General features: G+C 66.9%; 105 protein-coding genes, 1 other RNA gene and 1 pseudogene (2 of these 107 running past the window's edge). 58 read left to right on the top strand and 49 right to left on the bottom strand.

The window, feature by feature from the left end; genetic code table 11:
- Positions 1-76, bottom strand: partial view of a helix-turn-helix domain-containing protein gene (locus tag OHA40_RS06615; RefSeq protein WP_330232183.1) — the 5' end (the start) only. 740 nt of this gene lie to the left of the window's left edge; only the first 76 of its 816 coding nucleotides appear in the window; it begins with the start codon at positions 74-76; its stop codon lies off the left edge, out of view.
- 111 nt (positions 77-187) lie between these two features.
- On the opposite strand from OHA40_RS06615, the gene OHA40_RS06610 reads away from it, so the two are divergent.
- The 3 genes from OHA40_RS06610 (at position 188) to OHA40_RS06600 (ending at position 2,257) form a co-directional block, all read left to right on the top strand.
- The gene (locus OHA40_RS06610) at positions 188-595 is read left to right on the top strand and encodes a hypothetical protein (RefSeq protein WP_330232182.1); all 408 of its coding nucleotides are present in this window, start codon (positions 188-190) and stop codon (positions 593-595) included.
- Positions 596-928: 333 nt separating this feature from the next.
- Entirely contained in the window at positions 929-1,444 is a 516-nt protein-coding gene (locus tag OHA40_RS06605; RefSeq protein WP_330232181.1) for a GNAT family N-acetyltransferase, read from the top strand.
- A 69-nt stretch (positions 1,445-1,513) separates the two neighbouring features.
- Positions 1,514-2,257 (top strand): hypothetical protein, encoded by a 744-nt coding sequence (locus tag OHA40_RS06600; RefSeq protein WP_330232180.1) that lies wholly within the window; start codon positions 1,514-1,516, stop codon positions 2,255-2,257.
- A gap of 18 nt (positions 2,258-2,275) precedes the next feature.
- Here the strand turns inward: OHA40_RS06600 and OHA40_RS06595 are convergent, their stop codons facing one another.
- Positions 2,276-2,737 (bottom strand): GNAT family N-acetyltransferase, encoded by a 462-nt coding sequence (locus tag OHA40_RS06595; RefSeq protein ID WP_330232179.1) that lies wholly within the window; start codon positions 2,735-2,737, stop codon positions 2,276-2,278.
- A gap of 122 nt (positions 2,738-2,859) precedes the next feature.
- Positions 2,860-3,870 carry an AraC family transcriptional regulator gene (locus tag OHA40_RS06590; protein ID WP_330232178.1) on the bottom strand — a complete coding sequence of 337 codons (1,011 nt, stop codon included), beginning with the start codon at positions 3,868-3,870 and terminating at the stop codon, positions 2,860-2,862.
- A gap of 105 nt (positions 3,871-3,975) precedes the next feature.
- Here OHA40_RS06590 and OHA40_RS06585 point away from each other — a divergent pair, with 105 nt between their 5' ends.
- From OHA40_RS06585 to OHA40_RS06565, 5 genes are read left to right on the top strand one after another with little or no spacing between them, the layout of a single operon-like run.
- On the top strand, positions 3,976-4,314 hold the full coding sequence (locus OHA40_RS06585) for an NAD(P)-binding protein (RefSeq protein ID WP_330232177.1): 339 nt from the start codon (positions 3,976-3,978) through the stop codon (positions 4,312-4,314).
- Entirely contained in the window at positions 4,314-5,153 is an 840-nt protein-coding gene (locus tag OHA40_RS06580; RefSeq protein WP_330232176.1) for an SDR family NAD(P)-dependent oxidoreductase, read from the top strand. Before OHA40_RS06585 ends, OHA40_RS06580 begins: the two co-directional genes overlap by 1 nt.
- Before the next feature lie 29 nt (positions 5,154-5,182).
- On the top strand, positions 5,183-6,739 hold the full coding sequence (locus OHA40_RS06575) for an LVIVD repeat-containing protein (protein ID WP_330232175.1): 1,557 nt from the start codon (positions 5,183-5,185) through the stop codon (positions 6,737-6,739).
- Positions 6,729-7,394, top strand: a complete 666-nt coding sequence (locus OHA40_RS06570) for a DUF305 domain-containing protein (protein ID WP_330232174.1) — start codon at positions 6,729-6,731, stop codon at positions 7,392-7,394. The genes OHA40_RS06575 and OHA40_RS06570 overlap by 11 nt, the downstream gene beginning before the upstream one ends.
- 24 nt (positions 7,395-7,418) lie before the next feature.
- A complete protein-coding gene (locus OHA40_RS06565) occupies positions 7,419-8,633 on the top strand; it encodes an acyl-CoA dehydrogenase family protein (protein WP_330232173.1) in 1,215 nt (404 codons plus the stop codon).
- Between the two features lie 298 nt (positions 8,634-8,931).
- On the opposite strand, the gene OHA40_RS06560 is transcribed toward OHA40_RS06565, so the two are convergent.
- Positions 8,932-9,630, bottom strand: a complete 699-nt coding sequence (locus OHA40_RS06560) for a hypothetical protein (RefSeq protein ID WP_330232172.1) — start codon at positions 9,628-9,630, stop codon at positions 8,932-8,934.
- A 37-nt stretch (positions 9,631-9,667) separates the two neighbouring features.
- Between OHA40_RS06560 and OHA40_RS06555 the strand changes: the two genes are divergently transcribed.
- Positions 9,668-10,297 (top strand): TetR/AcrR family transcriptional regulator, encoded by a 630-nt coding sequence (locus OHA40_RS06555; protein WP_330232171.1) that lies wholly within the window; start codon positions 9,668-9,670, stop codon positions 10,295-10,297.
- Positions 10,298-10,360: 63 nt separating this feature from the next.
- On the opposite strand, the gene OHA40_RS06550 is transcribed toward OHA40_RS06555, so the two are convergent.
- The 5 genes from OHA40_RS06550 to OHA40_RS06530 form a co-directional block, all read right to left on the bottom strand.
- Positions 10,361-10,783, bottom strand: coding sequence for a hypothetical protein (locus tag OHA40_RS06550; RefSeq protein ID WP_330232170.1), 423 nt, complete (start codon positions 10,781-10,783; stop codon positions 10,361-10,363).
- Between the two features lie 30 nt (positions 10,784-10,813).
- The gene (locus OHA40_RS06545; protein ID WP_330232169.1) at positions 10,814-11,665 is read right to left on the bottom strand and encodes a helix-turn-helix domain-containing protein; all 852 of its coding nucleotides are present in this window, start codon (positions 11,663-11,665) and stop codon (positions 10,814-10,816) included.
- Positions 11,662-12,183 (bottom strand): DUF6879 family protein, encoded by a 522-nt coding sequence (locus OHA40_RS06540; RefSeq protein ID WP_330232168.1) that lies wholly within the window; start codon positions 12,181-12,183, stop codon positions 11,662-11,664. Before OHA40_RS06540 ends, OHA40_RS06545 begins: the two co-directional genes overlap by 4 nt.
- Complete coding sequence (locus OHA40_RS06535; protein WP_330232167.1) at positions 12,164-12,529, bottom strand: hypothetical protein; 366 nt, start codon at positions 12,527-12,529, stop codon at positions 12,164-12,166. Before OHA40_RS06535 ends, OHA40_RS06540 begins: the two co-directional genes overlap by 20 nt.
- Positions 12,530-13,326: 797 nt before the next feature.
- Positions 13,327-14,214, bottom strand: coding sequence for an alpha/beta hydrolase (locus OHA40_RS06530; protein ID WP_330232166.1), 888 nt, complete (start codon positions 14,212-14,214; stop codon positions 13,327-13,329).
- Positions 14,215-14,250: 36 nt separating this feature from the next.
- On the opposite strand from OHA40_RS06530, the gene rnpB reads away from it, so the two are divergent.
- An RNA gene (gene rnpB, locus OHA40_RS06525) (RNase P RNA component class A) lies at positions 14,251-14,665 on the top strand.
- A gap of 113 nt (positions 14,666-14,778) precedes the next feature.
- On the opposite strand, the gene OHA40_RS06520 is transcribed toward rnpB, so the two are convergent.
- Complete coding sequence (locus OHA40_RS06520) at positions 14,779-15,153, bottom strand: hypothetical protein (protein WP_330232165.1); 375 nt, start codon at positions 15,151-15,153, stop codon at positions 14,779-14,781.
- A gap of 429 nt (positions 15,154-15,582) precedes the next feature.
- On the opposite strand from OHA40_RS06520, the gene OHA40_RS06515 reads away from it, so the two are divergent.
- Positions 15,583-15,915: a hypothetical protein gene (locus OHA40_RS06515; protein WP_330232164.1), complete on the top strand. Its 333-nt coding sequence runs from the start codon at positions 15,583-15,585 to the stop codon at positions 15,913-15,915.
- 15 nt (positions 15,916-15,930) lie between these two features.
- Entirely contained in the window at positions 15,931-17,382 is a 1,452-nt protein-coding gene (locus tag OHA40_RS06510) for an RNB domain-containing ribonuclease (protein WP_330232163.1), read from the top strand.
- Positions 17,383-17,399: 17 nt separating this feature from the next.
- Here OHA40_RS06510 and OHA40_RS06505 read toward each other — a convergent pair whose 3' ends face one another.
- The 4 genes from OHA40_RS06505 to panB all read right to left on the bottom strand — a co-directional run bounded on the left by OHA40_RS06505 (position 17,400) and on the right by panB (position 20,749).
- Positions 17,400-18,269 (bottom strand): CHAD domain-containing protein, encoded by an 870-nt coding sequence (locus OHA40_RS06505; RefSeq protein WP_330232162.1) that lies wholly within the window; start codon positions 18,267-18,269, stop codon positions 17,400-17,402.
- A 5-nt stretch (positions 18,270-18,274) separates the two neighbouring features.
- Entirely contained in the window at positions 18,275-19,237 is a 963-nt protein-coding gene (pip, locus tag OHA40_RS06500) for a prolyl aminopeptidase (protein WP_330232161.1), read from the bottom strand.
- A gap of 13 nt (positions 19,238-19,250) precedes the next feature.
- A complete protein-coding gene (locus OHA40_RS06495) occupies positions 19,251-19,700 on the bottom strand; it encodes a hypothetical protein (RefSeq protein WP_330232160.1) in 450 nt (149 codons plus the stop codon).
- A gap of 191 nt (positions 19,701-19,891) precedes the next feature.
- The gene (gene panB, locus OHA40_RS06490) at positions 19,892-20,749 is read right to left on the bottom strand and encodes a 3-methyl-2-oxobutanoate hydroxymethyltransferase (protein ID WP_330234072.1); all 858 of its coding nucleotides are present in this window, start codon (positions 20,747-20,749) and stop codon (positions 19,892-19,894) included.
- Positions 20,750-20,929: 180 nt separating this feature from the next.
- On the opposite strand from panB, the gene OHA40_RS06485 reads away from it, so the two are divergent.
- From OHA40_RS06485 to OHA40_RS06475, 3 genes are all read left to right on the top strand, one after another.
- Positions 20,930-22,462 (top strand): alpha/beta hydrolase, encoded by a 1,533-nt coding sequence (locus tag OHA40_RS06485; protein ID WP_330232159.1) that lies wholly within the window; start codon positions 20,930-20,932, stop codon positions 22,460-22,462.
- A 163-nt stretch (positions 22,463-22,625) separates the two neighbouring features.
- The gene (locus tag OHA40_RS06480; protein WP_330232158.1) at positions 22,626-23,966 is read left to right on the top strand and encodes a glutamine synthetase family protein; all 1,341 of its coding nucleotides are present in this window, start codon (positions 22,626-22,628) and stop codon (positions 23,964-23,966) included.
- A 57-nt stretch (positions 23,967-24,023) separates the two neighbouring features.
- Positions 24,024-27,035, top strand: a complete 3,012-nt coding sequence (locus OHA40_RS06475) for a bifunctional [glutamine synthetase] adenylyltransferase/[glutamine synthetase]-adenylyl-L-tyrosine phosphorylase (protein WP_330232157.1) — start codon at positions 24,024-24,026, stop codon at positions 27,033-27,035.
- A gap of 76 nt (positions 27,036-27,111) precedes the next feature.
- On the opposite strand, the gene OHA40_RS06470 is transcribed toward OHA40_RS06475, so the two are convergent.
- The 3 genes from OHA40_RS06470 to OHA40_RS06460 form a co-directional block, all read right to left on the bottom strand.
- The gene (locus OHA40_RS06470) at positions 27,112-28,137 is read right to left on the bottom strand and encodes an alpha/beta hydrolase (RefSeq protein ID WP_330232156.1); all 1,026 of its coding nucleotides are present in this window, start codon (positions 28,135-28,137) and stop codon (positions 27,112-27,114) included.
- 423 nt (positions 28,138-28,560) lie between these two features.
- Positions 28,561-29,064 carry a GNAT family N-acetyltransferase gene (locus tag OHA40_RS06465; RefSeq protein WP_330232155.1) on the bottom strand — a complete coding sequence of 168 codons (504 nt, stop codon included), beginning with the start codon at positions 29,062-29,064 and terminating at the stop codon, positions 28,561-28,563.
- Between the two features lie 71 nt (positions 29,065-29,135).
- Positions 29,136-29,471, bottom strand: coding sequence for a winged helix-turn-helix transcriptional regulator (locus OHA40_RS06460; RefSeq protein WP_330232154.1), 336 nt, complete (start codon positions 29,469-29,471; stop codon positions 29,136-29,138).
- Positions 29,472-29,577: 106 nt separating this feature from the next.
- On the opposite strand from OHA40_RS06460, the gene OHA40_RS06455 reads away from it, so the two are divergent.
- From OHA40_RS06455 to OHA40_RS06430, 6 genes are all read left to right on the top strand, one after another.
- Entirely contained in the window at positions 29,578-29,904 is a 327-nt protein-coding gene (locus OHA40_RS06455) for a hypothetical protein (protein WP_330232153.1), read from the top strand.
- A 2-nt stretch (positions 29,905-29,906) separates the two neighbouring features.
- Complete coding sequence (locus OHA40_RS06450) at positions 29,907-30,545, top strand: cysteine hydrolase (protein WP_330234071.1); 639 nt, start codon at positions 29,907-29,909, stop codon at positions 30,543-30,545.
- A gap of 274 nt (positions 30,546-30,819) precedes the next feature.
- A complete protein-coding gene (locus OHA40_RS06445) occupies positions 30,820-31,785 on the top strand; it encodes an alpha/beta hydrolase (protein ID WP_330232152.1) in 966 nt (321 codons plus the stop codon).
- A gap of 319 nt (positions 31,786-32,104) precedes the next feature.
- The gene (locus tag OHA40_RS06440; RefSeq protein WP_330232151.1) at positions 32,105-33,046 is read left to right on the top strand and encodes an endonuclease/exonuclease/phosphatase family protein; all 942 of its coding nucleotides are present in this window, start codon (positions 32,105-32,107) and stop codon (positions 33,044-33,046) included.
- 257 nt (positions 33,047-33,303) lie between these two features.
- Positions 33,304-33,744: a hypothetical protein gene (locus tag OHA40_RS06435; protein ID WP_330232150.1), complete on the top strand. Its 441-nt coding sequence runs from the start codon at positions 33,304-33,306 to the stop codon at positions 33,742-33,744.
- 195 nt (positions 33,745-33,939) lie between these two features.
- Positions 33,940-34,104 carry a hypothetical protein gene (locus OHA40_RS06430; protein ID WP_330232149.1) on the top strand — a complete coding sequence of 55 codons (165 nt, stop codon included), beginning with the start codon at positions 33,940-33,942 and terminating at the stop codon, positions 34,102-34,104.
- A 102-nt stretch (positions 34,105-34,206) separates the two neighbouring features.
- Here the strand turns inward: OHA40_RS06430 and OHA40_RS06425 are convergent, their stop codons facing one another.
- On the bottom strand, positions 34,207-34,674 hold the full coding sequence (locus OHA40_RS06425; RefSeq protein WP_330232148.1) for a hypothetical protein: 468 nt from the start codon (positions 34,672-34,674) through the stop codon (positions 34,207-34,209).
- A 270-nt stretch (positions 34,675-34,944) separates the two neighbouring features.
- Here OHA40_RS06425 and OHA40_RS06420 point away from each other — a divergent pair, with 270 nt between their 5' ends.
- Together OHA40_RS06420 and OHA40_RS06415 are read left to right on the top strand one after the other, a co-directional pair.
- Positions 34,945-35,637: a class I SAM-dependent methyltransferase gene (locus tag OHA40_RS06420; RefSeq protein ID WP_330232147.1), complete on the top strand. Its 693-nt coding sequence runs from the start codon at positions 34,945-34,947 to the stop codon at positions 35,635-35,637.
- Positions 35,638-35,746: 109 nt separating this feature from the next.
- Positions 35,747-35,910 (top strand): annotated as a pseudogene (locus OHA40_RS06415) (metallopeptidase); the annotation flags it as partial.
- A 5-nt stretch (positions 35,911-35,915) separates the two neighbouring features.
- On the opposite strand, the gene OHA40_RS06410 reads toward OHA40_RS06415, so the two are convergent.
- From OHA40_RS06410 to OHA40_RS06395, 4 genes are read right to left on the bottom strand one after another with little or no spacing between them, the layout of a single operon-like run.
- Positions 35,916-36,368 (bottom strand): 6,7-dimethyl-8-ribityllumazine synthase, encoded by a 453-nt coding sequence (locus OHA40_RS06410; protein WP_330232146.1) that lies wholly within the window; start codon positions 36,366-36,368, stop codon positions 35,916-35,918.
- A gap of 9 nt (positions 36,369-36,377) precedes the next feature.
- Positions 36,378-37,274, bottom strand: a complete 897-nt coding sequence (locus OHA40_RS06405) for an alpha/beta hydrolase (protein WP_330232145.1) — start codon at positions 37,272-37,274, stop codon at positions 36,378-36,380.
- Positions 37,271-38,641, bottom strand: a complete 1,371-nt coding sequence (locus OHA40_RS06400; protein ID WP_330232144.1) for a M20 family peptidase — start codon at positions 38,639-38,641, stop codon at positions 37,271-37,273. Before OHA40_RS06400 ends, OHA40_RS06405 begins: the two co-directional genes overlap by 4 nt.
- The gene (locus tag OHA40_RS06395; protein ID WP_330232143.1) at positions 38,638-40,305 is read right to left on the bottom strand and encodes a CocE/NonD family hydrolase; all 1,668 of its coding nucleotides are present in this window, start codon (positions 40,303-40,305) and stop codon (positions 38,638-38,640) included. Before OHA40_RS06395 ends, OHA40_RS06400 begins: the two co-directional genes overlap by 4 nt.
- A 123-nt stretch (positions 40,306-40,428) precedes the next feature.
- Between OHA40_RS06395 and OHA40_RS06390 the strand changes: the two genes are divergently transcribed.
- Entirely contained in the window at positions 40,429-41,343 is a 915-nt protein-coding gene (locus OHA40_RS06390; RefSeq protein ID WP_330232142.1) for a DMT family transporter, read from the top strand.
- 66 nt (positions 41,344-41,409) lie between these two features.
- Here OHA40_RS06390 and OHA40_RS06385 read toward each other — a convergent pair whose 3' ends face one another.
- Positions 41,410-41,988 (bottom strand): TetR/AcrR family transcriptional regulator, encoded by a 579-nt coding sequence (locus tag OHA40_RS06385; RefSeq protein ID WP_330232141.1) that lies wholly within the window; start codon positions 41,986-41,988, stop codon positions 41,410-41,412.
- A 91-nt stretch (positions 41,989-42,079) separates the two neighbouring features.
- Here OHA40_RS06385 and OHA40_RS06380 point away from each other — a divergent pair, with 91 nt between their 5' ends.
- Complete coding sequence (locus tag OHA40_RS06380) at positions 42,080-42,970, top strand: oxidoreductase (RefSeq protein WP_330232140.1); 891 nt, start codon at positions 42,080-42,082, stop codon at positions 42,968-42,970.
- A 245-nt stretch (positions 42,971-43,215) separates the two neighbouring features.
- On the opposite strand, the gene OHA40_RS06375 is transcribed toward OHA40_RS06380, so the two are convergent.
- From OHA40_RS06375 to OHA40_RS06365, 3 genes are all read right to left on the bottom strand, one after another.
- The gene (locus OHA40_RS06375; protein ID WP_330232139.1) at positions 43,216-44,331 is read right to left on the bottom strand and encodes a glycosyltransferase; all 1,116 of its coding nucleotides are present in this window, start codon (positions 44,329-44,331) and stop codon (positions 43,216-43,218) included.
- On the bottom strand, positions 44,331-45,071 hold the full coding sequence (locus OHA40_RS06370; RefSeq protein WP_330232138.1) for a polysaccharide deacetylase family protein: 741 nt from the start codon (positions 45,069-45,071) through the stop codon (positions 44,331-44,333). The genes OHA40_RS06375 and OHA40_RS06370 overlap by 1 nt, the downstream gene beginning before the upstream one ends.
- A gap of 88 nt (positions 45,072-45,159) precedes the next feature.
- The gene (locus OHA40_RS06365) at positions 45,160-45,504 is read right to left on the bottom strand and encodes a VOC family protein (RefSeq protein WP_330232137.1); all 345 of its coding nucleotides are present in this window, start codon (positions 45,502-45,504) and stop codon (positions 45,160-45,162) included.
- Between the two features lie 212 nt (positions 45,505-45,716).
- On the opposite strand from OHA40_RS06365, the gene OHA40_RS06360 reads away from it, so the two are divergent.
- The 4 genes from OHA40_RS06360 to OHA40_RS06345 all read left to right on the top strand — a co-directional run bounded on the left by OHA40_RS06360 (position 45,717) and on the right by OHA40_RS06345 (position 48,608).
- A complete protein-coding gene (locus OHA40_RS06360; RefSeq protein WP_330232136.1) occupies positions 45,717-46,577 on the top strand; it encodes a sigma-70 family RNA polymerase sigma factor in 861 nt (286 codons plus the stop codon).
- 92 nt (positions 46,578-46,669) lie between these two features.
- A complete protein-coding gene (locus OHA40_RS06355) occupies positions 46,670-47,110 on the top strand; it encodes a DoxX family protein (protein WP_330232135.1) in 441 nt (146 codons plus the stop codon).
- 242 nt (positions 47,111-47,352) lie between these two features.
- On the top strand, positions 47,353-47,817 hold the full coding sequence (locus tag OHA40_RS06350) for a TY-Chap domain-containing protein (RefSeq protein WP_442944029.1): 465 nt from the start codon (positions 47,353-47,355) through the stop codon (positions 47,815-47,817).
- 56 nt (positions 47,818-47,873) lie between these two features.
- Complete coding sequence (locus OHA40_RS06345) at positions 47,874-48,608, top strand: DUF4191 domain-containing protein (RefSeq protein WP_330232133.1); 735 nt, start codon at positions 47,874-47,876, stop codon at positions 48,606-48,608.
- A 102-nt stretch (positions 48,609-48,710) separates the two neighbouring features.
- On the opposite strand, the gene OHA40_RS06340 is transcribed toward OHA40_RS06345, so the two are convergent.
- On the bottom strand, positions 48,711-49,082 hold the full coding sequence (locus tag OHA40_RS06340; protein ID WP_330232132.1) for a YrdB family protein: 372 nt from the start codon (positions 49,080-49,082) through the stop codon (positions 48,711-48,713).
- Between the two features lie 52 nt (positions 49,083-49,134).
- Entirely contained in the window at positions 49,135-49,590 is a 456-nt protein-coding gene (locus OHA40_RS06335; protein ID WP_330232131.1) for an RDD family protein, read from the bottom strand.
- A gap of 253 nt (positions 49,591-49,843) precedes the next feature.
- On the opposite strand from OHA40_RS06335, the gene glnA reads away from it, so the two are divergent.
- Positions 49,844-51,280 (top strand): type I glutamate--ammonia ligase, encoded by a 1,437-nt coding sequence (gene glnA, locus OHA40_RS06330; RefSeq protein WP_330232130.1) that lies wholly within the window; start codon positions 49,844-49,846, stop codon positions 51,278-51,280.
- A gap of 802 nt (positions 51,281-52,082) precedes the next feature.
- On the opposite strand, the gene OHA40_RS06325 is transcribed toward glnA, so the two are convergent.
- A complete protein-coding gene (locus OHA40_RS06325; protein ID WP_330232129.1) occupies positions 52,083-53,984 on the bottom strand; it encodes a 5'-methylthioadenosine/S-adenosylhomocysteine nucleosidase family protein in 1,902 nt (633 codons plus the stop codon).
- 104 nt (positions 53,985-54,088) lie between these two features.
- Between OHA40_RS06325 and OHA40_RS06320 the strand changes: the two genes are divergently transcribed.
- The 9 genes from OHA40_RS06320 (at position 54,089) to OHA40_RS06280 (ending at position 64,057) form a co-directional block, all read left to right on the top strand.
- Positions 54,089-54,826, top strand: coding sequence for an NUDIX hydrolase (locus tag OHA40_RS06320; protein WP_330232128.1), 738 nt, complete (start codon positions 54,089-54,091; stop codon positions 54,824-54,826).
- Positions 54,827-55,105: 279 nt separating this feature from the next.
- Positions 55,106-56,314, top strand: coding sequence for an OmpA family protein (locus OHA40_RS06315; RefSeq protein WP_330232127.1), 1,209 nt, complete (start codon positions 55,106-55,108; stop codon positions 56,312-56,314).
- Positions 56,311-57,666, top strand: a complete 1,356-nt coding sequence (locus OHA40_RS06310; RefSeq protein WP_330232126.1) for a hypothetical protein — start codon at positions 56,311-56,313, stop codon at positions 57,664-57,666. Before OHA40_RS06315 ends, OHA40_RS06310 begins: the two co-directional genes overlap by 4 nt.
- A 10-nt stretch (positions 57,667-57,676) precedes the next feature.
- Complete coding sequence (locus tag OHA40_RS06305; RefSeq protein WP_330232125.1) at positions 57,677-58,471, top strand: hypothetical protein; 795 nt, start codon at positions 57,677-57,679, stop codon at positions 58,469-58,471.
- Positions 58,472-58,476: 5 nt separating this feature from the next.
- Positions 58,477-60,225, top strand: a complete 1,749-nt coding sequence (locus OHA40_RS06300; RefSeq protein ID WP_330232124.1) for a hypothetical protein — start codon at positions 58,477-58,479, stop codon at positions 60,223-60,225.
- 285 nt (positions 60,226-60,510) lie between these two features.
- A complete protein-coding gene (locus OHA40_RS06295) occupies positions 60,511-60,831 on the top strand; it encodes a hypothetical protein (protein WP_330232123.1) in 321 nt (106 codons plus the stop codon).
- Between the two features lie 115 nt (positions 60,832-60,946).
- Complete coding sequence (locus tag OHA40_RS06290; RefSeq protein ID WP_330232122.1) at positions 60,947-61,222, top strand: hypothetical protein; 276 nt, start codon at positions 60,947-60,949, stop codon at positions 61,220-61,222.
- A 92-nt stretch (positions 61,223-61,314) separates the two neighbouring features.
- Positions 61,315-61,626, top strand: coding sequence for a hypothetical protein (locus tag OHA40_RS06285; RefSeq protein ID WP_330232121.1), 312 nt, complete (start codon positions 61,315-61,317; stop codon positions 61,624-61,626).
- 103 nt (positions 61,627-61,729) lie between these two features.
- Entirely contained in the window at positions 61,730-64,057 is a 2,328-nt protein-coding gene (locus tag OHA40_RS06280) for a hypothetical protein (protein WP_330232120.1), read from the top strand.
- Between the two features lie 57 nt (positions 64,058-64,114).
- Here the strand turns inward: OHA40_RS06280 and OHA40_RS06275 are convergent, their stop codons facing one another.
- Entirely contained in the window at positions 64,115-66,307 is a 2,193-nt protein-coding gene (locus OHA40_RS06275) for an elongation factor G-like protein EF-G2 (RefSeq protein ID WP_330232119.1), read from the bottom strand.
- A gap of 173 nt (positions 66,308-66,480) precedes the next feature.
- On the opposite strand from OHA40_RS06275, the gene OHA40_RS06270 reads away from it, so the two are divergent.
- The 4 genes from OHA40_RS06270 (at position 66,481) to OHA40_RS06255 (ending at position 69,280) form a co-directional block, all read left to right on the top strand.
- Positions 66,481-66,798, top strand: a complete 318-nt coding sequence (locus OHA40_RS06270; protein WP_330232118.1) for a hypothetical protein — start codon at positions 66,481-66,483, stop codon at positions 66,796-66,798.
- Entirely contained in the window at positions 66,792-66,950 is a 159-nt protein-coding gene (locus OHA40_RS06265; protein WP_330232117.1) for a hypothetical protein, read from the top strand. The genes OHA40_RS06270 and OHA40_RS06265 overlap by 7 nt, the downstream gene beginning before the upstream one ends.
- A 132-nt stretch (positions 66,951-67,082) precedes the next feature.
- Complete coding sequence (locus OHA40_RS06260; RefSeq protein WP_330232116.1) at positions 67,083-67,205, top strand: hypothetical protein; 123 nt, start codon at positions 67,083-67,085, stop codon at positions 67,203-67,205.
- A gap of 203 nt (positions 67,206-67,408) precedes the next feature.
- Positions 67,409-69,280 carry a GmrSD restriction endonuclease domain-containing protein gene (locus OHA40_RS06255; RefSeq protein ID WP_330232115.1) on the top strand — a complete coding sequence of 624 codons (1,872 nt, stop codon included), beginning with the start codon at positions 67,409-67,411 and terminating at the stop codon, positions 69,278-69,280.
- A 36-nt stretch (positions 69,281-69,316) separates the two neighbouring features.
- On the opposite strand, the gene OHA40_RS06250 is transcribed toward OHA40_RS06255, so the two are convergent.
- From OHA40_RS06250 to OHA40_RS06215, 8 genes are all read right to left on the bottom strand, one after another.
- On the bottom strand, positions 69,317-70,741 hold the full coding sequence (locus tag OHA40_RS06250; RefSeq protein WP_330232114.1) for a WGR domain-containing protein: 1,425 nt from the start codon (positions 70,739-70,741) through the stop codon (positions 69,317-69,319).
- Between the two features lie 144 nt (positions 70,742-70,885).
- Positions 70,886-71,647, bottom strand: coding sequence for an ESX secretion-associated protein EspG (locus tag OHA40_RS06245; protein ID WP_330232113.1), 762 nt, complete (start codon positions 71,645-71,647; stop codon positions 70,886-70,888).
- Positions 71,648-71,717: 70 nt separating this feature from the next.
- Complete coding sequence (locus OHA40_RS06240; RefSeq protein ID WP_330232112.1) at positions 71,718-72,968, bottom strand: hypothetical protein; 1,251 nt, start codon at positions 72,966-72,968, stop codon at positions 71,718-71,720.
- A 13-nt stretch (positions 72,969-72,981) separates the two neighbouring features.
- Positions 72,982-73,356 (bottom strand): hypothetical protein, encoded by a 375-nt coding sequence (locus tag OHA40_RS06235; protein WP_330232111.1) that lies wholly within the window; start codon positions 73,354-73,356, stop codon positions 72,982-72,984.
- An 18-nt stretch (positions 73,357-73,374) separates the two neighbouring features.
- Entirely contained in the window at positions 73,375-73,896 is a 522-nt protein-coding gene (locus OHA40_RS06230) for a DUF3558 domain-containing protein (protein WP_330232110.1), read from the bottom strand.
- Positions 73,897-74,276: 380 nt separating this feature from the next.
- On the bottom strand, positions 74,277-74,714 hold the full coding sequence (locus tag OHA40_RS06225) for a DNA-directed RNA polymerase subunit beta (protein WP_330232109.1): 438 nt from the start codon (positions 74,712-74,714) through the stop codon (positions 74,277-74,279).
- A 180-nt stretch (positions 74,715-74,894) separates the two neighbouring features.
- Entirely contained in the window at positions 74,895-75,113 is a 219-nt protein-coding gene (locus OHA40_RS06220; RefSeq protein ID WP_330232108.1) for a hypothetical protein, read from the bottom strand.
- Positions 75,110-75,319: a hypothetical protein gene (locus tag OHA40_RS06215; RefSeq protein ID WP_330232107.1), complete on the bottom strand. Its 210-nt coding sequence runs from the start codon at positions 75,317-75,319 to the stop codon at positions 75,110-75,112. The genes OHA40_RS06220 and OHA40_RS06215 overlap by 4 nt, the downstream gene beginning before the upstream one ends.
- A 295-nt stretch (positions 75,320-75,614) precedes the next feature.
- Here OHA40_RS06215 and OHA40_RS06210 point away from each other — a divergent pair, with 295 nt between their 5' ends.
- Both OHA40_RS06210 and OHA40_RS06205 read left to right on the top strand, forming a co-directional pair.
- Complete coding sequence (locus OHA40_RS06210; protein ID WP_330232106.1) at positions 75,615-76,826, top strand: helix-turn-helix domain-containing protein; 1,212 nt, start codon at positions 75,615-75,617, stop codon at positions 76,824-76,826.
- A 671-nt stretch (positions 76,827-77,497) separates the two neighbouring features.
- Positions 77,498-78,082 carry a hypothetical protein gene (locus OHA40_RS06205; protein ID WP_330232105.1) on the top strand — a complete coding sequence of 195 codons (585 nt, stop codon included), beginning with the start codon at positions 77,498-77,500 and terminating at the stop codon, positions 78,080-78,082.
- A gap of 65 nt (positions 78,083-78,147) precedes the next feature.
- Here the strand turns inward: OHA40_RS06205 and OHA40_RS06200 are convergent, their stop codons facing one another.
- The 3 genes from OHA40_RS06200 to OHA40_RS06190 form a co-directional block, all read right to left on the bottom strand.
- Positions 78,148-78,645, bottom strand: a complete 498-nt coding sequence (locus OHA40_RS06200; RefSeq protein WP_330232104.1) for a DNA-directed RNA polymerase subunit beta — start codon at positions 78,643-78,645, stop codon at positions 78,148-78,150.
- A 167-nt stretch (positions 78,646-78,812) separates the two neighbouring features.
- Complete coding sequence (locus OHA40_RS06195) at positions 78,813-79,022, bottom strand: hypothetical protein (protein WP_330232103.1); 210 nt, start codon at positions 79,020-79,022, stop codon at positions 78,813-78,815.
- Between the two features lie 6 nt (positions 79,023-79,028).
- Complete coding sequence (locus tag OHA40_RS06190; RefSeq protein ID WP_330232102.1) at positions 79,029-79,244, bottom strand: hypothetical protein; 216 nt, start codon at positions 79,242-79,244, stop codon at positions 79,029-79,031.
- A 280-nt stretch (positions 79,245-79,524) separates the two neighbouring features.
- Between OHA40_RS06190 and OHA40_RS06185 the strand changes: the two genes are divergently transcribed.
- From OHA40_RS06185 to OHA40_RS06160, 6 genes are all read left to right on the top strand, one after another.
- Positions 79,525-80,742, top strand: coding sequence for a helix-turn-helix domain-containing protein (locus OHA40_RS06185; RefSeq protein ID WP_330234070.1), 1,218 nt, complete (start codon positions 79,525-79,527; stop codon positions 80,740-80,742).
- A 146-nt stretch (positions 80,743-80,888) separates the two neighbouring features.
- Positions 80,889-81,440, top strand: coding sequence for a hypothetical protein (locus OHA40_RS06180; protein ID WP_330232101.1), 552 nt, complete (start codon positions 80,889-80,891; stop codon positions 81,438-81,440).
- A gap of 494 nt (positions 81,441-81,934) precedes the next feature.
- Entirely contained in the window at positions 81,935-82,426 is a 492-nt protein-coding gene (locus OHA40_RS06175) for a YbaB/EbfC family nucleoid-associated protein (RefSeq protein ID WP_330232100.1), read from the top strand.
- 2 nt (positions 82,427-82,428) lie between these two features.
- The gene (locus tag OHA40_RS06170; protein ID WP_330232099.1) at positions 82,429-82,776 is read left to right on the top strand and encodes a type VII secretion target; all 348 of its coding nucleotides are present in this window, start codon (positions 82,429-82,431) and stop codon (positions 82,774-82,776) included.
- Positions 82,773-83,666 carry a WXG100-like domain-containing protein gene (locus OHA40_RS06165; protein WP_330232098.1) on the top strand — a complete coding sequence of 298 codons (894 nt, stop codon included), beginning with the start codon at positions 82,773-82,775 and terminating at the stop codon, positions 83,664-83,666. The genes OHA40_RS06170 and OHA40_RS06165 overlap by 4 nt, the downstream gene beginning before the upstream one ends.
- Positions 83,667-83,863: 197 nt before the next feature.
- Positions 83,864-84,469 (top strand): hypothetical protein, encoded by a 606-nt coding sequence (locus OHA40_RS06160; protein WP_330232097.1) that lies wholly within the window; start codon positions 83,864-83,866, stop codon positions 84,467-84,469.
- Between the two features lie 69 nt (positions 84,470-84,538).
- Here the strand turns inward: OHA40_RS06160 and OHA40_RS06155 are convergent, their stop codons facing one another.
- The 5 genes from OHA40_RS06155 to pglX all read right to left on the bottom strand — a co-directional run bounded on the left by OHA40_RS06155 (position 84,539) and on the right by pglX (position 98,380).
- The gene (locus OHA40_RS06155; RefSeq protein ID WP_330232096.1) at positions 84,539-86,668 is read right to left on the bottom strand and encodes a DEAD/DEAH box helicase; all 2,130 of its coding nucleotides are present in this window, start codon (positions 86,666-86,668) and stop codon (positions 84,539-84,541) included.
- A complete protein-coding gene (gene brxD / locus OHA40_RS06150; protein ID WP_330232095.1) occupies positions 86,668-88,005 on the bottom strand; it encodes a BREX system ATP-binding protein BrxD in 1,338 nt (445 codons plus the stop codon). Before brxD ends, OHA40_RS06155 begins: the two co-directional genes overlap by 1 nt.
- 91 nt (positions 88,006-88,096) lie before the next feature.
- Positions 88,097-90,934, bottom strand: a complete 2,838-nt coding sequence (gene pglZ / locus OHA40_RS06145; RefSeq protein ID WP_330232094.1) for a BREX-2 system phosphatase PglZ — start codon at positions 90,932-90,934, stop codon at positions 88,097-88,099.
- Entirely contained in the window at positions 90,931-94,788 is a 3,858-nt protein-coding gene (pglY, locus tag OHA40_RS06140; RefSeq protein WP_330232093.1) for a BREX-2 system ATPase PglY, read from the bottom strand. Before pglY ends, pglZ begins: the two co-directional genes overlap by 4 nt.
- Before the next feature lies 1 nt (position 94,789).
- Entirely contained in the window at positions 94,790-98,380 is a 3,591-nt protein-coding gene (gene pglX / locus OHA40_RS06135; protein WP_330234069.1) for a BREX-2 system adenine-specific DNA-methyltransferase PglX, read from the bottom strand.
- Here pglX and OHA40_RS06130 point away from each other — a divergent pair.
- Positions 98,303-98,485, top strand: coding sequence for a hypothetical protein (locus OHA40_RS06130; RefSeq protein ID WP_330234508.1), 183 nt, complete (start codon positions 98,303-98,305; stop codon positions 98,483-98,485). The two genes, pglX and OHA40_RS06130, sit on opposite strands and share 78 nt — an antisense overlap.
- 227 nt (positions 98,486-98,712) lie before the next feature.
- Here the strand turns inward: OHA40_RS06130 and pglW are convergent, their stop codons facing one another.
- Positions 98,713-103,251, bottom strand: coding sequence for a BREX system serine/threonine kinase PglW (pglW, locus tag OHA40_RS06125; RefSeq protein WP_330232092.1), 4,539 nt, complete (start codon positions 103,249-103,251; stop codon positions 98,713-98,715).
- A 491-nt stretch (positions 103,252-103,742) separates the two neighbouring features.
- Between pglW and OHA40_RS06120 the strand changes: the two genes are divergently transcribed.
- Complete coding sequence (locus OHA40_RS06120; protein ID WP_330232091.1) at positions 103,743-107,192, top strand: phosphotransferase; 3,450 nt, start codon at positions 103,743-103,745, stop codon at positions 107,190-107,192.
- A 65-nt stretch (positions 107,193-107,257) separates the two neighbouring features.
- Here the strand turns inward: OHA40_RS06120 and OHA40_RS06115 are convergent, their stop codons facing one another.
- Positions 107,258-108,430 (bottom strand): ROK family transcriptional regulator, encoded by a 1,173-nt coding sequence (locus tag OHA40_RS06115; protein ID WP_330232090.1) that lies wholly within the window; start codon positions 108,428-108,430, stop codon positions 107,258-107,260.
- An 81-nt stretch (positions 108,431-108,511) separates the two neighbouring features.
- On the opposite strand from OHA40_RS06115, the gene OHA40_RS06110 reads away from it, so the two are divergent.
- The 5 genes from OHA40_RS06110 (at position 108,512) to ggh (ending at position 114,138) form a co-directional block, all read left to right on the top strand.
- Positions 108,512-109,822 (top strand): ABC transporter substrate-binding protein, encoded by a 1,311-nt coding sequence (locus tag OHA40_RS06110; RefSeq protein ID WP_330232089.1) that lies wholly within the window; start codon positions 108,512-108,514, stop codon positions 109,820-109,822.
- Between the two features lie 2 nt (positions 109,823-109,824).
- On the top strand, positions 109,825-110,670 hold the full coding sequence (locus OHA40_RS06105; protein ID WP_330232088.1) for a carbohydrate ABC transporter permease: 846 nt from the start codon (positions 109,825-109,827) through the stop codon (positions 110,668-110,670).
- 138 nt (positions 110,671-110,808) lie between these two features.
- The gene (locus tag OHA40_RS06100) at positions 110,809-111,678 is read left to right on the top strand and encodes a carbohydrate ABC transporter permease (protein ID WP_330232087.1); all 870 of its coding nucleotides are present in this window, start codon (positions 110,809-110,811) and stop codon (positions 111,676-111,678) included.
- 13 nt (positions 111,679-111,691) lie between these two features.
- Positions 111,692-112,780 (top strand): ABC transporter ATP-binding protein, encoded by a 1,089-nt coding sequence (locus tag OHA40_RS06095; RefSeq protein ID WP_330232086.1) that lies wholly within the window; start codon positions 111,692-111,694, stop codon positions 112,778-112,780.
- A complete protein-coding gene (gene ggh, locus OHA40_RS06090) occupies positions 112,777-114,138 on the top strand; it encodes a glucosylglycerate hydrolase (protein ID WP_330232085.1) in 1,362 nt (453 codons plus the stop codon). Before OHA40_RS06095 ends, ggh begins: the two co-directional genes overlap by 4 nt.
- A gap of 496 nt (positions 114,139-114,634) precedes the next feature.
- On the opposite strand, the gene OHA40_RS06085 is transcribed toward ggh, so the two are convergent.
- Positions 114,635-115,019 carry the 3' portion of a TetR/AcrR family transcriptional regulator gene (locus tag OHA40_RS06085; RefSeq protein WP_330232084.1) on the bottom strand. 251 nt of this gene lie beyond the right edge of the window, so the window shows 385 of its 636 coding nt (coding positions 252-636); its start codon lies off the right edge, out of view; its stop codon occupies positions 114,635-114,637.

The following is a 115,019-nucleotide window of genomic DNA, read 5'->3' as shown; positions in this document are numbered from 1 at the left end:
GCTGACTCAACCTGCGCCGCTGCCGCCATTCGCGCAGCAGGCCGCCCACTCTCGAGCGCGTCTCCACCGATGCCATTCGACCAGCTAAGCACCCGCGCCGCCGTCCAGCCATGACCTCCGAGGTTATTGAGACGCTCACCTCCAGCCAGCAGGGTTGGTCCCGACGTATCGACCACAGGAGGACGACATGAGACCGACAACCCTGGAACGCCGGAGCGACGACGCCACCTTCCTGCGTACCGCGCTCAGGGTGGACGGCTGGAGCACCGGGATCTTCGGCGTGGTGCTGGTGGCCGGCGCCGCATTGCTGCGCGATCCGCTCGGGTTGCCGATCGGGTGGAGCATTCCGTTCGGTGTCGCGATGCTGGGCGGTGCGCTCGCGTTGCTGCTGATCGCCGGGTACCCCGCGATCTCCGCGCGCCACGCTCAGGCGGTTGTCGCCGTCAACGCGCTGTCGGCGGTGGGGATGCTCGGGCTGGCCGGTTCGGGTGTGCTCGCGCTGACCGGTCTCGGCGTGGCGTTCCTGATCGTCGGCGCCGCGGCGGTGGCGATCTTCGCCTGGCTGGAGTTCGCCGGGCTGCGCAGACTCGGCTGAGTGGAGGTGACCATGCACGACGACCACCCATCCCGCCGCACCGCGGACGAGACCACCCTGGTGGGAAACCAGGATCGTCCCGGCCATGGGATGAGCGATTCCGTGTTCCCGCGACCGGTCGGGGTGATCGTGTTCTCGACGGATATCCGGCCGCTGCGGCCGGACCGCGAGCCGTGCTGCGCTGAACGCGGGTCCGGTGGAGAGGAAGGTGGAGTGTGCTCGCCACGCGGCGCTCGAAGGCATGGCCGTCGAGGTCTGGGCGAGGTCGGTCGGCGGACAGCGACGCGGCAAATCCTTTGCGCGCGGTATCGACGGCCGGGTAGAGAAGTCCGGATGGAGGTCGCGACACCGGAGATCAGGCTTCTCAAGCCGGACGAATGGGCGGCGTTCCGGCGCATCCGGCTCAGGGCATTGGCCGACACGCCGCAGTTCTTCGGTTCCACCCTTGCCGAGGCGCGGGCCCGCACCGAAGGTGACTGGCGGCGGGCGCTGGCGGATCGGGCACAATTCCTGGCCGAGTCGGCCGGGGTCGAGCTGGGCACGGTCGCGGGCATGCCGGATCCGGAACGCGATGGTGTGCACTTGATTTCGATGTGGGTGGCGCCGCAGGCACGGGGGACCGGGGTGTCGGACCGCCTGGTCCGCGCGGTGCTCGATTGGGCCGCGGCGGGTGGCCACCGCGTGGTCCGATTGGAGGTCGCCGAGCGCAACACCTTCGCCGAGCGGTTGTATCTGCGCAACGGTTTCGTGCGGACGGGCGTGAGTGGGGCGATGGCCCCTGGCGACCCGCGGCGGGAATTCGAGATGGAGTGGCGTCTACCGCGGTCCGGTTTGTCCCATCGTTCGTAGGGTAACCGGGCATCGACGGCATCCAGGAAAATCTGTCCGGCGCCGCGCAGCCGAGGACAGGAGACAGCGATGAACGAACACAAACCCGCGGATCCGGAGACCGACGGCGTCCATGACCTCGCCGATACCTCCCGTGGAGAGACAGCCGAGACCGGGCAGCAAGATGACCACACTGCCGGTTCCGCCCGCCACGCTGCGAAGGAACCCGAGCAGGCGGAGCCGGAGGCGGCGACCGCAGGGCGACAGGCGGACGAGACGACGCCAGAAGTGGGCGGCCCCACCACTGGAGTGCCAGGTATGACGGGGTTGGAGGCGCCGATCCCGGGGCGTGAGGCGGAAGACACCGCTGCTGAGGTGGGCGGTGCTGCAGCCGGAGTGGCAGGTATGACGGGCTTGGAGACGCCAGCCGCAGGGCGCGAGACGGAAGAGGCCGCTGCTGCGATGAGCGGCGCCGGAGCGGCGCCGCTGGCGGAGGCGGCCGCCGCAGGGCGAGAGGCTGGTGAGGTGCGTGGCGCCGCCGCCGGAGCCGCACAACAGGCGGAGCCGCAGACCGCCGCACGGCTGACTGCGGAGGACCGGACCCAGCAGGCCGCGGCAGAGGTGGACGAATCCGCTCAACGCGCCGCCGAGCGTGCCGAGCTGGCGGAGGCCAACGCCGCAAGCGCTGCTGAACTGGGCGCGGCTGGACTCCCCGAGTCTTTGGCCCACCCGGGCCGCACGCTCCTGGACACGGTCCGTGACAAGCCCATTCTGGCGGCAGCGCCTGCCGCGGTCCTGGCCTTCATCCTCTGGCGCGCCTTCCGGGGACGGTGATCATCCGGCAGGCGTCCCTCAGATACGCCGCCGGTAGACCTGCCGTGAACCGCCTTCCGGCCCGGGAGCCGCGGCTTCCGCGGGATCGAAGCCCATGCGCTCGTAGAACGCACGAGCGCCGCTGGCTGCCGCGCCGGGGTGATCGGCCCCGAAGGTGACCGCCTCGAGTGTGCCGGGGCAGCGCACGTGTCGGCGTATCGCGTCCGTGGTCAAGGCTCGTCCGATGCCGTGCCCGCGCGCCTGCTCCGCGACGACCAACCACTCCACGCGGTAGGTCGGTGGCTGCGCGCCGAACATGAGGCCGCCGAGCACTTCGGCCCCGGCAGACCGGGCGACGAGCGCCGTGCCCGCCCGAATGTGCCGCCGCACCGCCGCATGGAATCCGGCGTCGTCGACCATCGGGCCGAACCAGTGCTCGACCTGCCCCGCCAGTTCGAGAAGTCCGGCGAGGTCGTCTTCCCGTGCAAGCCTGACAATCATCCGCGCCATCGTGACAGCATCCGCCGCCGCCGTCACCCCTGGGAAGGCATCGGTCAGGCACGGCGATGCCGAATTCGGTACGGAAGCGGTCGAAATGCGGGTCGGAGTCGGGGAGGGCGAATCTATCGGTCGGCACTGGGCGGCCGGCCGGTCCAGCGAAGGTAGGCGCGGCGGAACTCTCGGGCGTCGCTGAATCCGACGGCCGCTGCGATTTCGGCGATCGATTGGCCGGATTCGCGCAGCAGCAGCGCCGCGCGTTCGTGGCGGACCTGGTCGCGGACCGCACCGAACTGCTGTCCGGCGTCGGCGAGCCGCCGTCGGAGGGTGCGTTCGGTGATGTTGAGCCGCGCCGCGACATCGACCATGGTCATCGGCCGGCGCAGGTTCGTGCGGAGTAGTGACTCGACCGTGGCGACGATATCGGAGCGGACGTCGGCGAGACCGAGGAGCCGGCGGGCGGCCGCGAGCGCGGTGGGCAGTTCGGTGGGGTTGTGGGTCGGGATCCGGCGGGTGAGCAGGTCGGCAGGGAAGTAGATGCGGTTGGCGTCGGCGCCGAACTGCACCGGGCAGCGGAACGCACGCCGGTAGTCCGCGGCGTACGCCGGGGCCGGATAGGTGAATTCCAGCCGGGTGGCGGCGATGTCGGCGCCGAGCACGGCGCGGATCAGCACCGATGTGCTGCAGCAGGCGTCCTCGCACAGAAACGGCAGCAGTTCCGGTTCCGGAGCGCGTTCGGTCATCCGGATCGCGAACTCGGCCCCGAATCGCTCGGACTCGAAATCCATCAGGCTCCCCGCGGCCTGATGCAGTTCGAGGCCGATGGCGAGTGCCTCGGCGCCGGTGCGGCAGCACCGGATGGCGAAGCCGAGCATGCCGAACGACAACTGCACGTCCCGACTACCGGCCCGGATACCGATCGGGCCCGGAGGCAGTGCCCGTAGTGCCCGGCGCAGCACGGTAGCGGCTTGTCGGAACGAGACTTTCGTGTCCGGTGTCGCCAGCTGCGCGCGCGACAGTCCGGTACCGGCAAACCACGTATCGGTGACGATTGCGTGCCGGTCGGCGATCTCGAGCACGCCCCCGAGCGCGGTCGGGGGGATGACCGCACCGGTCAGGGTGGGGTCATCGTGCATCCGCACACCTCCAACCTGTCCGGTTTGCCCCCCAGGTTAACCGTCGCGGCCCTCCCGGAGAGCGGTATCGGCGCGCTTCACTGATCGGCACGAAGGGAGCAGGCCATGGATCGGGTATGCATCGTCGGGGCAGGACCGTCCGGGCGCTCGACCGCGCGTGCATTGCGTCGGCTGGGCATCGAGTACGACCACTACGAGCGGCAGCGTGATGTCTGTGGTGCGGCCACCACCGCCGACGCGACCTTCGTCAGCGTTCGGCGCGGATATCACGTGATCCCGAAACACGTATTCGATGTTCCCGCAGACGTTTTCGGTATGCGCGGGCCCGAGTTGCCACGCCGCGTGGAGCGGCCGGTGTTCCAGGCGCTGCTGCGCCTGTTGCAGGGCGATCCGACCCGGTTGGACATGCGTGCCGCCGGCGCCGGCACCGCGCGGGTGGCGTGATGGCTCAGGCGGTGGTGACCGGCGCGGCCGGGGCGATCGGTGCGGCGATCTGCCGACGCCTGGCCCGCAACGGATACGACATCCTGGCCGTCGACATCGATGAGGTCGGCTTGAAAGCGCTGTGCGAGGACGCCTCGGCGCGGATCATGCCCTATCCGTGCGATATCACCGACCCGCCGCGGACGCGCGAGATCGCCACCGCCGTCGGCTGCCGGTGTGAACTGCTCGTGCACGCCGCGGGAGTCGTCGTGACGACGCCGTTCGAGCAGGTCGCCACGGACGAGATCGATCGCGAGGTCGGCGTCGACATGGTCGGGCCGATGTTGCTGACCCACACTCTCTTTCCCGCACTGCGCGCGGCGGGTGGGCACATCGTCGCGGTAGTGTCGCTGGCCTCGATGCTGCCGCTGGCCGAGTGTCCCGGCTACAGCGCCTCGAAGTTCGGGCTGCGCGGGTTTCTGCTGTCACTGGCAGCCGGGACCCGGAGGACCGGTGTCCAGGTCAGCATCGTGAATCCGGGTGCGGTCGACACTCCGATGCTGCGGTACGAGGCCGCGACCGGGGGTTCGCCGCTGGCCTTCCTCGGCACGCCGTTGGCGGCGGACGACATCGCCGAACGCGTCGTCGCGTTGGTGAACCGGCCACGCGTGGAGACGAACGTGCCGGGAGCCGACGGCTGGCTGGTGAAGATCGGCATGCTCGCCCCCGGGGTGACGCTGCGACTTCTGCCGCACATCGGGCGTCTGGCCCGGCGGAATCTGGCTCGCTATCGGGCCCGCTACGGAATCCCGGGGGGCAGCGAGCGAGGGGATGACCCTGCAGGAAACGTCATTTCGTGAAGCACAGGAGAAATTTCGGAGGTCGGGCGATGGTGCCTATCCGTCATCGGCACCGCAGGAACGCAATCGTTGTTGCGGTGCTGGCATTTTCGGTGAGCTCGGCGATCGTGCCGGGCGCGCGGGCCGAGACGTTCTATCTCGGCGAGGTCGGCACTGTCGCCGCGCCGCGCGCCGAGTGCGGGCCGGGGTCGTTGCCGGAAACCGGTCTGCAGGGCGATGTTCCGGCCGAGGACCGCAACAATCTGCGCAGCACCCAGGGCTATCGGTGCAATTTGTCGCTGGTCGGCGGTCTGCAGGATCGGGGCGGGGGTGTGGTATCGGCGACGTTCGATCACTGCTCCTACACCAGCACCTTCTTCCCCGGAAACCTGCCGAATATCGACACGCCCGGAGTGCAGGTCGTCGACGTGTCGGATCCGGGCAGACCCCGGCTCGCCGGCTCCCTGAACGAGCCCGGGATGGTGGGCGGCACATGGGAGTCGATGAAGGTCAACCAGGAGCGCAAACTGCTCGCCGCGACCGCGGTCGGCCTCTTCGGCCAGGGCGGCGGCTACTTCTCGGTGTACGACATCTCCGACTGCGAGCACCCGAGGCTGCTGAATCGGCGCGCGGGCACCGAGCTGACCATGCCGCTGCCGTTCACCTCCCACGAGGGTGGATTCTCGCCCGACGGCAGAACCTACTGGGCCTCCGGTCTCGCGCCCGGTCTGCTGACGGCCATCGATATCGCCGACCCGGCCGATCCGCGCGTCATCTGGCAGAGCGTCCGATCCTTGGCCGAGCACGGGTTCGGTATCAGCCCCGACGGCAACACGATGTACCTGTCGGTGCAGGCGGGCATCACCATCCTGGACATCAGCGCCGTGCAGCGCCGGGACCCGCATCCTCAAGTGCCCGAGCTGGGCACCTATCTGTGGACCGATGGGCTGTTCAACCAGCAGAGCGTTCCGGTCACCTACCGTGGTGTGCCGCATATCTTCTCGTCCGATGAGGCGAGTTCGGGCGGAGTGAAGGTGTTCGATGTATCCGATCCCGCGCACGCGAAACAGGTGGCGCAGATCAAGCTGGAAATCAACCTGCCCGAGCACACCGACGCCAAGTTCCGCTCCGCCTCGGGCGGTTCGTTCCAGACCTACGACGCGCACTACTGCGTCGCAGACCGCCCGAATGATCCGACGGCGCTGGCGTGTTCGTGGATGTCGTCGGGCATCCGGGTCTTCGATGTCCGCGATCCGTACCACATCCGGGAGATCGCCTATTACAACCCGCCCGCGCAGACCGGCCGCAATCTACAGTTGACGAACTCCTCGCACGCTTGGGCGGAACTGCTCGGCCTGCCGCTCAACGACGTCCTGGCCGTCACCAAGGCGATCGTGGACGGCAAGTTCGATCCGGCGGTGGCGTTCGGTCCGCGCGCCGGGCAGGTGGCCTTCGGTGATCTGTCGTCGGACTGGTGTATGTCGCCGCCGACCTTCCACGGCACCCAGATCTGGACGACCTGCAGCGACAACGGATTCCTGGCCCTGCAACTGGACAACGACGTGTACACCCCGCCGGTGGATCAGGAGTCGACCATTGGCTCATGAGGCGCGCCGACCGGCGATCGCGCAGCTGGTGGTGTATCTCGGCGCGCTGGCACTGCTGGTGTCGGCCGCGTCGGGCGCCGGGAACTGGTGGCACGCTGAGCGCAGCCACGCAGATCGCGGAACGATGCGACTGTCATCGGTCGATATCGGCTTCGCGCAAGACATGTCGGCCCATCACGCGCAAGCGTTGCTGCTGGCGCACACGTTGCCGGGCGATGCCGATCGGCAGGTGCGGGTGCTGGCCGATCGGATCGAGATCGCCCAAGCCGCCGAGATCGCGATGATGCACGGCTGGCTGCTGCTGTTCGACCGGCCGCTCACCGCGCCCGAACCGATGGCGTGGATGCACGGCACGGACCAGCACGCGGCGGGGCAGCACCACAATGCGGCATCCATGCCAGGGATGGCGAGTATCGACGAGATCGCCCGGCTGGGCGGATCGCACGGCGTCGAAGGAGAAATCTTGTTCCTGCAGTTGATGATTCGCCATCATCGCGGCGGCCTGGACATGACGCGGGCGGCGTTCGACGACCCGCTGACCGCGGAGCCGATCCGCAAGGTCGCACTGCGCATGGCGCAGGACCAAAGCAACGAGATCGGTGTCATGACCGCAATGCTGACCGTGCGCCACGGCGCCGCACTGCCTTATCCGTGATTTCGAGCAATAAGAGGCAATTCCGTGGAACTCTCACTCGACCCGAAGCCCACCGAGTATCTGAAACGCGTCACCGCCTTCCTGGACGAGCAGATCCTGCCTCGTGAGCAGGAATACTTCGACGCTTTACGGCGGCAAGGTGATCCGTGGGCGGTGCCCGAGTTCCTGCCCGAGCTCAGGCAGCGTGCGCGATCCGAGGGCCTGTGGAATCTCTACCTGCCCGATCCCGGCTACGGCCAGGACCTGACCAACGTCGAGTACGCGCCACTGGCCGAAGCCATGGGCCGGTCGTTGTTCGCACCGGAAGTCTTCAACTGCCATGCCCCCGACGCAGGCAACGCCGAGATGCTGCTTCGGCACGGCAGCGCCGAGCAGCAGAAACGCTGGCTCGAACCACTACTGAACGGCGAAATCCGCTCCGCGTTCTGTATGTCCGAGCCCGACGCGGCGTCTTCGGATGCGACCAACCTGGCCGCCACCGCCACTCTCGACGGGGACAGCGTGATCCTCGACGGTCGCAAATGGTGGTGTACCGGGATCGGGCATCCCGATTGCCGGTTCGCGGTCGTGTCCGGTCTGACGTTTCCCATGGCCGACCGGCATACCCGCTACTCGCTGGTGCTGGTGCCGCTGGACACGCCAGGTGTCCGGGTCGAGCGGATGCTGTCGGTCTATGGCTACCGCAACGAGCCGAGCGGTTACGCCGAAGTTTCCTTCACTGATGTGCGGCTACCGGTCGAAGCGATCATCGGCAGAGCGGGGCAAGGGTTCCTGATCGCCCAGCAGATGCTCGGCCCCGCCCGGATCCATCTGTGCATGCGGCTGATCGGGCTCGCCGAGCGCGCCATCGAACTCGCCTGCACACGGGCCGTCCAGCGCACCGCGTTCGGTAAACCGCTGGCGAACCTGGGCGGCAACCGTGAGCGGATCGCTCGCGCCCGCATCGCCATCGACCAAGCTCGCCTGCACGTCCGCCATGCCGCATGGCGGCTGGACACCGTGGGCTCGCTCGCGGCGGCAGCCGAACTGTCCCAGATCAAGGCAGCGGTCCCCGCGATGGCCTGCGGGGTGATCGACATGGCCGTCCATTTGCACGGCGCCGCCGGACTGTCGGAGGACTACCCCCTTGCCGCCGCCGCGGCGGCGGCCCGAGCCCAGCGGCTCACCGACGGCCCCGACGAGGTCCACCTCGGGGTCGTGGCCAGAACCGAACTCGCCAAGTATCCGACCGCCGGATGATGTCGCCACCATCGCGGTCGGCGACCACCCGCAGCGGATGCGCTTGGGCCACAATTCCATCCGGTGACTGCTGGGCCACCTGGTCACTGGCCAGGTCGATCACCGCGCCATCCGGCTGGTGGGCATAGAGGGCGTCGATCACGGCACTCCTGCCCGTATGCCCGGGTTCCGGACAGGTGATTCACCCGGTCCCGATCGTCGAGACACAGTGAAGCTCGCAGGCAGCAGCAGCCGGGACGGCGAAACTGGGGGCCGACCGGACGGGACCCCGCAATCTACCGACCCCATAGTGCTCGATTCATGCTGAAACAGGCTGCGCGATATCGGGCTGCCGGGCAGGCAGCCGCATCAGCGTGATGCCATACGTCGCGATCCAGGCGACCCACAGCAGCCAGCTCACCAGGCCCAGCATGCCGAGTGGGGTGACGTGGTCGAGTACGAGCGGACCCGCTGTCGCCCAGCCGAATTGACCGGCAGCCGCGATCAGCCCGAGGAGGGCATGCCAGCGGCGGATGAGTCCGCAACGCCATCCGCCGAGGGAGAATCCGAGCATGGCCACGGCGAGAAAGGTGCCGTTGAGCGCGAAAAGCGCGTTGTGCAGAGCCCAGAGTCCTGCGGCATCGCCGCTGCTGTGTGCCAGCGCGAGTCGCGTGGCGGCCACGCCGACGAAGGTGCTGTTCTGTAGCAGAAGTCCTGCGAAACCGACCAGCGACCAGGCCGACCCCAGCGCCCGCTCACGCGGCCATAGCACGGCGACCACTGCGGCGCCGAACAGGATGACGCACACCCACGCCGCGGGAAGGAACACCGACGACAGTCGAACGGGTCTCGCCGCATCGGCGAAGAAGGTCTCCGCGTCGGCGATATCGGCGCCGAACCGTGGCATGCCCGCGGGTTCGAGGATCAGGTTCGCGCCGACGATGACCAGCGCGAAGCCGAGGCCCGCCAGTCCGCCGACCCGAGTGAAGGGCGGTGCGCTTTTCGATTTTTCTGTCATATATTTAATATAAGCAGAGTAAAACGAAAGGGAAACCATGACCGCGGAACCGGTCCGACGCCACTACGACTCGCTGCGCCGCGCCGCCCAAGCGCAGCAGACCAGTGCCGAGATCGCTCGTGCCGCCCGAGAGTTGTTCTTGGCCAACGGCTGGGCGGCGACCACGGTGCGTGACGTGGCACGCACCGCGGGTGTCTCGGTGCCGACGGTCTACGCCGCCTATGGCAACAAGACCGGCCTCACAAAAGCGCTGGCCGACGCGGCCGACCTGTCCGCCGACGTATCCCTGTTGCTCGCCGATCTGGAAGCCGCCCCCCAGCCGCGTCGGCAACTGGCCGCCATGGTCGCCTACGACCGCAGGCTCTATGAGCGAGCGGGCGACGTGATCATGCTGCTACGCGAGGCGGCACGCACCGAACCCGAACTGGCCCAGGCGTATCGCGACGGCCGTCGGCGCGGCGACGACGCCCACCGGCAGGTCATGTCCGGATGGCCCGCGGGCACGCTGCGTGCGGACATCGACGTGCCGACCGCCGTCGACATCTACGCGGCGGTCTGCAACATCGACGCCTTCTCCGAACTCACCGCCGAACGTGGCTGGCCGCCGGAACGGGTCGAGGCATGGTGGACAGCGCTGCTCACGCGTGAGCTGCTGGACGAGCGGTGATCAGCACAGCCCGGCCAGTTTGTAGAGCACCAGTGATCCCGCGGAGTTCTTCGGCTATGCAAGCTAGATCAACTTCCACTCATCACGCTCGATCCGGACAACCTCTGTGGCCAGCTTCCTAACCTGGTCGGCATGGCCGAATCCCGCAGATATCTCGGCTACCTCGCTACCTGTGAGCCCGAGGTGCGGGCGCAGCGATTCGAACCACGGCCGCCCCGTGAGGTCCGATATCGGCCCATCCGCGTTCGAGGTTTCGTTTCGACGCGGATGAAGCTCGGTATGCGACTCGTACATACCCTCGCGCCACTCTCTCACCAGCTCGCGTCGACGCTGTCGTTGCGCGATCGTCCGCGCGGCCATGTCTTGTTGGTGAAGCCTCCTGGACTCGACCCACCAGCTGGCGAACGGGCTCGCCAGCGCGACAATCAGAGTCGCGCCACTGCCGATCGCGCCACCAACGACACCAGCCCATACCGGATCAACCATGCCTCGATCTTGCCGCAACCACCGGGTTCGTTAGTGAAAGTTGGACCGGCCGCGCCGCTTGTCGAGCGCTGCCAGGATCAAATGACGTGCCGCCTCTCCGGTCAATGCCTGTTTCGCCAGAACATCGAACGCCCGTGCATATTGGGCTATCTCTCTCGGCTGGGTTACCGTCAGCTCCGCCGTGACTGTTTCGACCATGGCCATTCGGTTGTCGAATATGGTGAAGTTCGTCATTGGAACCCGGCACGGCGCTTCGGCCGGTACAATACCGAGCGCGACCCTCGGCATTCCGACAACGGCCAGTATCCGGTCTAGTTGGCCGATCATGGTGCGGTCGTTGCCGACCGTCGTAGACAGTGCTTGCTCGGCTATGACGAAGTGGAACCGGTGGTTACGCCGGTACAGGATCTGTTGGCGTTCCATGCGCTTGGATACGCCTTCGTCAACGTCGTCCGGGACCTGCTGAAACTCGACAACGCTTCGTAGGACGCCCTCGGCGTACTCTGCCGTCTGGAGCAAGCCCGGTATGAGGAACGGGTGATACACCCGCATTACCTCGGTCTCGGCTTCCAGCTTGATCGAGGCTTGTTGCCGCCGCTTGGTGCCGGTCCCGAGCACTCGCCTCCATTCGAGCCATGCAGCCTCGATGTTGCGGAGGGTGGCTATCAGGTCAGGTAACTGACTCGGGGCCCCGGTGTGGACACACCAGACCCGAATATCGTCGTCTGTGGGCTTGGTCTTGCCGTACTCGATTTTCGACACCTTGGTCTGATGCCATCCGGCACGGCGAGCAAGCTCGGTGCCGGTCATGCCCGCATCCAGGCGAAGCTCCCGGAGCCGCGCCCCGAGAGCTTCCTTGGCCTTGTTCAGCGAACTCGTCACGGCTCGCTGTACTCGGACAACGGAACGGCGAGAGACCACACCCGTTCTTTGACTGTCCGGATGTATTCGACAATCCGGGGATCAGTTGTTAGTGCGCCACCTGCCCAACGCCCGTTTTCGCCGGGCTCGAACACCGTGAACGCTACGACCGAATCATCGAAGATCCACCAGTCGTCGGTCGTCAACTCGTCAGAGTCGATCAGATGGCGCGGCAGATACCGAACATCTTCACCCGCTTGCACGTTGAGGCGGGCAACGTGCTTCGCGTACCGGGTGTAGTCGTTGTGCGGCACGGTTACCACCCGCACCCGGTTCACCGCCACACCCCGACTGGTGGTCTCCCGGACATGGTTCAGCCACGGTTGAAACCACTCGTAGTCTTCGGGTTCGTCGGCCAGGAACCGAACAAGCGGTGGATAGTCCGGCGGGTAGTAGTCGTCCCTGACTTCGAGGTGGAACGCTTCACGCTCGACCTCTCCGAACAGATCGTTGAATGCCTCACCTTGCGTTAGCAGCATTGCCGTAGAACGTCCTCTCGAGCCCGGGTACTTCGACAGCCGTTTCGTCTGGGTAGAAGTCCATCTGGGCCAGCGCTTCAAGGTCCGTAACCGGTGCGCCGGACAGGATGAAGGTTCCCCGGCCGGTGTCGGTCATGGTGGCACCGATGAACGTATCCGGTCGGGCGAAGCCGAGTAGCAGGTGTGGTATCTCGATGGTTCCCGGCGTGTTCGTCTTCCACCCCGGCAAAATGTAGGTATCCCTGTCCGTGGCGAACAACGACGGGCAACCGCCTCCCTCTGTGCCGCCTTTGCCGAGGAAATTCAACCGCATGGTTTGGCCTCCAATCCGGTCAAGCGCGTTCATGCTTGAACACCTCCCATGATGACCCCGAGTCAGCCGTTTAGTGGCCTGATAGGGCCAACCCAAGCATGTTTGAGCATGAGCATGGACTAGCAGGACTGCCGCTTCTTAGCGTCAGTCACCAGCACGCGACGCCGGGTGAGTCCAACTCGCCAGGTCATCGGGACGGCTGTTCCCCGGCGTCGAGTGCTCACCAACGGCTACGAGCGAGGTGGACGGATGAGGTCACGACCAACCGCGATCGGGTACTTGCGCCGGGATGTCTCCGGTGTTTCTCAGACCTGGGACGAGATCCAGATTCGAAGTGTCGCAAACCGGCTCGGGTATGAACTTGCGAAAACCGTTGTGTTCGGCCCTGAGACCGACAGCCCGCTGAGTCGACTACTGAATGTTGTTCGCCGGGCGGACGTAGACGCCGTGATCGTTCCCGGTGTCCAGCACTTCGGCGGGGAAATACCATCGGAGTTGGTCGAGATCGTTGACGTGGTCACCGTGCGCCCTGAGAAAACCGATGCCCGATGGGCACCGGGTTGCAGCGGCGGCCGGACATTCAGCCCGGCCGAATATGATGCGTGGATCAGGACTCTGGACAGGTAGCCCGCGCCCGCAACCGCGACGTCCAGGCTGTGCCCGGTGCCGATCATCGCTATCCCGACGGTGATGTCGGCCAGTTCGAGGTCCTCGGGTGGGATCTACATACCTCGCCCCGCTCGGTCCGTGCCGTGAATGCATACCGGGCGTAGCCGGACCAAGTCCATTCGCAGCCCAGCTCCGGGCCGAGCGAAGGCGAGATAGCCGCCTCAGGGGCGCAGCACCGATACCAGGAATTCGGTCTGGTCGTACACCGCCTTTTCGAAGACCTCGTCGAAGTAGATGTCGAAATGCCCCGCTGGATAACGCTTTACGATGGCATGCTTGGTGCGCTTGGCGGCGCGCAGGGCCGATTTCACCGGGGCGATCGAGTCGTCGTCGCACAGTGCGTACAGCACGGGCATTTTCAGCGCCTTCGCGCGTCGGCCCGGTGCGTCGAACAGCGCGGAGAATGCCACGCGCGCGGCTACTTTCGGTTCGTAGGTGTCGCTTTCGTCGGTCAGCCTGCGGAAGCCCTCCGGTACGTCGGGCGCGCTCATCAGTGCCGCGGCGCGCTTGCGTCCGGCCAGCCGGATGCGGACGGGCTTGCGCCGGATGGTCCCCAGCAGCAGGTCGGTGGCCGCGATGGTGGCGACCTTGGTCACGCTGATCGGTCCCTTCGCAAGCGCCGAGGACAAGCCGCTGGTGAACGGCGCCTGGGCGACGACGGCGGCGATGTAGTCGTCGTCCGGCGCGACCGACAGGACGTGCCCACCCCCGAAGGAGGTGCCCCACAACGCGATCCTGGTCGCGTCGATCCCGCGTAGCGTGCGCGCGTAGGCGATGGCGGCATGCCAGTCCGCACGTTGGCGCGCGATGCTCAGCAACTGGCGCGGCGTGCCCTGACTGGCGCCGAAATGCCGATAGTCGAACACCAGCACCGCCATGCCCGCGGCCGCGAAACGCCGCGCGTACCGGTCCAGTCCCATTTCCCGATTGGCCCCCAGGCCGTGTCCCATCACCACTAGCGGGCGGGGTTTGGGTGCGCCGTCCGGGTGATAGAGCCACGCCGCGCACTGCTCGCTTCCGGAAGGGAAGCCGACCTCGACACGTTCCATGGCCACTAACCGTACCTAGTATCCTGTTATCGCGGACGAGTTGGTCGGGCGGCCGCGGCGCAGGGTACGGGCACGGTTGTGCCGCCGCCAGGCGCCGAGGAAAGTCCGGACTCCACAGAGCAGGGCGGTTGCTAACGGCAACCCGGGGTGACCCGCGGGAAAGTGCCACAGAAAACAGACCGCCCACGGCCTTTCAGGCCGTGCGGTGAGGGTGAAACGGTGCGGTAAGAGCGCACCAGCGCCCCGGGTGACCGGGGCGGCTCGGTAAACCCCGCCCGGAGCAAGGTCGAAGGTCGCACCGTCCGCGGTGCGGCTGCGCAGGCGTTCGAGGGCTGCTCGCCCGAGCCTGCGGGTGGACCGCTCGAGGCACCCGGCAACGGAGTGTCCAGATGGATGGCCGTCCCCCGGTGCGAACCGGGGACAGGATCCGGCTTACAGACCAACTCGTCCGCCCCGCCTTTACCGAAGCGGAGTTCGTCGAGTGGCACGTGGCCGCGGCGAACTGCGAAAAAGCCGCACCACGTTGTGCCACTCGCGCTCCGGATCAGCGAAATGGGTTGGGAATCAGCACATCAGCTTGGCCATTTGGTAGATGGCCTTGGCTTCCTCGGGGGTGGGCTGGGTGTTGCTCGCTGCTCGCTTGGTGATGTTCCCGACCACCTCGTCCTCGGGCTTGCCCGCTTTGATGTCGGTGCAGGTCTCGGAGAGGATGCTCGCGATCTTGGCGTCGTCCTTGCCTTCGGCGAGCTTCGGGAAAGCGCCGCGGAAGCTGACGACGAACGCGCCCGCCTTCACGTTGTCGACCGCGCCGGTGGCGCCTTCCGACGCGGCCGCGGTAGTGGAGGAGGTGGTCGTGCTGGACTTGTCGTCGCCGCAGCCGGTGAGGAGCAGGGCGAAGACGGTGGCGCTGGCCGCGAGCGCGGCGGTAGTTCTTATCACGCGCGGGATGGTAGCGGCCCATGATCACCGTTGCCTCCCGTCAGGTTAACGGGAGGCAACGAGTGCGAGAGAACAATCGCGCGGTCAGGTCGGGTTGATCGTGAAGACCTGAGCCCAGTAGGCGGCCTGCTCGGGGCCGAGCAGAGGCAGGAGGTAGTCGAACAAAATCGATGACATAGGCGTTGGCTCCCAATTGTCGGCATGCGTGGTATTTCCGAAAGCGCGGGCGAACGCGCCGCCCGTCCGGCGGGTCACGTTAGCAGCGCGGCCGCGGCCGTGTGGCCGCGCGAGATTTTCGCCGACCCGATTCGTGCGGCACTGGCCGTGAGCGTGATCGACGTCATAAAGTAGTCGCCGTTGGTAAGGCCCGGTGCGGGGCAGCACCGGGCCATTCATACTTCGATCGCGGGAAAGCAGGTCTCAACACATATGCGAGTAGTTCGCTCCATAGTCGCCGGCGCATTGGTCGCAGGCGCCGCCTCGGTTTTCGCGGTGCTCGGCGCCGGTTCCGCCAATGCGGTCGCGGTGACGCCACTGCAGGGCGGGGTTCAAGTCGACCTGAGCCCCGCTGACACGGTCTGGGTGTATCAGAACCGGTTCGGCCTGACCATCGCCGGGCTGCCGCATCCGTCCGCCGCCTCCTTCGGGCAGGCGCTGGACGCTGCGGCCCAGGTGTCGTCCTCGGTCCCTGGTGGCCGGGTCACCTTCACGGTTTATGGTCCGTTCGACCAGTTGAACGGCACCATGCTGGCGCTGCAGTAGGACCGGCGCCTCAGCGTGGAACTCCACCAGCGGATCGTCTCGGCACCGGTAGATTTCGGCGCCATTCGTTCCGAGTTCGGCTTGGTCTCGGCGTATCCCGCCGAGGCCAGCGCGGAGGCCCGCGACGCCGTCGACGCGTTCGCGGGCAACCGGGTCGATCGCACGGACATCCCGTTCGTGACGATCGACCCGCCCGGGGCAATGGATCTGGACCAGGCCCTGCATCTCATACACACCCCCACCGGCTTCCTCGTGCATTACGCCATCGCCGACGTCGGTGCCGTGATCGCCCCCGATGGCGCGCTCGCCAAGGAGTCCGGCGCCAGGGGACAGACGTTCTATCTCCCCGACGGCACCGTGCCACTGCACCCGCCGAGCCTGTCGGAAGGATCCGCCAGCCTGCTGCCCGAGCGAACGCGCCCGGCAGCGTTATGGACCATCGAACTCGACGAGCATGCCGAACCGCAGCGTTTCTCGGTGGCGCGGGCCCTGGTACGTTCGCGCGCCCGGCTCGACTACTCCGGTGTCCAGGCCGACGCCGAGGCCGGCCGGCTGCATCCCTCGATCGCGGCCCTGCCGGAGTTCGGCGAGCGGCGCATCCGGGCTGGGCTGGCGCGCGGCGCGATCGGCTTGCGGCTGCCGGCGCAAACCGTCGTTCAGGACGAGCGCGTCAACGGACATTGGCGGCTGGTGGTCGAACCGCGCACCGCCGCCGACGACTGGAACGAACAGGTCTCATTGCTGACCGGAATGTGCGCGGCGCAGCTCATGCTGAACGGGGGTACACCCGCCGAGGAGCGGGTCGCGCTGCTGCGCACCATGCCGCCACCGGCCGAATCCGCGATCGACTCCATGCGCCGCACCGCGCACGCACTGGGCGTGGCATGGCCCACCGAGGAACCTGTCGGGCAGATGCTGGCGCGGCTCGACCCCAACACGCCCGCGGCGCTGGTGCTGATGTCCGAGGCGACAACCCTGCTGCGCGGTGCGTCCTACACCGTGGTCGCTGGTGCAACGGGCGCGTCGCCCCCGCAGGAAGCTCTGCGGCATAGCGGTATCGGTGCGCCATACGCGCACGTCACCGCCCCGCTGCGGCGACTGTCGGACCGGTTCGCGACCGAGATCTGCCTGGCCCGGTGCGCGGGCACGGCGGTGCCGCGCTGGGTACGCGACGGGCTGGTGCGCACGGCCGACACCATGCGGCGCAGCGATGGCGTCGCGGGCAAGCTCGAGCGCGCCTGCATCGATCTGACCGAGTCGACCCTGTTGGCCCGGCGGACCGGCGCGGAATTCGACGCCGTGGTGGTGCGCGAGGCCAACGGCAACCGTCCCGCCGTGATCTTCATCGCCGATCCGCCGGTCCTCGGGCCGTGCTCGGGTGAGCCGCCGGAAGGGAAGGCAGTGCGGGTACGCCTGTTGTCGGCGGACCCGAGGGAGCGGAAAGTGAGTTTCGAGTACGCCGCGTGACCGGGCGTGGCCGCGATCTAGCCGAACAGCGCCGCGGCCGTGGCCGGATAGCGGCTCAGTTCGCGACCGGCCGCGGCGTCCTCGGCGTCCGCGAGGATCTCGTAGAGGCTCGCGTGCTCGCCCGCGGCGGCGGCCTCGGCCGCTCGATCGAGGATCGCCCGGTGGGATTCCACCGCGTCCCGGTGGTCGCCGAGTACGGTCTGCAGTTTCTTCGCACGGCGGCCCAGGTCGGCGGCATCGTCGCCCACCGCCGGCTCCGCGGCCTCGCACGAGTACCGTAAACGCTTGGCGCTCTTGCGGATATCGTGCAGCAGCTCGATGCGATCGGCGGCCGCGACGGTCGGCTCCGCGCGGACGAGGGATTCCACCCGGTCGAGGTCGCTGCGCAGCACCGCACCGAAGACGTCCACGGCGTCCGCCGCGACGCGGGAGTGGCGCAGTGGGGGAGCGGTGCGCCACTCGGACAGTTCGTCCCGCAGCGTGCGATAGTGTGCGCTGTCCAATGCGGTCAGGACCTCGTCGTGGGCCGCGCGATAGCGATCCCGTTCGGCGGTCACCAGACGCCTGGTGACGGCGTCGCGGTCGGTGGGTGCGGCCTGACCGGCATGGTCGGCGAGCAGGGTGGCGAATCGGTCGGCGCGCACCTCCGCGTCGCGGGCTTCCCCGAGCAATCCGGCCAGCCATTTGAGCTCGGCGCCCATCGCGGTGGCCGGCTTCTTGGCGAAGAGTCCGCGATAGGACCGCAGCACGCTCCGCAACCTGCGGGTGGCCACCCGCATCTGATGCACGGAATCCGGTGCGTCGGAACGGACTTCGGGCTCGGCGGCCAGCAGCCGGTCGATGTCGTCCCGCAGGGCGGCGACGAGCGCGTTCTCGGCGGTGGTCATCCTGCTCACCCCTCCTTCGCGAATCGGTCGGTCGCTTCGACCAGGTGATGGATGATGCCGGGCTCGTTCGCCGCGTGCCCGGCGTCGTCGACGATGTGCAGGACCGAACCGGGCCAGGCCCGATGCAGCTCCCAGGCGCTGACCGCCGGGCAGACGATGTCGTGGCGGCCCTGCACGATCACGGCGGGAATGTGCGTGATGGCGCCGATGTCGCGGAGCAGCTGGCCCTCGTCGAGGAACCCGCCATGGCGGAAGTAGTGGTTCTCGATCCTGGCGAAGGCCAGTGCGAACCGAGGCTCGGCCGTTTCGGCGATCCGGTCCGGTTGCGGCAGCAGCGAACTCGTCGCACCCTCCCACGTGGACCAGGCGATCGCGGCCGCGCGGGCCACCTCCTCCTCGGGCGAGTGCAGCAGCCGGTGGTAGACCTCGACGAGATCCTGCTCGCGTTCGTCCTCGGGTACCGGCGCGAGGAACTTCGCCCACTCGTCCGGGTAGACGTAGCCGGCGGCGCCGTTGTAATACCAGTCGATTTCCTTGCGGCGCAACAGGAAGATGCCGCGCAACACCAGTTCGGTCACGCGTTCGGGATACCGCTGCGCGTAGGCCAGCGCGAGCGTGGAGCCCCACGAGCCGCCGAATACCTGCCAGCGCTCGATGCCGAGATGCTCGCGCAGTGCCTCCATGTCGGCGATCAGGTGCCAGGTGGTGTTGTGCTCCAGACTCGCGCCGTCGGCCAGGTGCGGGGTGGAGCGGCCGCAGCCGCGCTGGTCGAACAGCACTATCCGGTAGGCGGCCGGATCGAAGAATTGCCGATGATACGACGCGGTGCCGCCACCGGGACCGCCGTGCAGGAACACCACCGGCTTACCGTCCGGATTGCCGCTGACCTCCCAATACACCGACTGGCCTGCGCCGACCGCGAGCATGCCGGAGTCGTACGGTTCGATCTCAGGGTAGAGGGTGCGCATCCGGCCGCCCGGTTCAGAAAGCGAGTCCGGAGGCCAAGTCCGGGATCGCCAGCGCTTCGATGGCCTGCTGGCGCACGTCGGGGCAGCTCTGGGTGGTGACGCGGTCGATGATCGGCTTGTCGGCCAGCACCGCGGCGTTGATGGCGCCGTTGGTCAGCGCCCACTCGTGCACCATGGCGTTGAGCCCGATCTTGCCCAGGGTCGGCCCCTGCACCCGCCAGTTCGACAGTTCCGGCCGCATCATGTCGCACAGGTTCTTCGCGGCCGCCGGGGTGATCTCCGGGCTGGCGGGCGTGGTGCGGCCGGGTGTCGTGCCCGGCGCCGCGGTCGCCGACGCCGTGGTCGAACTCGCGCTGCCGGTCGGGGCCGGGCTCGAATCGCTGCCGCACGCGGTCAACGCCGCGGCGGCGAAAACGCCCGCGATCAGCAGGGTGCTGCGGGAAATCCAACGGCTGTACGGCATCGGTACCTCTGGTCGTGTCGGTATTGTCGGCATCGAGTCTGCCATTGATTTCCCCGACCGGCCCGAACCAGTTGGTCTCGCTGGGAATAGTTCAGTCCGAAATGCGCGCCCAGCCCATGCGCGGTTCCAGCGATCGGCCGGGCAGCGCGAAGAGTCCGCGCGCCGCCCGGCCGATCAGCCGGATCCGCGGCTCAGAAGCTGTGCTCCGGACCGGGGAAGGTGCCCCGGCGCACTTCGTCGGCGTAAGCGGCTGCCGCGGAGCGCAGTTCGTCACCGATGTGGCCGAAGCGCTTGACGAACTTCGCGGTCTTGCCGCTGGTGTAGCCGGCCATGTCCTGCCAGACCAGCACCTGCGCGTCGGTGTCGGCGCCCGCGCCGATGCCGATCGTCGGAATGGTCAGCTTGCGGGTGACCTGCCCGGCCAGCTCGGCCGGCACCATCTCCATGACCACGGAGAACGCTCCCGCCTCCTGCACCGCGATCGCGTCGGCGATCAGCTGCTCGGCGCCGTCGCCGCGACCCTGCACGCGGAAACCGCCCAGCGTGTTCACGCTCTGCGGAGTGAAGCCGATGTGCGCCATCACCGGGATGCCCGCCGCGGTGATCACCGCGATCTGCTCGGCCACGCGCTCGCCGCCCTCCAGCTTCACCGCATGCGCCCCGCCCTCCTTCATGAACCGCGTCGCGGTGGCCAGCGCCTGCTGCGGCGAGGATTCATACGTGCCGAACGGCAGGTCGGCCACCACCAGCGCATGCGGCGCACCGCGCACCACACCGCGCACCAGCGGAATCAGCTCGTCCACGGTGATCGGCACGGTGGTGTCGTAGCCGTACACCACGTTGGCCGCCGAATCGCCGACCAGCAGAACCGGGATGCCTGCCTCTTCGAACAGCCGTGCCGTGGAGTAGTCGTAGGCGGTCAGCATCGCCCAGCGCTCGCCGTCGGCCTTCATCTGCCGCAGGTGGTGCACCCGGGTCTTGCGCACAACCTTCTTGTGCTCGGTGGGCACCGCACCGTAGGCAGGGGTTTCCGAATCGGATACGGACATCATCGTCCCTTTCGTCTGTCTCGCCTCGGGGCCCGTCCGGGTCCCCGGGATTGTCTGACGAAACCCAGTGTGCCACCCGCCGCCTGGGCGGATTAAGGCCGATGTCCGGTGCAATTGGTCACAGCGGCGAGTGTGCGGCCGGGGCGGTGTCGATGTTTGCCCGATGGCAATATCAAGGGCATGTCGACGGTGCGGAGTGGGCGCGGTGTGCTCGTGATGGCGGTGCTGGCCTTGGTCGCGGGGTGCGCCATCACCCACACCGAATCGGGGCAGCCGATGCCTACGCCGCCCACCGGACTGGAGAAGTTCTACGGCCAGACCGTGCAGTGGGGTGATTGCGGCGGATTCGGCGGACCGGACGACCGCCTGCCACCGAACACCGAATGCGCGCGGGTCACCGTTCCGGTGGACTACGCGGCTCCGGACGGGCCCATCGCGCAGATCGCGGTGTCCCGGGTCCGCGCGACGGGTGACCGCATCGGTTCGCTGGTGATGAATCCCGGCGGGCCGGGGGAGTCCGGCCTCGGCATGTCGTCACTGGGCAACAAGACGCCCTTGGCCGAGCGCTTCGACCGGGTCGGGTTCGACCCGCGCGGCGTCGGCTCCTCCACCCCGTCCATCGTCTGCCAGACCCCGCAGGAGCAGGACGCCGAGCGTGCCGAGCCGCAGGAGGACTATTCGCCGCAGGGCATCGCCGACGCCGAAGCGGACAACCGCCGCTACGCCGACCGCTGCGCCGAGCGGACCGGGAACGACCTCCTCGCCCACGTCGGCACCCGCGAGGTGGTGCAGGACCTCGACGTCATGCGCGCCGCGCTCGGTGACGCGAAGCTGAGCTATGTCGGTTACTCCTACGGCACCAAGATCGGTTCGGCGTACGCGGAGAAGTTCCCCGCCCACGTGCGCGCCCTCGTGCTCGACGGCGCCATCGATTCCTCGCAGGACCCGGTGCAGGAGTCGTTGCGGCAGGCGGAGGGCTTCCAGAAGGTGTTCGACGCGTACGCCGCCGACTGCGCCCAGCAGCCGGATTGCCCGCTCGGCACCGATCCGGCGCAGGCGGTGCGGGGCTTCCGCGAGCTGGTGGACCCGCTGTGGGACCGGTCGGCGTCGACCACCGACCCGCGCGGGCTGAGCTACGGCGACGCACTCACCGGCGTGCGTCAAGCGCTCTACACCGACGAGCTGTGGAAGGTGCTGACCCTCGGGTTGTCCGAACTGCGCGACGGACGCGGTGACACGCTGCTGGTGCTGGCCGACTTGTACGACGGTCGTCGCGAGGACGGCAGCTACACCAACACCACCGACGCGTTCAACGCCATTCGCTGCGTGGACGATCCGCGCATCGCCGACCGCGCCGTCGCCGGACAGCAGGACGCCGAATACCGCAAGGCGGCGCCGTTCCTGGACGACGGCCGCGGCACGGGTGCGGCGCCGCTGGAGCTGTGCGCCGCCTGGCCGGTGCCGAATACCAGTGAACCGCATCGGATCTCGGTGACCGGCCTGCCGAAGCCGGTGGTGGTGTCCACCACCGAGGATCCGGCGACGCCGTACCAGGCCGGTGTCGACCTGGCCGCCCAACTGGGCGCCGCACTCATCACCTATCGGGGCAACCGGCACACGGTGGCGCTGGCGGGCGGCGTGCCCTGCGTGGACGACGCGGTGATCGCCTATCTGGTCGACCTGACCGAACCCGCGCCGGGGCTCACCTGCTGAGCGCGCCGGATCGGTTGCCGAACGGTGACGCAGGCCGGTTCGCGCCGGGAAAAGCTCACAAACCGGACGATCCGCCTGTGTGGAGTCTTCCAAAAAATCCTGCTCAGCAATCTTAAGCGTGTATGTAACACAGATTTAACGCCGGATGCTTACGCTCGCGGACATGGATCGCCAGAAGGAATTCGTGCTGCGGACGCTCGAAGAGCGGGACATTCGCTTCGTGCGTCTCTGGTTCACTGACGTCTTGGGCTATCTGAAGTCCGTGGCGATTGCTCCGGCCGAGCTAGAAGGCGCGTTCGAAGAGGGTATCGGCTTCGACGGCTCGGCCATCGAGGGCTTCGCCCGGGTCTCCGAGGCCGACATGGTCGCCCGGCCGGATCCGTCGACCTTCCAGGTGCTGCCCTGGGCCAGCAGCAAGGGCCACCAGCACTCCGCGCGCATGTTCTGCGATATCACCATGCCCGACGGCTCGCCGTCCTGGGCCGACCCGCGCCATGTGCTACGCCGCCAGCTCAACAAGGCCGCGGACGTGGGCTTCAGCTGCTACGTGCACCCCGAGATCGAGTTCTTCCTGCTGGAGAACGGCCCGCACGACGGCGCACCGCCGATTCCCGCCGACACGGGTGGCTTCTTCGACCAGGCGGTGCACGATTCGGCGCCGAACTTCCGCCGCCATGCCATCGACGCGCTGGAGTCCATGGGCATCTCGGTGGAGTTCAGCCACCACGAGGGCGCGCCCGGCCAGCAGGAGATCGACCTGCGCTACGCCGACGCGCTGTCCATGGCCGACAACGTGATGACCTTCCGCTACCTGATCAAGGAAGTGGCCATCGACGAGGGCGTGCGCGCGACGTTCATGCCCAAGCCGTTCGCCCAGTACCCCGGCTCCGCGATGCATACGCACATGAGCCTGTTCGAGGGCGAGACGAACGCCTTTCACGGCCCCGACGACCCGATCAACCTCTCCGAGACGGCGCGGGCGTTCATCGCGGGCATTCTCGAGCACGCCCCGGAGATCAGCGCGGTCACCAACCAGTGGGTGAACTCCTACAAGCGGCTCATCCACGGCGGCGAGGCGCCGACCGCGGCCTCGTGGGGCCGGTCCAACCGCTCCGCCCTGGTGCGCGTGCCGATGTACACGCCGAACAAGTCCTCCTCGCGCCGTGTCGAGATCCGCAGCCCCGATTCCGCGTGCAACCCCTATCTGACCTTCGCCGTGCTGCTCGCGGCGGGTCTGCGGGGCATCGAGAAGGGCTACAACCTGCCGCCGGAGGCGGAGGACGACGTGTGGTCGCTGACCACCGCCGAGCGGCGCGCGATGGGCTTCCGCGAGCTGCCCGGCACGCTGGACGAGGCGTTGCAGGCGATGGAGCGTTCCGAGCTGGTCGCCGAGACGCTCGGCGAGCACGTGTTCGACTTCTTCCTGCGCAACAAGCGCAGGGAGTGGGCCGACTACCGCAGCCAGGTCACGCCGTTCGAGCTCAAGGAATACCTGGGGTTGTAATCCGAGGGATGTCCAGCGGCGGCATGCCCGCGGTCTCAGCCATGTAATTTGAGAATCATGGTTCGGCCACCGTCTGCGCGCTCCGCTGTCCCCGGCGTCGGTCGGCTCGGATTGCTCGAGCCGTCCGCTGCCGCGTCGCTGCGCACACTGGGCTGGGACAACGTCGAGAGCATCCCCGTGCTATGGGCGCTGTCGCGCGCACCGGACGCCGATCTCGCGTTGAGCACGCTCATGCGCCTGCGCGAGAGCATCGGAAACGACTGGGGCGCAATCGATTCGGCGATTCGCACGGATAAGTCGCTGCGTGGCAGGCTGTTCGCGCTGCTCGGCTCGTCCAGCGCGCTGGGTGATCACCTGGTCGCCAGGCCGTCGGCGTGGGAGATCTTGCGCCGCAAGGAGTTGCCCGGTCGCGAAGAGTTGATCGCCGACCTGCTGGCCGTCGTCGAGGCGGAGCCCGAGCAAGGACCCAATGCCGCGCCGATGCTGTTCCGCGCCGGGATCTCGGGTCCCGAAGTGGCGGCGCTGCTGCGCCAACGGTACCGCGACCAGCTGATGCTGCTGGCCGCGCTGGACCTTGCGGCTACCGTGGAGAACGAGCCGGTGCTGCCGTACCAGATGGTCGGCAGACAGCTCACCGACCTGGCCGACGCCGCGCTGACCGCCGCGCTGGCGGTCGCGGTCGCGCGGGTCTGCAAGGACGAGCCGGTGCCGGTGCGGCTGGGCGTGATCGCAATGGGCAAGTGCGGCGCGTGCGAGCTGAACTATGTCAGCGACGTCGACGTGGTGTTCGTCGCCGAGCCCGCCGACGCCACCGCCACCCGGCTGGCAGCCGAGCTGATGAGCGTCGCCGGCCAGGCGTTCTTCGAGGTCGACGCCGGGTTGCGGCCGGAGGGCAAGGCCGGTGCCCTGGTGCGCACGCTGGACTCGCACATCGCCTACTACAAGCGGTGGGCGCGCACCTGGGAGTTCCAGGCACTGCTGAAGAACCGCCCGGCGACCGGTGATCTCGCCCTGGGTGCGCAGTACCGGGACGCGCTGATGCCGATGGTCTGGACGGCCTCGGAGCGACCCGATTTCGTCGCCGACGTGCAGGCGATGCGGCGCAGGGTGGAGGACCTGGTGCCCGCCGATCTGCGCGAACGCGAACTCAAACTCGGGCACGGCAGCCTGCGCGACGTCGAATTCGCCGTGCAGCTCCTGCAATTGGTGCACGGGCGGGTCGACGAGACCTTGCACGTGCAGGGCACCGTCGAGGCGTTGACCGCGCTCGCGGCGGGCGGGTACGTCGGCCGCGACGACGCGGCGAACCTCACCGCGTCGTATGAATTCCTGCGCCTGCTCGAACACCGGTTGCAATTGCAGCGGTTGCGTCGCACGCACACGCTGCCCGCCGCCGACGACGAGGAGGGCATGCGCTGGCTGGCCCGGGCCGCGCACATCCGCCCCGACGGCAGGCAGGACGCGGTGGGCGTGCTGACCAGCGAGATCCGCCGGAACGCGGTGCGGGTGCGGCGACTACACGCCAAACTGTTCTACCGCCCGCTGCTGGAATCGGTGGTGCGGCTGGAACCCGAGGCGCTGCGGCTGGGCCCGGAGGCCGCGATCCGGCAGCTGGCCGCCCTCGGGTACGCGGCGCCGGAACATGCGCTCGGACATCTGAAGGCGCTGACCGGCGGGGTGTCCCGCAAAGGCCGCATTCAAGCTCTGCTGCTGCCGACGCTGCTCGAATGGCTCAGCGACACACCGAATCCCGACGCGGGACTGCTGGCCTACCGCCGGGTGTCGGAGGGGCTCGCCGACCAGATCTGGTTCCTGCGTGAGCTGCGCGACGAGGGGGCCATCGCGCAGCGGCTCATGATCGTGCTCGGATCCTCGGAGTACCTGCCCGATCTGCTGATCAACGCGCCCGAGACGATCCGGATGTACGCCGACGGTCCCAGCGGTCCGCTGCTGCTCGGTCCGCAGCCGGACGAGGTCGCGCGTGGCATTCTCACCGCCGCGGCTCGCTACGAGGACCCGAAACGCGCTGTGGCCGCGGCGCGTTCGCTGCGCAGGCACGAACTGGCCCGGGTGGCGTCGGCCGATCTGCTCGGCATGCTCGACGTGCCGCAGGTGTGCCGAGCGTTGTCGTCGGTGTGGGTGGCGGTGCTGGAGGCGTCGCTGCAAGCGGTGATCCGGGCGAGTGAAGCCGAGCGTGGATCGCCTGCTCCCGCCGATATCGCGGTGATCGGCATGGGCAGGCTCGGCGGCATGGAACTGGGCTACGGCTCCGACGCAGACGTGCTGTTCGTCTGCGACCCGCGCCAGGGGGAAGACGAGACCAAGGCCGTCAAATGGGCGATAGGGGTGGCCGACCGGGTGCAGCAGCTGCTCGGGGCGCCGAGTACCGATCCACCGCTGCTCGTCGATGCCGGGTTGCGCCCGGAGGGCCGCAGCGGTGCGCTGGTGCGCACGCTGGCCGCCTACGCCGCGTACTACGAGCAGTGGGCCCAGCCATGGGAGGTGCAGGCGCTGCTGCGCGCCCACCAGGTCGCGGGTGACCAGGAACTCGGGGTGCGCTTCCTGCACGTCATCGACAAAGTGCGGTATCCGGAGGGCGGTGTGTCGGCCGACGCGGTGCGCGAGATCCGGCGGATCAAGGCCAGGGTGGACGCGGAGCGCCTGCCGCGTGGCGCGGACCCGGCGACGCACACCAAGCTGGGGCGCGGCGGTCTGACCGACATCGAATGGACGGTGCAGCTGATGCAGCTGCGACACGCCCACGAGGTGCCGGGCCTGCACAACACCTCAACGCTGCAATCACTGGACGTGATCTCGCAGACTGAACTGCTGGACGCAACCGACGTGGCACTGCTGCGCGACGCGTGGCTGACCGCGACGAAGGCGCGCAATGCCTTGGTACTGGTGCGCGGCAAGGCCACCGACCAACTCCCAGGCCCGGGTCCCCTGCTCTCCGCCGTCGCGCGGGTGGCGGGCTGGCCCTCCGGCGACGGCAGCGAATTCCTCGACCACTACATGCGCGTAACCCGGCGCGCCAAAGCAGTGGTCGAACGCGTCTTCGGCGCTTGATCCGAGCCGCTCGCACAGCTGCCGGATCTCGCACAGAGATCCGGACCCCACGGCTCCACGGCGTTACGGCATTCCGTCAGTTGCCGATGTGCAGTGCTTCGGCGATGGTGGGCCAGGACCGGGACAGTTCGTCGGCCCAGTACGGCCAGGAGTGTGTGCCGGTGAGCCGCAGATTCACCGTCGCCGGAATCTGCAGTTGGGTCAATCGGTTCGCCAGTGCGAGGGCGCATCCGAAGGCTCCGGCTTCGAGAGGGCCTCCGACGGTGATGGCGTCGGGGAGCTCGACCTTGCCGGGCAGGTCGTGTTCGCCGGGGACTCCACTACCGCTGGACAGGTAGATCCTGGTGCCGCGCAAGGCTTCCGCGTGTGACATCACGTCGTGGGCGAGCCAGTCGGGATCGTTCGGCGGGCCGAACATGTTGTCCGGATTACCTCCGTAGGTCTCGACGATCCCGCGGGCTTGGGCTTGACCAGCGCCCGCGAGGGTGTAGCAACCACTGTGGGCCGCCACGACGGAGTACAGGCCCGGTGTACGGAACGTGAGCATCATCGCGGCTTCGGCGCCCATGGAGACACCCTGGACGCCGTTGCGGCCGTTGCCTTCGAAGTGCGCATCGATCAGTGGCGGCAGTTCGCGGGTGAGGAACGTCTCCCATTTGTTGGTGCCGAGGACAGGATCGCGGCGCTGCCAGTCGGTGTAGAGATTGGCCGGACCGCCCGTGGTCAGCACCACGTTGAGGTTCTTGTCGGCGAAGAACTCCCGCGCACGGCCGTGCTCTGTCCAGCTGCTGCTGTTCTCGGGAGCGCCGCGACCGTCGAGCATGTACAGCGTTGGTCGCGGTCGGCTACGGTCGGCGGGCACCAGCACCTGCACCTGCACGACCCGGTTCATCGCGGGCGAGTTCACGAACACTCGCAGCCACCGGTCGGTAATCGGCTCGACACGGTCGACGACCGGTTGGGCCGGGAGGTCGGAGCTTTCCGCGGGGGCCTTGTAGCCGTCGGATGACCCGGAATTCGGACGAGATGTCGGCGGCTCCGCGACAACGACGCCGGACGCTGCCGTCAGGGCCCCCAGCATCACCGCTGCCGGCGCGAGCACCCTGGCAATCCACCACGTTCGCGAGCGCCCACCGTCCAGGCGTACCGGAGAAGAAGGGCCGGAACGGCCTAGATCGACAGTTTCTTCCCGGCTGGCATGACCAGGACGAACAGTAGGACACTCGAAGACACGATGCACTCCTCCAAGTAGACCAGGAAAACAAGCAGTTCCCTCACGGTGGGAACAAGCGAACTGTGCGGGCCGAACCTCCTACCGCCGTACCCGCAATACTCCGATTCCGGGCTCCTACCTGCTGCTTTGTGGTGCTGTGGGCCGGTCATAGACGCTGTGGGGTGTGAGCCGTCAGCCCGGGTGCCGGAATCGAGATGAGACATTCGACACTGTGGGGCACAGGGTTTCGGATCGGCCGCAACGACCCCGCATCCCCGAGACCTGGTCAGAGAACAGGAGCCATCCGCCCGGTCACTGGAACCGCAGAACCATTGTCACGCTGGTGGTTCCGGCGCGGTTGGTGATTTCGGAGCCGGCGACTTCGGTGAAGCCGAGCCGGGTGTAGAGGCGGCGGGCGGGATTTTCGGCTCGCACGCTGAGGCTGATGGCGGGGTATCGGGGTTGGGAGTCGGTGATGAGGCGGGTCAGCAGGGCGGTGCCGAGACCGGTACCGCGGGCGGCCGGTGCGACGGCGATCGCGAGTTCCGGGGTGGTGTCGTCGACGTAGCCGTAGCCGGGGTTCTCGCTGGTGAACCGGCGGATCCAGGCGGCGCCCCGTGGGTGGGCCGCGGTGCCGCCGATAACGCCGAGGTCGTCCGGGCCACCCCAGCCGTCGACGTAGCGGGACAGCTCCGGGAGGGTGCGGAGGGCGTCGGGTGAGGTCAGGTCTTCGGCGGCGTGCGACGCCTCGTACAGCATTGCCCAGAGGAACGGTTCGTCATCGCGGGTAGCAGGGCGCAGCAGCAGGGGTGTCACGCCATCGACAGTAGCGGCGGTCCGCAGCTCCCGACCCGCCGCCGGTGGTGTGGCGCCACGCGAAGCCCGGCTCAGGGCTCGAGGGTGAGGCCGGTGCGGGCGGCGCGCTGTTCGCCCCAGTCGTAGAGGGCGGTGAGGACGGGGACGAGGGTGTGGCCCTCGTCGGTCAGGGTGTATTCGACCTGCGGCGGCACGGTGTCGAAGACGGTCCGGTGGACCAGGCCGTCGGATTCCAGCTCGCGCAATTGCTGCACGAGCATCTTCTCGCTGGTGGTCGGCATCCGCCTGCGTAGTTCGCCGTAGCGGTGCACGCCCTCCTTGAGATGGGCGAGGATCACCGGCTTCCACTTGCCGCCGATCAAGTCGACGGTCACTTCCACGGCGCAGTTGTAGCGCTTGACGGGCACATGACCTCCGGGTACTCACCGAAAAGTGCGTTCTTGTAACACTGTAATCGTCGCGATTCCATGAATGCCGTTCATATCGACCAACGCAGACATGGAGCGAAAACCTATGAAGGTCATCGTTTTCGACCGATTCAAGCCGGGCGTCACGCTGGAGACGATCAACCCGTATCTGCCCGAGGAGGTCGCCAATGTGTGGCGGCTGTGGAAGGCGGGCATCGTGCGGGAGAACTACGCCCGCGCCGACGAGCCCGGTGTGGTGATCGTGTTCGAAGTCGACAGCGTCGAGGAGGCGGAGAAATACGTCGCGGACTTCCCGCTCACCAAGGCGGGGTACCTGGAGTGGACCTACGTTCCGGTGCAGGCGCCGTTGCCGCTGGAGGCGCTGATGGACTCGGCGGTCGACGTCGCCGAGCCGTACGACCGGACCGCGTGACGATGCGACACGCCTTCGGCCTCAGCATTCCGCAGACCGTCCCGGACGCCTGCGACCCCGCGCGCATGGCGCTGCTCATCTACGACATGCAAGTCGGCATCGTGCGCCAGATCCCGGACGGCGACAAGATCGTGCAGGCGTGCGTGCAATTGCGAGATGCCGCTCGGGCGGGCGGTTACCGGGTGTTCTACACCCGGCACATGTCGCTGCCGGTCGCCGCGTCCGGCGTCGCCCAGCTGCGCGCCGCCATGCAGTGGCAGCGCGTGGACGATCCCGCCGAGCTGCACTCCAGCTTCCCGCAGGGCTCACCGCAGTTCCAGCTGGCCCCCGAGTTGGCCCCCGGCCCCGACGAAGTGGTGTTCGACAAGATCACCATGTCGGCCTTCGCCGCGACACCGCTCGATATCGCGTTGCGCGACTGCGGAATCGATACGTTCGCCGTGGCAGGCATCGCCATGGAGGTGGGCATCGAGCCGACCGTCCGCCACAGCCTGGACCTGGGCTACCTGCCGATCATCGTCACCGATGCCTGCGGCGCGGGCCATCCGGCAGCAGCCGAACGGTCGCACGCCACCCTGGAATTCGCCGGTGGCTCGCTGACGACGGATACCGCCACGCTCACGGAGTTGATGAGCCGGTGAACGGTGGCCCCTGTGCGGGGCCACCGATACCCGAGGCCCGCCGACCGACACCAGACCACTCCGGCGGGCTACAACCCCGTAACTACCGGCTCGACCCGATCGAACCAGCTGAGACGTCCGTCGCGGCACCCACTTCCCTGTAGTGGTGGTTCAGCAATTTCATGGCATTGTTGGCGCGAAAAAGTCACGGCCTCCGATGGGGCCAAACGTCGATGGGGTTCGTACGGTGGTTTTGCGCATGTCGGTGTTGCGAGGGCGTCGAGGGTTCCGGCGAATGGGGTCTGTTGCCGCAGCTGCAGTGGTCGCTGTCGCACCGCTGTTCGTCGCGGCTCCCCAAGCGAACGCGGAGGCCGTCGTCGAGCGGATCGAGAAGACCTCTGCGCAGCAATGGCAGATGTACGTCCGCTCGCCCGCGATGAAGCGCACCATTCACCTCGACGTGCTGGTACCGGCGAACCAGGCGGCATCCCGGCCGACCTTGCTGCTGCTGGACGGAAACGGGGCGTCGGAATCCCAGCCGAGAAGCACCTGGACTCTGCGCGGAGGCGCCAAGGAGTTCTTCGCCGACAAGCCGGTCAACGTGGTGATGCCCGTCGGCGGCGGGGGTACCTATTACACCGACTGGTTGAAGGACGACCCCGAACTCGGACACCAGAAGTGGGAGACGTTTCTCACCTCGGAGCTGCCGCCGCTGATCGACCGCGAGCTGAAAGGCAACGGGGTCTACGCCGTCGGCGGACTTTCGATGGGAGCGGGAGCGGCGGCCATTCTGGCCGTGCGGCACCCCGACATGTTCCGGGCCCTGGCAGCTTTCAGCGGTTGCTATAAGACCGACGGTATCGGGCAACTCTCGGTGCGCCCCGTGGTCGAGTCGAGAGGCGGGAACCCGGACAACATGTGGGGTACCGCGGGCAATCCGGAGTGGGACGCGCACGATCCGAGCAAACATCTCGACGCGCTGCGCGGCAAACCGGTCCACCTGTACGTGGGCACCGGCGTGCCCGGCCCCGACGATGCCCCGTTCGACGACAACTGGTCGTGGCCCAACGACCCGCTCCGGGCGAACGAGATCGAACACATCTCGCATGACTGCACCCTCGCCACCGCGCCCGCCATGAAACTCTTCGGCGCCGACCTCTCGCTCGACTACGCCGCCGTCGGCGTCCACTCATGGCCGTACTGGAAGGCCGCATTGCCCAAATCCTGGCCGACTCTGCAAGCGGGCCTCGGCGTTCGATAGGACTTTCAACAAGCTTCCTGTACACCTCCTCCGCTCCTGAGCTTTCCGTGGGAAGCGATTGTGGATCGGCCCGGTGAGGAAGTGTGGATTCGCTCAGTGACGTCTTCAGCCGTCCGCTAGGTCGACGACCGGTGTGCCCGGCAGCGACCAGGCTGTCCCTATGGGGAAAGACAGGTCCTCGGTCACGGTCGGGATCGCAAACGGCGCAGGCGGCTTGATCCGTGATCGGGCTGGTCGACGGCGAGTAGGAGTCGTTCCCTCATGGAATCCACACATGCCCCACACCGCGACTTCACCGGCATTGCCTAGGCTCGGCCGCATGCGTAAATGGATAGACCGGGCTTTGCTCGGTGCGGGGTGGTGCGCTGTAGCTGCGGGCGCCGTCGGGATCGTGTTGCATTTCGGAGCGTGGGAGCGGCGGGGGCTGGTGCTGCTCGCGTCGGGGGCGTCGTACCTGATGATCGGAGCGGTCGCCGGTTTGGTGCTGATGCTGATCGCGCGTGGGTGGCGCAGTGCGGCCGTGGCCGGGGTGCTGGCCGTGGCGGTGCTGTGGACGTTGGTGCCCGCGTTCGTGCCGGAAGGACGGGCCGCGAGCGGGCCGCGGATGACCGTCATGCAATCGAATTTGCTGTTCGGCAAGGCCGATCCGGCCGCCGTGGTGCGCGCGGTCCGGGACAACCGGGTCGACGTGCTGACCGTCGACGAGCTGACCGGCGAGGCGGTCGAGCGGCTGGCGGGTGCGGGCCTGCTCGATGAACTGCCTTACCGCTGTACCGAACCCGGTGGCGGCGGTGGCGGCACGGGAATCTACAGCCGATATCCGCTGCGGGACAACAAGAAATACGACGGGTACATCCTGAACAACGTCTCCGCGACGATGGATCACCCGGAACGCGGGCCGATCACCGTCTTCGCCTTTCATCCGGTCCCGCCCCCTTTCAATTTCCCCGCCTGGACCGCGGAGATGCGCAGGACCCGCGAAATCCTGGACGCGCACCGCGGACCGGCCATCGTGGGCGCCGACTTCAACGCCACCCGCGACCACACCGCCTACCGCGACCTGCTCCGCGGCCGCTTCGCCTCGGCCGCCGACCAAAGCGGCGCGGGCCTGCTGCCCACGTACCCGGAAGACCGCCGCTGGGGCCCGGTGATCGGCATCGACCACATTTTGCTGGCCGACGCCACCGCCGAACAACTACACAGCCTCACCGTCCCCGGCTCCGACCACCGCGCCCTCATCGCCCGAATTCAGCTCCACTGACCGGTTGTCTGCGGCCACCAGCCGCGCATTCCGCACCCGGCATGGCCGGTGCGAGGACGGGATTTCGCCGAATCGCGCAGATGCGGACGGCTATCGTCCACCTAGCCGTGCTCAGCAAAGCAGATCTCGGCGACCGGATCTGCGCGCCAATGAGCGAGGACCGGTCCTGGCCCCGGCGTTGCGCCACCGACACCAGCTGTGCGGGGCCGGTATGGTGGTCGGCGGTAACGTCTTGCGGTGGTGGGCAGGTGGCGAGCGTGGATAACATCGAGCGACTGCTTCTCGGGCTGTCGGCTTCCTTGCGAGACGAGTTCTCCGTTGCGAGCGCCCGCGAGGTCCGGCGTCAGCTCGAAATTGTTCGAGACCGGGTGCCTTTCCCGCTTCCGGGCACGATCGAGCAGAGTCCGCTCCGAAACCTGTTCGACTACGTCGAGCTGAAGAGCCATGACGCCGTCCTCGGCCGGACCCAATGGCTTCGCGGGATGTTGGCGGAGATCGATCGAGAACTGCAGTCGGCATTGGCGGAAACCCAGCGCGGCGACTTGACCATGCACGACGTCCAGGAGATCGACAGCCTCTTATGGGAGCTGCGTGACCGTGTCGACACTTTCGAACTGAGGGACGACGGCCGCTGGCCATTGCAATGCCTCATCGCCTACGTCGACGCGAGAATGAAACGCTCTCTGGAAACGAACTGAACGACGTGAGCGAATCACCGCGGATTCGGTGAAGCTCAGCCCAGCTAAGCGAGAGCCCGATGGTGATCGCGGCGTGGCGCTCGGTCGCCCAGGCGGTCAACTCGGGCTGTCGTGGTCCGGCGGCGGGGGACCGGGAATGCCTGCCACTTGGCGACGAAAAGTCGGACACTGGGGAAGTCCTCCGCCGTGCAGGTCATGGCATGCTCCGGTTTCGAGGCCTTCACTCCGGTCGGTGATCCGGAGCGGACGCTGGGTCTGTACACCGTCGAGCCCGGACCACCGTCCGCGAACGCCCTGCGCCTGCTCGCCGGCCGGAGCGCCGACGCCACGTCCGAGCCGGGGAAGCACCCTGGCCGGTGACGAACCACAGCGTCCCCCGGACGCAGCCTCCGAACTGCGAAGACTCGACCTAGCGGTCCGTGAAAGTGGTGCCTGCGAGCGGCGTCCCCGCGGCGGGTCCGGTCACGGGCGTTCCCCCGTTCCCGTGCCGCTGTTGCGAGCTTCGACGGCCTTGACAGTCTTTTCGAGCGCCTGTCTCAGGACGCGCTTACCGACCGTCCCGACCACCACGCCGAGCACCCGGCCCTTGAGGTTCTTGCCCTCGCGCACCACGACGACATCCAGATCGGTCGTCCCGTCGGGCTGGCGAGTGAAGGTGTAGGTGTGGCCCGAGTGGCCGCCCCATACGTTGGAGTCGGTGGTCATCATGACGACGCGGTTGGGGTCTGACCAGTCGTAGTGCAGGCGCTCCCAGATGCCGCGCGAGCCCTCCGTGACGTCGGCCTCGCCGGGGCCCTGGGCGTGCACCTCGAGGTATTCGTCGGTGCTGTTGCCGAACAGCTGTGAGCGGCCGGGCCCGAAGTCGGTCAGCGCCGCGACAAACTGCTCGGGCGTCGAGTTCGTCGTCTCCTTGAAGTGGATGGTGGACATGTTGGCTCCTTTGCTTCGGCGGGGATGTCCTTCGAGCGTGGAGCGGTTGCCCGGCACCGTCACCGCGGTGACAGGCGGGTCTCGATCGATTACCTACCCCGCGAGGATGGCACCACACCTTTTCCGGGCACTATCGCAGCGCGGATCCGGAGCGACGCCGGGCAACGACTGAACCCGTTATTCCCGGCTCTGGGAAAGGCCGATACCGCTCGTCGAGCAAGCCGGGCGCGTCGCGGGCCAGGTCCCGAGCTGCCCTGATATTCGTGGGCTATGACCACACCACATGATTTCGAATTCGACGCGGTCTACCGTGGCACAGGCGGCCCGTTCGGGCCGGGTGTCAAACCGCCGTGGAGTATCGGGGAACCCCAGCCGGAACTCGCCGCGCTGATCGAGCAGGGCAAATTCCATGGCGATGTCCTCGACGTCGGATGCGGGGAGGCGGCGATCTCGCTGTATCTCGCCGAGCGCGGTTACACCACCGTGGGACTGGATCTGTCGCCGACCGCGGTCGATCTGGCCCGCGCCGAGGCCACCCGGCGCGGCCTGGCCAACGCCTCCTTCGAGGTCGCCGACATCGCCTCCTTCACCGGCTACGACGGCCGCTTCGGCACCATCGTCGACAGCACGTTGTTCCATTCGATCCCGGTCGAGTCGCGGGAGGGGTATCAGCAGTCGATCGTGCGCGCCGCCGCGCCGGGCGCGGCGTATTTCGTGCTGGTGTTCGACCGGGCAGCGCTGCCCGAAGTGCCTCAACCGGGGCCGTCACCGGTCACCGCAGACGAGCTTCGTGATGTGGTGTCGAAGTACTGGGTTATCGATGAGATCAGGCCGGCGCGAATCCATGGCGACCTTCCCGCGGAGTTGCCCGCGGTCCCAGGTTTCCGGTTCGAGGGCATGCGCGACGAGCCCAGCGGCCGCAAATCGGTTCCGGCCTGGCTGTTGTCGGCCCATCGGGGCTGATTCCGTCACGCAGGGCGAGGCCCAAGCCAAGTGCGCAGCGGATTTTCGGCATCGCCGGTCCATACCATTGTGTGAGCCTTGGTTCGAAAAACCGCCATGCGACCCCCACCTGTCCGCGGGCGACCTGGACGAGGCAGTGTCCGGGCTGCTCGCCGACGGACTCGCGGCGGCCGACGTGAACGGCAAGATGTGCCGAGCGGCTACCAGCGGCTGGATGCCTTCCGCACCGGCGTGCTGGATGGGGAGAGCGCCTGCCTGACGAAGTTCCGGTAGTCGCGCTACGCCGGAAGCGAGCGCAGCGAGCTGAGCGTGCCCGCCAAGGCTCGGGCCGCTTCGGCGCCCTTGGTGGCGAAGTGCTCGGTGAAGTACGTGACGTGCTCGTTGTGCTCGTGGAAGTGGTGCGGGGTGAGCACGACCGAGAAGACCGGCACGTCGGTATCCAGCTGGACCCGCATCAGCCCGTCGATCACCGCCGAGGCGACGAAGTCGTGCCGGTAGATCCCGCCGTCGACGACCAGCGCGGACGCCACGATCGCCGCGTACCGGCCGGAGTGCGCGAGACGCTTGGCGTGCAGCGGGATCTCGAAGGCGCCCGGCACCTCGTAGACGTCGACGGTGGCGGGGTCGAAGCCGAGGTCGGTGTATTGGGCGAGGAAGCCCTCGTATGCCTTGCCGACGATCGAGCTGTGCCAGCTGGCGCGGACGAACGCGATGGATCCGGGAGTTCTCATGCCGGGATACTACTGGCCGGTAATGTGCGCTTCCAGCCACCCGACCACGTCGTCGAACACCTTCTCCTGCTCGGGCTCGTTGAACACCTCGTGGTAGAGACCCTCGTAGCGGATCACCGTGAGATCCTTCGATCCCGCACCCCGCTCGATGAGGTCCGAACTCGACGGCGCGGCGATCGCGTCGGCGGTGCCGTGCAGCACCAGCAGCGGCACGGTGAGCTTCGACAGCCGAGCCTTGACCGTATGGGTCGCGTTCAGCATCTCGGAACCGGTGCGGGCGGGCAGCATCCCCCGGTAGACCAGCGGATCGTTGTCGTAGGCCGCGACCACCGCCGGATCACGGCTGATCTGTGACGAATCCAATTTCAGCACACCGAGATTCGGGGTGAACCTGCTCAGCACCGGCGCGAGCATGCGCTGCACGGGGTTGCCCACCGGAATGTCCAGCGGCGGCGCGGACAGCACGATGCCCGCGACGTCGATCGACGCCCTGGTGGCCAGATACAGGGTGATGAGGCTGCCCATCGAGTGCGCGACCAGGAAGCGTGGCACGCCGGGCTGCTCCCGGCCCGCGATGGCCAGCATGGCGGCGACGTTGTCGGCGGCGCCCGCCATCGAACCGATATTGGCTTTGCCGCCCGCCGACTTGCCGTGTCCGATGTGATCGAGCGCGTAGACCGCGAAACCGGCGGTGACCAGGCGCTGTCCGACGTGAGCGTAGCGGCCGGAGTGCTCGGCGACGCCGTGTACCAGGACGATCACACCGCGCGCCTCGGCCTCGGGCAGCCACGCGCGCCAGGCGACCCCGCTGCCGATGCCGTCGAACTCGCCGGAGTCGGTGCGGATCGCGGGCGCGGCGGGCGGCTCGGTCGGCGTGGCGTCGCGCGCCGTCGGCTCGGTCGTCATGCATCGGCTCCTGACGTCAGTGGCACGCTGGTCGCCGCGAAGTGCTCGATCAGCCGCCGGTTGAACTCGATGAGTCGAGCGTAGTTGACCCGGGAAAGGCGCTCGTCGGTTCCGTGAATCGAGGCCAGATCGCTCTCCTCCAGCACGATCGGGGCGAAGTTGCAGCGGGTGGCCGCCAAGTCGTGGTAGTGCCTGGAGTCGGTCGCGCCGGGAACGATGCCGGTGGTCACCGCGATGCCGGGGACGACGGCGCGAGCGAGATCGGCGATCAGGTCGAAGGCGGGACCTGGGCCGGTGATGCGCGACGGCTCCGCCGACATGCCCACCAGTTCGAACCGAATGCCCTTGTCGCGCACCACCTTCCGACAGTGCGCAAGCACCGACGCGACCGAGTCGCCGGGCAGGATGCGGAAGTTCACCAGCGCCTCGGCGTGCTGCGGCAGCACGTTCGCCTTCACCCCGCCGCGGATCACCGTGGGCGCGGCGGTGGTACGCACCATCGCCTCGCTCTGCGGCCGGGCCGCCATCACCCGGGTGATCACCGGCCCCGCGACGCCCGCGAGACCGAGCAGGCGCCGCCGCGGCTCGGGCAGGACCTCGCGCAACCTCGCCAGCATGTCCGCGATCACCGGCGTCAATCGCAGCGGCATCGGATGGTCTTGGATCCGGCTCACCGCGCGCGCGATCCGGCCGACCGCGGTCTGCTTGCCCGGCATGGACGAATGCCCGCCCACCTCGGTGACCGACAGCCGGACCGTCGCGTAACCCTTCTCGCCGAGCATGATCGTGGCCACCGGTTGCCGTACGCCCTCGACGACGCCCGCGGTGATCACGCCGCCCTCGTCGAGCAGCAGGTCCGCGCGCACGCCCGCCTGCCGCAGATGCTCGGCTATGCGCTCGGCGCCATGCCCGCCGAAGACCTCCTCGTCGTGCCCGAATGCCATATACACCGTGTGCCGGGGCCGCAATCCCGCGGCGAGCGCCGACTCGACCGCCTCCAGTATGGCGAGCACGCGGCTCTTGTCATCGATCGCGCCGCGGCCCCAGATGTATTCGTCGTCGACCACCCCCGCGAAGGGCGGATGGGTCCAGCGCTGCGGGTTGTCCACCGGCACCACGTCCTGGTGCGCGAGCAGGATCGCGGCGACCCGGCCGGGTTCGCTGCCCGGCCACCGGTAGAGCCTGCTGTGCCCGAAGCGTCGCAGCTCGAGTTCGGCGTGCACCCGGGGAAAGGACTGCTGGAGGTGGGCGTCGAGGCGGTCGAACGCGGCGTTGTCGGCGTCGCGCGGGTCGTCGGCGGACACGGTCGCACACCGCAGCGCGGCGGCGAGGCGTTCGGCGGTCAGGTCGTCGACCGGCTCGGTCATCGGGCACCGGTGCGGTTCGGCAGGTTCATGGACACCGTTGCATTGTTCAACATGCCGGGGTCGAGGGCGATGGTCTTCTCGTTTCGCCACTTCACGATGCCCTCGGTGAGCCCGCCGGGCAGATCGGGATGACGCGTGCCTGCCAGCAACGGCAGCTCGACACTCGCCGCCGCGACCGTGACCGGGGCGAAGGCGGGCGCGTGCGACCACACGTCGTCGACCACGTCGGTGATTCGCACGCCGATCCGGTGCCCGGCCGCAATCGGCCAGTCCTGGGCGAGCAACCGGACCTCCGCGGTGTCGCCGACCGGGGCGATGCCTCGGGTGATGACGGTGGCGCGCAGATCGGGTGCGATGTCGTAGAGCTCGACGGCGACGGTCGCGGTCGGCGGACCGCTCAGCCGCAGCGTCGCGGTCGGGATGCCGGACAGGTGCTGATCGTGGGTCAGCGGCTCGGACACCGACCAGACTTCGCGGTCGGGTCCCGGAACCAGGCCGCGGTCGGTGTAGCGACCGGGACGCAGCTCGACCGCGACCCGCTGCGCATCGGCGGGCGGCCACGCGGTCTCCGCGCGCCATTGGCCGTCGAACTGGCTGACGGTGATCCGCGGGCCGGGAATCTCGACGTCGCGTTCCGCCACATGCTTATCGAAAAAGGCGAGCAGTTCGGTGTCGAAGTGCGGCGTGCCGCACTTGTCGTGACAGGTGCGGTGGCCCCACTGACCGAACCAGGCTCGATGCGCACCGGGGCCGAGACCGTTCCACAGGTCGAACACTCGGTAGGCGCGGGTGTTGTAGTCGACGAAGCCTTGGCCGAGGAACAGCGGAATCGTGTTGCCGCGCAGGGGAGCGACGAGATCACGATCGCGCCAGAAGCTGGTGTCCGGGGTGTGATCGGCGACCTGGGAGAGGTAGTGCTGGTAGCACTGCCACGGCAATTGCGTTGCGTTCGACTGGTATTCGCCGCCGTCCTCCGGACGCGGCGGGGTGGACGCGATGAGCAGATGCTCCAATCCGGCGGAATCGGCAGGGCGCACGCCGTTTTCGGTGATCGGCTTGCCGGAGAACTTCCACGAGACGCCCTGCATGTACAGGTAGGAGTACGGGTCGACGACCGGCTCGAACGCGGCGACCGCCGCGAGGCCCTTCGCCTTGCCGGCCAGACCCATCAGCCCGGTCCACCCCTCGTAGGAGACGCCGAACATGCCCACCTTCCCGGTGGACCACGGCTGGCTCGCCGCCCACTCCACCGCGGCGGCGACGTCCGCTCGCTCACCCGGGCCGCCGAAATCCGGGCAGCCGTTGGAGCCGCCGAACCCGCGTAGGTCCACGATCACGTAGGTGTAGCCGGCGTTCAGGAACAGCTCGGCGCTGAGGTTGTCGGTGGATGGGCCGCCGGTCAGGCGCGGCTCGCTCAGGTACGCCGAATGCGCGCGATACGGGCTGACCGTGAGGATGACGGGAGTGCGAGTGTCCTCGGAGATACCGGCCGGGCGCACGATGTCCGCATGCAGCCGGGTGCCGTCGGTGCTGTCGATGAACGCCTGCTTCCACTGAAATGGCACCCGGAGCGGCTCGGCGTTCGCCGTAACCGGGGTGATAGCTCCCAGCAGGAGCAGCAGCCCGCACAGGGCGCGCAACAGGACAGGTCGTTCGCTCACCATAGGACTATCGAGTTTGCCCGGATCGGCGTCCAGACCCCGGAACCGGGGTGGTCGGCCGAGCCGTCGTCCACCCGCCGAGCGGACGCCATCCTGCGTTCATCCAGGTAGACCAGCATCGGCAGAGTGCAGGAACTCGGTTTCGGGTCCGTCGGCGCGGTGGCGACAGTCACCCTGGCGTTGCTGGCCGCGTTGCTGTTCGCGGTGTCGGCGGCGCTGCAACAGGGCGCGGCGCGGCAGGCGGCCACCGGCTCCGGACAGGGACGGTTCCTGGTGGTCGCCGCGATCGCCCGCAGGCTGATCACCGACCGCCGCTGGCTGGCCGGGCAGGGCGCGAACGTGGCGGGGTTCGTCGTGCACGCGGTCGCACTGCGTTTCGGCGGGATCGCGGTGGTGCAGGCGCTGCTGGTCGTGCAATTGCTGTTCGCTTTGCCGTTGGCGGCGGTGCGGCGTGGCCGCGCACTGCTCGCGCGGGACTGGGCGGGGACGACCGCGGTGTGCGCGGGCCTGATTCTGCTTGTCGCACAGGGGGTTTCCCCGCACTCGGCGGTGGAATCGCGACTACTGCCCGAGGCGGGCGCCGCTGTGGCCGTCGCGATTGTCCTGCTGTTCGGCGCGTCCCGGCTGGCCAGCTCCACCCAGCTGCGCTCCGCGCTGGTGGCGGTGGCCGCCGGATGCTGTTTCGCCACGACGGCGGTGCTGGTGGTGCTGGCGACGAGCAGGCTGCCGGAACCGAGCTGGGCGTTGCTAGGTATCCCGCTGTCGGCGTTTCTGGGCGGCGTGCTGACCCAGGAGGCGTACGCCCGCGGATCGCTGCCTACGGCGCTGACGGCGATGACGATCACCGACCCGGTACTCAGCTACCTGGCCGGGTCGATCCTCTTCACGGCGACGGTGCAACCACACCTGCCAGTCCTGGCGTGCGCGGCCACGTTGGTGATCGCGGGGGTCGCGCTATTGGCGAACTCGCCGACGCTGCACGACGAGCGGGATCGTTCCGCGGAAGTGGCGGGTGATGCGGCACGGGCCCAGGTCGCGTAGTCGCGAACGCCGCGCCGCACAGGAGCGCAGCTCCACACCTTCGGCCCACTGCGCTCTCCGCAGCTGTCACCGTTGGGAGTTCGGCACGGGATTCGGTGTCAGAGCGCGACGCGCCAGAGTCATCCACCGTAGTTGCTCGGCCTCCGCTGCGGCATCGGCAGGCGCGGTGGCCAAGAGCAGGATCACGTCGTCGGCGGTGATGTCGGGATAGAGCGAGCCGGCGCGATGGGCCATGACAACGAGGCGCTCGACAGCGACGCGGCCACGCTGCTGGAGTTCCCGCAACGAATCACCGGCAAGTCCGGTGACGGCGAACCTGAACAGGCGCTCCTGTCGCATGTCGATCACCACACTACGCAATAGCGCGGCGATCTCATCGACGGCGGAACTCGTACCATCCTCGACCCGGGTGAGCGCCGAGTCCAGTGATTCGCCGATTGCCGCGGTCAGGTCGGCCACGATGGCTTCGATCAGGTCTTTCTTGGCAGGAAAATGCCGATACAACGTGCCCACCGCAACACCTGCGGCCGCGGCGATCTCGTCCATGCCGATGTCGGGCCCTCGTTCGCTCACGAGTTCGCGTGCGGCCGCGAGGATCGCCTGGCGGTTGCGCAGCGCATCCGCCCGCCTGGGTTGAGCAGTCATCTCGCCGCATCCTTCCAGATCAATCTTGCAGACAACATGAATTACTGGTTCACTTTAACCTGAACGTGTCGTTCACATTAGGAGCGAGTCAATGAGAAAATGGACCGAAGCAGACATACCCGACCAGCGCGGGCGGATCGCCGTCGTCACCGGCGCCAACACCGGACTCGGCTTCGAGACGGCGCGAGCGCTGGCCGAACACGGCGCCACCGTCGTCCTCGCCTGCCGGAACCCGGACAAGGCCGCGGACGCCGCCCACCGCATCACCCAGCACGTGCCCAGCGCCTCGATCGAAACGGCAAAACTCGATCTGGCTTCGCTCACCTCGGTCCGTGCCGCGGCCGAGACGATCCGCGGCCGCTACGACCGCATCGACCTGCTGATCAACAACGCCGGCGTCACCGGCCGGTCCGGCACCACCGAGGACGGCTTCGAGATCCAGTTCGGCATCAACCACCTCGGCCACTTTGCTCTCACCGGCCTGCTCCTGGACCGCATCACCGCATCCCCCGCGGCGCGCATCGTCACCGTGAGCAGCATCGGCCACCGCTTCGGCCGCATCGACCCCGGTGACCCGGCCGCCGCCATCGGAAATGCCTATGGCAAGTCGAAACTGGCGAACCTGCTGTTCACCTACGAGCTCGACCGCCGCCTCGCCAACACCCGGGCAACCGCTGTGGCCGCCCACCCAGGCGGCGCGAGCACCGAGGTCTTTCGCTACTCCCCGGCGGCGTTCCGGCTGCCGAACTCGGCTATCGCCCGCCTCTTCGGCCGCAGCCCGGCCATGGGCGCACTACCCACCCTTCGCGCCGCCACCGACCCCAACGCAACAGGCAGCGAATACTACGGTCCTGCCGGTCTTTTCGAAATCCAGGGCTATCCCACGCGGGTGAAGTCGACCTCTCGCTCGCATGACCGTCAGAGACAGACCCGCCTGTGGGAGGTCTCTGAGAAGCTCACCGGGGTGTGCTATCCCGAATGAGCCGACCGGCGAGATCTCCGCGCTCGCGGGCTCGGCTCACGGCCGATGGCTCGACACCCGGATTCGCCGGATGCACTGAGCCAGGACATCGCGGCTCAGGTCGCGGATGAGTCACTGATCGCACTTCGAATCGTCGAAGCATGTGCGTCGCACAACCCAGAAAGGCGATCCTGCCCGCGTCGCGGAACTACGTCGCGCCCCGCGAGCCCCGGTCGCGATTCGGTCGGAGCGACCAACGGTCGAGGTCAGGCCGAGCGGGCTCGGGTCTCGTAGTCGGCGTAGAGGGCGAGCATATTCTCGACCGTCGCCGACCAGGGAAAGCGTTCCGCAGCCGCCCGAGCCGCACGACGGCGCTGGGCCGTGGGCAGGGCGAGCAGTTCACGGACACCCTCCGCGAGTCCGCGCGGTGAACCGTCGCAGACGACGCCGGAACATGGTCCGCCGATGAGTTCGCGCGCGGCGCCCGCGGCTGGGACGACCACAGGCGTGCCGCAGGCCAGCGTTTCCAGCACGGCGAGGCCGAACGTCTCGGCAGGCGACGGGAAGACCGCGATGTCGGCCTCGGCGATCAGGGCGGCCATGGCGGGCCGGTCGGTGAAATGGCCATGGAAGACGACGGGGAGCCCGTCCGCCAGCTGCTCCAGGCGGGAACGCAGCGGGCCGTCGCCGATGACGGACAGCGCACAGCGCAGACCGGAGTCGACCAGGACGCGCACCGCCTGGATGGCGCGTTCGGCGCACTTCTCGCGCGACAACCTGCTCACCAGCACGAGCCGTACCGGATCGTGGGGGTGCGCCGCGCCGCGGCGGTTTCCGGGGTGAAAGGTCGTGAGGTCGACGCCGAGCGGAACCCGGCGCACGTTGCGCGCACCGACGCGATCGAACTCGGCGGTGGCGAAACTCGAGGTGACCACGACCTTTTCGGCACGCACGCAGAGGCGGCGGTTGGCCAGATCGGCCGCGGTGGTGAGCGGGAAACCGCGCGGAACCCGGGAGCGCAGGATGGCGTCGATCCGTTCGTGCGAGAACAACACCAGCGGGACGCCCACGCCGCGCGCCCACGGTGCGAGCCAGCGGACGCTGAGTTTGTCGCTGCACTCGAGCACGTCCGGGGCGAGCCGATCCAGCACCGGGCGGGTGCGGCGGGCGGTGAGCACGTGGTAGCCCGCGTCGCCGAACTTCGGGCTGCGCACCGTGACGCGGTGCCCGGACGGGGTGCGCTCGTCGTCGTCGCGCGGGCCGGGCACGACGAGCGCACGGTCGTGTCCCGCTTCCGAATAGCCGCGCCCGATCTCGTCGACGCAGGTGCGCAGGCCACCGGAGGCAGGGGTGTAGAAGTTGGCGATCTGCACGATCCGCACTAGCCGACCGCCGATCCGACCAGTTCGGCATAGGTGGTCGCCCGCGCGCCGGTCCGCAGCACCGCGTCGATGGCTCGCAGGGTGGTGTCGCGCAGACCTGGCCTGTGCAGGTCGTCGGGATGTAGCGCCAATCGGACCAGCCCGCCGCGTTCGGCGGTCCGGCGCGCCACGGTCTCGACCATTGCCGCGCCGAACCGCTCCGGCCAGCCGCCACCCGGCCGGTGCGAGAGCGCGAACCCGCGGTACCGGCGTCCCGTGCGCAGATGCTTCGCCCCGAAATGCGAGGTGGTATAGGTGAACCCCGCCGCGCACAGCGCCAGCTCCGCGCCGGGCGAGGCAAGCCAGCCCGGCGGAGTGAAACCCGTTGTGTGCAGCGCCGATTCGGTCATCACCGCAGTCGCGGCGCGCAGCTTGGCCGTGGCCTCCGCGACGTTCAGCGCGGCGAATTCGGCCGCGCCGCGTGCCACCACATGCCCGACCGCCCTGCGCGGCCATCCGCCCTCCGGCCCGGCCCGGTGCGACCACCCGTGCACCAGGATGTCGTCGCCGCCCCGCCGCCGCTCGCGGAGGAACGCCGCATAGTCCGGATCGCCGGACAGCCGCATCCCCCGCCACGGACCGGGAACCACCAACAGCGAGACGGGAATTCCGAACTGATCCGCGTCCGCGCACCAGCGCGCCGTCTCCGCCGCACTCGCCGGTGCGACGTCATGGACGCTCACCACCAACCGCGCACACACGCTCCGGAAGGTAGCACCGCCCGGTAGCCGCGAGCTGAACAGCGCGGTGCGGTCGTCTGAAAGTGCGGTGCGGCGTCCCCGGCGCAGCCTACGGCTGCAACAGGCCGATCATGTTGCCGTCCGCGTCCGTGATGGTGGCGATCAGCTTGCCGCCGCCGACGTCCTTGGGCTCCCGGTCGACCGTCGCGCCCGCCTCGACCAGCGCCGCGATCCGCTTCTCGATGTCCTCGACGTGCCAGTACCCGATCGGGCCGGTCATGCCCTTGCCCGCGTGCCCATTCGGGTCGAGGCCGATGTCCTGACCCGCGACCCGGTAGCCGACGTAGTACGGGGTGTCGGCGATCGGGTCCACGCCCAGCAGCGCGGCGAACACGCTCTTGGCTTTCGCGAGGTCGGTGACGGGGTAGATGATCGTCTGCAGTCCTGCGGTCATGATGACTCCTGCGGTTTCAGTACCCGGCGGATTTCGCCGTCGCGGGTATGACCAGCCCGCCGCGGCCGATGTGACAACCGATCGCGGAAAAGTTTCCGCCACCGTCACACAAGGCGGGGTTCGACGGTCATGGTGATGACCGGGCCGGGCGGCAGAATGGACCGCCGGGCAATCCATCCGCGCACGATGTGTGCCGGGCAAGGGAGTGGACGATGGCCGACGACATGGAGTTTCTGGCGCGCCGATTCGAGCAGCAGCGCGGCCAGTTGCGGGCGATGGCCTACCGCATGCTCGGCTCCGCCGCCGAAGCCGACGACGCCGTGCAAGAGGGATGGGTGCGGCTGAGCCGGTCCGACGCGGCGGAGATCGACAACCTCGGCGGCTGGCTGACCACGGTGGTGGCACGGGTGTGCCTGAACATGCTCTCCTCCCGCGGCACGCGCCGTGAACAGCCGCTCGACGAACACGAACTTGTCCTCGGGCCGGAGGACGCGGGCCCGGAACAGCAAGCGGTGATCGGCGACTCGGTCGGCCTCGCACTGCTGGTGGTGCTGGACACGCTCTCGCCCGCGGAGCGGTTGTCGTTCGTGCTGCACGATATGTTCGCCGTGCCGTTCGACGAGATCGCCCCCATCGTCGGCAAAACGTCGGCGGCCGCCCGCCAGCTCGCCAGCCGGGCCCGGCGGCGAGTCCAGGGCGCGCGGGCCGTGGCCGATCGGGACCGGCAGCGCGAGGTGGTCGACGCGTTCCTGGCCGCTTCCCGTAGCGGCGATTTCCAAGCGCTGCTGACCCTGCTCGATCCCGATGTGGTGCTGCGCGTGGACGCCGCGGCGCTGGCTTCCGGCGCGGCGGGCGCGCTCGGCCCCGACGCGGTGGCGCGGACGTTCTCCGGCCGGGCCAAGGCGGCACGGCTTGCCCTCGTCGACGGCCGCGCGGGCGCGGTATGGGCGGTCGGCGGCACCACGCGGGTGGTTTTCGACTTCACCGTCACCGAGGGCCGGATCGTCGCCATCGATCTGGTCGCGGACGCGGAGACGCTTGCGCAGATGCAACTGGAGATCCCGGCGAAATGAATCGGCGCGCGCTGTCACATTCCCGCGGTGGCTCCGGTCAGGGATGTGACGGCGCGAACGGGTCGCGCCCGTGAACGAGGCAGGGAGCCCCGATGAGCACAGCGCGATCGATCGCATTCTGGACCACCACCGCCGTGATCGTTTTCATTTTGGCCTCCGGCGGCGTCGCCGATCTGATGCACGCCCCGAGCACCGAAGCGGGAATGACCGAGCTGGGATATCCGACCTATGTGATGACCATTCTCGGATTCTGGAAGATCCTCGGTGCCATGGCGATTCTGGCGCCGCGCTTTCCGCTGGTGAAGGAATGGGCTTATGCAGGCGCGTTCTTCGACCTCACCGGCGGATTCGTCTCGCATATCGCGCACGGATCGGCGGCGAACCATCTTTTCTACACGGGATTCTTCGCAGGCTGCGTGGTCGCTTCCTGGGCGCTGCGTCCGGCGAGCCGCACGCTCGGCGCACCGGTGTTCCGCCGGTACGGACAGGTGGCGCCGGTCGCGAAGACGCCGCAGGCCCCGGCGGCCGTGTGAGGGCCAGCCAAACCTGGACCGGACATCCGCGGCCGTGTCCTGGACGATGCGTCCGACGAGCCGAACGGTTGTGCGGGTTCTGTCGACACGGGTGTTCGACCGAGACACCGCAGATCCCTGCCGTGGAGTGGTGATGCGCGCCGAGATATTCCAGATAGCTATGACATATGTGAACTAGGCCGGGGCGCAACGCGATTCGCGTTGTGCCCCGTGCGGGTCGGCGTATGATCGGGCCGGTGCTGATGCCGGGGGAAGGAATGAGCGAGCCCGTGACCGCGGACTGGGAAGGGTTCGTGCAAGCGCTGGCTCGCTGTCTCTCGGAGCTGCCCTCGCGTGCCACGTTGATCATCGCCGCGCCCGGCAATCGCTTTGTCCAATTCGTCCAGTTCGACATCAAGTTGTCCGCCGAGCTGGCCGGAAACAACTACTTGAGCCGACCGATACCGGACACCGCCGCGCAGGAGTTGCGCGCACTGGGCTGGCATGAGCCGCCGCCGCGGCAGGACGCGGGGAACTGGACCAGAACTCTGTTCTGGCCGATCGCGCCGAACAGCCTGCTCGAGTTCGCCCGCTCGGTCGCCGTCGGCCTGCGCGACGCCCTCGGCGTGGCCGCCCCGGTGGAACTGCGTGCCATGGGCTGGACCGAGGCGTCCGGCGATCTGGATCTCACCGTGCTCGGGTCGATCGGGCAGCGCGGCTGGAATTGATCGACGCCGCGCTCCCACGGCAAAGCCGCGACTACCTGGGCACTATCCTGAGAGGCATGGCAGCAGGCAAGCCCACCAAGGAAGCGAAGGCCGCGGCGAAAGCGGCCCGCAAGCAGCAGTCGAGGGAACGCCGCAGGCAACTGTGGCAGGCGTTCCAGATGCAGCGCAAGGAAGACAAGCTGCTGCTGCCGCTGATGATCGGCGCTGTGGTCGGCAGTACCGCCGTCGCTGTCGTGATCGGCTTGATTTTTGGGCTGACCTTGTTCCTCGTGCCGCTCGGCGTGGTGCTCGGCGCGCTGGTCGCGTTCATCATCTTCGGTCGCCGGGTACAGAAGAGCGTCTACCGCAAGGCGGAGGGCCAGGCGGGCGCCGCGGCCTGGGTGCTGGACAACTTGCAAGGCAAATGGCGGGTGAGCAACGGCGTCGCCGCCACCACGCAACTGGACGCGGTACACCGCGTGATCGGCCTGCCCGGCGTGGTGCTGGTCGCCGAGGGCGCGCCGCAGCGGGTGAAGTCGCTGCTGGCCCAGGAGAAGAAGCGCACCGCCCGGCTGATCGGCGACACCCCGATCTACGACGTCGTGATCGGCAACGACGAAGGCCAGGTTCCGATCAAGGACCTGCAGCGCTACCTGACCAAGCTGCCCCGCAATATCGACACCAAGCGCATGGAGCTCATCGAAGGCCGCCTGTCCGCGCTCAGCGCGCGCGGCGGGCCCGCGCTGCCGAAGGGCCCGATGCCCGCAGGCGCCAAGATGCGCGGCGTGCAGCGAACCATCCGTCGCCGCTGACAGCTCTTGCCGCCGGGTCCGTGGCCCATTCCATGCGACTCGGACTCTTCGGCTCGACATCCCGGGGGATACGGCGCGATGCGCGTGGGTCCGGATGTCGCCTCATTTGCGACTGAGCAGCCAGACGACGCGGTCGTAAGCGAGCGCGTGATACACGATCACCAGCACCGCGAACGCCACACCCCATCCCGGCAGTCCGGCCGACTGCAGCGCGAGCGCTCCGCCGCCCAGTACCGAGAGCTCGATCACCAGGCGCGTCGAGCCGGACACGGCGACCATCGACCGGCCGCCGCGGCTCGGGTCGCCAGGTACCGAGAAAATCTGCCACAGCGCTACCGCAACGACCGGCAGCGCCACCACCAGCAGAAACTTCCACGGCCCTTCGAACGCGCGCCAGCCGAAGACGCCGAAGGACGCCACGGCGACGAGTTCGAGCAGGAAGCGGACAGCGAGCATCACCGGATTCAAAGACACCGGCGCAGCCTATCGGCGTGACCGGTGGCGGGTGGGCCCGATGCCGGGCGGCTCAGCGCGAATGCACCAGCGCCGTGCCGGTCGCCCGGTCGTGCATGCCGCGGCCGTCGGCGTCGGTGAACAGCGCGGGCACCACGAACAGCAGCAGCACCTGCCTGGCCAGCGCTCGGACGAAGCCCACCGGCACCGGAGCGTCGACGCGGACCGTCCGCAGTCGCAGGAAGTACTGCCCCGGGGTGAAGCCGAACAATGTCACCGCGCCGACGCCGATGACGAACCAGATCAGCAGCGTCAGGCTCGAGGCCGACGTGCTGCGTGCGATGAGCGCCGCGATGCCGAGCGCGATCATCCAGTCCACGAACAGCGCGGCGATCCGGCGGCCCATCCCCGCCAGCGAGCCCGCTCCGGTCTTCGGCAGGCCGAGGTGCTCACCGGGGAACTCGGGGGTAGCCGGATCGCCGGGTTCGGCCGGAGGTCCGGAGAGCCAGGAGCCGGTGATGCGTGCCATGGAGCCCAGAATAGGCGCGCGCGATCGGCCGCCCGATACCGCATAACCGGAGTTCAGGTCGGCGCGCACGCCCCGCGATGGCAGGACTACCATGCAGTTCGAGCCCGGGTGGTCAGCGCCACCCGTCCAGACGCACGTGTAACACTGGCGAAACACGGGCTTGACTGCAGGGAAACACGGCATCCATAGCGTCTGGTCGCGACGAACCCATGCAATCGACACTGGCTGGGAACCGATCCGGTAAGGAGAACAAGTGACGTTCAGCACGGCCGACGAGGTCATCAAATACCTCGCTGATGAGGACATCGAGTACGTCGACATCCGGTTCAGCGATCTTCCCGGTGTGCAGCAGCACTTCTCGATCCCGGCGAAGGCCTTCACCACCGACCTCGCCGAGGAAGGGCTAGCGTTCGACGGCTCCTCCGTCCGTGGATTCCAGTCGATCGACGAGTCGGACATGCTCCTGCTGCCCGACTACAGCACAGCGCGTGTCGACCCCTTCCGCGCCGCCAAGACGCTGAACCTGAACTTCTTCGTGCACGACCCGTTCACCCGGGAGGCCTACAGCCGCGACCCGCGTAACGTCGCGCGCAAGGCGGAGGAGTACCTGCGCTCGACCGGCATCGCCGACACCGCGTACTTCGGCCCCGAGGCGGAGTTCTACATCTTCGACTCGATCCGCTACGAATCGGCCATGAACAGCGCCTTCTACGAGATCGAGTCGGTCTCGGGTTCCTGGAACACCGGCAAGGAGTTCAACCCGGACGGCACCCGCAACCGCGGCTACAAGGTCCGCAACAAGGGCGGCTACTTCCCCGTCGCGCCGTACGACCACTACGTCGACCTGCGCGACAAGATCTCGACCAACCTGCAGAACTCCGGCTTCGAGCTGGAGCGCGGCCACCACGAGGTCGGCACCGCCGGTCAGGCCGAGATCAACTACCGGTTCAACACGCTGCTGCACGCGGCCGACGATCTGCAGCTGTTCAAGTACATCGTCAAGAACACCGCGTGGGCCGAGGGCAAGACCGTCACCTTCATGCCGAAGCCCCTTTTCGGTGACAACGGCTCGGGCATGCACGTGCACCAGTCGCTGTGGAAGGACGGCAAGCCGCTGTTCCACGACGAGGCCGGCTACGGCGGCCTGTCCGACCTGGCGCGCCACTACATCGGCGGCATCCTGCACCACGCGCCGTCGCTGCTGGCCTTCACCAACCCGACGGTGAACTCCTACCACCGCCTGGTCCCCGGCTTCGAGGCGCCGATCAACCTGGTGTACTCGCAGCGCAACCGCTCCGCCGCGGTCCGCATCCCGGTCACCGGCAACAACCCGAAGGCCAAGCGCCTCGAGTTCCGCGCCCCGGACTCCTCGGGCAACCCGTACCTGGCCTTCGCCGCCATGATGATGGCCGGCCTGGACGGCATCAAGAAGAAGATCGAGCCGCTGGCTCCGGTCGACAAGGACCTCTACGAGCTCCCGCCGGAGGAGGCCAAGAACATCCCGCAGGCCCCCACCAGCCTGGACTCGGTCATCGACCGCCTCGAGGCGGACCACGACTACCTCACGGAGGGCAACGTCTTCACCGAGGACCTGATCGAGACCTGGATCAGCCTCAAGCGCGAAGGCGAGATCGCGCCGGTGAACCTGCGCCCGCACCCGTACGAGTTCGAGCTGTACTTCGACGTGTAAGTCGGAACTCTGGTCCGACCTGCGGCCGAGCATCTGCTCGGGTGTTCGGTCCGCAGTTCGGGCGCGGTAGTCGGCGAGTCCATCCGTTCCGCGATCACTTCACGTGATCGCGCAGCGGGTGGACTCGTTTGCGTTTGCGGCGCACGGACTGGGCATCGTTGGTCGATTGCGTCTGTGGAAGGCGGGCCCCAGCCGATGAGACCGCCACTCAGCAGGGCAGACGACGGGGCATCCGCGACCCGGCCCGCCGAATGACGCGTTCGTCCTCACGGAAGATGAATCGGTCGCATCCCGGCTGATCGCCTGATTCGAGCGCGTCAGCGGGGCACTCGACCAGAGGGCCGATGAAAGCGTAGAGCTCCCAATATTCGCCCGAGCCATCGTTTTTCGGAAGAAGGTCGTAGCCGAGCTCCCGCACCCTTCGCCAGTTGTCAGCGTCGAACGGATCTCGGATGACGTCTCCCACTCGGACTTCGGTCACGTCCACTGATTCGGTTCGCATCGGCGGAGTCTCGCACGGGCAACCTGAATGCCAGCTGAAGTCGGCGCAGCCTACGAGGGTCGAAACCTGAGATCAGTTGCGCGTATTGGCCATGTGGTAGTGCGGTCCGAAGTACCCGATGTGGACCTCCGCTCGTGGTGTGTCGACGTAGAGTTAGATCGTCGTTGTCGCACTGGCGAATCGGCCGAGGTGGCGATCGGCGATCCGATACCACTGCCGCCACACGTCATCGGGAATCACCGGGGCTGCGTCGCTCTCGAATCCACCTGAGACTCCGGGGTGCGCATCGGTCCGGCGTGATCAGATTCCGCGGCGCTGGGCCGGGGTGTAGGAGAGGGCGCCGGAGCGTGCGAGGTGGAGGACGAATGCGGCGGCGTTGCGAGCGGCCATGGGCTGGGCGTCGTCGTCCTTGTCCGCGCCCCAGTCGCAGATGCTCTTGATGAGCAGGCTTTCCACTCCCGCGACGCGCGCGGCGGCCTGGAATCCCGCACCCTCCATGTCGCCGCCGATGGCGTCGGGATGCTTCGCGGTGAGGCTGTCCACGACGGGCGCGGCATTGAGCAGTTTGTTCCAGGCCAGCATCAATCCGACGTGGACGGCGGTGTCGTTGTTTCCCGACCAGTGGCGTTGCGCGGCCCGGACGGTGTTGAGCAGCATCGGGGAGGGAACGACGGTCTCGCCGCGCAATCGCTCCTCGACTCGTCCGTCCAGCTCGACGAGCTTGGCATGATCGAGATCCGTGATCTTCTCCGAGATCAGGATGTCGCCGAGCCGCTGTCGGTCCTGGCGCAGCCCGTAGCAGATGCCCACGATCAACGCGTAGTGCGGCGCGAGGTGGCGGATCGCGTCGGCGGTGACGGTGAGGGCGCCCGCGGGGCCGGTGGTGCCCTGCGACCCGGCCTGCACGACGAACAAGTCCGCGTCGTTGATCGTGCCCATTTCGAAGACCGGTACGGGTCCGTCGTAGGTGGGGGCGGCGACTTTACGGGTATGCCCCTCGATGGCGTCGAGCACGGCGTCTCGTTCGACGTCGGCGACGGTGACGATCAATACCCGGGTGTTTGCCATTCTCTGCTTCTCCTTGTCGAGTCGAATCTCGGCCTGATATGCGAGGACTTGCGCACGGAAGGCGACGGCCGCGACCACGACGACCATCGGTGCGGGCAGTGACAGCAGTAGCCCCAGCGCGATCGCGAAATCGGAGACCGGTTCCACAGCTGGCGCGTGCTGCCACAGCAGTCGGTAGGCGATCCACGCAAGGGCCCTGCCGTAGGTGGTCGCCCCGGCCGCGCAGTTCGCCGCCGTGCAGGTGCCGCGCTCGACCGTCATGACGAGATACGCCAGGGCGAAGACGACGATGACGACCGAAGCCAGGTAGAACCGGAAGAAGGCCGGGGGTTTGACCGGTCGGCGCGCGAGGTCCTCGGGCCGGGCGTCGAAGAAGAGCACGGAGTAATCCCGGTTGATCACGCTGCGGGTGGTGCCCAGGTACGCGCGCGCCTGGTCGGTGGTGACGCCCGTGTGCAGGCAGATCAGCCGGGTGCTCAGCCGCACCCGGCTGACCTGTCCGCCCTGGTCGGCAGCGTCTTGGCGCACCTTGTCGGCGACGAGGTGGTGTAGCCGTCGCTCGACCTGGTCGAAGAGTTCACCGATGCGCTGTTCGTTTTCCTGATGCAGCAACGGCATATTCCAGTGATCCGCAGCTACGGTGCCCGCGGCGCGCGCGCTCGGTTCCTCGTCGCGCCCGAAGAACAACTGCCACACGAACATGATCGACAGCACCGTCACGGTGTAGGCCATCGCGGAGACGGTGACCAGCAGGGCCGGTGCGTGCAACGACGCGAACGGTAACAGCGCCACGGCGATCAACAACGCGGTGAGACCCGGGACCGCGAAAACGACAGTGCTCCAATACCGGTCGAGCCGGCGCAGCGCGGCGGACCCGAATCCACGGCGATGCCGCCAGGCTTCGGGCCTGGCGATCGGCGGTTCCAGCAGGGCGAAACCGTCGGCGCCTTGCCAGACGACCCGGTCCTCCAGTGCGGCGGCGAACAGCACCAGCGTGAGCGGCGCGCGTGCTCGGAAGATGCCGCTGACGCCGCTCGGACGTACCGTCCGCAGGGCCGCCCGCCCGAGTGGTGCGGCCTTGACCCGGCGGGCGGCGTGGTGGCAGTCGTGGAGGGAGGGGCGGTCGAACGGCATGGGGCGCTCTCCATGAAGACGTATTTGTGTCCTTTCGACCATAAGTAGCTCGGTGAGTTTTTGTCAATGCGACCTCAAGATGGCTGGTGGGCTACTGTGCGGAAATGACCGAAGATCCGAGATGTATCGCGGCCCTCACGGCGGACCTGGTGATCCTGACCATTCGCGATTCGGTGCTGCAGGTGCTCCTCGTGGAGCGCGGCACGGACCCGTTTCGCGGTGCGCTCGCGTTACCGGGCGGTTTTCTTCAGGTAGGGGAGAGTGCCGAGGCCGCGGCGGTGCGTGAGTTGCGGGAAGAGACGGGCCTGGACGGAGATTCGCTGCCGCTCGAACAGGTGGGCTTCTACACCGACCCGGATCGAGATCCGCGCGAGCGGGTGGCCACGTGCGCTTTTCTCGCGGTCGCTCCGGACCTGCCGGTGCCGGCGCCGGACGCGGATTCCGATGCCGAGGCGGCGGCGTGGAAGCCCGTCGCCGAACTGCTCGGCGACGAGGCGGCCCTGGCGTTCGATCACGTGAAGATCCTGCGTGACGCGGTGCGGCAGGCGCGAATGAAGCTGCAGTACACCACGATCGCGACGTCGTTCTGTCCCGGGGAGTTCACTATCGGCGAGTTGCGCGAGGTGTACGAGGCGGTCTGGGGGATCGAACTCGATCGTGCCAACTTTCACCGCAAGGTGAAATCCGCGACGGAGTTCATCGTCGAGACCGGCCGCCTGCGTGAGGGTTCGGGGAGAAGGCTCGGCAGACCGGCCAAGCTGTACCGCGCCGGTGCCGGGGTCGAGTTGGTCAATCCCATTCTGCCCGGCTCGAATCGGTGGCGCGACGCCGACTGGCGGTAGTGGCTTGCGCGGGCGCCGAATGGGTGCCCGCGCTCCGGTTGTGTCGCAAGGAGTTCGGCGGGCCCCTCGCGCGCCGGATGACACCTGCGGCGGTGTCGGCTCCGCTGGTCGGCGGGGGCTCCATCGGTCTGCTTCCCGGTTGCCCGGCTTAATAATTGTGACATTGACACTAAGTCATCTGGTCAGTTATTGTCGCCATGACCATTTCGCGGGGTGGCGCCAGAGTCGCCGACTTCCCTTGCCGACTTCCTCCGAATCCCATGTGAGGTACCCATGTCCATGTTTTCCGTAGGACGCGCACGACGGCTGGCCGCCGCCGTGTGCGTGATCGCCATCCCGATCGGCGGGTGCGCGTCGTCGCACGGATCCGTCGGATCTCCTTCGGGTCAGCCGAGTTCTGCCGATTGCGCGAAGGCCGAGCGCACCACCCTCCCCGGCGACCGCCCCCTCACCGTTCTGGTGGTGGACAACACCGCCTCGGCGGTGGTCGGTGACCTGCCGCCCAGAGCTCGTCAGGAGTTGGAGGATGCGCAGAAGAGGGGCAACCGGCTGGCGCTGGTACCCGTCGAGGGCATCGGCAAGCCGAGCGCCGTGGTGCGCACGATCGCGCTGGAGCCCTACCCCGGCGTCGACAGCCCGGCCGCCAAGAAGGCGCGACCGGTTGTGCTGGCTTGTGTGGCCCACTGGGCGCGGGAGGAGCGGATGCGGCCTTCTGCGCCCGGTAGCGGCATCCTCGACGCCGTGGCCACCGCCGCCCGTCAGAAGCCGGAGCGCGTGGTGATCGTCTCCGACGGGTTCAACAACGCCACACCGCTGCTGGTCGATCAGTCCCGGCTCGACCGTGCGCCCGCTGTCGTCGCCGACGAGCTCGCGACCGCCGACGCGCTGGCCGCGGAGCTCGCCGGCACGCCCATCCTCTGGACGAATCTGGGCGAGACCGCCCAGCCGGTGCCGCAGAGCGCGCGCAACGACCTGCTCCGGTTGTGGACGGCGGTGCTCGAGAAGGCCGGGGCCACCGTCGAATTCGACTCGCAGACCGGTCAGCGCCGGGATCCGCACGCGGGCCTGCCCAACGACCCCCTGTTCGCGGTCGAGATCACCTCTTCCCGCGTGGGATGCGCTGTCCGCGAAGAGATTCCGTCCGAATTGCTGTTCGCCGGCGATCGGGCGGACGTGCACCCCGGCTCGCGGCAGCTGCTCGCGCCCATCGCCGCCCGGTTGGCGGCGGGGTCCTACGCGCTGGTGGAGGGCCACACCGCCGCGTACGGGCCGGAAGCGGGCAGGCAGCCGTTCTCCGCGCAACGCGCCACCTCGGTGGCGGAGGTTCTGGTCGAACTCGGCGCCGACCGTTCGCGTATCGCGGTAGTCGGTCACGGCTCGACCCGGCCGCGTGTGGACGAATTCTTCGGCGGCGTCCACTCCGAATCCGCTGCGGCGCGCAACCGGCGAGTCGAGATCACGATGGGTGCGAAGGAGTGCCTGCGATGACATCACGATTCCTCGCCCGGCTTCTCGGCGACGGCGGGTCCAACCACGGCCGGATAGTCCGGGAGCTGGCGGACTTCCTGAAGACCACGCACCAGCGGACGCCGCGCGGCGACACCCACGTCCCCAGCCCGGGGGACGGGCTGACCAGCCCCGAGAAGTCGGTGCTCGCCTCGGTGGACAACTCGCTGGCCGCCGCCGACCAGAAGGGTGCCCGCAAACTCCTCCGGCGGATCAACCAATTGATCGCCACCGCCCACACCAACGAACGGCGCTGGGCGGCGCTGGTGAAGCTGCTCGACCATCCCAAGTGGACGACCCCGATGAGCGCCGCCGAAGCCAAGCGTCCGCCCGCACGCTCCGGCGACACGGCGCGCGACCGCGAGGCGTTCGATCACAACCGGCCGCTGGCCTCGCCCTGGGTGTTGCTCGTGATCGAAATCGTCGTCCTCGTGGTCGAGTTCTTCTTCTGGTACGCGACTTTCGCCGAGGGCATCGACCGGAGCGTCGAGTGGTACCAGCCGGAACGCATCAATGCGTACCTGCTCGCGCTGTTCGTGCCGATGGCGGGTATCGCCGCGGCGCGGCTGGCGGGTGGACTCGCCCACCGATGGATTCACGACTACCCGGGAATCAGCACCCGCAGGCACCGGTGGGCCATCGTCGCGGTGATTCTGTTCGCCCTGGTGGTCGTCGCCGTGGTCTGGCTCGTGGGGGTCCGGTTCGGCGAGAGCGGCACCGCGCTCGGCGGCACGACCCTGCCCGCGACGGCGATGGCCGCGCTGTTCGGGGCGGTGCTGACGATCGACATGGCGTCGCGGACCTTCCTGGTGTCCGAGGTCCGGCAGCAATACAAGCGGCGCGCGAAGCAATTCCGCAAGCTGGAGAAGAAGCACATCAAGGCGAACGATGCCCATGCCAAGGCCTGGGTGGGGTTGCGCAACCGGATCGAGGTCGGCTACGACCAGGCCTGGCGGATCGAGACGGTGGGCGCGAAGCTGCTCAGCGACAGTGAGGCGCTGTGGGGGAATCCCAGGCGCGTCCACGCCGAGCCACCCGAGCCGACCGCGCTGGACACCATGGCGTTCGAGGACGACCGCAGCGCCATGCGGATTCCTACCCCGCAGTCCTTGTACCTGCTCCACCCCGAGCGTGGATTGGCGCCGTCACGCGCTCTGGAAGGCGCCCGTGAGGTCCTGATCCGCTACCGGCCCTGGGATCCCGAGCAGCTGACCGACAAGATCCAGCGGGTATGGAACGAGCTGCACCGTGACCGTGACGACAACGCGGACGAGGACGACGAACCCACCAAGCGCGGCTGGCTGGGCGGAGTCTCCGGTCGCCAGGTCAGTTGAGGGATGATCCATGCCAAGCTTGTTGTCCACGGGGCCCGACCCCGCCGGTTTTCCAGCGCTCACCCCGGACCCGCGTAGCTACCGCGCGCTCGTCCTCATGACCGTCGGATTGCTGCTGCTCCTGGCCGCGCTCGGCTTCGGTGCCTGTCAGCTGGCGGGCGGCGATGACACCGCCCAACCGACCAAGCTCACCGCCTACACCCTCGCAGGCCCACGCAGTCCCAGCTGCCTGCGATTGGTGATCGGAGTGGACGTCTCGGGGTCGATGAGGGACTTCGGGGCGGCCCGCGATGCGGCACTGGCCCAATTGCAGGAGTGGGCAAGCCTGCCCAACACCCTGCGGGCCGATGACGAGATCGCGGTGGTGGATTTCGCGCTCGAATCCGGGGTGCGGTTCCCTCCGACTCCCGCCGCCGCGACCCCGCACCTGCCCGCGGTGCCGGTGCACGAGGGTTCCGAAACGCTGCTGCGTCCGCTGCTCGACCAGATGCGTGGGTTCGCCGTCTCGGCGCCGCCATGCGACCTCGTGCTGATGCTGGTGTCGGACGCCATCCTCGCGGATCTGCCCGCGAACTCGGAGGACGGCAGGCGACTGCTGCGTGAGTACGGTGTGCACGATCTGCGGTTGCTCGTCCCGGGGGAGAAGATCCAGGTGCCCGACGAATGGATCCGCGCGTTCCCGCACGCGCGACCGATCAGGTTCGATGGTCTCGATCCCGATGAGACGGCGCTGACCATCGGCAAGACGATCGGCGATCTCACACGCCAGCGTTTCGTCCCCACGCCCGTGACCACCGTGCGGTAGGGGCCATGGCAATGGACGTACGCCGATTGCTCGACGACCTCGCGGGGGTCGCCGCGCGCGAGGTGACCGCATGGACCGGAGCCGGGTTGTCCGTCGAAGGGCCGTCCTCGCTGCCCACCGGAAAGGAGCTGACCCAACGGATCTTCGACGCGTTCTTCCTTCCTGGCACGCTCGACACGATCGAGGCCCTGCACCGCGCCATCGGTTCGATCGATCAACCGATCTGTCCTGACCTGCCACCTTCCATCGATCCCAGGCCGCCTCGCCTGGAAACCGTGCTCGGCGTTGCGGCCCGGGTCCACGGTGCCCAGGCGATCGACCAGTCCATCCCCGACGTCGCCGACGCCGAACCCAACCGGCTGCACCGGTTCTTCGCCCGGCACTTGGCCCTCGGCGGCGGGCATCTGACCGCCAACTTCGACCGATGCATCGAACGCGCCGCGGGCACGGCCACCTGGCCTGCGCCGAACCTGCTGCATTTCCACGGCGCCGTGGGCGGCGGTGACGAACTCGGCGCGACGCTGGCACGCATCGAGAAGGGCTTCCCACTCGATGTGGCCACGCGGTTCCTGACCCTGCTCACCTCGCGGCCGTTGGTGCTGGTCGCCGGTTACAGCGGCAGTGATTTCTTCGACGTCAATGCCGCCATCGCGGCCCTGCCGCCGAACGCGCTGCGCGGCCACCACGTCATCTGGCTGTCGCACAGTGCCCACACTCCGCACGTAATCGTGCCGCGCCCAGAGGATCCGGCGTTGACTCTGTTCGACATCCTGCGCGCGCGGGGTGCCGAACTGACCGTGCTCTGCGGCCCGACCGATTTCCTGTTGCGCCGGTTGGCCGACCAGTGGGGCCTGCCGCCGCTCGGGTCTCCAGCACCCCGCGCACCGGTGCGACCGTCCATCCCGAGCGACGACACCAAGCGACCGGAGGCGAGTTTTCATCTGTACCTGGACGTCGGGCTCATCGGCGAGGTCAGGTCGCTGCTTCCCACGGTGGCTCCCGCACTCCCGGCCGAGCAGGTTCGAGCGGTCACCAGTGCCGTGCTGTGGGAAGCGGGCCGCTGGAACGAGGTTCGCCGATTGTGGTGGCGAGCCCGCCCGCGCACGGACATCACGCGCGTGGAGCGCATCGGCGCCAGCCTGTGGGTCCAGGGCCGATACATGCCCGCCCTGCTCTGGCTCGACCGGTACCGCCGACGAGTCGGTGGCCCAGCGCGAAAGACGCTCGCCGAAACCGAAGGAAGAGTGCTCGAACACATGCTGCGCACGCCCGACCTCCGGTGGCTGGCACGTCGACTCGTGCCCACCGTGCTCACCGAACTCGGGCACGCCGACCAGAGCTCGGGCATCCACCTCTACCGGCGCCGGTCGGATCTGACCACCAGCCTTGCGGGCGCGAGCAGGCCACCACACCATGCGCTCACTTCGAGCGAATGGTTCGGGCAGGCAGGAAACGTGCTGGCCTGGATCAACTACCGCCACCGGGTGTACCGGGACTCGTACCAAGAGGGCGGTGACACCGACGAACTCCGCTGGAATTATCGCGAGCTGCAACAGCATTACCGGGCGGCTGGGTCCACGTCCGGCGCCGCCCGTGTCCACCTGCTTCCGGGAGCTCACCGGGTGTTCAGTGTCTGGGAGGTCGTGGCCAGTGTGTGCTCCCTGCAATACGGTTGGTGGCAGCGCGTGCGCATCGTCGCGAATCGCGTTCTCCGGCCGCAGTTCAGTGGAAGATCCTCCGCCTCACGGTGGTGACAATCCTCGCCGCGGCACTGGTGGGAATAGGCGGTTGCTCGAGCCGAGCCGCGGCCACGCCACGCGAGTCACGATCGGCTGTGTTGCACGAGGCGGCATGCGTACCGGTGCGAAGGCAGGCGGGCGAATCGGAAGTCCCGCACACGTCGTCTGCTTTGCCCTCCTCCAGAAACATTCCCATTACTGGGGACTCTGGGAGGATAGTGTCAGGAGTGGTGGAGGACCCGACTTTGGTGCCGCGGGGATCATCGGCAGCCTGCTGGAGGAGTTGTGACTATGGCGACCATGATGCATCCCGATACCATCTCGGCGCTCGAGTCCGGTCGCGCTTCCGTCCATGCCGTTGATGAGATGCTGGAACGAGTCGACCGCATCCGCGCCAGGCGTCCTTCACCTAGTTCTCGGGTGATTCCGGAAGTGGACGCGATGGGCAGGCTCACCGATCTGTACATCGCCCCCGGCACAATCGCTCATTCCGCCAACAGTCACGAACTCGTGGCCGACATCATGGCTGCGATCCGGGAGAGCACACTCGACGCCATGCGGCAGCATGAGCTCACTATCCGGGAGACGAAGCTGCCCGAGGTGCCGTGGTCGGGCGAGTGAGGCGCGGAGTCGATGGATGGTCCTCGGGAGCGGCACGGTGACTGCACTGGAGACTTGGGGGGGAACGGGGGAGGGCAGCGAAGTTCCGTCAGGTACTTCCAGTCGGATCTACGAGGTGTTCAATCCCGACTATTCGGTAGGGGTGGGGTGTGACCAGAGCGGCAGGATCGTCGGCCTGCACCTCGGCGACGAAGTGTGGGAGAACACCGACAGCTGGCTTGCCGGTGAAATCCGGAGAGTCGCCCGATTGGCCCACCTGAAGGCTCGGGTCGGTCGACGCGCGGAACTGCTGAACCGTGGTGTGTCGCCGGTCGTCGCCGACGCCTTGGAACTGCCGACCGAAGCCGAGTACCAGCTCCAGGAGAAGATCGAGTTCGGCGCGGGGTACTGATTCCGGCCGTTCCTGAGGATCTCGTCTCATTTCCCAAGGATGGGGATGCGGGAGAATCGGGAGGACGGTTGGAAGGGAGAGTGTTCGCCGATATGAGCGACAAGCTGGAACACGATTCGGACGACATGCGTAGGGCGGGCGCCAGCAACGGTGCCGCAAGTGCAGAGCCGTACCAGCGGGCAGGTGGGGACCCTCCCTGGGAGGACGACATCGAGGAAATGTTCGGCAACGCCGCACTCCATTTCACCCAGGGTACCAGGAAGTACATGAAAGTCAGCAGCGACGCCTACACCGAGATCGGCGACAAGCGAGTTGGTGTGGAAAATCAGTCTTATTCGAGTGCGACCGAATTCGATAATGGGGACATCGATGGCGCCGCCAGCGTGCGCCGCAGGGAACCGTAGGCTTGACTTGTAAGGCTCGCCGGTGTCCTGGTGGGAGTATTTCGTGACCGTTTCTTGCCCGCGCGGGCGTTGCATTATTACACTCTGATCGGGGGTTGTACCGGTGGGCAATAAAACCGAATTCAAGCCGGGGGACGAACTCAGCGGCGACAATTGGGTCTACTCCCAGAACGGCAACTACCGTATGGGGGTCAGGGATAATAAGGCCGTTGTCGAGAAGGTCAATCCTGACGGTAAGAATGAAATCGTCAACACGCTCGGGGAGAGCAAACAAAAGGACGGCACCAACAAACTTGTCTTCGAGGACGAGAATTTTCTTCATAGTGGAGAACGCCGGCTCGAGCTGAAGAACGAGGGGCCGCCCCGCGGAATGGGAGGTGGTCGCGGTACGACTACCGAATGGACGGGGGGGCCGAAAGACGGCGAAGGTGATTGGGATGATGACGACGATCTGATGCCGGATAAGGTCATCGTCTCCAATGACGGTACGGTGGTGGCCGTGCGGGGGAATCTGCCGAATGAGTGGGACGGCTATTACAATTCGAAAACTCCTGGGTTCGTCTCGTCGTGGGGAAAGGCGCATGAGGATAAGCCCGATCCGAATGCCAAGGATAAGAACCTTCCGCAGGCGGGTACGCAGCTCAAAGATGTCAAGCTGGAGCTCAAGGTTCCGGAGGATGGAAATAAGCCCTCGGCGGGTCTGCTCGCATGGCAGCAAGTGCTGAACAAGAACCTGGACTATCTCAAGGCTCAGATGGGCAAGATCAATCCAAGGATGCCGAAAGATTCGATGCTGCCGAAGCTTCTGACGGATCCGAAGGACAACAAAGGTACGGCTTGGCACCTCGACGAAGGCCGTCTCAATAAGCTGCAGCTCGAGGGTAAAGGGGATACGAGAGAGGCCTTCAACTATACTGTCCAGGAAATCGGACGTACGAATACCGATTGGCAAAAGATGGATAAGGGACTCTTCGAAGCGGTTGGCGCGGTTTCGGCCGAGAACTTGACTCGTATCCAGAATATGCACACCGCGGTGGATAATGCGAACGATGCGATCGCGAAAAGCCTGACCGGGGACCCGAACAAACTGGAAGAGGATCGCTGGAACGCCTGGAAGACGGAAGGGTCGAAGGAAGAAGTCGAGAAAAGAAAAGACTATCAATACAAGGATCACTGGGGAAAAGCTGGTATCCAAGATCCTGTCGAAGAACATGCTCTCTACAAGTTGATGCGTGACGCGGTCGATAAATCTGTTAAAGAAGTCGTTGCGTATGCGGAGGAAACTGCTAAATATGCGAAAGAGCATGGGATAGAGCCCGAACCGGAGAAGGAAGAGAAGCCCGGCGAGAAGAAAGAAGAGAAGCCCGGCGAGGAGAAAGAAGAGAAGCCCGCCAACCAAAATCCTGCTCCTCCGAACAACGTCACTCCTCCCGCCAACGTCACTCCTCCCGCCAACATTACTCCGCCGCCGAATCAGACACCTCCCGGACAAGAAGAGATGTTCCCGGATGCAGAGTCGAACCCCACGTTGGACGATTTGAATCTGGGTTCGCCGGACACCACGGATTCGCCGCCCGGCACCCAGCAAATTTCGGACAGCGGTAGTGGTGATACTCCGCCGGGCACAGACCTCGCTTCCGCGGTGCATGCGGCGTTGCAGAACCCCGGAAACGACTCGGGAACCGTTACGGCCCCCAGCCCTCCCACGCCCCCGCCCAGTAACACTGGCGATGCATTGGGGCAATTCGCGCAGCAAGCGGCGTTGTCGTCCGCGCTGGGGAGTATTGGGAACCAAGGAAACCGTCTCCCCGTCGATGACAGAGGCTACGACGACCGGGATTCGCGTGACGAACGGCAACGCGACCGGAACCGGCAGGTGCAGCAGGCGACCAACACCAACCCCGGCGTTCAGGCGCAGCCTCCTGGTGTGACGGCACCGACCTACGCCGGTACTCCGCCGCCGGTGACGACGCCGGGCACGACAGCGGATGTCACGATCGACAATACGAACGTGAAGGCGTCGCCGCCGGTGGCGGAGGCTTTGCAGAAGCAGGTCCAGAATGTCGCCCTCGATGCCATGTCCGCATACAAGGGCACTGCGGGTGAGATTACAGCGGAGCATCCGCCCTCGGTGGTCAATGGTCCCGGCGAGCTGAAGACAGGCGATATTCTTCAGTGGGAGAAACACAGTGCGCTGATCGTCAAGAACGAGAACGGACTGTTTGTCCTGGACAACGGCCAGCTCGTTCCCCTGGATCCCCACAACCCCCCGCTGAAAGAAAAGTACGGGAATTTCGCGGGCTTCTTCCACCCGACCGGCCTGGACGGCGCCGCGGGTGGCGACCCCGGAATCGCGGCGCCACCTCCGCCGCCCGTGGCCACAGCGCAGCAACCCGCCGGTCCGCCACCCGTTGGGCCGCCGCAGATCTGAGCGGCCGGAAGGGACGGCCCGAAGAAGGCCATCGTCATCCGTGCGGCGGCGGGTCGCTCAGGCGCGGGCTTTCTCCCCGCGCCTCGCGGCGGCGAGCTGGTTCGGCATCGGCTCGTGGCGCGCGTAGGCGCGGGTGAAATCGCCGGTGCCGTGTGAGATCGACCGCAGGTCGATGGCGTAGCGGCTGAGTTCGAGTTCAGGCACTTCGGCGTGGATCCTGGTTCGCCCGGAGCCGTGCGGTTCGGTGCCGAGAACGCGTCCGCGCCGGCTGGACAGATCGCTCAGCACCGGCCCGACGTACTCGTCGGTGACCAGCACCCAAACTTCGGCGAGCGGCTCCAGCACCCTGATTCCCGCTGCCGCGGCCGCCTCGCGGAGGGCGAGCGCACCCGCGGTCTGGAACGCGGCGTCGGAGGAGTCGACCGAATGGGCTTTGCCGTCGAACAGCGTCACCCGCACGTCCACGAGCGGGTGACCGGCGGTGAGCCCGCGCGTCGCCTGCGCTCGGACACCCTTCTCCACCGACGGAATGAACTGGCGCGGAACAACTCCGCCGACCACTTTGTCCACGAACTCGATCCCCGACCCTCCGGGTAGTGGTTCGACGTCGATCTCGCACACGGCGTACTGTCCGTGCCCGCCGGACTGTTTCACATGCCTTCCGCGCCCGGTCGCCTTGCCTGCGAACGTCTCTCGCAACGCCACCTGGTGGTCGATCACGTCGACCTGCACCCCGAATCGCGTCCGCAACCGCTCCAAAGCGACATCGCGATGCGCTTCACCGAGACACCACAGCACCAGCTGATGCGTCTGCGCGTTGTGCTCGAGTCGCAGGGCCGGATCTTCGGCGGCCAGGCGCGCGAGGCTCTGGGAGAGCTTGTCCTCGTCGGATTTGCTGTGCGCGCGAATGGCCACGGGCAGTAGCGGATCCGGCATCGGCCACGGCTCGATGCGCAGCGGATTGTCGGTGGACGACAAGGTATCGCCGGTTTCGGCGCGGCCGAGTTTGGTGACGTAGGCGATGTCGCCCGCGATCGCCTGCGCGAGGGGGCGTTGCTGCTTGCCGAATGGGGCGGAGATGGCGCCGACTCGCTCGTCCACCTCGTGACTCTCATGTCCCCGGTCCTCGAGGCCGTGGCCGCTGACGTGCACCGTGTCATCGGCGTGCAAGGTGCCGGAGAAGACGCGGACCAAGGACACCCGTCCGACGTACGGGTCCGACGCGGTGCGGATGACCTCGGCGGCCAGCGCGCCGTTCGGGTCGCAGCGCAGCGGATGCGGCCCGGCGCCGTTGCTGGCGGTGATGGGGTGCTCGACCGGCGTCGGAAACCCGCCGGTGATCAGATCGAGAAGCTCGACGGTGCCCAGGCCCTGCTTTGCGCCTTCGGGCGCAGGCGCGGCGAAGAGCACCGGATGGAAGCTCCCGCGCGCGACCGCCCGCTCCAGGTCGGCGACCAGCGTCGCCAGGCTGATCTCCTCGCCCTCCAGGTAGCGTTCCATCAGGGATTCGTCTTCGCTCTCCGCGATGATGCCCTCGATGAGACGGTTGCGCGCCTCCTCCAGCGCGGGCACCTGCTCAGGCGAGGGGTCGCCCTGGACCTCCGTGCCGGAGGAGTAGTCGCCGATACAGTGCGGCAGCAGTTCCACCATGCCGGTGACCGGCCGGTGGCCATCCGGATTCTTCGGGCCGTATACCGGAAGATGAAGCGGCAGAATGCTTTCCGTCGATCCGCCACCGAGGATGGTTTGGCATGCCTCGGTCATCACGTCGTACTCGTCGCGCGCCGTATCCAGGTGGGTGATCACGATCGCGCGCGGCATCCCGACCGCGGCGCATTCCTCCCACAGCGCTCTCGTGGCCCCCGCGATTCCTTCCGCCCCTTCGGCCGCGGAGATGACGAACAGCGCCGCGTCGGCCGCGCGCAGTCCGGCCCGCAGCTCGCCGACGAAGTCCGCGTACCCCGGCGTGTCCAGCAGGTTGATCTTCACTCCCGCCCACGTCACCGGCACCACGGACAGCTGCACCGAGCGGTGCTGGCGGTGCTCGATCTCGTCGTAGTCCGACAGCGACGTGCCGTCTTCGACCCGTCCGGCGCGATTCACCGCCCGCGAGGTGAGCGCCATGGCCTCCACCAGCGTGGTCTTTCCCGATCCGCTGTGCCCGACCAGGACCACGTTGCGGATCTGCTCGGGGCCCTCCGCCGTCACTATGCCGTTGCCTGCGGGCGCTCCGTTGGTTTTGTCCACCATGCGTATCGCTCCTTTGCCGACACCTGCGGTACATCCACCTTCCCACCGGGCATCACCTCCCGTCTACGAATCGGGAGATCGGGGTGTGAGGAGCGTCGATCGCGAGGTGCGGAGGTCGCCGATTGCGGATATCCAGGTCAGATGCCAACGCCGCTGCACAAAGCGTGGCGCCGTTGGCATCGGTCACTGGGTCCGCGCCGAGATCCGGATTGCCGACCATCCTGGCCGCGTCCCGCCCTTCTCGCGCGGGACTGAAACCTACGGCTGGAGCCCTGCCGGAGCTGGGCGTCGAGGTCGGCAAGCGCCGGACCCAGCAGTCGGCTGACCGGATCGGTGACGCGCCGCTCGACCGTTCCCGTCGTGCCCGCGCGGTCGAGTGCACGCTGGAGATCCGTGCCACGACGGCGAACAACTTGCGCGACGTCGACGTCGACGTCCCGCTGGGGGTGCGCCGACCGGGCAGATCTGCACCGTGGCGATCGGCGTGCTGACCACACTCGCACTCGGCGCCGCGGGCGGCGCCGTCGTCGCGGCAGTGAAGCCTGTCGGCCACCCTGCTTGGGCACAGCTGTCGGGCAACGCCGAGCCAGAGGGCAGCGGCCGCGTCGTCGTGGACACCGAGTCGCCTCGGCCGAGCCATTGACCCGGCTCGGACGGTCCGAGGAACCGGACTCGGCTCAGCTGCCCACCTCGTCCGATCCCCGCGGGCTGGTCCCTCACCCGCCGCGGACGATGCAGATCCCGCTCGAAGACCCACGGTCGAACTGTCGCAGCAGTGGTCGACGCCGACAACGGTACGTTCGTGCAGTTATTTCCCGATGGCGGCATTACGGCCGGAAACGACGCACGCGATTTCGACGAGGTCGTCAACGTCGGCGGTTGCGGCGAATCGGATTAGTCGCCACCGCCCATCTCGGGCCTACTCCGCGCAGAACGCCCGTGCCGCCGGTCTTTCAGCGGACCGAACCCATCGCGGATACCATTGCCGCGGAGCCGCATTCGCGCCGTGCCGGTCGTGCCCGCAATCTCCGACAGCCGGGCGGCTCGGCGGCCGCCTGCCGCTTCGCACGGCCGGGGAGGAAATAAGGCGAGGAGTCCCGCATGAACAGCATCACGCCGCACTACCGGACCATCACCGAACTGCTGCAAAGCCGTTCGTTCGCGATCGACGAGTACCAGCGTGAGTACAAGTGGGACAGCCGCAATATCGAGGAGTTGCTCTCCGACCTACTCGGCAAGTTCGATACGTCCTACCGCGAGGGTGACCTGCCCAAGCGCGCGAGCGAATACGCGGACTACTTTCTTGGCTCCATCATCGTCACCCAGCGAGGCAACAAGAGCTATCTGGTGGACGGCCAGCAGCGCGTCACGTCGCTGACGCTATTGCTGATCTATCTGTACCGGGAGTCGAAGAAGCGGGGGCTGAACACAGCCGCCGCGTTGGAGCCGTTGATCTTCTCCGACAACTTCGGTGAGCCGAGCTTCAACCTCGATATCGCCGAACGCGTTCCGGTGCTTCGCGCCTTGTTCGACGGCAAGGAGTACAACTCCGACGGGAAGGAAGAGTCGATCAGGACGATCGTCGCGCGCTACGGCGATATCCGGAACTCCGATCTCGCAGACGAACTCGGAGAAGGGCTGGCGACCTTCATCTACTGGTTGATCCGCAAGGTCGGCCTCATCGAAATCGCCACCGTCACCGACGCACACGCCTACGCGATCTTCGAGACGATGAACGACCGAGGCAAGCCGCTGAGCCCGGTCGATATGCTGAAGGCCTATCTGTTGGCGCCGATCGACTCCGATGACGGCCGCGGCAACGCCAACCGTGTGTGGCGGAGTACCGTACTCGAGCTCAACACTTGGGCGCCCGATCCCGATCCGGAGCGGGACGCTGCCTGCATCAAGGCGTGGCTGCGTGCGCAATACGCCGACAGCATTCGCGACCGCAAGAAAGGCGCCAGCGACAAGGACTGGGAACTCATCGGCAGCACATTTCACCGGTGGATTCGAGACAACGAGGAGCGCGTCGGCGCGGGCGGGAGCCTGCCGAACCTGCGGATCATGACAGAGGAGTTTCCGTTCTTCGCGCGGGCATACCGGCAGATTCTGGATGCCGGACGCACGTACACGCGAGGCCTGGAATCCGTGTACTACAACGCGCACAACGAGTTCACCTGGCAGACCACGGTGCTGCTTGCTCCGCTGACCGTCCACGACGACAGCGACACCGTCCGCCGCAAGATCGAAGCGACCGCCGCCTACGTTGATATCTGGCTGATGCGCCGCGTGGCCAATTACATCCGCGTCGGCTACTCCTACGTCGCCTACCCGATGTGGGCGCTGTGCAAGGACATTCGGCGAAGGTCCCTCGACGACCTGATCGATGTCCTCCTCGAGCGGCTGGACAATGACGACACCACCTTCGAGGGGAGCCCGAGTCGCCGGCGTGGTGGAATGTACGAGTTGGGGCTCAATCAGTTCAGCCGGCGCTACATCTATCACCTTCTCGCTCGCGTGACCGCCGCGGTGGATGTCGGCGCGGGCAAGGCGGACCAGTTTCCGCACTATGTCGACCGAACGCAGAAGAACCCGTTCGATATCGAGCACATCTGGCCCGACAAGTTCGACCGGTACCGTGTCCAGTTCGAAACGCGCCAGGAGTTCCAGGTGTGGCGCGACGACGTCGCCGCCTTGGTCCTGCTGCCCGCGGACGTGAACCGCAGCTATCAGGACCAGCCGTTCGAGGTGAAGGCCCCGCATTATGCCAAGCAGAACTTCTACGCGGCGAGCCTGACCCGCAGCGCCTATCAGCATCAACCGCAGTTCGAGCGGTATCGGGTCCGGGAAGATCTGCCGTTCAAGCCGTACACGACGTTCGGTAGGGCCGAACAGGAGGAGCGGGGCGAACTCCTGTTGGCCCTGGCGAACAAGATCTGGTCACCGAGTCGGCTGGAACGGCTGCGGAGCTGAGCCAACGCTGCCACCATCCGACTCGATGCGTCCCGATCAGTTCAGTTGCCGGATATCCCCGCGTACCCGGTAGAAACCGCCGCGCACGGACTCGGCCACGCCGTCGACCACGTATCGGGCGCCCGCACGGCGAATATCCTTGGGGAACTGGACATTCCACCCGCGCTGATATCCCGGGGAGACGACGCGGACGCGCAGGGCCCCGCCATGGTCCAGGCATTCCACGACGACACCTGTTCCGGCGTCGGACGTCACCTCGACGCTGCTGCTCGGCACCACGGCGGAGATCTCCGGAGCCTTCACCGATACCGTCTCGGGCAGCACTCCCTGCTCGGCGTCGCGGATGGCGGCTTCGCTGACATCGAGACAGGCCAGCGTGCCGGTGGTGGTCACCAGATACAGCTTGTCGTCGTGATATTGCATGGAATAGGCCGAGCCGCAGCCGGTGGCCAATTTCCACAGCCGGTTTCCGGCGGCGTCGAAGCAGTACACCGAGGAGTAATTGTCACCGGCGAAGACGTAGCGTCCGTCGGGTGAGGTCGCGCAGGAGAAGACGGCGGCATCGCATTGGTAGGTCTGCTCGGCACGCCCGTTCTTCGCCACCATGCGGACCTGACGACGGTCCGTACCGGCGTAGACGGCGTCGGATTCCTGCCAGCCGAACAGCACCTCTCCGCCGGTGCCGGTCTGCCACAGGGTGTTTCCGCTGTCCAGGTCGTATTTGGTGACACCGGCGGAATGCCCGTGGTAGACGCCGTTCGGGTCGATGCGCACCATCCACCCTGAATCGCCGGTGCTACGGCGACTCCACAGCGACTCTTCTTCGTAGTCGATCACGGTGATGCCGCCTTGGCGGTCGGAGACACCGAGGATGCCGTCGTGGATGTCCAGCCAGTAGATGTCCACATCGGCCGCGATGTCGTAGGCGGCCCGCGGCACCTTGCCCGACAGGTCGTAGACGCGGCCGTCATCGCATCCGGCGTAAATCCAGAAGTCGTCGGCCACAATGCATTTCACCGAGTCCGGCAGGCGATAGCGGCCGGTGACCACGCCCTCCGGGGTCAGGGTGTACACGTCGCCGTTCTCGTTGCCCACCCAGCAGCGGCGCTCGTCGACGAAGATGCCGAAGGCGGCGGCGCCCGAATCGAAGCTCCACAGCACAGGCGCGGACTTCGCCGTCGAACGCTGGCTGCTGATCGCCCGCCTGGTCACCGGACGCCTGGCCCGCGCACCCATCACCGCGGGCGCGTAGCCCTTGCGTACCTTCTCGCCGATCTTCTTGGCCGCCGCAGCCCGCGCCTTCTCCTCGGTGGCGAACGAACTGACCTTCGTCTGCCCGTGCTCCCCGATGCGACCGAAACGGACACTCACCTGCGTGCCCGCGACGACTACCTCGTAAAACTTGTGCGCGGAACCGCTGTCCTCGGACAGTTCGAGATAGGTGCTTCCCCCGATTGTCATAGTGCCTCGCCTATTTCGTCAGATCAGAACGGAACGAAAGTTAGCAAGGGGCACCGACATTCGGGGCGTTGCCGCCCTGGATCTATGCGGTGATCAGCGGCGGAGTCGGCATACCCGGGGCACCCGGGCGGGACCGATCGGGGATCAGCGGTAGCTCGGATCGTTCTCCTCGCGATAACCCTCGACAGTGGCCTGCACGACTCGGTCGAGTTGGCTCCGTATGCCGGTCTTGTCGGCGGGAACGGCTTTGATGGTGGCCGCGCTGTGGACGAGGTAGCGGCCGTCTGGGTAGTCCATCACGTGGAAGCCTCGTGCGGGTGCTGGTCGGTTGTCCCACGCGGGGCCTGCGTAGACCGCGACGTGGGCGACGGTGGTGCGGGGGCGTTCGAAGAACTGTCCGGCTCGAGCGCGGGGCGGGGGAGGCGCCCCGACCCGGTACGGTTCCTCGTTCTCGGTGTCGAGGTCGTGCCGGGAGACCTCGATGCCGGGGCCGCCGCCGCGCGGAGCGTCCGGGAGCACGTCGACGACGCGACGGCTCACCTGCGCCGCGTCGATCAGCGACATGTGCACGGCCCCACCGCGATCCGGCGACGAGGTCGGTTCCTGCACCAGCAGCACGGCGTGCCGGTACTGCACGGCGGCGTGGATGCGCAGCTTGTCCTGTCCCTCGAGTCCCGCGACCTCGATGCGCGCCTCGGGTTCGGCCAGCACGCGCAGCGCACCGTACAGGGACTCGTCCCAACGCTCGTGCAGTCCCGCGGCTTCCGACTTCCACTCCGCCTCGTAGTCGGCGACCGTTTCCGCGGTGGACCGGTACTGCAGCGGATACGGGAGCACGTCGCGCTCCGCGGCCCGCCACAGCACGGTGAAGCCGAGCGCCGTGAACGACCACTCCTGTCGGCTCATGACGCCGGTTCGTCCGCCGAGTACAGCAGCCGTGTCGTGCGTGGCAGCGCGGCGCCGACGCTTCGGGCGCTCATGCGCCGATCACCGGCGGAACCGTCTTCGCCCTGTTCTCCTCGCCGAGCCCGGTGAGTTCCTCGCCGTTGCGCTGGTTCACCAGGTAGTCCTTGACCTGGTGTTCCTTGTCATCGTCGCCTTTGCCGCGGGCGCCGGGCGGCACCATGCCCGGCATCCCGGCCACACCGGGACGCCCTGTGCCGGAACGTGCCGCGGGCGCAGTGGTCGGAGCAGACGGGACGCCGTTGACACTGCGGCCGGGCGCCGGGGTGCCCAGGCCGGGCCCGCCGGGGTTCGGTGTGCCGGGAGAGCCGGGACTCGGCGTTCCGGGGCGGGTCGGTGATGGATCGGTGCCGGGGGTGGTGCTCGCCGGTTGCGTCGACGGTTCGGTGCTCGAGGGCCTCGTCTGGTCGGTTGCTTTCTGTTGCTCGGCATGCGGATTTGCGTCTGTTGGGGCGGTGTTCGCCGATGCATCCTGCGCACTCGGTGGCTGTGCGGTTTGCGCGCTCGTGGGTCTGTCGCCGGGACCGGGCGATCGAGGTTGCCGGTCGTTGTTCGGTGCGAATGGCTGGCCGCCCGACTCGTGCGCGGGGTTGTACGGTTTGGGCACCAGCGGAACGCCCGTGTCGGCCTCCCGGACCGCAGGATAGAAGACGTTCCTGACGACGTTCACCGAAGAGTCGTGTGCGGCATCGGCACGATGCTGGTTCAGCTTCCACGTCGGTCCGGGCACCCAGCCCGCCACGTCGCTGGTCCACGTGTGGCTCGGCGCCTCCTGCACGGCGGGCCGCGTGACCTCGATGCCCGACCGGATTATCTTCACCTTCTCAGCGATGACTTGCACCGAACTGATCAGCCCGCCGGACTTGTCCACGTACTCTTCGACCCCGTCCGCCGCCCCTTTCGCCGCCGCGCCCTCCCACTTTCCTTCCATCGCCTTGCCGATATCCGGAGCGAAACCTCGCAAGCCCTGCTCCAGCCGGTTCCGAATGGACTCCCACCGCTGATGCAGCGCGACGACATCGGTGAGCGACATCGCTTGCACGCGTTCATAGAGATCGTCGATGCCGTCCGGATTCTTGTAGGCACTCTCCGGAACCTTCGGCGACTGGGTCTGTACTTCGGTACCACCGCGCATGATCTCGGCGATGCGGTTGCGCGCGATGGCCGCGTCGGCACTCTCATCCCGCGAACCACTGTCGGGCGGGCCGGATTTCGACTGCTCATAAAGCGCTGCGCCGATCGCGACCAAGAATGGCAGACCCACGATCATCCCCCGATCAGCTCAACAGAGTATTGGTGTTCTGTGCGTTGGTCTCGTCCACGGCGCCGATCCGGTCCACGGAGACCTGGATCGTGTCACGCATCAGGGTCAGCACCTCGATGTGCTCCTTCAGTGCGGAGTCTACGTCGCCTTCGCCGCCGATGGCCTTGCCGCCCAGCATCTTTGCGAGTTCGTCTGCGCAGTCGAAGCGGCCGAAGCCGCCTACCTTGCTTACCCACTGCAGATCATCGCGCAGCTGGTCGTAGAGGTCGATCTGACGACTGCACGCGTCGCGGCACGCTTGCGCGACCGACTTGTCGAGATACAAGCGGCCCGCCTTGGCTTCATCGGCGAGATAACGCCAGCGTGATACATCTTCGCCCAGTGCCATTTGATTATGCCCTTCCAGTCAGTGCGGAAAGCTCGGTACGAGGACCGCCGCAGCGGCGCGTGCACTCGCGCACGGCTCGGTCGGGTTCTTAGACGACGCGCGGTTGGAGATTGTTACTCCGTACGAGCCGGAGCTCGCGGGAAAGACGAGATCGCAAAGCTCGTTGAACCTGTCGGAGGACCTCCGATGTTGGACACCATCGCGCCCCGCGATCGAGATGTCGGAGAAGTCGATATTGTCCGGCTTGGCCTTGAAATCGTCGACGGTGTGGATCGTCGTGGAGACTCCCAGGTTGAAATCCTCATTATTCCACGAACACACTTTCCACCCCGGCTCTTCGACACCGGCAACACCCGAACGTTTCGTGTCTGCACGGACGCCGATCTGCTGCAATGTGCTGTTCGAAACCTGCGTACACGGATCCCACAGCATTGCCGTGGCCGCCGACATGTCCGTACTCGGTGTGGCTGTGCCGTTCGTGTTCGATCCGCACCCCGAGGCAACCAGCACCACACCAGCGAGCGCCGCAATCGTCGCCATCGTTCGTCGTCCCACCGAAGCCTCCCGATCTGGGCCGTCAGAGTCGTCCCTGAAGTGTAGGACGCACCGATGCGGAGTTCGGTTCCACCGGATTCGGGTCCTTCTCGCGGTCGAGTACGCGGACAGCCTGCGCGCGGCTGAGACCAGGTGGTTCGGCGTTCGAGTCGATCGGTCACGACGTGTGCGCTTCCGACGGTGTTCGCTGCTTCGAGGCAATTCCGGCTACCGAGATGCTTGTCCCTACCGCGCCACTGTCGAGGAGATGGCGCGTCGCTGGGCTTGTCGGCCAGGACTCTTCTCATCATGGGCCGGAACGAATCTGACTGGTGCAGCGAACTATTCGATACGACTGTCGCCGATTGCCTAGCACTGATGCCGAGCTACATGCAGTGTGGTGGTGTGTCGCGATCGTGAATTCCACTGTGGCGGCGCGCGTCCGGACGCATACCCGCACACGTGATGATCGAGTGCACGACGGTGCTGATATGCGGCCGGAACATATCGCGTGGTGCGACAACCCATCGACGGTACCCGGTCCTTTCGTCGCAGGGGGAGGGCAGGACTACTTCGCCGCCGTCGGGGACGATCGTCGCGGCTGCGCGCAGTAGGGCGGTGAAGATGTCGCTGTCGGCGGCTAGTGCGCCGGTGTCGTCGGGACGGGTGAGGATGGTCCAGCGCCCGGACCCGTGTGCGACGACTGGACCGAGTAGATATTGCCGGGCGAGGTCAGCGTGGACCATTTCGCCGAGCCATTCAGGGACCGTGACGGCGGCGACGGCACCTGCGCGCAGGGTGATTCGCCCGCTTTCGTCGTCCACAAAGCACGGCAGGCCGCAGATGCGCCGGTAATGCAGACAGCGGGTGAGTGTGGGGTCGGCGGGTCGACTTGTGGCCGGCTCGCAGTGGCGAACCGATTGGGGTGGCGCAGGATCACGGTCCGGCTTGTGCGGCATTTGTCGTGTGTCCATTCGTATTTCGAGGGCTGATGTCGGAGCAGATCAGTCCCAGAGCTGCGCGCAGGGCAAAGGCGGGAGGTCGTCGTGAAGCTCGTCATCGACGGTCACGGTGAGCTCCGGGAAACGCCGGGTGAGGTGATCGGCCACGCTTTCGGCTTGTTCGGAGCTGGCCCGGTAGTCCAAGCGCAGTGCGCCGGATTCGATGCGAATGTGGCGGATTCGGCGCGGGCCCGGTGGTTCGGGTGGGTTGCCTGGGTTCACTGCGGCTTGCTGGTGTCCGGCACCATCCGGCCGCTGTCGATCAGCACCTGCCGTGCTGCCGCTTTGCGGGCGCAGAGTCTCGCACGGCAGGCCACGTGAACCCGCATCACCTCGTGGGCTTGGTCGATGGTGAACGGCAGCGTCGGAACCTGATGGGCGGTTGCGTCGCTCAGTACGACGAGCTGGTACACGGCAAGGGAATTCATGGACGTGATGCCTCTCTGTTTCGAGCACCCCTTGATCGGTGGTGCCCGATGCCGGGGGCTGTCGCCACCGGTCCGCCACTCTGGCGGGCCAGTGCGTCGCTAAAGGCGCGGCGTCGGCCCGGCACCGGGCACCTGCCGCCGAACGCTATGGCCAGGAAACCGCCAGGTGGGAGCGCAGATTCCGGTTTCCGTTCCAGCTATCGGATGAGGCGTATATCCTGCGGAGGCCGCCGCTCTCGGGCGGATCGCTCAGGGGAAATTCAACCGACAATTTGTGGGGGCGCTGGACATGCACATGACGACCGGCGAAGTCATCCGGCGGATCAGGAAATCCCTCGGCATGACCCAGAGCGAGCTGGGTGCGCTCCTCAACTTCTCGCAGCCCGCTGTCTCCGGTTTGGAGCGAGGCGGCCCTGCCTCCCATGATGTGCGCGTCCTCCGGCTCGTGGCTCGTGCACTCGGGGTTCCGCTTGCCATACTGGTGGTGGAGTCGGACCAGGAGGCAGATGTGGACCGTCGCAACTTCTTCAGAGCAGGGGTACTAGGGAGTGCGGGGGCCGCCATGACGTCGGCAACCGCCTCAGTCCATTCGCAATCGACATCCGTGAAGGTCGGCGCAAGCGATGTCGCTGCCATCAATGAGAGCGTGAACCAGATCCACGAGCTGGATTTGGTGGTAGGCGGCGACCGGTTGTGCCGGGTGGCCGCCAACCAAGTTCGCTACGTCGAGCAGCTGCTCAACCATGGCAGCTACACCGAGGATGTCGGGCGGACGCTCACCAGCGCATGCGCCGAAATGATGACCGCTGCGGGTTGGGTCCACTACGACGCAGGTCGGCTCGACGATGCTCGCCGCTACTATTCGGACGCTGTGCATGCTGCCACCGCGGCGGGTGATGGGATCGCGGCGGCGCATGCCTTGGGCAACGCCAGTTGCCTCATGGTGAGCGGTCCCGGAGAGATGAGAGCGAATCACGTGGCCGCACAGTACGCACAGGCCGCATCGCGGGCGGCACTTCGTGACGGCGGTCCGAAGCTGCGAGCATTGATGGCGATCCGTGAGGCCGATGCCCACGGAGCAAGCGGCGACGAGGCCGCAATGGCGGCGGCGATTACCCGGGCGTACCGTGCGTATGAATCCAGTCGGGGACATGACCCGGACTGGGTGTTCCTGCCCGAGGCTGAACTCAGGTTCATCACTGGTAAGGCCCACATGCGGGTTGGCAAACACGATGCAGCGACCGTCCACATACAAGCCGCCATCGACAGTTCGTCGGCTTGGCCACGAGAACGCGCCGCCTGGCAGCTCAACCTCGCTCGTAACCTCGTCAATGCTGGTGACGTCGCCCAAGCGTGTGCCATGCTGACTGACAACTTCGACACCATCAGCGCCCTCTCCTCTACACGCCTGCACCAACGCATCGACGCAATCGCCAACACGGTTCGTACGCATGCCGCAATACCGGAGGTGCGCGAGTTCTTGGGCAAGCGCGCGGCGCGGATCTAGCTTCTACGTGCGTCGTTCACCACGGGGTCGCAAGCAGGGCAGTTCTGGCCCACTCTTCCGAAAAGCGTTGGGCCAGTCGGCCCCACGCCGGGCCGCTGGGCTCGGCGAAGGATCGAGGCCAGGACTTGAACCCTGACCTCATGATTACGAGAATCCGGCGGCCGCGGGTTAGCCTTCCACGGCAGGGAAGGAACTCGAACGACGTGAATCCGTATCCGGCTGGGGAGCCGTATACGAACGCGATGCCGAGTCCGTACGGCGGGCATCCGCCGCAGGGGGCACCGTATCCACCAGCGCCACAACCGCATCTGCATGGATTGCAGCCAGAACCGCGGGCACAGCATCCGTATCCGCAGGCACCACCACCGCAAGCGCAGCAGCCATATCCGCAGCCGTCGCATCCGAATGCAGAGCCACACGATTCGCAGTCGCCGCAGCAGTATCCGGTGCCGCAGCAAGGTGGTGGACAATACCCGCCGCCATACGCGCAGCACCACGAGCCCGCTGTGTCCGTCCCGGCGGCCGACGGGTAGCGGCTCGTCTTCGACTGTGCCGCCGACGCGCAGACCGCGGGACGTCTCAATCGTGCGGCCCTCTTCGCATGCTTCGATCCGATTCGGTTCCTGCTGTTCCTCGGTTCGGCCGCCGGGCTGTTCAGCCTGCTGATAGTCGTGAATGTCATCCGCGAGGGTTCCGAGGGGCTGGGTGACGGCGCGGGCGGCGGCGTCGTGTTCATACTCTGCTTCATCTTGTTCTGCATGGCTATCGGCCCGTTCCGGGCCTGGTCGCTGACCCGCAAACGGATTGCCTCCTATGCCTTTCCGGGCGCACTCATGCATGTCGAGTACGACAGCGAGGGCTTCGCCCTTTGCACGCCCGCCGAGGATTCGCGCATCGCCTGCCGGATTATTCGCCGCTTCAGACTCCGCGGCGACGTCGTGGTGCTGAGTTTCGATACCTCCGCGTCGTTGTGGGCGGCCTACGGGATACACCGAAGTTCGTCGCCCGGAGTCTGGGTGTGCGGCTCGATGGCCGCACCGGTAGTTCCGCGAAGGACGCACCAGCGCCGCCCACTGCGCAACCTGAATCGACACCAGGAAGTCGGTTCGGCCAGCCACGACGTGTATACGCGTCTCGCGTCCGCTGGTTCGATCATGTTCTGGCGGCGGAATCTTGTGAACTACCACCAGACCGTGGATGGTGGCGGCGGCGACTGTGTAGTGGAGGTCAATCGTTCGCTGGTCGCTTGGCGCTGAATCCGTCGGTGACAGTGGATGATTTGTCAGGGGCACGGGGCGATCGCGATCCACGTCCCGCAAAGCTACAACCGACGTGGTGTGTCGCGACCTTGGATTCCCTTGTGGTTGTGCGGTTTCAGGCCCGATCCGGCACAGCTGATGATCGACTGCACGACGGTGCTGATGTGGGGCCGGAAGGTGTCGCGTGGTGCGACGACCCATCGTCGGTATCCGGTGTTCTCGTCGCCGGGGGAGGGCAGGACTATTTCGCCGCCGTCGGGCACGATCGTCGCGGCTGCGCGCAGAAGTGCGGTGAAGATGTCTCTGTCGGCGGCGAGTGTGCCGGTGTCGTCGGGGCGGGCGAGGATGGTCCAGCGGTGGGAGCCGTGTGCAATGACGGGTCCGAGGAGGTATCGCCTGGCGAGGTGGTCGTGCACCATTCTGCCGAGCCACTCGGGAACGGTGACGGCGGCGATGTCTCCGGCGCAGGGTGATTCGCCGGGTTTCGGTGTGTACGAAGCATGGCAGTCCGCAGACGCGTCGGTAGTACAGGCAGCGGGTGAGTGCTGGGTCGGCGTCATGTGTATTCATGGCCTGCCCGCTGTGGACGGGTTGTGCGGGGTGCGGTGTTGTCGACCTGGCAGCGCATACCGGATTGGTCGGAATGCGAGGTCAGGATGAGATCTAGGTGGCATAGATGTTGTGTCCGTTTCAAATTCGAGGATGACGTGCGAAGTGCGGGGGAGTCTCAGTTCCAGAGCTGTGCGCACGGCGACGGCGGGTAGTCGTCGCGGATGTTGTCGTCGACGGTCACGGTGATTTCCGGGAACTGTCGGGCCAGTTGTTCGGCCACGTTTTGGCCTTGTTCGGCGCCCGCCTGATAGTCCAGGCTCAGTTCGCCGGATTCGATGCGAATGTGCCGCAGGCGGCGCGGATTCGGTGCTTCGGGACGGGGCATCCGGTCTCACCGTGGCTTGCTGGTGCTGGGCACCATCCGCCCGCTGTCGACTAACACCTGGCGCGCCGCTGCTTTGCGGAGGCAGTCTTTCGCGCGGCAGTCCAGATGGATGCGCATCACCTCATGCGCTTGATCGACGGTGAACGGCAGAATCGGCGCCTGGTGGGCAGCCGCGTCGCACAGCGCGATGAGCTGGTACACGGCGAGGGAATGCATGGGCACGTTGAGCCTCTCTGTGCAAGCACCGTTGGTCAGCGGTGCCCGGCGCCGGGGGCACTCGCCACCGGCTCGCCACTCTGGCGGGCCGGTGCGCCGTTCGAGGGTTGTGGCGTCGGCCCGGCGCCAGGCACCTGCGACCGAACGTAAGTGCCGCAAATGGCCAGGTGGGCGCCCAGATTCCGGTTTCGGTTCCGGCTATGCGAAGGGGCGTATATTCTGCCGAGGCATACGTTTTCGGGTGGACGCTCAGGGGAAATCAATCAACGATCGGGGGGTGCTCGACATGCACATGACGACCGGCGAAGTCATCCGGCGGATCAGGAAATCCATGGGCATGACCCAGACCGAGCTGGGCGCGCTCATCAACTTCTCCCAGCCTGCGGTCTCGACATTGGAGCGCGGCGGCCCGGCCTCCCACGATGTGCGGATTTTGCGGCTCATGGCCCGTGCGCTTCAGGTTCCCCTTGCCATACTGATAGTGGAGTCGGACCAGGAGGCAGATGTGGACCGTCGCAACTTCTTCAGAGCAGGGGCACTCGGAAGCGCGGGAGCCGCCATGATGGCGGCAACCGGATCGGCCCACGCCGGATCGGCATCCAGTGTGAAAATTGGTGCGAGCGATGTCGCCGCCATCAACGAGAGCGTGACTCAAATCCACGAGCTGGACTTGGCGGTCGGTGGCGACAGGTTATGCGGGGTGGCTGCCAACCAAGTCCGCTACGTCGAGCAACTCCTCCACCACGGCACCTACACCGATGGAGTTGGACGGGCGCTTACCAGCGCATGCGCCGAGATGATGACCGCCGCGGGTTGGGTCCATTTCGACGCGGGCCGGTTCGATGATGCTCGGCGTTATTACGTGAACGCGGCGCACGCCGCCAACGCGGCTGGCGACGGGATTGCAGCAGCTCATGCTTTGGGCAACGCCAGCTGCCTCATGGCGGTCGGAGAAGAGGTGGTCGGGAATCCGTTGGCCGTGCAGTACGCACAGGGGGCATCACGAGCATCGCGTCGTGACGGCGGCCCGAAACTACGAGCATTAATGGCGATACGCGAAGCTGAAGCCCAGGGAGCGCGTGGCGACAAGGCCGCTATGACGGCAGCGGTCAGCCGCGCACACCGAGCCTATGAATCGACTCGGGGACACGACCCGGATTGGGTGTACCTGCCCGAGGCTGAATTCGTAGGCGGTGTCGGCTGGGCACAGATGTGTATCAGTGACCATGCTGCGGCGACCGCCCACCTCCAAGCCGCGATCGAAAAATCGTCGGCATGGCCGCGGGAGCGTGCGGCGTGGCAGATCCACCTTGCGCAGAACTTCGTCAATGCCGGTGACATCGCCCAAGCATGCTCACTGCTCGCCGACAACTTCGACACCATCTCCAGCCTCGCCTCCACGCGCCTGAATCAGCGAATCGACGCAATCGCCAATGCGGTTCGCACGCATGCGGCAGTACCGGAAGTCCGGGAGTTCTTGGGGAGGCGTGCGGCGCGGGTCTAGCGCCTCGTGATGCAACGTGCGCTATTCACCACCGGGTCGTGAGCAGGGCAGTTCTGGCCGTACTCTTCCCAAAGCGTTGGGCCAGTTGGCCTTACGCCGGATCCGATGCCGACGGCGGATCGAGTCCATGTGGAATTGTGGGCACCATGTCGCACCGACTCCGAAACATCAGACCCCGCCGCGCGATCCGTCCGCGCGGCGCGGTAATCGTCGCCGTCCTCACCCTCACCGTGCTGGCAACGTCCGGGTGTGGCCAGTCGAAATCGGAGTCCATGAAGCTGGGCGACTGCGGCTATTTCACGCGGGGCCAAGCCAACCGTCCGTTTGAACTGGAGCACCGCAGCTGCACCGACCCCGAGGCCGCCCTGGTCGTCGTGCGCGAAGCATCGACCGTAAGGTGCCCTGACTACGCGTTCAGCCGGTCCAACCGGGGCGGGGCCAACAAGGCGAGCTACGTCTGCACCCAGCTGAACGCTCAGATCGGTGACTGCTTCAACAACCTGAGGTACAGGGATTTCGACGTATTCGATTTGCGGAAGGTGCCGTGTTCAACACCGGGGGCGTACCAGGTGAACACCCGCGTCGAGCGCCTCGACTACACGGTCTGCAACACCGCGAACAGCAAATACGGCGAGACCGCCGAAATCCGGCACACGCAGCCGCCGGTGTCGTTCTGCTCGCATCGCATCGGTACCTGACGACATCGTCGGCGAAACGGCAAGCGGCCGATGGCGCGCACCGTCGTGTTCGTCATCCGCCGCCCCCGCCCACCGACATCGCCGCCCAGCACGGCCATCGACTGAGATCGGCCAGTGGCGCGGCATCCGAAAACTCTGTGTGACAACGTATATTGCTCTCGCTCAATCGGTCGTCCGCGACACCTGCGGTTCGCTCTGTGCGCGGGCTGACGAACGGCGTGTCGTACATCGTCCGCCAGGGCCGTGCGGCTACGAGGAAGCGGCAGAATTCAGATGGAACCGATCGTCCCCGCGCTGCGTCAGTATCAAGTGATGGACCCAGCGAACGATGTCGGTGTGCGATCTGCACAGCGGCGGGTCAGTCGGAGTAGGTAGTTGCGAAGTGGGAGGTGTTGATGGACGGATTCGATCCGGAGCGTGCTGCGGAGGACTTTGCGCAGTTGGCGGCGGATTTTGAGCGTCGAGCCGGCCGGTTTCAGGAGTTGCAGGGGCGCATGACGGCCCTGACGGTCACCGAGTCCAGTGGCGATGGCCGTGTCAGTGTCACCGTGGAAAGCAGCGGCGTACCGACGGCGATCAACCTATCGGCGGGTTCGCGAGGGATGGACCCGGCGGTGCTGTCCGACGAGATCATGTCCTGTCTGCGACGAGCACACTCGGTATTGCGCACGGAGGTAACCGAACTCGTGCAGAACACCGTCGGGGACGACGAGGCAGGCGTCGCGATCATCGATCAGTACGCCCAGCGGTTTCCCGATCCCGAGCCGCAGGCAGCTGCTCCGATCGAACGCCCCGCACTCCCTCCGTCCGGCGATGTACCGCCTTCGGGGGTGCGTCCTTACTTCCCGGCGCAGCCCGGGGCGGCGTCGACGCTCTCGCGATCGACCGAGCCGCCACGTAGTCGTAAACCCAACCGTGAGCAGATCGTTGTCCCGGATGAACCCGACCCGGAGACCGAGTACTACAACCGTTCTTGGTTGGTGTGACCGTGACCAATCCTGACGCGATCTCCGTCGACCCCGAAGAAGTACGCAGTCACGCCTCCAAGCTGCAAACACTCATGGAGAGTTTGCAGGTGTCGCTCGAAGCCGCCACCTATCTCGGCGCCGCGGACGACGGTTTCGGGGAGATTCCCCGGCCGCTGGTGCACATGGTGTTGGACGAGAAACACCGGAAAACCGTCGACGTGATACGCAAGCTTGCGGAGGACGTCGCGGTGCTGCCGGACAAACTCATCACCGTCGCAACGACATTCGAAGACAAGGACGGCGCATTCGGCAGGTCGGTGACCGAGCTGCGCGAGACCATCGCAGATGCACCGGGAGGCCCGAAGTGAGCACGAGGATAGGCGATTGGCTCAATGAGAACACTCCCGGTTTCGACGACCCGAAGAAGCCCGAGAACAACCGGCTGCTGGCCAAGGCCGAGACCGACTACCGGGAGGAGTATTTCCAGGAGACCGTCTTCTGGATGCACGACATCGGGCTGAAGCAGGACGAGGAGACCAAGCTCCCAGGCATCTTGTCCGGCACCATTGCCGGTGACGCATGGGAGGCGTACGCGAATTTTCGAAACGGCAAGACATTCGAATCGGTCACCGGCGGCATCGGTGTAGCTGCAACTGCAGTAGGATTCGATCCCTTCGGATTCGTGGGCGATCAGATTGCCGGATGGATGCTGACGCACGTCGAGCCCTACCGGAAACAGCTGGACGGGCTCGCCGGAAACGACAAGATGGTGCAGGCGTATTCCGATACCTGGAAGAAAGTCGCTGAAGAGCTGACTGGTATGAGCACGACATGGAAATCGGGGGTGGAGGCCGACATCGCGACATGGACCGGGAGCGCCGGAGAAGCCTACCGAAACCGGGCCACGGACCTTATCGACCAGATTTCTGGGGCTGGTGGGATAGCAGCCACGCTTGGCGAAATCATGGAAACCGTGTCGAAGATCGTCAAGGCGTTCCGGAAGATGGTGCAGGACATTCTGACCAGCCTGGCAGGGGCGCTGATCGGCTACACCATCGAGCTGGCACTTTCCATGGGTGCCGCGGGACCACATGTCGCCGCGGCGGTAATGCTCAGGATCGGCCGCGACGGTTTGAAGATTTCCAAGTTGCTTTATGACATGTTGGCAGCCTTCAAGGACGTGAATACGCTCGCCCAGGCTGTTACCGCCGTCCTGCACGCACTCCTGGGCAAGGAAAACCAACCTGCGCAAGCGTGACACCTGAGTCCGGTTGGTCCCTGGCGAATTGCTTGCGAAGAGCTGCCACCACCGAAAAGGAATCACACACTGTGAACAACGAGCAACGGCCGGGCTCATATGTCGGCGGTCCCGGGAGCCAGCCATACCCGCCTCCACCACACGTTGGCCATGCGGGCCACGGCGGCCCGACTCAACCGCACGGGGGCGGGCCGCCCATGCTGCACAACACATTTCAACCACAACCGCACGGTGCGCCGGAAGTCCATTCGTATGGCGGGGCCACCCACTATGTGCCGCCGCCGATGCATACCGTTGACCGGCCGAGGCTTCGGTTCTTTCAGAACGTCGAGCGTCACCCGGTGGAAGCCTACCGGCCGGAGCCAGGGCAGACCGGGGTCGTGGTCGACACCTCCTACTTCCGGTGGTGGTTGGTGGCGCCCCTCTACGCGGCAACCGGACCGCGAATATATGTGAACGGCAACGAAGTACCGAACGCCTCCTCCTGGGGATCGACCTTCGTTCCTCTGGCCCCGGGTCTGTACCGCATCGAAGTCCTTACGCGGAGACCCCACGCGGCCTTGGTAATTCTCATGAAGGCATGGGATTTCGATATGGGTCCAGCGGAAGCCGTCGTACCGGTAGAACCCGGATGTCGAACACCGGTCTACTATCGCTCACCTGGGTTCTACCTCCTGCCAGGGGCGATCGCACCCAAACCCCCGAGAACGCCTGGACTGAACTGGATCCGCTTCAGTTGGCTGGCCGTGAGCGTGATGCCCGCCCTGATGTTGTTCGCGTTGGCGATGAACATCCTCGACTGAGCCGCAAACTGTTAATCCGCCGCCGAAGATCCGGCTCTTTCTTCGCTTCCGCAGAAACCATGGTGATGTTCAGTCGGTGAAATGGAACCGCACATGTTCGCTCAGCAGCGTCTCGGCGTTGTCGAGATCAGCCAGCCGCGCGGCGACCGTTGCGGTGGCAAGGCTTTCGGGGAGGACATCGGAAAACTTCAATCCTCTGACGGCACGTTTATCGACCGTGGGTAGCGTCGAACACGATTTGCCGCCCGCCGAACCACGCGCGGTGCGCCAGATGTCCACAGTGAGGTCCGGTCGCAGGCGAACTGCGAAGTCGGATGGGCGTTGCGCAGGGTCGACGACCTCGGCCAACGTCGCCGCCAGGGTGGCGTTGGCCCGATAGCCCGCCCAGGTCCACCAGCGAGTGATTCCACCCGCGCGGGTGATGGTGGTTGTCTGCGACGTTCCGGTCTCCGGCTTTCTCGCGTGACGTTGCTCGGCGAGCTTCGTCGAAGCCCGCTTGGTCAGTGATACCGGTGGGTCTGTGCCGAGCAATACGTCACGGATGGCACGGGTGAGCTCGAACGACAGTCCACGCAGGCCGAGGCTGGACCACTTGGCGATACCGCCGCCCTCGGCGGCCTCGACGAAGACCCGCTTGCGGTTCCAATCGATATACGTCACGCGCCAGCTTCGTCCGGCGAGCAGCAACAGCCGGGGCCCGGGTCGGTCGTCGGTGAGGACAGAGGCGTCGGCATGCCCGATCTCTTGGCGTCCGGCCAGCACGGTGAACTGGGGTGGCGCAGTGAATGCGGCGGTCAGTTCGAGGAAATGGCGGCGCCCGAAGCGTTTCTCGGCCTCTGGGCCGACGTGCAGCAGGCCGCCGTCGTCTTCGAGATAGCCCGCATCGGTGAGGTGGCGCAGGATCGGCTCGGCAGAACCATCGAAGGGGGCCAAGCCGTTCCACTCTCGCCGCCACAGCCGATTGCCCAGAGTGTGTCGCTGCAGGGTGACGGCGAGGAGTTGCTGGGCGACGAGGTGTCGCGGCTCGGGTGGCGCGGCGACCCGCTCGACCCAGCCGCGGCTCCACAGCAGCAACAAGCCGGCCGCCTGCACGAGAGACTCCTCCGTGGTGGCCAGGAACAAGCAGTTGCGGGTACTGCCCGACCGCCGTCCGGTCCGGCCGATGCGTTGCAGGAAGGAAGCGACTGTGGTGGGGGAGTCGATCTGGATCACCCGATCCAGGTCACCGACGTCGATGCCGAGCTCGAGTGTCGAGGTCGCGACGATGACGCAGTCGCGCGCCTCGGCGAAAGCCCGTTCCGCGCGGGCGCGCTCGTCGGGCGAGAGGGAGGCATGCGACAGGAAAACGGTGACCTCTCGTGCGCGCAGGGCGGCGCCCAGCTGTTCGACTTGGCGGCGCGAATCGCAGAAGACCAGACGTTTCTCGCCACGGTGCAGCGCGGCGATCACCTTGGCAGCATTGGCGAGCGAGCCGACATAGTCCAGCTCCACTTCCCCTGGCGGGGGACTCGCGGCGGGTTTGCCGTCGGTCGGCATGTCCGGGGCGACGACTCGGCCTGGCCGGGAACCGGCGCCAGAACCCTGCAGCCAAGCCAGCAGCTCCTGCGGGTTTCCTACGGTGGCCGACAATCCAACCCGTTGGATGGGACCACCGGTGACGCGCTGCAGGCGTTCCAGCACGGCCAGCAGATGCCAGCCACGATCGTCGCCTGCAAAAGCATGGACCTCGTCGACCACCACGGCACGGATACTTCCGAGCAGTTCGCCGTGATCGGTTTTTACCCCGATCAGCATGGCTTCCAACGACTCCGGGGTGGTGAGCAGAATGTCCGGTGGCTCCTGGCGGATGCGTATGCGTTGGGATTCGGTGGTGTCGCCGTGCCACAGCGCCGCGCGGCGGCCCAGCCATTGGGCGTAGGCGTCGATGCGGCTGACAAGGTTGTTCAGCAGCGCCTTCAGCGGGCACAGGTACAACACCGAAACGCCTGTCCATTGCTGCTGGACCATTGCCGACAACAGCGGGAAGCTGGCGGCCTCCGTCTTACCGCCCGCGGTGGGCGCCAGCAGCACCGCGTCGTCGCCGTCGAGCAGGGGAGTAATCGCCGCCTTCTGCAAGGGTCGCAGATCGGGCCAGCCGAGGGTGTTGACAATGTGATGCACCACGACCGGGTCGAGGCGGTCGAGCGGGTCGACTGCCATCACAGGTCGAGGTCTATCTCATCGGCCGTCGCACCGGGCCGTTCGTCGGCGGCCAGGTTGCGTTCGGTGTCGGTGAGTTCGGTCGTGTGCACGGTGAGCCGGTAGTGCTGCCGTGGATCGAAATCCGGAAACTGGTCGATCCGATCCAGCACGTCGCCGACGAGCTTCTTCAGGAACAACCGAGGTGCGACGCCGACTTTGCCGCCGAGCGAACCGCTCACCGCACGGGCCAGGTCGGTGACGTAGGCGTCATCGGCCACCTTGCTGATCCGCGCCCCGGATTCGGCGCCTGCCGCATACAGGTCGCGAATCGTGATACCCAGTGCGGTGAGCGAGTCGAGTGTGAAGCCGGAGAGACGTAGTTGCACCGCACGCGGGTTGTCGAAGCGTGGGTCGGTGGTGAAGTCGGTGGCAAGTCGTTGTGCGAGCGGGGCGAGCCGCTGGACTCCCTGCTGTCCGTCGTAGAACGCGGGCGTCCCCGTGATCAGCAGGTACAGCCCGGGGAAGCGGCCCGAATACACCTCGTCGATAAGCTGGCGCAGTGCGTTCAGTGCCTTGTCGCGGGCGTCGGAACGCACCCGCTGCAGCGTTTCCACCTCGTCGAGGACGACGAGCAGGCCGCGGTGCCCACTGTCGTGCAGCACCGTGAGCAGGCCCTGCAAGAAACCGAACGCGCCGAAGTGGTCGAGCTCGCCGCGCACCCCGGCGGCGCGGCGAGCGGCCGCCGCGACATTCGGCTGGCCGCCGAGCCAGGCCAGCACCGCGGACGCGGTCGCTTCGTCGCCGTGCACGAGCGCGGCCCGGTAGCCACGTAGCGCGGTCGCGAAGGACGGTGCATGCCTGGAGACCTCGGCAAGCCGGGCGGTCATCAGCTCATCGACCGCGGTTGACAGGTTGTCCTCGTCGGCGCCGTCGGTAAGTGCGTCCTCCTCCAGGGTGTAGAACCACGCGTCGATGACCGAGCGCAGCGCGCTGGGCGGAAAGCTGGAGGTGGTGAGGCGCTCGGTGAGCCGACGATACACGGTCTCCAACTTGTGCAGCGGAGTCTCGGTCTCGGAGATCTGCACCTCGGCGACCGCGAAATTGCGTCGCTTGGCGCGTTCGGCGAGCCAGCGGGCGAAGAAGGTCTTGCCCGACCCGTACTCGCCGCGCACCGCCTTGAACACCGATCCACCGTCAGCGACGGCATCGAACTCGGCGTCGATCGCGGATTCGAACCGGGCCAGCCCGGTCGCCAGCAGGTCCAGTCCGCTCTCCGGCACCGCACCGCGACGCAGGGCATCGATCACCGCGCGACGACGGCCTGCGCTCACCTGGGCCGGTTGAACTGTGCTCACCTACTCGAGTCTCCCATGGGAACCGTGCTCGCCTGTGCCGGAACGTGGCTCGGGACCGGCAGGCAGACGGGGCAGTGCGAGGATCCGTAGGTCACGCCAGCTCGAACTGTTCGCGCAGCTGCCGGATGGACAGCTTCAGGGTGCGGCCGTCGGCGTCGGTTTTCAGGACCTCCACACCGTCGAAGTTGAGCAGCTGGCGCAGGATGGCGGCGAAGCCTTCGGCACGGATCGGTCGTTCACCGATCCGCTGGGCCAGTGCCGTGGCGGACAGGGGCGTCTCGAACAGCGCACGGATCGCCTTCTCCAGTTTCTGCTCCTGCGGGGGGCGGGCCAACAGCAGCCGTTGGGCCTGAAAGGTTTCCGACGCGAGCAGTCGTGCTACTAGGTCGTCACTGTTCGTCGCTCCTGATGGGTGAGGCGCCGACGCTACGGGGAGATCGAACATGGGGGCGGTGCCGTCATGGCGTTCCTTGGCGGCGCGTGCGGCCTGCCGGTGGCGTGTGGTCGATTGGACCGCGTTCGTAGCGGCGGCGGGTACCGAGTCGTCCGGGTTCCACCAGCGTGGTTCCTGACTGCCCAGCTCCCGCCACCCCTTGGGCTGTTCGGCACCCAATGGCAGGAACGCCAGCACCGGAATGGTGACCTCGCCGAGCGAGGCGCCGCCGTGGTAGCCGGCCTTCTGCATGGTGTAGCGAGAATCGTTGTCCCACAAAGCAATAATTTGTGCGCCGCATTCCGGCGCGACCACCCGCGGGCCGGACAGGACGATCTCGGTCTCGCCGAGTTCCTCGCGCTGCGGATCAGCGAGCCGATGGCGGGCCGATCGGCCGGTGCCGTGGTCGTCGACCCGCACACCATGCCGGTCGACAACGTGGCCGTGGTCGCTGGTGAGCAGCACCGCCATGTCGTGGTCGGCGGCTGCGCGCAACAGGGCACGCAGATCGCCGATCTCGGAGAGCTGCCACTGCGGGTCACCGAGTTTGAGTTCCTGGCCGAGCCGGTCGTCGATGGTGCTCAGCACGACCGCGACGTGCGTGTCCGGCTCGTCAAGGGCAGCGGTGAGCTCGGTGCCGAACGGGTGGCCGGGTTCGGCCCGCAGGTCGTTCTTGTGAAACACGGCCGCGGATTTGCCGCCCCAGAACCGATGTTGCGGAAACAGCCGACGCTCGTCGTCCTGATCACCCTGCATGAGCTGTCCGGCGAAGAGCGAGGTTCGCGACACGGTGGTCCAGCTGGGCAGTGCCGCGGCCATGGCGCGGCGCTGCTCCTCTCGTCCGTCGGACACCGGATCGTATTCGGTCCAGCCGATGCGTAATTGGTCAGCGATGGCGGTCGCGATGGCGGCGCTCATTCCGTCCAGGACGATCAGCATCACTCGCCGCTGTCCGGCGACCGGCGCCACCACCCGGGCGAGGAAGGTTTCGACCGTGAGCATCCACCCGGGATCGGTGCCCGCTTCGGTCCAGCCGCGCAGGGCCAGTGCGAATTCGTAATCGAACTCGCGCCTGCGTTCTCTAACCCGTTCGGTGAGAACCTTGTACGGAACCTTCAATGCTGGATCGGTGTCGCCACCGGCCTCGACGAAGTCGAGTGCGCGATCCACCCAGCCGGTTTCGGTGATGTGCCGTTGCAAGGCGTCGGCGACCGTGTGGGCGGTGGGATCGGGATCGCTCGCCAGCCATCGAGCCAAACGCCGAGCCATCTCGATGCGGTTGATTCGTACCGTGTAGTCCTCGTCGGCGGCCAGGTGATGCGCTCGCAACTCATCGAGCGCCTTCCCGGCCGCCGTGAGATCCTCACGGCCGAGCGCGTGCCCGACCGCGGTGAACCGTGCCTCCAACCCAGCTTTCAGAATCGGGCTGGCCTGGATCGCACTGTCGGCGCCGAAGTCCCGGGCGAGGATGGCGGCGCGATCCAGAGTCGGGTAGGCCACCTTGCGGGCCTGCAGCGCCGCCATCGCCCACGACGTGTTCTCGGTGCGGGCCCGTGGATCGTTGGCGCGGTCGATCAGATTCGCGACGTAATCCGCACTGGTCCGGCCGAATACGGTCATTCGCCGGTCGAGCTCTTCCCCGGTGACCGGCGGGTGGTCGCCGAGCCGGCGTTCGGCCCGGCCCCGCGCCTGATACACGCTGTTGTCGGGGTTCGGGTGCAGCCACAACGCCGCGCACACCAGACCGTAGGCGAGCGCGTCGGCGCCGTTGCCCGCCAGCACGAGGTCGAGCAGCACCTTGCCGGCCGAGCCTGCCTGCCCGACGCGGCCGAGGAAGTCGCACAGACCGATTCGTTCCGGTTCTCGCAGTGCGCGTAGCAGTTCCGGTCCACCGGGTGTGTGAGACCAGCGCAGGAGCACCTCCGGGTCCAGCCGGCTGGCGCCCGGCTCGACCCCGGACAGTCGCAGGCGCCGCACCGCCAGCGCCACGAGGGCTTCGTCCCGCGAAAGCACGCCACCGGCCACGCGAGGCCAGCCGTGCGGGCCCGCGGCGTCGAGCAGCGGCTCCGCCGCCCAGGTTTCGCGCTTGAGCCATTCGTCGATTTCGGTGGCGCCGAACGCCTGCCGCACCACCTCCCACCGGTCCACCTGGTTGATGCGCTGCCGGAAGGTGCGCGCGAGGATCGCCGGGTCCAGCTCGTCGTGTTCGCGGTCGGTCAGCACTACAAGCACCCAGGGTTCGGTGGACCCGCTGTCGTTGCTGAGATGGGTGAGCACCTGTTCGTGCACCGCCAGTACCGACGGTGTCGCGACGACGCGCGCCCGCTCCGATCCGAACGGCAGTTCGCCGTCGTCGTCCCACACCGGCGCTCCGCGCAACAGCACCACGGTGCGGTTGCCGTTCGCTGCCTTGGCCAAGGCGTACACCGAAAGATACTGGGCCACTGCGGCTTTCGACAGTCGCAAGGCACTCGCGGGAGAGGTAGCCGATGTCATTCGATCACTCGCCAGTCGATCTCGATGGTGGCGCCGGGGTTGCGGTCGACGATGTCCGCCAGTTCCGCGGTGAGATCGGCGACGGCGTTGCGGGCCGTCGTCCGGCGGCTACCCGTGCGTCGCACGCCGTCGGTGCCCGCCCTGGGCGCGCGATCGGGTATCGATGGGTGAGTGGTGCCCGTATCGAGTTGGACGTCACCTGCCCGCGGCTCCGGCGCCGGGGGCAGGGTGGGCCGCTGCGGTTGCTGCGCCCGGATCAGGGCCGTGACCTTGCGCGGGGTCTCCTCCAGTACGGCGACCAGGTCGGTGGTGAACTGGTCGGCGCGTGCGGCGTTGCGCAACGACTCCAGCAGAGTCTCGCCCTCGGTGCCGAGGTCGATGGCGACCTCGAGGTGGTCCCACGGGGCGCGGGCGAGCGCGTCCGCCACTGCGTGGGCTTGTTTGATGGCGGCGCCGTACCGTCCGGGGTTCGGCTCACCGAGATCGAACCGCGCGACTGCCTCGATGGTCTGTTTCGCCGAGGACGAACCGATACCGGCGGATTCCATCGCGGTCAGCAAAGCGACAGCTTGCCGGGCGATGGCCAGGCGACCGGTGTCACCGCCCTCGGCGAGGCCGAGGAATTCCGCATTCCGTTCCAGCTGCCGCACCAGCTCCGCCGCGGCCTCCTTGTGTGTACGCGCGAAGGCGATGATCTGGCGGGCGAACTGCTGCACCAGCCGCCCGCGGCGTAGCGTCGGCGCTTTCTCCCCGGCGATGGTCTCGAAACGCTGGCGAGCGGTCTCCCAATCCTGTTCGGACGGCGCCGGTTGCGTGCGCAGCGCATCACCGGCCTTGATCTGATGCAGTTCCGGCGCCGGGTCGAGCGGCATCCCGGCGCGCACCCACACCCGGTCGTCCATCTCCGCGAACGCGGCGACGGCGAGGTTCGCCACAAAGGTGTCCAAGCCACGCGGTTTCGGCAGATTCGTCCATTCGATGAGGGTGGTCACCGGGAGATCGCCGGTGACGCCCTCGACCCGGGCGGTGCGCTTGAAATGATCAGCCCAGGAGCGCGACAGCTCGAAATACGCCTCATTCTGCGCGCCAAGGCCCAGCGGGACCGCCAGCCGCCGCATGATCTTGTGATCCTTGGACGCGTCCACCCGGCCGTCACGCGCCTCCGCGGCCTTACGCACATGGGCGAACACGGTTTTCGCGTCGGCGGGTTTCACCGCGATCCCGGTGTTGTCGGGGTCGAAATCCGGGTGATCCGGGTACTGGTGTGCCAGCAGCGCGCCTGCGACTCGACGGACCGCCTCGGCCATCGACTGGCCGAGCGGCAGGGTGAGTCCCTCGATATCCGGCAGCGGCTGCAGGTGGTCCTCGAAAGACTTCTGCACGTCCGCATCCTGCTTGTCGGCGAGACCGTAGGCTTGTTTGAACGCCGCTTTCAGCTGCGCCATCAGTGTTTCGCGCTGATCGGTCAGCAGGTTGCGGGCCATGGCCCGGTGGTCGGCGTTGAGATGTGCGGCGTACTGGCTGTCGAAGCGGCCGGGATCGGCCAGTGCCTTGTCGATCTTCACCAGCCGCTGGAAGCTGTCCCAGCGTGGCTTGGACAGGTGGTCGGGCAGCCAGGCCAGTGTTCGGGTGGGGTGGCCCTGCTGGCGTTGCCGCAGCTCCCTGATCCGGTTCGCGTCCTCGCGGGCGGAGTGGTCGTCCTCGTCGAACGGCAGGTCGATGACGATCCGCCACAGGGTGGGGTCGAACGGGTCCATGTCGTGGTTGGGCAGCTCGTTCTCGTCGCGGACGTTGCCGAACACCACCTCGACGGTGCGTAGCGAGCCGCGCCACACGAACCGCAGCTCGTCGGCGCTCACGCGGCCGTCCGCGGGCTGAATGCCGAATTCCTCCATCAGAATTCGCCTCGCCAGCGCGGCACGATTGGCGCGGTTGTTGTTGACGTCGGCGTTCGCGAGCACCGACTCCAGATTCACCCCGGACAGTTCCAGCCGCACGCTGGGATCGGCGCCGTCGCCGATCTTGATCTCGGCGAACCTGCCTGCCCATTCCCGCACCTTGGACGCGATGGTGCCGTCCTCGAGGCCGGGAATCGGCGCCGTCACCGAGCCGTAGTTGAGCGCACCGAGACGCCGGACGGTCAGATCGTGCAGGGCGGGCGCTCCCGGCGCCAGCGCCGACAACAGCAGGGTGCCCACGAGCTGGTTGTCGCCGACGAACTGCTTGCACCGCCCGGCCAGCCTCTTGTCCGTGATCGTGTCCGGCCGGTGCAGGTACTGCTCGATGTCGTCCTCGGTGACGTCGTACTGCGCCAGCAGGTACGGCCGCAACCCGGTCTTGTACAAGCGGTCGGCGGCCTCGAACATCACCTTCTTGTCCGCCACGAACGGCCGGTCACCGCCCGCGGTGATCACCGAATACAAGTCGCCGAGCGGAATCAGCTGGCCCAGCCGCAGGTTGGCGCGACGGTCGGCGAGCAATTGGCCCATCAGTTTCAGGCCGGTCCGGGCCCGCTGCAGATCCGACGAAATCTGCACGAGCGTGGACAGGAAGGCGGGGGAGAACGGGTACGAGCGTTTGAACGACCCCTCGTCGGCGCCGGTGCTGTCCTGCTCCGAACCGAGCAGCGTGTCCCACACCTGCGGGCGCAGCCGCTTGGTGTCGGCGAATGCCGCCTCGATCTGTGCCCGCGCCGCCTCGTTCTTCGGTTTCAGCAGCCGCTCGTGTGCGATCTCCGGCAGATTGCGGTCTTCGAGTTCGATCAGGTCGAACCGGCCCGACGCCAGGTTGAGGTTGTCGTGGATCGCGGCCTCGTACGCGCCGGACGCTTCGCCGCCCAGCAATTCCCGCGGATCACGTTGGCGCGCGATGAAAGACACGATCGGGATCGTGCGCCGCTGGTCGCCACCTTCCCGGAAGTTCGTCATCTTCTCGGTTTCCCTGGCGATGAACGGCAGGTCGTGCATTTTCTGGTGCAGCCACAGGATCAGCTCGTCCAGGAACAGGATCAGCCCGTCGTAGCCGAGAGATTTCGCGTGGTCTGCGATCACCGACAGTCCCGCGTCGAGCGAGATGAATCCGTGCTCGTTCTCGGCGGCGTCGCGGGTGAACCCGGTGATCAGCGTTTCGGCGGCGTCGTTGACGAGTTTCGCGCGCAGCTCCGCCGGAGTCGACGGGTCGACCAAATTCAGCGACGCGCCCGGCTCATGCGCCTCGGCGGCGGACATCGCGGTGTCGAGCAGATCGGCGGTCCAGAACGCCGCATCGCCCCACTCGTTGTCCTCGTCGGTATAGCCGGAGTTCAGGACCTTGAGCACGGCGTCGTCGCCCATGGTCTTGCGCAGGTTCGCCAGGCTGTCGAACATCGCGTCGGTGCGGTACACCGGGGGCAGCGGGGCGTCCGGATGCAGTGTGCGTACATGGTCGACATAGCCGCCGAGCACGCGCTGTTCCATCGCCTTCGCGCCGATCATGTGATACGGCACCAGCAGGAATTTCTTCCCGTCGGTCTGCAGCCACTCGTGCTTGGCCAGCACCGGCTCGAACTCGGTGCGGCGCCGGGCCACGGGGTTGCCGGACAGCAGCGCATACAGCACCGCCATGAAATGCGACTTACCGGAACCGAACGAGCCGTGCAGGTAGGTCGGCTTGGAGGTGTGCCCGTCCATCGCCGCCTTGATCAGGTTCAGCGCCTGATCGTAATTGCCGAGCAGTCGCTCCGTGACCACGTAGTCACGCACCGCCTGTGTGGCGTCATCCTCCGACACCGCCTCGACCAGGCCCTGCACGAAGTCGGAGGTGGAGATCGTCTCCTTGATGTCGATCAGGTCCGCCAGCAACGGCTTCGGTGCCATGTCAATTCTCCCCAAGGGTGGTACGGGTGCGCCGGCCACGGGTGGCGGCGAGCGGGCGCCATGCGCGCAGATCGTCATCGCTGAGACCATGCTCGCCCTGCAGCTGCCTGCGGTAACCGGCGAAGAACGCGGCCGGGGAACCGCTGTAGTTCTCATCGAACTCGTTGTGCCACTGGTCGAGCCACGGTTGCAGTTCCAGCAGACCGGCGAGCAGTGGGGTGAGTACGGCGGTGTTCAGGCTCTGCGCGGTGAAGTATGTGGCCAGCGCCCGGGCTTGTTCCCGGTGATCCCAGCCCGCCCAGCCGTAGAGGGCCGGGGTGGCGGCGTTGGTGTCGCCGTAGGAGATGAAGCGCTCCTTCGGCACGTCCAGTTTTCCGCGGGCCTGCCAGTAGGAGGTGCGCAGGAAATCCGCCGATGTGTACTTCGGTGGCACGGGGATCGAGTCGCGGATCTTGCGTTTCAACACCTCGTCCTGGGCGGCGTCTTCCTGGCGTTGGAGATCCCATACGTGCTCCCAATCCGCGCGTTTCTTCAATCCGGATGGCTTGTAGCGCAGTGCAGCGAGGAACGGGACATGCTCAGTGGTGATCAGGTCTGCCACGACACGGGACAACTCCACTCGCGGGGCGTAGAGGGCGGCGACCGAGGTGAAATCCTCGTCGTGGGATAGCAGATCGGTCAATCGGGACAGGGTGCGGATCACTGGGCGGTCGTCCTCGTCGAACCACAGGTCTCGGGACTCCATGCGGTCCAGCAGCCAGGAACGGAGTGCCTTTTCCTGCAACGAATCCCACCCCGTAGTAGCCCAACGGCGCTTGTACTCCGGGCGTTCGATCATGCCGATTGCGCGGTTGGACTCGATGGCGTCGATGCGTTTCTGGACGATTTGTTTGTAGGAGTCGGGCCAGTGGTCGGAGATTTCGGTGATGGGGGTGGAGTTGTGGCGAGTGAACCACTCGTTCGATGCGTCCCCTTTCGCAATACGCCGGGCGAGGACTATCTCGAAAGCGCGCTCCCCGAGAGCGAGCTCAGGTACCTCGAGTTCAGGCGCGCGCAGATTCTCCGGATAGAGGCCGTAGAGGAAATAAACCTGCCAGTCCAGCTCTTCCTGAAAAGCGATCATGCGAGCAAGAGCCAACTCCCAGTCTCGCCTGTACTCATGCAGCCGGTCAGCCGTCGGTGTTTCCTTCTCGCTCAACCGTGTTGGCGACAAGACCGAGAGTTGTGTAGCGAGATCATCGAGGCGCGGACCAATGCCGCTCGGTAACTCGGCCGGAAGCGGGATTCGGCCGACGTTTGAACTGTTGAATTGATAGAAGTCCTCGAACGGGATTGTCGTCTGGCGAGCGCCGCGGGCATCTACGGTGCTGCCCTTGCAGTGGCAAACCATCTTCAGCCAGAAGCAGGCGGTGGAGCTGTTGAGTAGCTTGAGTAGTCGCAGATGTTCCTCCTCGCTCGTACCTTCTGGCAGTTTGATAACCGGCGCGGTCTGCTTGAATACCTTGCCGCCCCGGTCCAGCACGAAATGGTTGTGCGTAGCTACTTCCGCAAACGTGATCGACAGCGGTGTGCGGCACGCGGACGGGGTGTACTGCATGTACTCCCACCAGTTCAGTCCGGCCGCAGCCATGTCGCCATAAAACGTGCGCCTTACTTCAAGAACTCGTCGCAATGGCCATAGATCAGATCCAATTTTCTCGGTCTCCTCGCCGTACGGAAAGAAGATTCGTTCCACCGATTGCGCAGACCAGTCGCGAACAACATCCCCGGTGATCAGTGGCCGCAGAGCGGCGTCGCCCGCGACCGTTCGGAAGGTATCTCGCCGGGGCCGGACGTACGCCTCGTCTGCACCGGCACGAATAGCCCGGCCGATCGGAGGTTCGGCGAACTGCCTCAGGCGCACTGTTCCTGCGGGCTCCAGTCGCTCGACCAGCTCGAGACCACCGTCGACAAGGATCCATGGTTGTCTACCGAAGTAACGAACTCTGTCCAGGTCGTCTACCGAGATCCATTGGCTTACGGTTCCTGGTTTGTTGATCTGGTCTACGATCGCCCTCCAAACGAAGCCCTCCGCTGCATTCTCGGGAGCCTTGGGTTCGCCCTGCACGCTGCGCACGGTGCGAATTGTCGCGCCGCGGTATTTTCCGGCACGTCCTGTGCCGATGAGAATTACGGTGGGTGTGCCATGCCCAGGGATATAAGCACCCGACGTGTCAATTACCTCCGTGAGTTCGACGCTGTGCGCGAAATACTCCTCGATCAGCTTTGTTCCGAACTCCCGCTTCATGAATGAGTTAGCGGTTATCTGTCCGACTCGGCCGTAACCACGGCCGTCGGCATTGCCTTGCTTGGCCAGCTCGAAGAACCGCTGCGCAAATGGCACAGATAGCGCATAGGTTCCGGCGCACGCGCTGTACAGCTCCCGGTACAGATTGTTGAGGAACTTGTCCTTCACCGTGATGTACGGCGGATTTCCCACCACCACGTGGTACCGCCCAGGCTCCAGAATGCGTGCATACTCGTGCACATCCTCGGTGGCGTAGGAGAATTCGGCTACGGGATCGCCTGGCTCGGCCTCGTCGCGGGTGAGTTCCATCAGTTCCAGCTGCCGGTCCCTGATGAGCGAGTCGCCGATGGCCAGGTGGATCGGCCATTCGTAGTTCGCTGCCTGGGCGAGGGTGTAGATACCGGCTGCCGCCATGGCCGCTACCAGCAGCCGGAAGCGGGCAATGGCGATGGCGAAGGGGTTCACGTCGACGCCGTGCACGGAGTCGAGTGCGGCGCGGACTCTCTCGTGCCGTTCACGTGTGGACTCCTGTTCGGCCCATATCTCGACAAGTCGCCCGAACGCGCCGAGTACGAAATGCCCGGAGCCGCAGGTTGGATCGATAATTTTTATGTCGCGGTACCCGAATTCGTGCAAGGCCGGGATGAGGGCGCGGTCGAGGATGAACTCTTCCACGAATTCCGGTGTCTGCAGCAGCGCGTAGGCTTTGCGGGCGCTCTCCGACAGATCCTGGTATAGGTCGCCGAGGAAGTGGGTGTCCCAGCCCGCGGGGCCGTCGTCGTCACGCAGCGGGTCGGTGAAATCGTGGACGAGGCTGCCGGATTCGTCGCGGGCTCGCCAGAATTCGATGAGTTGCTGCGCTCCTTCGTGGGAGAGCGGCACCTGGTACAGCGGGTTGTGCGCGGGGTCGAACAGCAGCTTTCCGGCCTGTCCAGTGCCGACTTCGGTGAAGGCGCGCTCCAGCCAGCCGCGGTAGGTGGGGTCGTCGACCGTGGCGACGTAGTCGTCGTAGCGGGTCTCGGCCAGCTCCCGCCGATCGTCGGTGGGCCCGGTGAGATACGGCTCGTCGATGAGGCGGTTGTCTTCGCAGAACCGGACGAACACGGTGCCGAGCACCCAGGCGACGGCGACCTGGGTGACGCGTTCGTCGCGCCACGCCGTCCAGGTGGCGGCGGTGCGGCCCACTTTCCGCGCCCGGTCGTATTCGGCACGCAGTCGTATGGCCGCGTGGCGGGTCTGGTCGGTCTCGGGCCGGTCCAGCTGCCGCCCCAGATCGCGTTCGACCGCGCCGACCTGCTTCCTCAGATCGGTGAGCAGTGCGGTGCGGTCGATCATGCGGGTACTCCTGTGACGCTGGTGAGTGGCTGTGGGCGCATGGCCGGGTCCGGCGCGAAAGCCGTTCGTGCGTAGGTGAATCCAGATGTCGTGGCGGCGGTCCGCTGTCTGGCTGCTTGTGCTGCGCTGTATCCGACCGGCTGCCGAACAGGGCCGCTCATTCCTGCACCTCGGCATATGACGCTGGAATGCGGAAGGCGCGCAGTGGTATTCGCTGACTGCGCTCGCTCATGCCGTATGCTTTCTGGCATGAGCGAGGCCCTGCGTGGTCACGCTCCGTCGCCGCCTCCGGGCCTGACCGCTCATGCCCGGTCACCTGCCGAGGCACTCACCGTGGCGCGATGCGCATTCAGCACCCAGTCGTCGGACAACGAAATCCATTCGTTGAAACCGTCCTGGAAGGGCACGGCAACGGTGCCCAGCCGCGGTCCGCGGGCCGGGTCGTCCTGCGGGCACAGCAGCCAGAGTCCGCGCCCACCGTGGCGGGCGGCCTCCGCGAGCCGTTCCAACACCCCCATTGCGTCGTAGCGCGCGTAGGCGAGGGTGTCGAGCATCAGCACGGGACCCGCCGCGGTAGCGAGACGGTCCAGGATCTGCGGCTCGATCCGACCCCAGGCAGTGCGCACGTACTCCGCGAAGCGCCGGGCGGGCTGTGTGCCGGGTGCGGCGACGTCGGCGCGCAGAATCGTCTCCCACGTCGGTTTGCCGTTCGCCGGGATCAGGTCGTGTAACGCCGCCAGGAACAGTGCGGTCACCGACACCGGCTCGGCCGAGAACCGGCCGGTCAGCTCCTCGGTCGCACGGGTGCTCAACCTGGTCCGAACCGTCAGCACCCGGTAGCCGTCCCGGAGCGCCGCGTCACCGAGCTGTTCCTCGGCCCGCGCCGCCGCCGCGAGCATGGGGTCCTCCGCGTACCGGGTGACTGTCGTCGCCGTAGCGTGGCGCGGGAACCGTTCGGACAGATAGCTGGACGCGTCGGCGGAGTGGGTGGGCAGAAAGCGCAGCTCGTTGTCGTAGCTGCGTAATTCCAGCTTCAGCTCGAAGCCCGCCTCGCGCAGCGCGGACTCCAGCCGCGAACCGGTGGGCAGGGTGTCGGCCAGCTCCGGGAAACGAGACCGGATCCGGTCGTGTACTTCTTTTTGCAGCAGGCCCGGTTGATTGTCCCGCGCGACACCGGGTGTCCAGCTCACCAGGCCCGCCTGGGTCAGGCGCGCCGCCCGCACCAACGGCAGATCACGGGGATAGATCTCCAGCCGCGGTGTCGCCGCCGCATGCTGGGAGGCGCCCACCGCTACTTGCACGATGCGGCGCTCGTCCCAGTCGATGGCGCCCGCAGGTGGCTCGATCGCCGCCATGCGGTCCAGCACGGTGCGCGCCGTCGGCAGCGTCTCCAGCTCGGCGAGGCGGTCGGCGAGCTTGCCCAGCCGCACCGCGTAGTCGAGCAGCGCAGGCGCGGACGGGGTGTCCGGTCCGGAGTTCTCGTCCGCCTCCAGGGCCAGCACCACCACAATGGCCGCGTCTTCGGACTCGCGTTTGGCGGTATGCCGGAATGCCGCCTCCACCGGAGTCAGCTGCTCCACCTCGACGACGGCGCGTACCGCCGCCAACGCCAACGCGCGGCGTTGCGCTCGGCCGTCCAAGCGGGTGCCGCGCCGCAGGACCAGCGCGTCGGCCAGTTCGGTCGCGGCGGCGACGCGACCGAGAAGCTCCAGCAGTTCCAGTATTTCGCTGCGCACCGCCTGGAACGCCGGGTTCTTCTTCCACTGCTGGCGCTGCCGCTTGAGGTTCTGCGAGATCGCGGAGGAGGTGACGCCGAACGAGGTTGCGACGGCCTTCTGGCTGGGCCACCCACCGAGGTCGGGCACACCGTCGGCACCAGGCACCTGGAGCAGCCTGGTCACGATGTCGACCTGCCTGGCGTTGGAGCCATTGTTGTTTCGCTCGGGAACCAGTTGCGCCACAACGGCATCCAGACTGAGTGTGCGCATCGCCGTTTCGCCGGGATCACCCACGGCATCGGCGCTTGCCTCGCTCAGTTCCGCGTTCGCCGCCTTGTGGTCGTCCCGCGTGAGCGGCGCCGCGGCGCCGAGCAACTTGCCCCACTCACGTTGGCGATCCTGGATTTCCGTGCGGGTACGTGCACCCAAGCCGGGGGCGTTGATCAGGCTGCGGCGACTGTAGTCCAGTAGCTGGCCGACGGTCGTGATGCCCAGCCCGTACAGGAATTGCTCTGCCGCCGAGGTCAATCCGGCCGTCGACAGATGCGTCTCGCGAGTCACCTGTGCGGCGATCCGGTCGCGCTCCTGCCCGGCCGTATCTTCCTCAGCCGGTGCGATACCCGGCGTGGCATCCTCGTCCACCGTCGCGGCGCTGACCGACGGGCGGGCGGTGACCGGGCGTGACGGCACCGACCGAGCCAGGTCCAGGAAGATCCTGCGCCACGCGTCGCGCATCGGCTTCAGGTCGTCGAACCGCTCAGTTATGTTGCGGTGCATAGCTTTACGGAAGAAGTCGACCAGTCCATCGCGAATCGACGGATCGAACGCGTCCGCGGCGATGTCTGGGTACGGGTACTCCTTGGGGTCGGTCTGTCGGGCCGACATCGACCCGTCACCCCAGCGTGGCAGCTCGGCCGACGCCATCTCGTGCAGCGTGACGGCCAGCGCGTACCGTTCGGCGTGCGCATCATAGGCCGAACGGACGATGGTGCCGACGAACGGATCCAGGTAGCCGTCGGTGCCCGCGCTCGGTTCCTGTCCCTGATACCAGGCGAGCGAGAAGTCGATCAGCACGAGCTGCCGGGTTCGATTGGGGCGCACTCTGATTGCGATGTTGTCCGGTTTCAGGTCGCGATGCCATACGCCCTCGCCCTCGAGGAACTCCACCGCGCCGAACAGATACTCGCCGTAGGCTTCCAGTTGGTCCACCGAGAGGCGGCCGCTGTCGCGCAACTGGCGGGCCACCGTGTCCTCGGCGCGGCGCCGCTTCGTCACCGTCCCGCCGTTGACCGGTGTGTCCAATTCCCTTTCATCGCCGACGTATTCGATCAGCAGCGCGGTACGGCCGCCGACTGTCATCAGGCCCGGCTCCACGACCTGGATGACGCGTGCATCCTTGCGCAGCCTGCCGAGCACTTCGGCCTCGCGGGTCAAGCCCTCCACCCGATCGTCCGACAACGCCACCTTCAGTACTGCGAACTGGCGTGCCTTTGCCTCGGCCCGCAGATCCCGCACGAGGAACGCGCGGCTCGTCGACCCGGTGCCCAGCCGCCGCCGCACCTCCCATCGGTCGGCCAGCACGTCCCCGGCAACCGCTTCCAGCGGGTCTTTGTCCGGTGCCGCTGACTCGGTTTCGTGCGCCGCGGGTGCGGTCAAGTCGTCCTCGACGATCTCGAGCAGTTCGAGGAACTCGTCCACCGTCGCAAGCCTGCGCGTCGGCTGGTATGCGGTCGCGGCGTCGACCAGGTCATCGATGTCGTCGCACAGCCCGTCCACCACCGCGCCCGGTCGCAGACCCTGGCCTGCCTCGAACCTGGCCAGCAGCTCCGCCTGGTTCGCCGCCGGTGGCTGCCCGGCCACCAGCAGATACGTGAGCGTGCCGAGCCCGTAGACGTCCATGGTGATCGGGTCGGCCTTCGCCGCGGTCAACTCTGGTGCCAGATACACGTCCGTGCCCGGCGCGAGATGCGCTGCCGACAGGGCGGTCGGCGCATACCGGGTGAGGCCACGCGAGCGGGTCGAGCTGCGCTGGGTGGCGACCTGCCAGTCCGAGATCTGCAACAGCGGGTACTGCCAGCGCTGCGGTCCGCTCAACTCCCGGCCCGTGCTGTCACGTACTCGCGGCAGGACATGGACCGCGTGCGCGGCGAGACTGCGGTGATAGACGCGGGCTTTGTGCGCGGCCCGTATCGTCTCGGCCAGTTGCCGCACCAGCGCGATCCGGTCCCGGATATCGAGGTTGGCGCCGTACTCGGCCAGGTACTCGTCCAGCCGCAGCGTGTCCGGGCGGTATTCGAAGATCAACGCAGGCCCGGCCGGATGCCCGCCGGAGTCGATGTCCACGAACCGCACCACCCCGGGATGACGGAACCGGTGCAGGACCGCCGCCTCACGTTTGGCTGCCTCGTACACCGACGTGCGGGCGGCCTGGTCCGCGCCGCGTTCGCTCAGATAGATCCGAATCCGGGCAGGGGTACCCAGATCGGTGTGCTCGGCCTTGTAGTCGGTCCAGGTGTGGCCGGTGTCGATCGGCTCGGTCAGCTTGTAGGCTCCGACCATCCGATCTGCTTCGCTGCGGCCGATGCCGATGCGCTTCAGGGCCGCGGCGATCTTCTCGGCACGTCCTGGAGTGATCCGGTTGCGACTGTCCTGTGGCGGTTGCTGCAACGCCTCCACCAGCTCACGGATGGTGTGCGTATGCAGCCGGTCGCCCTGAGGGACCTCGAACCGCAATTCGGGATGGGTGAGACAGAGCCTGCTGTTCACGAAGACCTGCGCACCGGCCTCGGCCAGCAGGCTCGCAAGCTCCTTCGCCTTCTGATCGGCCAGGTGCAGCGGATTCCGTTGCGGCTTCCTGCGCCCGCTGTCGAACGTGCGAATCCAGGCGCCGTTCTCGACGGTCAACCGGCCGCGCCAATCCTTCAGCTCGATCAGGTGCACACCGTTGGGTGCGATCACCAGCAGATCGACCTCACGGATATGGCCGTAACGTTCGGTGAAGGTGAAATTCGACCAGGCGAACCAGGGATCGACATTCGGAAGCTTCGCGCGGATCGCCTCCAGTCCGCGACGTTCGTGGTCGAAGTTGGACTCGCTGACGGATATCCAGCGGACTTCGTCCATACGTGCGTCCCCACCATTCCTCTGCCGATGCATACTCGTCGGCACTTCGGGCAGCCGACAATCCGCCAGCGTTCATGCTATCGGTGCGTATCGCCAAAACGTTAGGGACTGTGCGGGTTTCGTTGTGACACCGGATCCTCGAGAAGTCCGCTCGGATCGACGTTGCTGATGGGATCAGGTGCGGGAGCGGCCGGTTTCGGGTCGTGAGTATGCGCTGCGCGGTGGCTGGCACATCGGAAGCAACTTGCTGATCGAGGGCGACGCCACGCACATCAGTGTCGTGGAGACGAAAACTACTACTGTACCGAGGTTTACAGCTTCCATTCGGCTACTGCCGCCGCCGGGCCGCGCCCACGCCGATCAACGTTAAGCCCCCCGGCATCCAGATCTACTGCGATTCGACCAGCGAAATGTCCTGCGCTGGTCAGGGTTCGTGTGCGGCCGGATTCTGGCAAAATCGTCCCCGTGCTCGTCACGAGGGGGAACACACCATGGTGTTGACCGCGCGTTTTCAGCCGGGATCGGCCAGCCGTCCATTCGTCGATCGTGAGCAGGTGCTGAGTCGATTCGACGAACTACTGGCCGAAGCCGCCGAACAACCCCGGGTCGTGTTGCTCAGCGGGGTCGGCGGGATCGGGAAATCACGGCTGGTCACCGAGCTGCGTGCGCGGGTCGGGAAGAAGAATCCGGCGGCGGTGCTGGATTTGCAGGTGCCGAGTCACCGGCAGGCCGCGGATGGGCTTGCGGTGCTGCGTGTTCAGTTCGGCGCGCAGAAGATCAAGTTCCATCACTTCGACATCGCCTGCGCGGTGTTGTGGCAGCGTCTGCACCCGCATCTGCGGCTTACCTCCGAGTCGCTGGCGCTGGCCGAGCACAGTGAGATCCTGACCGAAATCCTGAACGATGCGACCGGGATTCCGGTTTTCGGTACCGCGACCAGGCTGCTCGATCTCGGCGCACGCCGGGCCATCCGCACACACCGGATACGTCATGATCCGGTCCTCCAGGAGCTCGACCAGTTGAGTCTCGCGAGCCTGGAGGAAGCCGTTTCGTACCTGTTCGCGGAGGATTTGAAGAACGGCACCGCGGGCAGGGAGCCCTACGTCGTCTTTCTGGACGCCTACGAAGCATTGATGGGTGGCACCGATCGGGAGGGCCGCGCGGCGGCGTCGGATGCCTGGTTGCGCGATGTGGTTGCGCAGCTGGATACCGGCCTGGTCGTGATCGCCAGCCGTGAGCCGCTGGGTTGGGAGCGGCATGATCCCGAGTGGGCGACCCGGGTACGGACTGCGCCGGTCGACGATCTGCCCACGGACGCTCGATTCGAACTGCTCGATTCGTCGGGGATCGAGGACCCGGCCGAGCGCGCGGCGATCGCGGCGGCCAGTGCGGGCGTGCCGTTCTACCTGCATCTGGCTATCGATGCCCGGAATCGCGCGGGTTGGGTGGCGCCCGCCGACTTGGTGTCTCCGGAAACGATTCTGGAACGCTTCCTTCAGCACGTGCGACCCGAGGAAGTCCGGATGCTGGAATTGCTGGGGCTGCCACGCACTTTCGATCGAGAAATCTTCACTACCCTCGGCCAGCAGTTCGAGCTGCCCGGTCATGTCACGGCATGGACGTCCTTGATCGCGTACTCGTTCGTGTACACCGCGGACGAAGGCGACGACCGCGAGTGCTACCAGCTGCACCAACTGATGGTGGCTGCGCTGCGGCGGCGCCTGGACGCCGAGGTCGGGCGTATTCTGCACGCGGTGCTCCACGACCTTTGGCTTACCCGCGCGCAAACCGAGGCCGGACGGGTCTCGGCGCTGCGGGAGGCGGGGTACCACGGTGTCCGGGGCGGGATTCTGTCTGCGGTGGCGCTGCTCGAGTACGTCGATCGGATCGAAGCGGCGGGCGGAAGTCAGGGCATCGGCGGAGTGATCAGCGATCTGGACCGCTATCTGAGCGAGTCGCATGAGAATCTGGCAGGCATGGCGGAACTGTCGGAACTGAAGCGGTGCCTGGAAGCGGAAGCGGCAGTGTTGCTCGGCGACGCCAAGCAGGCTGATCGGCTGACCCGCGATGTTCCCTTGGAACGGACCGGACCGATCGCGGATCGGCTGGCCGTCGCCGCGGCGAATGCGCGCCGCATCCTAGGTGATACCGACGATGCCTTGGCGATCTACCAGGGCGTGTGGTCGCGGGGATCGGGGCGTGCCCGGCTCGATGCCGGGCAGTGGGCGGCGGACCTGCATATGTGTCAGGGTCGATTCGGTCAGGCCCTGGCACTGTGCGAGGAACTCGTGGCCATGGCGGACGAGGACGACCACGCGTTCCTGGGAGATGTGGCGCGGCTGCGTCATCTCACCTATCGGCTTGCGTTCGACACCGACCGTGCCGCACAGTATCTGGCCGAGGCCGACACCCATTACCAGGCCGCGGGAAGCGTCGTCGGTCAGGCCAATATCGCGACTAACGTCGCCGAACTCCGGGCGCTCACCGATCCGGTTCTGGCGATAGAGGCGGCCGGCACGGCCATCGAGCGGCAACGGGAGCTCGGTGCCTTGCACGAACTCGGAAAGGCTTACACCGCACTTGGTTTGGCCCGATTGTCGCTGGGCGAACTGGACGCCGCCGAGCATGCGCTCGACGAAGCCTGCGAGATTCTCGAACCGGCCGGGTATCGATCGGGTCGGGCGCGGGCCGAACTGTTCCGCGCCGGAGCCTACGCGCGTCGGGGGCGGCGCGACGATGCCGTTCGCAGTGTGCGGTGGGCGATATCCGAATTCGAGGGCGCGAATGTCTACCCAGGGCTGGTGCTTGTGGCGCGAGCGGTCCTGGCGCTGTTCGGCTGGACCGAACCCGATGTCGCGAAAGCCGCCGCCGTCGCCCGATTGCGCATTCAGCCGCCGGTGCCGGGGGCAAGTATGGACCGCGATGCCGCACGGTTGATCTCGCGCGTACTCGGTGTCGATGCGAATGCGGTATACGACCAGGCACTTTCACTGTCGCAGGCCGCCGCGGGCTACTACAACCACAACGTCCGGGTAGATGGTGTGATGGGCGCGGTGAATGTGCGGATCGCCGTCGAAGGCGCCGATGTGATGGATCTGCGGCAGTGGCCCGAGCCCTCGGTACTGATGGCGATCGAGCCATTCGTCGGTTCGGCCCCGCGACTGCGCTGGGAATCGACGCAGCCCGCCTATCAGATCCACGACCATATCGACGGCGACGTCCTGGATCGAATTGCGCCGCGCGGCGCCCCGGTTCCGTCTCACGTACCGGGCGATGTCGCGGAGCTCTTCGCCGACCTGCGACGGATTCCCCGCGAGCAGCTACCGCCGGTCGAGGACGGATGGAACGAGGACCCCGCGGCTTTCGCCCGGCGGTTGTCTGCTGTCACCGCACGCGTACATCGCGAAAGCAGCACTGTTTTCGGCGAGCTGTACCACAGGTTGGGCATCCCGGATCAGCCGCTAGCGGACATTGTCGTTTCGTGGAACACGCTCGAAGCGCGCCCATTTCGGATGGTGCACGCCGACGTGCACCGGAAGAACTTGATCGTGCGGGATGGCCGCGTCGTTTTCATCGATTGGGAACTCGCGCTCTACGGCGACCCGCTGTACGACGTGGCCACGCACCTGCACAAAATGGGCTATCTCCCCGAGGAGCGGGAGGAGTTCCTGACCGCATGGTGTGCTGCCGAGCCGGAAGCCGCGAGCGGCGAGTGGCGGCGTGACCTCCAGACATATCTCGACCACGAGCGGGTGAAGTCCGCCCTTGTCGACTCGGTTCGCTACCGCAAGGTACTGGCACAGGGGAGCTCGGGCGCAGCGGCAAGGTCGGCGTTGGTGGCCAGCCTGGTCGGGAAACTTCAGCTGGCGCGCGAGGTGTGGGGTCTGAGCGAACCGGTCGACAGTGAGGTGGTGGAAGTGGCCCTGCGCGAACGATATTGAGTTCGAAAACAGCTGATCGACGATTCGAGAGTTTCCGCGAGGGCCCGCCGCTCGGCTGCACGGTCCTATCGCGCGGCGACCATCGCGTCCACGGTCTCCGGCGATAGCATCTCGTCCGCCACCAGGCCCGCCAACCCGACGAACGCGCCGTTCTCGCCCAGCTGGGACGGGCCGATGTCGAGGTTGCGCAGTGCGCTTGAGTGCGCGTTCGACTCGACGGTGCGCCGCAATCCCTCCAGAAACGGCGGCAGCACCCCGATCGCGCCGCCCACGCGGACATAGGTCGGGTTCACGATCGACACCATCGTCGCCACCACGGTGCCGACGAGTCGCCCGGCCTTTTCGGTCGACTTGATCGCGTCGGGTGTGCCGTCGCCGACGAGCCGGACGACATCGTCCACCGTGCGCACGCCGAGCGGGCGCAACTCGCGGGCCAGCGCCTGCCCACTGGCACTGGCGGCGACACATCCGCGGCGACCGCAACTGCAACGCTGCTGGCTGCCCTCGATCCGCATGTGCCCGATCTCGCCGGCGGAGCCGCTTTCGCCGCGGTGGACATGTCCCGAGATCACCACGCCCGCACCGATTCCGGTGCCCACCTTGACCCCGACGAGTGTCGCGCCGGGACGGCCCAGCGCACAGAAGTCGCCGAACGCCAACGCATTCGCGTCGTTCTCCAGCAGCACGGGGACGCCGAGCGCGTCGGCGAACGGCTCGCGCAGCGGCGCGCCGTTCCAGTCCGGCATGGTCGGTGGTGCCACGGTCACTCCGCGCTCGTGATCGATCTGCCCCGGCACCGACAGCGCCATTGCGCACAGGGTGTCCGCTCGCCCGGTCTGTCGCAACAGTTTCCGGCCCGTCCCGAGCAGCATCGGCACGATCTCCCGTGGACTGTGCCGCAGGGGCAGCCGGTGGTCCTCACGCGCGAACACCGACCCGCGCAGGTCGACCACCGCCAGTGTCGCGTGGCTCTGTCCGAGATCGGCGACGAGCGCGGTGCGGCCGGTGTCGTCGACCTCGAGCACTTCGGCACGCCGTCCGCCGCTCGATTCCCGATGGCCCGCTTGGCGAACGAGCCCGAGGCCGCGCAGCACCTCCAGCCGCTCGACCAACGTCACCCGCGACAGGCCCGCGCGTTCCTGCAGTTCCAGCCGCGTCAACGGGCCCGCGGCGCGCAGCAGGGCAAGCACATGTCCCGGCGAGGTGGGGCTCGATGGCGTGGAGGTGGTCGCGGGCATATTGACAATATCCCTCAACGGACTTACGTTAACCAAACTGACAAAAGTTCCAAACGCGGTGTGCACGAACAGGAGCCATGCATGCTGGTATCCGGTGTGACGCGCAGATCCTTCTTGCGCGCAGCGGGCGTCGGCGCGGCGGCCCTTTCCGCCGCGGCCTGCACCGGCTTCCCCACCAGCGGCAACGGTGGCATGATCTTCCTGTCCACCCAGTTCCGTCCCGCCGACGAGGCCGAGCGGTTCCGCGGACTGCTCGCCGATACCGCGCCCGGCGTCGGCTACGTGACCATCGAGGAGAGCCCGTTCTCGAGTCAGGTGCGCAGCCAAGTCGATGCGGGCTCGACCCAGATCGGCCTGCTCGGCGGTCTGCACGGCGACATCGCGCCGCTCGCCGACGGCTACCTGCAAGACCTCACCGGTCTGCTCGCCGATCTTGGCGATCGAGGCTGGTCGACCGACTACCTGAAACTCGCCAGGGTGGGCACCGACCGCACGTGGTACATCCCGTGGGTCACGGCGAGTTACGTCCTTGCCGCACATGCTGACGCGCTCGAGCACCTGCCGTCCGGCGCCGACGCCACATCGCTGTCCTATGACAAGTTCCTCGACTGGGCCATTGCCGCGCGCCGCGCAAACGGCAACCGCCCTATGCTCGGCCTGCCCGCAGGCCCGAAGGGCCTGCTGCACCGGTTCACACAGGGGTTCCTGCTGCCCTCGTTCACCGGCGGGCAGATCACCACCTTTCGATCGAACGAGGCCGTGACGGCGTGGCAATACTTTCGTGAGCTGTGGGCCAACTGCGCACCGTCGAGCACGAACTATGACTTCATGCAGGAGCCCCTCGACAGCGGCGAGGTGCGTATGGCGTGGGACCACGTCGTGCGCATTGTCGACGCACCCGAGCGCGATCCGCAGAACTGGCGGATGCTTCCCGCGCCGCGCGGCGAACACGGCCTCGGCTACATGGCCGTGATCGCGGGACTCGCGGTCCCCAAGGGCAGTTCGGACCCGGAACTCGCGCAGCGGACGATCAGCACGCTCACCCGCCCGGAAACACAACTCCGGCTGCTGCGTTCCAATGGCTTTTTCCCGTCCGTCGACACGACGATCCCGGGTGACCTGCCCCCGGCCGTCCAACTCGAGGCCGACGCGGTGCGCCGACAGCAGGAAGCGCCGGGCGCCATTCTCTCGCTACCGCCGGTGGGCCTCGGTCAGCGCGAAGGCGAGGTGAGCAAGGTGTTCAAGGACAGCTTCCGCTCGATCGTGCTCGACGGAGCCGACATTCGAGCCACCCTGGATCAGCAGGCACGGGTGCTCCAAGGCATCCTCGACGACCTGAAAGTGCCGTGCTGGGCTCCCGACCCGGCCGCCGACCTCTGCCGGGTGGGATAGCCATGATCTCGCGACTGCGCTCACCGTGGATTCTGCTGCTGCCCTCGATCGTGCTCATGCTCGCGCTGTTCGGCTGGCCACTCGGGCAGGGCGGGCTCGAGGCATTCCGTGGTGACGACGGGTTCACGCTGGCCAACTGGGAGCGATTGTTCGACGATCCGTATATCTTCAGCGCACTACGCAATACCCTCGTGCTGATCGTGATCGTCGTGCCGATCCAGTTGGTGCTCGCAGTCGGCATGGCGCTGCTCATGCAGGCACGGCCGCGATTCGCCGGCGGCCACTTCTACCTGTGGTGTCTGCCGCTCGCGATCTCCGAACTGGCCGCCGGCCTGGTGTGGCTGTCCATTTTCGACAACCGCGGCTATTTGAACTCCCTGCTGGTCGGGCTCGGTCTTTCGGATGACGGTGTGCAGTGGCTCAGCTACCAGAACACCGGCACGATGCTGCTCGCCGTGGTGATCGCCGAGATCTGGCGCGCGACGTCGCTGGTGTTCGTGATCGTGGTGGCGGGCGTGCAGATGATTCCGCGCGACTACGACGAGGCCGCACAGGTTTTCGGCGCGAACTTCTGGCAGCGGCTGCGGCACGTGACGCTGCCGCTGCTCGGGCCGAGTCTCCAGGTCGCGCTGATCCTACGGACGATTCTCGCGCTGCAGGCGTTCGCCGTCGCGCAGGCACTGACCGGGCGGGACTTTCCGCTGCTCGTCGGTGAGACCTACGAGTGGTATGCGAACCTGCAGAACCCCGCGGTCGCCAGCGCTGTCTCGCTGATCGTGCTGGCGATCTCACTCGCCACCGCCGTGTTCTACCTGCGGACGGTCCGGCAGCCGGAAGAGGCTCGATGAGAAACGACCGCGCAGCGCTGATCGAGCCGACGGGATGCGGAAACTCATGCAGGACGCAGGAGGCTCGATGAGACATGATCGCGCAGCGCTGACCGAGCGGACGGGGTGCGGGAACTCCCGCAGGAGATAGGGATCGCGATGAACCAGACCGAGGCACCGCCCCGGCGCGTGCTGCCACCTATCGACCGTGCGCCACTGCGCAGGCGCCGCTGGCGCACGATGTGGGTTCAGCTGGCCTGCCTCGCCGTGACCGTGTTCATGGCGCTGCCGATCGTCCTCATCGGACTCGCCGCGGTGTCCTCGCGCGAGGCGCTCAACGAGTTTCCGAAGCCGTTGATTCCGAGGGATTTCTCCACCGAGACACTGGCCGCGTTCTTCCGGGCCACCGGAACCTTTTCGGCCCTGGGCAACTCGGTGCTCGTCGGCCTCTACACGGTGTTCTGGTCACTGGTGGTCGGCGCGCCCGCAGGATATGCGTTGGCGCGTCACGCGTTTCGAGGCAAAGACACCTACCAAGTCTTCATCCTCTTCGTGCGAGCGCTGCCGATCGTGGTGCTTTCGGTGCCGCTCGCCACGATGTTCCTGCGGATCGACGTCTACGACACCGTATTCGCCGTGACGCTGGTGCACACCACGCTCGCACTGCCGACCACCGTGCTCATCACCGCGAGCATCTTCGTCGCGGTGCCGGCCGATCTCGAGGAGGCCGCCCAGGTCTTCGGCTGCACCCGCTGGCAGGCCGCCCGCAAGATCGTGGTGCCGCTCGCGCTGCCCGGCCTCGCCGCGTCGTCGATCTTCACGTTCGTCCTGTCGTGGAACGAGATCCTCGGCGCGACGATCGTGACACTCGGGCACCGCACGCTGCCCGCGCAGGTGCTCACGGCGCTGGACGAGGCGTCGACCGCGTACCGCTTCGCGGGCGGTTTCGCATTGATCATCCCGGCACTGGCGTTCATCTTCGTGATGCGGCGCTACTTGGTGAACATGTGGGGGACGACGCTCAGATGACAGGGGTTCGCTAATGGCTGAAGTGGTTGTCCGGGATCTGGCGAAGACCTATCCCGGCGGCACGGCGCGCGCAACCGACGAGGTCTCGCTCGAGATCTCCGACGGCGAGTTCATGGTGCTGCTCGGGCCGTCCGGCTGCGGCAAGACGACTTTGCTGCGCATGATCGCCGGATTGGAGCTGCCCGACTCGGGGCAGATAGTGATCGGCGGCAAGGACGTCACCTATCTCGAGCCACGACGGCGCAACCTGTCGATGGTGTTCCAGTCCTACGCCGTATTCCCCAACAAGAAGGTCGCCGACAATATCGGCTTCGGTCTTCGGGTGCACGGCGTGCCCGCTGACGAGATCCGCCGCAAAGTCGCCTGGGCCGCGGAACTGTTGCAGCTGACGCCGTACCTGGACAGGTACCCGGCGCGGTTGTCCGGCGGGCAACGCCAGCGTGTCGCGGTGGCGCGGGCGATCGTGATGGACGCCGATGTGCTGCTCATGGACGAGCCGCTGTCCAATCTGGATGCGCTGCTGCGGCTGTCGTTCCGGGCCGAGTTGAAGAAACTCGTCGGGGAGCTCGGCACCACCACGATTTATGTCACCCACGACCAGGTCGAGGCGCTGTCGCTGGGCAACCGCGTGGCCGTGATGCGCGACGGGGCGATTGTCCAATGCGGCCCGCCCACCGAGGTCTACGACGACCCCGCGACGGAATTCGTCGGCGGCTTCCTCGGCAGCCCCCCGATGAACTTCCTCAGCGGTGCGGTCGCGGCGGGAGACGACGGGCCGCGCATCGACCTGGGTGGGCAGTCGCTCGCCGTGCCTTCCGCACTGTCTTCGTTCGAGGGCGGAACGCTCCGGCTCGGTGTCCGCCCGGAGGCCATCGTCGTGGACAACAGCCCTGCCGACGCGACCGTGCGTGGCGAGCTCCAAGTGCTCGAACCGCTCGGCTCGTCAACCCTGCTGACCACCGACATCAGCGGGCAGACGGTGAAAGTCCAAGCGCCGCCGGGCTTCCGGGCCGAGGAGGGCGGCACGTTGACCCTGCGTGTGCCACCCGAGGCATGCCGCTGGTACGACCCGGAGACCGGATTGCTGTTGGAGGTCGAGTGATCACCGCCGCGGGCGACCGCGATATCCATTTCCAGCCCGCCCGCCTGGTCGCCCGGGCCACGCTGGTCCTCCGGGACAACGACACCGGCACGCTGGTCACCGCGGCGCCCAAGCTGTATCCGCACATGTGGAGCTGGGACGCCGCGTTCATCTCGATCGGGCTGGCCTACCTCGACGTGAGCCGCGCTGTCACGGAGCTGAGCACGCTACTGGCCGCGCAATGGAGCGACGGGATGATCCCGCACATCGTGTTCACCGACGACAGCGACTACTTTCCAGGGCCGGACCGCTGGGGCACCGACCGCGCGCCGCAGGCGCCGTCCGGCGTTCGCACGTCCGGGATCTGCCAGCCGCCGGTGCACGCGATCGCCCTGCGCAGAATCGTCGAGATCGCGCGCAAGACCTCGCAGGCCGACGCGGAGCTGGCCGAGCGGTTCGCGCAGCACGCGTGGCCCGCGCTCTATCGCTGGCATCGCTGGATCGTCCGGCACCGCCTGCGCGACGCGTGCGGCCTGGTGTCGATCGTGCACGGGTGGGAGTCCGGTATGGACAACTCGCCGCGCTGGGACGAGCCCTACGCCGCCGTCGTCCCCGGCCCGGACCTCCCGCCGTACACGCGCCTGGACCTGCTACAGGTGAACGACGCGAGCGAGCGGCCGACCGCGGAAGAATACGACCGATACCTGTGGCTCATCGAGCAGATGAAGCGGGCGAACTATCACCCAGACGAGGTCGTGCGCTCATCGAGCTTCCTGGTGGGCGATGTGTTCACCACCGCGGTGTTCGCCGTGGCCAGCGAAACCCTCGCCGGGCTCGGCGAGGACCTCGGCGCCGATTCCGGGCACATCGGCGAACTCCGCGCGTGGGCGGCGCGGGCGCGGGAAGCGGTCGCCGGCAGTGTGCACCCCGAGACCGGTATGGCCCGCGATCGCGATATCCGGCACGACCGGTGGCTGCGCACCGAGACCATCGCCGGGTTCGCGCCGCTGCTGTGCGGCGGCCTGCCCGCCGACATCGAGAAGCGGCTCATGTCCACCCTGGACGGCCAGGACTGGTCGGGCAACCCGCACCTGCTCGCCGCGGTGCCGCCGTCGGTGTCGCCCTCGTCGCCGGAGTTCGACTCGCGCTGCTATTGGCGTGGTCCGCAGTGGCCGGTGATCACATGGCTGTTCGGCTGGGCGTTCGAGCAACGCGACTGGCCGCGGCACGCGAGCGAGTTCCGCGCCCAGGGCGTGCATCTGGTGTCGGACGGCTCGTTCGGCGAATACTACGAGCCGTTCACCGGCAAGCCGCTGGGCAGCACGAACCAGTCGTGGACCGCCGCGGTGGTGCTGGACTGGCTGTGCGGAGTGTGGTGAGTCGGCTACTCGGCTGGCCGCAGGGACCGGTCGGCTCTCGGCACCGCAAGCGGTGGCTGTGCCGAGCCCGCTGAGACTCAGGTCTCGGCGCGTATTCGGCCTATCCGCATCTCGACCGCGACTTCTTCCATTTTCGGACGTGCGGAGTCGAAGCTCGCCGGCCGAAACACCGATCCGGCTACCAAGTACGGCGTCTCGATCGCCCACATCAGCAGGGAAGCGCTCAAAAAATCGCACCGATCACCAAACAAAGGAACTGATCGGGGCCGGTCAAGGCCCCGATGAACGGAGCCCGGTCGAGCGGACGCACAAGAGAACCGCCACACCGAGGACGGAACTCGTCAAGACCGCGAAACCCGGCGCAGTTGCGGCGTCCTGGCCGCGCTCGGCGATGCCCGCAATCGGACTATATGGCGGTGGCCAGGGGAACCGGACATCGGCACGCGTCGACGGCTGCGAGCACCGTATGAAGATCGAGGCGCGGGATGCGGTTCTGTCACATTGGTCGGAGCTGGCTTGGATCAAGGCTCTGCGTCGCCGCGGTCTGTGGTGCCAGCAGGGCTGCGGCCGTTGCGATCAGTGCCTTGTCCGTAGCTGGGTCGGCGTGGTCGGCGATGCCGGAGCGGAACAGTGCCGCGCCTTCGATGAGCATGGTGAACAGGCGTGCGTTCGTGCGGCAGACATCCTCGGGGACTTCGGGATTCCGTGTCCGGATGACGTGCATGACTTGCTCTTGGTAGGTCCGGTAGAAGCCGCGCACCGCATCGGCTGTCGGCTCGTCGCGAGCGGCGAGTGCCCACACTTCGGTGTAGATGCGCACGAGTCGTGGGTCGTCCTGCTCTGCCAGCAGCGTTCGAATCAGATCGGCGGCGGGTTGGTTG

It is taken from the genome of Nocardia sp. NBC_00508 (assembly GCF_036346875.1).
In the GTDB taxonomy this organism is placed as follows: Bacteria; Actinomycetota; Actinomycetes; order Mycobacteriales; family Mycobacteriaceae; genus Nocardia.
Note: the sequence above shows the minus strand (reverse complement) of the source record. Positions and strands in the feature narration are given on the sequence as shown.

Coding starts and splice junctions, on each gene's coding strand:
- OHA40_RS06315 (WP_330232127.1), top strand. CDS start 55,106: ATGTTTTCCGTAGGACGCGCACGACGGCTGGCCGCCGCCGTGTGCGTG.
- OHA40_RS06115 (WP_330232090.1), bottom strand. CDS start 108,430: ATGCCCGCGACCACCTCCACGCCATCGAGCCCCACCTCGCCGGGACAT.
- OHA40_RS06540 (WP_330232168.1), bottom strand. CDS start 12,183: ATGCTGCTAACGCAAGGTGAGGCATTCAACGATCTGTTCGGAGAGGTC.
- OHA40_RS06425 (WP_330232148.1), bottom strand. CDS start 34,674: ATGTCCACCATCCACTTCAAGGAGACGACGAACTCGACGCCCGAGCAG.
- OHA40_RS06320 (WP_330232128.1), top strand. CDS start 54,089: ATGACCGAAGATCCGAGATGTATCGCGGCCCTCACGGCGGACCTGGTG.
- OHA40_RS06355 (WP_330232135.1), top strand. CDS start 46,670: ATGAGCACAGCGCGATCGATCGCATTCTGGACCACCACCGCCGTGATC.
- OHA40_RS06215 (WP_330232107.1), bottom strand. CDS start 75,319: ATGAATTCCCTTGCCGTGTACCAGCTCGTCGTACTGAGCGACGCAACC.
- OHA40_RS06450 (WP_330234071.1), top strand. CDS start 29,907: ATGCGACACGCCTTCGGCCTCAGCATTCCGCAGACCGTCCCGGACGCC.
- OHA40_RS06365 (WP_330232137.1), bottom strand. CDS start 45,504: ATGACCGCAGGACTGCAGACGATCATCTACCCCGTCACCGACCTCGCG.
- OHA40_RS06335 (WP_330232131.1), bottom strand. CDS start 49,590: ATGGCACGCATCACCGGCTCCTGGCTCTCCGGACCTCCGGCCGAACCC.
- OHA40_RS06410 (WP_330232146.1), bottom strand. CDS start 36,368: ATGAGAACTCCCGGATCCATCGCGTTCGTCCGCGCCAGCTGGCACAGC.
- OHA40_RS06160 (WP_330232097.1), top strand. CDS start 83,864: ATGCTGCACAACACATTTCAACCACAACCGCACGGTGCGCCGGAAGTC.
- OHA40_RS06155 (WP_330232096.1), bottom strand. CDS start 86,668: ATGGCAGTCGACCCGCTCGACCGCCTCGACCCGGTCGTGGTGCATCAC.
- OHA40_RS06175 (WP_330232100.1), top strand. CDS start 81,935: ATGACGGCCCTGACGGTCACCGAGTCCAGTGGCGATGGCCGTGTCAGT.
- OHA40_RS06580 (WP_330232176.1), top strand. CDS start 4,314: ATGGCTCAGGCGGTGGTGACCGGCGCGGCCGGGGCGATCGGTGCGGCG.
- OHA40_RS06555 (WP_330232171.1), top strand. CDS start 9,668: ATGACCGCGGAACCGGTCCGACGCCACTACGACTCGCTGCGCCGCGCC.
- OHA40_RS06535 (WP_330232167.1), bottom strand. CDS start 12,529: ATGAACGCGCTTGACCGGATTGGAGGCCAAACCATGCGGTTGAATTTC.
- OHA40_RS06245 (WP_330232113.1), bottom strand. CDS start 71,647: ATGAGCCGACAGGAGTGGTCGTTCACGGCGCTCGGCTTCACCGTGCTG.
- OHA40_RS06530 (WP_330232166.1), bottom strand. CDS start 14,214: ATGGAACGTGTCGAGGTCGGCTTCCCTTCCGGAAGCGAGCAGTGCGCG.
- OHA40_RS06255 (WP_330232115.1), top strand. CDS start 67,409: ATGAACAGCATCACGCCGCACTACCGGACCATCACCGAACTGCTGCAA.
- OHA40_RS06230 (WP_330232110.1), bottom strand. CDS start 73,896: ATGGCGACGATTGCGGCGCTCGCTGGTGTGGTGCTGGTTGCCTCGGGG.
- OHA40_RS06180 (WP_330232101.1), top strand. CDS start 80,889: ATGTCGCACCGACTCCGAAACATCAGACCCCGCCGCGCGATCCGTCCG.
- OHA40_RS06595 (WP_330232179.1), bottom strand. CDS start 2,737: ATGATTGTCAGGCTTGCACGGGAAGACGACCTCGCCGGACTTCTCGAA.
- OHA40_RS06185 (WP_330234070.1), top strand. CDS start 79,525: ATGCACATGACGACCGGCGAAGTCATCCGGCGGATCAGGAAATCCATG.
- OHA40_RS06360 (WP_330232136.1), top strand. CDS start 45,717: ATGGCCGACGACATGGAGTTTCTGGCGCGCCGATTCGAGCAGCAGCGC.
- OHA40_RS06400 (WP_330232144.1), bottom strand. CDS start 38,641: ATGACCGAGCCGGTCGACGACCTGACCGCCGAACGCCTCGCCGCCGCG.
- OHA40_RS06200 (WP_330232104.1), bottom strand. CDS start 78,645: ATGACGCCGACCCAGCACTCACCCGCTGCCTGTACTACCGACGCGTCT.
- OHA40_RS06605 (WP_330232181.1), top strand. CDS start 929: ATGGAGGTCGCGACACCGGAGATCAGGCTTCTCAAGCCGGACGAATGG.
- OHA40_RS06345 (WP_330232133.1), top strand. CDS start 47,874: ATGGCAGCAGGCAAGCCCACCAAGGAAGCGAAGGCCGCGGCGAAAGCG.
- OHA40_RS06250 (WP_330232114.1), bottom strand. CDS start 70,741: ATGACAATCGGGGGAAGCACCTATCTCGAACTGTCCGAGGACAGCGGT.
- OHA40_RS06480 (WP_330232158.1), top strand. CDS start 22,626: ATGGATCGCCAGAAGGAATTCGTGCTGCGGACGCTCGAAGAGCGGGAC.
- OHA40_RS06475 (WP_330232157.1), top strand. CDS start 24,024: ATGGTTCGGCCACCGTCTGCGCGCTCCGCTGTCCCCGGCGTCGGTCGG.
- pglZ (WP_330232094.1), bottom strand. CDS start 90,934: ATGACATCGGCTACCTCTCCCGCGAGTGCCTTGCGACTGTCGAAAGCC.
- OHA40_RS06485 (WP_330232159.1), top strand. CDS start 20,930: ATGTCGACGGTGCGGAGTGGGCGCGGTGTGCTCGTGATGGCGGTGCTG.
- pglY (WP_330232093.1), bottom strand. CDS start 94,788: ATGGCACCGAAGCCGTTGCTGGCGGACCTGATCGACATCAAGGAGACG.
- OHA40_RS06275 (WP_330232119.1), bottom strand. CDS start 66,307: ATGGTGGACAAAACCAACGGAGCGCCCGCAGGCAACGGCATAGTGACG.
- OHA40_RS06515 (WP_330232164.1), top strand. CDS start 15,583: ATGCGAGTAGTTCGCTCCATAGTCGCCGGCGCATTGGTCGCAGGCGCC.
- OHA40_RS06455 (WP_330232153.1), top strand. CDS start 29,578: ATGAAGGTCATCGTTTTCGACCGATTCAAGCCGGGCGTCACGCTGGAG.
- OHA40_RS06405 (WP_330232145.1), bottom strand. CDS start 37,274: ATGACGACCGAGCCGACGGCGCGCGACGCCACGCCGACCGAGCCGCCC.
- OHA40_RS06440 (WP_330232151.1), top strand. CDS start 32,105: ATGCGTAAATGGATAGACCGGGCTTTGCTCGGTGCGGGGTGGTGCGCT.
- OHA40_RS06105 (WP_330232088.1), top strand. CDS start 109,825: ATGATCTCGCGACTGCGCTCACCGTGGATTCTGCTGCTGCCCTCGATC.
- OHA40_RS06350 (WP_442944029.1), top strand. CDS start 47,353: ATGCCGGGGGAAGGAATGAGCGAGCCCGTGACCGCGGACTGGGAAGGG.
- OHA40_RS06445 (WP_330232152.1), top strand. CDS start 30,820: ATGGGGTCTGTTGCCGCAGCTGCAGTGGTCGCTGTCGCACCGCTGTTC.
- OHA40_RS06325 (WP_330232129.1), bottom strand. CDS start 53,984: ATGCCGTTCGACCGCCCCTCCCTCCACGACTGCCACCACGCCGCCCGC.
- OHA40_RS06285 (WP_330232121.1), top strand. CDS start 61,315: ATGAGCGACAAGCTGGAACACGATTCGGACGACATGCGTAGGGCGGGC.
- OHA40_RS06210 (WP_330232106.1), top strand. CDS start 75,615: ATGACGACCGGCGAAGTCATCCGGCGGATCAGGAAATCCCTCGGCATG.
- OHA40_RS06550 (WP_330232170.1), bottom strand. CDS start 10,783: ATGGTTGATCCGGTATGGGCTGGTGTCGTTGGTGGCGCGATCGGCAGT.
- OHA40_RS06505 (WP_330232162.1), bottom strand. CDS start 18,269: ATGACCACCGCCGAGAACGCGCTCGTCGCCGCCCTGCGGGACGACATC.
- OHA40_RS06300 (WP_330232124.1), top strand. CDS start 58,477: ATGGCAATGGACGTACGCCGATTGCTCGACGACCTCGCGGGGGTCGCC.
- OHA40_RS06575 (WP_330232175.1), top strand. CDS start 5,183: ATGGTGCCTATCCGTCATCGGCACCGCAGGAACGCAATCGTTGTTGCG.
- OHA40_RS06395 (WP_330232143.1), bottom strand. CDS start 40,305: ATGGTGAGCGAACGACCTGTCCTGTTGCGCGCCCTGTGCGGGCTGCTG.
- OHA40_RS06295 (WP_330232123.1), top strand. CDS start 60,511: ATGATGCATCCCGATACCATCTCGGCGCTCGAGTCCGGTCGCGCTTCC.
- OHA40_RS06380 (WP_330232140.1), top strand. CDS start 42,080: ATGAGAAAATGGACCGAAGCAGACATACCCGACCAGCGCGGGCGGATC.
- OHA40_RS06385 (WP_330232141.1), bottom strand. CDS start 41,988: ATGACTGCTCAACCCAGGCGGGCGGATGCGCTGCGCAACCGCCAGGCG.
- OHA40_RS06600 (WP_330232180.1), top strand. CDS start 1,514: ATGAACGAACACAAACCCGCGGATCCGGAGACCGACGGCGTCCATGAC.
- OHA40_RS06100 (WP_330232087.1), top strand. CDS start 110,809: ATGAACCAGACCGAGGCACCGCCCCGGCGCGTGCTGCCACCTATCGAC.
- OHA40_RS06560 (WP_330232172.1), bottom strand. CDS start 9,630: ATGACAGAAAAATCGAAAAGCGCACCGCCCTTCACTCGGGTCGGCGGA.
- OHA40_RS06585 (WP_330232177.1), top strand. CDS start 3,976: ATGGATCGGGTATGCATCGTCGGGGCAGGACCGTCCGGGCGCTCGACC.
- OHA40_RS06305 (WP_330232125.1), top strand. CDS start 57,677: ATGCCAAGCTTGTTGTCCACGGGGCCCGACCCCGCCGGTTTTCCAGCG.
- OHA40_RS06310 (WP_330232126.1), top strand. CDS start 56,311: ATGACATCACGATTCCTCGCCCGGCTTCTCGGCGACGGCGGGTCCAAC.
- OHA40_RS06235 (WP_330232111.1), bottom strand. CDS start 73,356: ATGGCACTGGGCGAAGATGTATCACGCTGGCGTTATCTCGCCGATGAA.
- OHA40_RS06110 (WP_330232089.1), top strand. CDS start 108,512: ATGCTGGTATCCGGTGTGACGCGCAGATCCTTCTTGCGCGCAGCGGGC.
- OHA40_RS06495 (WP_330232160.1), bottom strand. CDS start 19,700: ATGCCGTACAGCCGTTGGATTTCCCGCAGCACCCTGCTGATCGCGGGC.
- OHA40_RS06610 (WP_330232182.1), top strand. CDS start 188: ATGAGACCGACAACCCTGGAACGCCGGAGCGACGACGCCACCTTCCTG.
- OHA40_RS06095 (WP_330232086.1), top strand. CDS start 111,692: ATGGCTGAAGTGGTTGTCCGGGATCTGGCGAAGACCTATCCCGGCGGC.
- OHA40_RS06430 (WP_330232149.1), top strand. CDS start 33,940: ATGGCATGCTCCGGTTTCGAGGCCTTCACTCCGGTCGGTGATCCGGAG.
- OHA40_RS06120 (WP_330232091.1), top strand. CDS start 103,743: ATGGTGTTGACCGCGCGTTTTCAGCCGGGATCGGCCAGCCGTCCATTC.
- OHA40_RS06590 (WP_330232178.1), bottom strand. CDS start 3,870: ATGCACGATGACCCCACCCTGACCGGTGCGGTCATCCCCCCGACCGCG.
- pglW (WP_330232092.1), bottom strand. CDS start 103,251: ATGGACGAAGTCCGCTGGATATCCGTCAGCGAGTCCAACTTCGACCAC.
- panB (WP_330234072.1), bottom strand. CDS start 20,749: ATGTCCGTATCCGATTCGGAAACCCCTGCCTACGGTGCGGTGCCCACC.
- OHA40_RS06195 (WP_330232103.1), bottom strand. CDS start 79,022: ATGCCCCGTCCCGAAGCACCGAATCCGCGCCGCCTGCGGCACATTCGC.
- pip (WP_330232161.1), bottom strand. CDS start 19,237: ATGCGCACCCTCTACCCTGAGATCGAACCGTACGACTCCGGCATGCTC.
- OHA40_RS06420 (WP_330232147.1), top strand. CDS start 34,945: ATGACCACACCACATGATTTCGAATTCGACGCGGTCTACCGTGGCACA.